This is a genomic window from Nocardia sp. NPDC052112, from assembly GCF_040680135.1.
Classification (GTDB): domain Bacteria; phylum Actinomycetota; class Actinomycetes; order Mycobacteriales; family Mycobacteriaceae; genus Nocardia.
The window spans coordinates 1-83,731 of sequence record NZ_JBFAWD010000035.1 but is presented as its reverse complement, the minus strand read 5'-3'; the positions used below and the strand labels follow the sequence as shown (position 1 = coordinate 83,731).

The following is an 83,731-nucleotide window of genomic DNA, read 5'->3' as shown; positions in this document are numbered from 1 at the left end:
TACTGCGGATCGCGATGGCCGTCCGGACTCGCGACCACGATCCGGCCACCGGTCGAGAGCGGGCCGAACAACTCCCACACCGACACGTCGAAGGTGGCAGGCGTCTTGAACAACACCACGTCGTCGGCACCGATGCCGTATTCACCAGTGATCCAACGGATCTGATTGACGACGGCGGCGTGTGGCACCGCCACACCCTTCGGCCGACCCGTCGAACCAGACGTGAAGATCACATACGCGGTGTTCTCCGACCGCAACGGCGCGGTCCGCTCCGCATCGGTAACCGGCGCGTCCGAATACTCGGACAGCTCCAGGGCATCGATGGAAAGCGTGGGCAGACCGCCGCTTTCGAAATTGTCATGCGAGGTCGTCAGCACACAGACCGGTGCCGCCGATTCGAGCACATAGCTGACCCGCTCGGTCGGCTGATCCAGGTCCAACGGCACATACCCGCCGCCCGCCTCCTGCACCGCGTACGCCGCGACCACCAGCTCGACCGAACGCCGCAGACCAAGGGCGACAAGCTTTTCCGGGCCGACGCCGGCCTCGATCAACCGTCGCGCCAGGCGGTGCACGCGGGCACCGAATTCGGCGTAGGTGAGCGAGGCCCCGGTGGCCGGATCCACGATCGCGACCGCATCCGGCGTGGCGGCAACCTGCGCGGCGAACTCGCCGACCAGGGTGAGCCCGCCGCTCTGGTGAATACCGGTGCGACGCGGGCTGCGGCCGGGCCGACGACGCGGAAGCAGATCGTGTTCGGTGTCGTTCCAGCCGACTACCGCGAGCGCCGTTTCCTGATCGTCGAGCAACACGATATCGCCGACCGGCACGGTCGGATCGGCGATGATGGCCGCCAGAATCCGATCCAGGCGCCGCGCGAAGGCCGCCACCGTATCCTCGTCGAAAAGATCTAGGGCATAGGAGATTTCGGCCGACATACCGGCGGCCTGGCCCGCTTCCTGGGTCTCCTGCATGGTCAGCTGCAGATCGAATTTGGCCAGTCGCGCGTCGTAGTCGATGCCGTTGACCGAAAGCCCGGGCAATTCGAGGTTGGCCTGCTTGACGTTCTGGAACGCCAGCATCACCTGGAACAGCGGATTGCGCGCCTGCGAACGGGCCGGATTGAGAATTTCGACCAGGCGCTCGAACGGCAGATCCGAATGCGCGAACGCCTGCAGGTCGGTTTCCCTGGCCTGGGCGAGCAGATCGGCGAAACTCGCCGAACCGGCGACATCGGTGCGCAATACGAGGGTATTGACGAACATGCCGATCAGGTCGTCCAGCGCGGCCTCACCGCGACCGGCGGCCGGGGTGCCGATGACGATGTCGCTGGTACCGCTGGCCCGCGCCAGCAGCACCGCGAGCGCGCTGTGCATGACCATGAACAGCGACGCATTGTGCTTGCGCCCCAGATCGATCAGCGCGCGCTGGGTTTCGGCGGAGATCACGAAGGCGTAGGTGCCACCACGGTAGGAGGCGATCGCCGGACGCGGGCGGTCCGACGGCAGCACCAATTCGTCGGGCAGATCGGCGAGTTCCTCGGTCCAATACCGGATCTGGCTGGAGATCAGCGACTCCGGATCGTCCTCGGCGCCGAGCACCTCGCGCTGCCACAGCGCATAGTCCGCGTACTGTACCGGCAGCGCGGCCCAGGCGGGCGACTCCCATGAGGTGCGCGCCGCGTATGCCACCATGACATCGCGCGCCAGCGGCCCCATCGACCAACCGTCGGCCGAGATGTGGTGCACCACCATGCCGAGCACGAATTCGGACTCGCTGATCTCGAAAAGCCTGGCGTGCAACGGCACTTCATCGGTGACGTCGAAGGCCATGGAGGCCAGGTCGATCAGATGCTCGACCAGGGTCTCCTCGGTGACCCGGTACGGGGTCAGGTCGGGCACGATCTGCGCCGCGTCGAGCACGACCTGAACCGGACCGTTCTTGGTCTCCGGGAAGACGGTGCGCAGCGATTCGTGGCGGTCGATCACGTCGATCACCGCGACCTGCAGTGCGGCGACATCGAGATCACCGGAGAGCCGGATCGCGACCGGAATATTGTTGACAGCCGATGCGGTATCGAACCGGTTGAGGAACCACATGCGCTGCTGCGCGAGCGAGAGCGGCACCGACTCGGGCCGCTCCCGCGCGACCAGCGCACTGCGGGCACCGGCACCGGCATGCGATTCCACCCTGGCCGCGAGCGCGGCCACGGTGGACGCCTCGAACACCATCCGGATCGGTACCCGGGTATCGAGTGCGGTGCCGATGCGTGAGGCGACCTGGGTAGCGATCAGCGAGTTGCCGCCGAGGTCGAAGAAGTCGTCGTCCACGCCGACGCGGGGCAGGTCGAGCACCTCGCCGAAGATCTGGGCGACGATCTCCTCGATGGGCGTGCTCGGCGCACGGAAGGTGTGTACCTCGAAGACCGGTTTGGGCAGGGCGCGCCGATCGAGCTTGCCGTTCGCATTGAGCGGCATGGCCTCGAGTGTCACGAAGGCCGCGGGCACCATGTAGGTGGGCACCATGGCCGCCAGGTGCGTGCGCAGCGCGGCATCGAATCCGGCCTCGGGCTCCGCCTCGGTCGGCACCACATAGCCGACCAACTGGTCACCGAGCCGGCTGTCGGAACGGACCAGTGCGACCGCCTGCGCCACCGCGGGATGGGCGCGCAAGGCGGATTCGATCTCGCCGAGCTCGATCCGGACACCGCGCAGCTTCACCTGGAAGTCGGTGCGACCGCTGTAGACGATCTGTCCGGCGGCATCGCGGGTCACGAGATCGCCGGTGCGGTACATGCGAGAACCGCTGGGGCCGAACGGATTTGCGACGAAGCGGTCGGCCGTCATATCCGGGCGGGTGAGATAGCCGCGCGCCAGCTGGGGACCCGACAGATACAACTCACCCGCGACACCCGGCGGCACCGGATGCAGCCGCGCGTCCAGCACGTAGGCCTGGGTGTTCCAGACCGGCTCGCCGATCGGCGCCGCGCCGCGCACCACTTCGCCGACGACCGCATGCGTGGCGTTGACGGTGAATTCCGTTGGGCCGTACAGGTTGATCAGCGTGATATCGGGGCGACCGAGCTTGCGGAACGCCTCCACCGCCTCACCGGAGAACGCCTCACCACCGACCAGCAGCATGCGCACCGAGCTCAGTGCCGCCGGATCGACGGCACCGGCGAACACGGTCAGCAGCGACGGCACGAACGAGGCGATGGTGACCTGTTCGGCGGCGATCACCTCGGTCAGATACTGGATGTCGCGGTAGCCGTCGTGGGTGGCGATCACGGTGCGAGCGCCGGTCAGCAAGGGCGCCAACGGCTCCCACACCGACGCGTCGAAGGTGGCCGGAGTCTTGTACAGCGCGATATCGTCGGCGCCGATGCCGAATTCGGTGATGAGCCAGCGCATCTGGTGTACGAGCGCGGCGTGGGAAACCCCGACGCCCTTCGGGCGACCGGTGGAACCCGAGGTGAAGATCGCGTACGCCAGATGCTCCGGTCGCAACGGCGAGATGCGCTCGGCATCGGTCACCGGGGCATCGGAGATCTCGGACAGCTCGAGCTCGTCGACAACCAGCGTCGGCAGCTCGGGCGGCGTGAACCGATCCCGGGACGTGGTCAGCACATAGGCCGGCGCCGCGGTATCGAGCACATGGGCGATGCGTTCGGCAGGCTGATCGAGATCGAGCGGCACATAGGTGCCACCGGCCTCGAGCACCGCGTGGATCGCGATCATCAGTTCGAGCGAGCGCCGCATACCGAGTGCGACCGGGACATCCGGACCGACGCCGGCCTGGATCAGCCAGCGCGCGAGCGCGTGCACCCGAGAGCCGAACTCCGAATACGTCAGCGTCGCGGAGCGACTCGATGCGGGGTCGTGGTCGGCGAGCGACGCGCCGAGGGCCGGGGTGAAGCCATCGACGGATCGGTCGACCACCGCGATCGCATCCGGTGTCGCAGCCACTTGGCGGGTGAACAGATCGCTGACCGTCCCCGCCGCCTCGAGCGCACGCGGCGCGCCGTGCCAGCCGTCGCGGGCCAGCTCGACCTCGCGTTCGTCGAGCAGATCGATATCGCCGACGATCGCCGCCGGATCCGCGGTGACCCCGCGCAGAATCCGCACCAGCCGATCGGCGAACGACGACACCGTCGCCTCGTCGAACAGGTCCGTGGCGTAGGAGACGACAACCGAAACGCCCGCGGGCTCACCCTGGCTGCCGCGCTGTTCGGTCAGCGTCCAGAGCAGATCGAATTTGGCGATGTGGACTTCGAGTTCGGCGGCCGATACCGACAGTCCGGGCAGTTCCAGTGTGCCGTGCGACATCTCCTGGAACGACAGCATCACCTGGAACAGCGGATGCCGCGCCTGCGAGCGCGCCGGTTTGACCACCTCGACGAGACGTTCGAACGGCACGTCGCTGTATGCGAACGCCGCGAGGTCGACTTCCCTGGTGCGCGCGAGGAATTCGGTGAAGGACCGAGCCGGATCGACCTCCGAGCGCAACACGAGCGTATTGACGAACATGCCGATCAGGTCGTCGAGGGCCTGTTCGCCGCGTCCGGCGATCGGGGTACCGATGGCGATGTCGGTGGTGCCGGACAGCCGGGCCAGCAGCAGTGCCAGCGCGGCGTGCAGCACCATGAACGGGGTCGCGCCCTCGGCGCGGGCCAGTGCGCTCAGCTGGGTGTGTAGTTCGGCATCGATCTCGAAACCGAACTGCGCGCCGCGGAAACTCTGCACCGGTGGACGCTGCCGGTCGGTGGGCAGAGCCAGCTGATCCGGCAGTCCGGCCAGCGCGTCGCGCCAGTAGGCGATCTCGCGGGCGGCCATGGACTCGGGATCGCTTTCGGCGCCGAGCAATTCGCGCTGCCACAGGGTGTAGTCGCGGTACTGCACCGGCAGGGGTGCCCAGGCGGGCGGTTCCCCGGCCGCGCGGGCCAGATATGCGGTGGTGACGTCACGCGCGAGCGGCCCGAACGAGAAGCCGTCCGCCGCGATATGGTGCACGACGAAGGCAAGCGCGTATTCGGGGATGTCATCGGAGGCCGCACCGGTGATCTGGTACAGGCGCACCCGAATGGGCAGTTCGGTGGAGACATCGAAGCCGACGGAGGCGAATTCGGTGAGCACCTCGACCAGTTCGGATGCCGCGAGTGGCTGCACCGCGATATCGAGGTCGACCTCCTCGATCGGCAGCACCTGTTGATAGGCGCCGTCGCCCGAGTTGGGGAAGATGGTGCGCAGCGATTCCTGGCGGATCAGCACATCGGCGAGCGCGGCCCGCATGGCGTCGAAATCGACATGACCGCCCACCCGCACCACGAACGGCAGGTTGTAGGTCGGCACGGTGGAGTCGAATTGGTTGATGAACCACATCCGCTGCTGTGCCAGCGACAGCGGCACCTGCTCGGGCAGTTGCTGAGCCACCAGGGCCGGGCGCGGCCGCTCGGTGGGCGGCGCCGATTCGGCGCGGGCGGCGAGACCGGCCACGGTCGGGGTCTCGAACAGCGCGCGCACCCCGATCCGGGTGCCGAATGCCGCGCCGATCCGGGCCACCACCTGGGTGGCGACCAGCGAGTTGCCACCCAGATCGAAGAAGTTGTCATCGATGCCGATCCGCTCCTGGCTGAGCACATCGGCGAAGATCGCCGCCACGATCTGCTCGGCCGGGGTACGCGGAGCCCGGAATCCGGCCGCGTCCACGCTGAACACCGGCTCCGGCAAAGCCTTTCGATCCAGCTTGCCGGAGGTATTGAGCGGGAAGGCGTCCAACACCGTGATCGCGGCGGGCACCATGTAGCTCGGCAGCTTCTCCGCGACGAAACGGGTGAGTTCGATCGGTTCGATCGACTGGCCGGGCACGGGCACGACATACGCGACCAACTGCTGACCGGTGGCGGTATCGACCACGAGCACCGCGGACTGGCTGACCGCGCTATGGGCGAGGAGTTCGGTTTCGATCTCACCGAGTTCGATGCGCTGACCGCGGAATTTCACCTGGAAGTCGGTGCGGCCGATGTATTCCAAGGTGCCCGCGGCATTCCAGCGCACCAGGTCACCGGTGCGGTACATGCGCTCGCCGGGGACGCCGAACGGGTTGGCGACGAACCGATCCGAGGTCAGATCCGGACGACCGCGGTAACCGCGCGCCAGCTGACGCCCGCTCAGATACAGCTCACCCGGTGCGCCGACCGCCGCCGGGCGCAGCCGCGAATCCAGCACGTAGACCTGGACATTCCACTCCGGAATACCGATCGGCACCGTGACGGTGTCGGCGGCGGTGGCCTCCCAGTAGGTGACCGAAACCGCGGCCTCGGTGGGGCCGTACAGGTTGTGCAGACCGGCCGAGGTGATCGCACGGAATCCCGCGGCGGTCTCCGGCGGCAGTGCCTCACCGATGACGAAAACCGCACGCAGCGTGGCACATTGAGCGGCGGTGGCATGGGCGGCGAAGACCGTCAGCATGGACGGCACGAAGTCGGTGACGGTGACCCTGTGCCGCTCGATCATGTCGGCGACATACAGCGGATCGCGGTGCCCGTCCGGGGTCGCGACAACAAGTTTCGCGCCGACCATCAGCGGCAGGAAGTAACCCCACAGCGATACGTCGAAGGTGGTCGCGGTCTTCTGCAGGTACACATCCTCGGCGGTGAGGCGGTACTCGTCGAGCATCCACAGCTGCTGGTTGACGATCGCGTGATGGGTTACCGCAACACCTTTCGGGCGTCCGGTCGAACCCGAGGTGTAGATCACATAGGCGGTGTTGTCCGGACGCAGCGGCGCGCGCCGCTGCGCATCCGTCACCGGAGCGGCGTCGTACGCCGATACGTCGAGGGTGTCGATCTCGACCCGACGCACCGATTCCGGCAGCTCGAGTTCGTCGCCGGAGACCGTCAGCACACAGACCGGTGCCGCGGACTCGAGAATGTAGGCGGTGCGCTCGGCCGGATGATCCGGATCGATCGGCACATACGCGCCACCGGCCTTCAGCACCGCGTGCATGCCGACGACCAGATCCAGCGAACGTCGCATACCGAGTGCGACCAGCGACTCCGGGCCGACGCCATCGGCGATCAGGAACCGGGCCAGCCGATTGACCCGTGCGGCGAACTCCGCATAGGTCAGCGTCGCGGAGCGACTCGATGAGGGGTGGTGGTCGGGCGACGGGTGGGCCAGCTGATCGCCCTCGAATTCGAGGGCGACATTGTCCGGGGTCAGCTGAATCTGCGCATCCAGCAGGGCCGCCAGGGTGGTTTCCGGGACGTCCTGCTCGGAGTCGTTCCACTCCAGCAGCGTCAGGTCGCGCTCTTCTTCGCTGGTGGTGGGCAGCTCCCACACCACGTCGTCGGCATCGGCGGCCAGGAAGCGGCCGAAAAACTCGAGGAACCGCGAATGATGCTGCGCGCCTTCGGTCTCGGTGTAGAGGTTCGGATTGGTCTCGAAGTCGATATGCGTGCGGGTGCCCGCGACAGACTGGTAGAAATTGACGCCGAGGTCCTCGATGCTGCCGGTGGAGAGCACATTGAACTGACTCACCATGTCGCCGAACACGACCTCGTTGTGGAACAGCATGATATTGACCCACGGACCGAAGAACTCCGTGGTGACCACACCGTCACCGGCCGCATCACGGCGAATGTCCTCGTGCCGGTAGCGCTGATGCCGCAGCGCCCCCGACACCTCCACCTGCACCTGCTTCAGCAACTCCGCGACCGTGGTATCGAAGCCGACGCGCATGCGCAGCGGCACGATATTCGACGTCACACCACCAGAGCGGCGCATCGCCGCCGTGGTGCGCGCGGTCACCGGCAGGCTCAAGATCACTTCTTCGGCGCCGGTCCATTGCGCCAGATACGCCGCGAACCCCGCGATCAGCAGACCCGCGGGCGAGTTGTCGTGCCGCGCGACCGCCTCGGCCAGCAGCGTGTCCTGCTCCGACGACAGCACCGCGCTTGCCACATTGTTGAACGGGGCCGGCGGCGCGGAACGGCCGGCCAGGCTCGTCCCGTCCTCCAGACCCGCGACCCGCTGGGCCCAATGCTCTTTGTCGGCCTGGAATCGGGTGCTGTCCCGATAGGCGATCTCCTGCTCATACAGCGTGCGCAGCGAGTCGGCCTTGGCGGGCGATGGGTCGGTGCCGGTCACCGCCGCCGTGTACAGCTCGGCGATCCGCTTCATGTAGGTCATCGCACCGAACCCGTCGAGCACGATGTGATGAATCCTGGAGAAGAGGAACCAGCGCTGGTCCGCCAACCGCAAGATGGCATTCCAGAACAGGCGATCGTTGATGATGTCCAGCGGGCGGCTGTACTCCGCCCGCATCCATTCCATCGCCGCCGCCTGCGGGTCGTCGGCGTCGCGCAGGTCCAGATACGTGTAATCGGTCGACAGTGAGGTGTCGACCGCCTGCATCGGCTGACCATCGCGCTCGACGATCCGCAGCCAGCCCGACTGCGACTCGTTCCCCGCGTCGATAGCGGCCTGCCGAATCACGTCGAGATCGAGATCACCTCGCAGCTCGAGGTACTGCGCGATGTTGATCGGAACCTGCGGGTCCATGTGCTGCGCGTACCAAATGCCCAGCTGTGCGGGCGACAGCGGAAAGTACTCCGCGGCATCCTGCGTAGCGTCCGCCCGTGTGTCACCAGTTTCGCCGTTTCCGCCGAAATCCAGCCGGTCCAACCGTAACCTCGCTTCCGGAACACCACACGAGCGCTCCCCGACGAACGCCGGGACGCGGACGCGCACCTATGCGAGCGTGGCGCCTGTGTTCCCGCGTTCAGTTCTCATCAATCGATCAAAATGTTCATTGGCACTATCTGCCCGCCAGGCCGACCTCGTTACATCGGCGCGACCATGCCCGCTACCCACCGACCGGCTCCGCCGGGAAGTTCAATGCAGATCACCGAAACAATCTACCGTCGCTCTCGCCACCCGACCAATCAGGTCCCATAGCCGAAGAACATCACACCAGGCAGGGGGATCATCGCAAGTTTGCTGGGTGACTGTCACCGATCTCACACTGCTTGCGAAGGTCGGTGACGATCGCGGGCCGGATCGTAGAGATGGGACTGAGTGCAGGACAGATTCGGGGTCAAGGCGCGGCCGACGAGAACGACGGCGGCCTGGCGCAGACCCGCGGATTCGACCTGGTCGGCGATATCGGCGAGGGTGCCGCGCAAGACCAGTTGCTCGGGTTGGCTGGCCCGGTGCACCACGGCGGTCGGGCAGTCCGCGCCGTAGGCCGGGATCAGCTCGGCGGCCAGGGTGCGGATCCGGGTAATGGCCAAATGCAGGACGAGGGTAGCGCCGGTCTCGGCGAAGTTGGTGAGCGCTTCGGACTCCGGCATCTTCGTGGAACGGGCCCGAGTGCGGGTCAGCACCACCGATTGCACCAACTCGGGAACAGTGAGTTCGGTGCCGAGCAGGGCGGCCGCCGCGGCATAGGCGGGGACGCCGGGGGTGACGTCCCACGCGATGTTGTGCGCATCCAGGCGGCGGGTCTGTTCGGTGAGGGCCGAATATATAGAGGGATCGCCGGAGCAGAGGCGGGCGACATCCTTACCGGCCGCGTCGGCGCGCACCAGATGCCCGGTGATCTGGTCGATATCCAGGTGCTGGGTGTCGATCAGTTCGGTATCGGGTGCACAGTGCGCGAGCACCTCGGGGTCCAGGTAGGTGCCCGCGTAGAGGCAGACCGGGACGGTGCGCAGCAGCTCGACCGCGCGGACGGTCAGCAGGTCCGCGGCGCCCGGCCCGGCCCCGATGAAGTGCACGGTCATGCGGGTGAGTCTAGGGAGGGCTCAGGCCGTCGCGTCGAAGTGGGCGATCACCTTGGTCGGGCGCAGCCGGACCACCAGTTCGCCCGGGACACCGTTGCGCTTGCCGAATTCCTCGGCACGGTCCGCGCCCATATAGCGGCCACCGATCTCGGTGGCCGTGCGCAGGAGTTCGTCGGGATCCTCGGACAAGGTGACGGTGCCCCGGAGCTGAATGGACGAGTACGGCGCTTCCTCGAGGTCGACCACCAGCGCGATGCGCGGATCGCTGGCGAAGGCCTTGCCCTTGGCCGAGGCCTTGCCGGTATTGAAGACCAGTTCGTCATCCTCGAGGACGAACCACACCGGCGTCACGATCGGGCGTCCGTCGGAGGCCACGAATGCGACCTTCGCGGTTCGGGTGCCGTGGGAGAGGAATTCGCGCACTGCGGGATCCGAGAGTGAGGCCATGGCTCAACCCTAGGTCCACACCCACCGCCCGACGGGTCGCGCATCGCCGAATACCGACCGGTGGCTGTTCAGATGGCGCCTTGTTCGCGGGCGCGGGCGACGGCGGAGGTGCGCGAGCGGACGCCGAGTTTGGCATAGATGTGCACGAGGTGGGACTTGACAGTGGTTTCGCTGAGGAAGAGTTCCTTGGCGATCTCCCGGTTCGAGCTGCCGTCGGCCACCAGGCGCAGCACTTCGATTTCGCGCGGGCTCAGGGTGGTATCGGCGCGGCGCACCCGGATCATCAGTTTGGAGGCCACGGCGGGCGACAGCACACTCTCCCCCGCGGCCGCCGACCGCACCGCCGCGAGCAGTTCCACCGGTGGGGTGTCCTTGAGGATGTAGCCGCAGGCTCCGGCCTCGATGGCGCTGAGAATGTCGGCATCGGTGTCGTAGTTGGTGACCACCAGGACGTGGGGTGGTCGCGCGAGCGCACGCAATTCGGCGGTCGCGTCGACGCCGGAGCGGCCGGGGCCGAAGCTGAGATCCATCAACACCAGATCGACCGGGGTGGTGGTGCAGAAGGCGACAGCGGCCTCGGCCGTCGGTGCGTCGCCGACGACGGTGATGTCGGCATTGCTCTCCAGCAGTGCGCGTAGGCCCGCACGCACGATGGCGTGGTCGTCGGCGAGCAGCAGGCGGATCATGTGTGTTTCTCCGGACCGGTCGAATTCGGTTCGATCGGGTCTGATTCCGGTGCCTGCCCAGAATTCGTGGTGACCGAGCGGGATTCCACCGAAGCGGGCTGAAGCGGAAACGAGACGGTGACTGCGGTGTGGCCGGGCTCGGACTCCACCGCCATCGTGCCGCCCTGCTGTACTACCCGACTGCGCATCGCGGCCAATCCGAAGGTGCCGGACGGCGCGCGGTCCAGTACCGCGGGGTCGATGCCCGTACCGTCGTCCACAACATCGAGGTACACCTCGGTATCGGCGTAGGTCAGGGTCAACCGCATCCGGCTCGCACCCGCGTGGCGCACCACGTTCGAAACCGCCCCCTGCGCGATCCGAACGAGTGCCGCCTCGACGGGCATCGGCAGCCGCTCCGGGGCGCCCTCGACGACCAGCTGGGTCAGCAGTCCCGGAGTCTCGGCGCGGCGGCAGATGCGCTCGAGCGCCTGCGCGAGGCTCTGCCCGTGCAGCGCGGCGGGGGTCAATTCCGCTATCAGCCTTCGGGTTTCGGCCAGATTCTCCGCCGCCGTCTCGCGGGCCAGCCGAATCTGTTGCAGCGCGGGATGATCCGGTGTCGACTGCTCCGCGGCGTGCAGCAGCAGCTGGATGCTGCTCAACCCCTGCGCGACGGTGTCGTGGATCTCCTGCGCCAGCCTTTCGCGCTCGGCCAACTTTCCCGCCGTGCGCTCCTGCTCCGCGAGAGTTGCCCGGGTACTGAGCAATTCGTCGATCAGGCGCTGGCGTTCGGCGGATTCGCGGAACAGTGCCTCGTAGCCGAGCCCGATCCCGACCGCGACGGCCGCGCCGAGCATCGGCCCGATCGCACCCGCCACCGACCAGCCACGATGCACCCCGAAACCGATCACCGCCACCACCGTGGCCGCGCCGACCGCGAGCAGACTCCACGGCCGTGGCAGCAGGTGCAGGTAGAGGAAGAACAGGCCGAACGCGAGGTATCCGGCATCGGGTGCGAGTACCACGAGACCGAGCCACAGCACCGTCAGCGCCGTCAGCCAGATACGAATGCCCGCCGGGCGGCGGCCGACCAGGGCACCGGCGAAGTACACGGCCAGGAACACCGCGGTCAGCGTGACGACGCCGAGCGGATGTCCGGCGCCCGGCAGCAGTGCGCGCACCACGACCACCACCGCCAGCGTCGTCACCAGCACGTGCAGCCCCAACCGCAGCGCGGTGAAGACGGGGGTGAGCGGCGACGAATGCACGTTGCCAGCTTATGTGCGGCTATCCGGGCGGCATCCATCGAAAGGCGTAAAACACCGACCAACCTTCGATCGGTGCGCATTCCTCCGCGCGCGCGATGGCGCGGGCGGCGCCGCGCGGCAGGGTGATGGCATGTTCGTCGCACTCCGGGATCTGCGGGCCGCACGCGGCCGCTTTCTGCTCATCACACTGGTCGTCACCCTGGTGGCGCTGCTGGTGAGTTTCCTCAGCGGTCTCACCGCCGGACTCGCGCACCAGAACATCTCGGCCATCGAGGCGATCCACGCCGATGCCCTGGTCTTCGCCGATAACGGCGCGGATCCCGCCTTCGATACCTCCGCGCTGACCGAGCAGCAGGTCGATACCTGGCAGGCGGTCGCGGGATCGACCGGCACCGTGGATCCGATCGGCATCAGCCGGGCGGAGGGTGCGGTCGCGGGACAGGGTGCGACCAAGCCCGCCCAGGTCGCACTGTTCGGTACCGCAGGAACCGCATTCGGCAACCATGCCGCAACCGATGCCGGCACCATCGTGCTCAGCACCGGCGCGGCCAAGGCACTCGATGCCATCGCCGGTGACACCGTCACGCTCGGCACAAACACCTTCCGAGTGGCCACGGTGCGGGGCGACGATTGGTACAGCCATACGCCCGTCGTCTGGATGACGCTCGCCGACTGGCAATCGGTGAGTCCGCGCGGCGGTGCCGCCACGGTGCTCGCGGTATCCGCCGTCCCGGATACGTTCTCCGTCGACGCCGCTGCGCATACCACCTCGATCAGTGTGGCCGGATCGCTATCGGCTTTGAGTTCCTATCGAGCCGAAAACGGTTCGCTGACACTGATGACGGTGCTGCTGTTCGCCATCTCGGCCTTGGTGATCGGCGCCTTCTTCACCGTGTGGACGGTGCAGCGCATGCCCGATATCGCGACCTTGAAGGCACTCGGCGCGACATCCGGCGCGCTGGTCCGCGACGCCCTCGCCCAAGCGACGATCGTGCTGACCGCGGGTGTCGCGGTCGGACTCGGAATCACCGTCGCCGCAGCCATATTCATGGGGGACACGCTGCCCTTCGTGCTCAGCGTTTCGACGACGCTGCTCCCCGCGACGGCCCTGATCGTCCTCGGTCTGCTCGGCGCCGCCGTCGCCCTGCGCTTCCTGTTCACCACCGACCCGCTGACCGCACTCGGCGCGGCCCGCTGACCTCCGGAGATCCGTATGACCACCGCGACCATGACGAAAACCGCGCTCACCGTCAGCGAAACAACCCTGACCTATCCGGACGGCACGGGCCGGCTCACCGCACTGAACCGGGTGAACATGCACGTCACCGGCGGCACCATCGCCGCGATCACGGGTCCGTCCGGCTCCGGAAAATCCAGCCTGCTCGCCGTGGTCTCTACGCTGATCCGTCCCGATTCGGGCCGCATAACCCTCGAAACCCTCGACGGCACAATCGATCTCGCCACCCGCAGCCGCCGCGAAGCCGCCGCCCTGCGCCGCTCGTCCATCGGCATCGTCTTCCAACAGCCCAACCTCATCCCCGCCCTGACCGCCGTCGAACAGCTGGAAGCCATGTCCCACCTCGGCCAGCACCTCTTCACCTCGCCCACCCGATGCCGCGAAACCCGAACCAAGGCAATGGAATTACTCGACGCCGTCGGCCTGGCCGAGCACCACGCCAAACGCCCCGCCCAACTCTCCGGCGGCCAACGCCAACGCGTCAACATAGCCCGCGCCCTGATGAACGACCCGGCCCTGCTGGTCATCGACGAACCGACCAGCGCCCTCGACACCGAACGCGGCGCCGCCATAATCGACCTGATCCGCACCGTGGTCCGCACCCACAATGCCGCCACCCTGCTGGTAACCCACGACCAGACCCACCTCCACCAGATGAACGCCGTCTACCGCATGATCGACGGCACCCTCACCCCGATCCCCTGAAACCTGCTCGTCCGCTTGGATTTTCATGTCAGTGGCTGCCGATAGCGTGCAGGTATGCCCAGCGTCCTGCACGAAGTGGTGATCGATCTGTTCCGGCAACGCCCCCAACTGGCCGCCGAATTACTAGAGCTCGTGCTGGACAACCCGCTACCCGAATTCGACCATGCACGTCTGGAATCCGGTGACTTCCCCGATATCGACCCGACCGAGTACCGCGCCGACTCGGTAGTTGTGCTCGCCACCGGCACAACCCCGGTACTGGCTGTCGTCGTCGAGGTCCAACTCCAACCGGATTCCGACAAGTCCTGGAGCTGGCCCGTCTACCTGACCACACTGCGTGCCCGACTCCACTGCCTCACGATCCTGCTCGTCCTGTGCCCGAATGAGCGAACCGCCAACTATTGCCGCAAACCGATCACCGTCGCCCCCGAGTTCACGCTCAGACCTGTGGTACTGAGCCCGAAAGACGTCCCGATAGTCACCGAGCCCGAGGTCGCCACCGACAATCCAGAACTCGCGGTCCTGTCGGCCATCGCCCACCGCAACCACCCCGAACGAAACGCCATCCTGACCACCCTCGCTACGAGCGTGTTCCCCGCGCCCCGCGGCGAGATGTACATTGACCTGGTAGCAGCCATCTTGCCCAAGGCGGCCCGGCACTTCTTGGAGAGCCTCATGACGACCGGCACCTACGAATACAAGAGTGAGTTCGCGCGGCGTTACTTCTCCCAGGGCGAAGCCAAGGTGTTGCTCCGGATTCTCGCCCAGCGGGGTTTCGAAGTCTCCGAAGCCCTCGAGGCCCGCATCAAAGCCTGCACCGACGTCGACCAGTTCGACAATTGGGTCGATCGCTCACTCACCGCCAACCACATCGACGAGATCTTCCCGAAATAGCCGCAAACCTGATCATGTCGCAGTTGGCGACGACGTCTTCATCGAATTGCGCTGCGGTGGTCGTGCCACCGGCCGAACCCGTTGCGGCGAGGGCGAGCAGCGCCGTCGCGACAATTTTCTTCGATCTCATGCCGGACCGTTTCATCGCAGACCACTCTGCCCCGCACCCACCCCCACAATGCGATCATGAAGGCTATCAATCGATTACGCCGATAAACCGAGCAGAACATTGCGCTGTTCGCGCACCCGAACCTGAATCGCGTCGACAACCGCCGCCACCTCGGGCCTGCGCAATGTCTCGGTGCGGATGACGAGCCAATAGGGGAGCCGAACGGAGACTTCCTTCCGAAGTACTCGAATCAGATCGTCGTGACGATCGGCCATAAAGCAGGGCAGCAAACCGAGGCCCGCGTCCGCGCGAGTCGCTTCGACATGTACGAAAACATTGGTGGAAGTGACCGATTCGCGCATCGCGGGCGCGAAACTCGAGGCCAGGTCCAAATCGTCCACCTGCAGCATCGAATCAATGAAATAGACCAGCGAGTGGCGCGCGAGATCCTCGATGGCCGTTGGTGTGCCGTGTTCCCGGAGGTAGTCGCGCGAACCGTAGAGCCCGAGGCAGTAATCGGCCAGTCGAATCGCCCTGGCGCGGTGCACTTGCGGTTCACCGACGACAACTTCGATATCCAGCCCCGAACGCTGCTGGGACGCCCGGCGGGTCGCCGCGACGATCTCGACGGAGATCTTCGGATGCCGCCGCTGCACCTCGGCCGCGGCCGGCGCGGCCATATAGGCACTGAATCCGTCGGTCGCCGAAATCCGAACCACACCCTCGAGCACCCGGGTGCCGTCGGCATCGGTAGCCAGTGACTTGACCGCGGACTCCACCGCCTCGGCCGCCGCCAATGCCTCCCGCCCGAGATCGGTCAATTCCCAACCGCCGGTCACCCGGGTAAGCACCCGCCCGCCCAGCGTCTGCTCCAGTGCGGCAATGCGGCGCGAGATGGTGGTGTGGTTGATCCCGAGCTCCTCAGCGGCGGATACAAAGCGTCCGGATCGCCCGACGGCGAGCAGAACCAGCAGATCATCCGCGCTGGGGCGACTGGGACCCGAGGCGGCCGAGCTCATATCTGCATTCTTGCAGACGCGTACTGCACAACTGGTCATTGCGACCGAAGATATGTGCACGAATACTCGTTCTGACCACGCAATGTGGGGGCCGTCACATCTTTTTGCCAGATGTGGCCCCGGTCATGAAGGAGAAGTTCGATGAGTGTGCGCGATGCGATGCGGCCGACGGGAAACGACCCCGGCGGGATACCGGCCGGACTGAAGCGGGTGGTGGCCGCGTCCATGGCGGGCACCGTCGTCGAGTGGTACGAATTCTTCCTCTACGGCACGGCCGCGACACTCGTCTTCAGCAAGGTGTTCTTCGCCAAGGGCACCAGCGATCTCGACGCGATCCTCGCCGCCTTCATCACCTACGCCGTCGGATTCGCCGCACGCCCGCTGGGCGGTGTCGTCTTCGGACATTTCGGTGACAAATACGGCCGCAAAAAGCTGCTGCAATTCAGTCTGGTGCTCGTCGGCAGCGCGACCTTCCTCATGGGCTGTCTGCCGACCTTCGCCCAGATCGGTTATTGGGCACCGACCTTGTTGGTCGTCCTGCGCTTCATCCAGGGCTTCGCGGTCGGTGGCGAATGGGGTGGTGCGGTCCTGCTCGTAGCCGAACACAGTCCGAACCGGAGCCGCGGTTTCTGGGCGAGCTGGCCGCAGGCCGGGGTGCCGGTGGGCAATATGTTGGCGACGGTCGCGCTGCTGGCATTGACCTCGACGCTGTCCGACGCCGCCTTCCTCAGCTGGGGTTGGCGCGTGGCGTTCTGGCTGTCCGCGGTGGTCGTGCTGGTCGGCTACTACATCCGCACCAAGGTCACCGACGCGCCGATTTTCGTCGCGGCACAGCAGGAAATCGAACAGATCAAGGCCGATTCGCTCAGTGTCGTCGAGGTGCTGCGGCGCTACCCGCGCGGCGTATGCACCGCCATGGGACTGCGCTTCGGCGAGAACATCCTCTACTACCTGGTGGTCACCTTCACCATCACCTATCTCAAGGTGCATGTGCACGTCGACACCAAGGTCATCCTCTGGTGGCTGCTCGCCGCACACGCCGTGCACTTGGTCGTGATCCCGTTGGCGGGCATGCTCTCCGATCGCTTCGGTAGGCGGCCGGTGTACCTGGTCGGCGCGCTCACCGCGGGCACGTGGGGCTTTTTCGCCTTTCCCATGATGGACAGCGGCCACAACGCGATCATCATGTCCGCGATCATCATCGGCCTGGTGTTCCACGCTTTGATGTATGCGGGCCAGCCCGCGATCATGGCCGAGATGTTCCCGACCCGGATGCGGTATTCCGGTGTCTCCCTCGGTTATCAGGTCACCTCGATCGTGGCCGGATCGCTCGCCCCGATCATCGCGGTCCGCTTGCTCAATACCTACGGATCAGCGGTACCGATCGCCGTGTATCTGGCCGCGGCCGCGGTGATCACCGCGATCGCGGTCCTGTTCGCCCGCGAAACGAAAGGTATCGCACTGGAGAGCATCGACAACGCCGACGTGGAAACCCTCGCCACGCAATCGGCACCCACCCCGGCGGCGCCCGTTGCACCGGCCGACGCCCTACGAGCGGAGCTCACATGAGTGATCTGATCGGACGTTCCGCCCTGATCACCGGCGGCGCCAGCGGCATCGGCGCCGCCTGCGCCCGCGAACTCGCGGCACGCGGCGCCACCGTCACCATCGCCGATATCGATGACATCGGCGCGAAGGCACTCGCGGGCGAACTCGACGGAAAAGCCTGGGCCATAGACCTTCTCGACGTCGCGGCACTGGAACAACTCACCCTGGATGTGGACATCCTGGTGAACAACGCCGGTGTGCAGAGCATCAACCCGATCGAGGACTTCCCGCCGGAGCGATTCCGGAACCTGATGACCCTCATGGTCGAAGCGCCGTTCCTGCTCATCCGCGCGGCATTGCCGCAGATGTATCGGCGGGGCTTCGGCCGGATCATCAATCTGTCCTCGGTGCACGGGCTGCGCGCGTCCGAATACAAGGTCGCGTATGTGACGGCCAAGCATGCCCTGGAGGGCCTGTCCAAGGTGACCGCGCTCGAGGGCGGCCGCCATGGCGTGACGAGCAATTGCGTCAATCCGGGCTATGTCCGAACGCCGTTGGTGGACAAGCAGATCGCCGATCAGGCCAAGGCGCACGGCATCGACGAACAGGAGGTGCTGGAGCGGGTGCTGCTCACCGAGAGTGCGATCAAGCGCCTGGTGGAGCCGGAAGAGGTCGCGTCACTGGTGGGTTGGCTCGCCTCGCCGAATGCGGGCATGGTCACCGGCGCGTCCTACACCATGGACGGCGGGTGGACCGCACGGTGATGGTGTGTTGATTTTGCTCGTAGGACCCGCTCCGTCGGGGCTGGCAGAGGCTTGAAAAGCGGCGGGCGATCAGCCCAGTTCGGCCTGACCCAGTGCGTTCTGACCCAGTGCGGACAGCGCCATGCGACGCAGTATCGGCCGGGCCCGGGTGGCGGTGGCGGTGGTGGCACTGTGCGGCGTGGAGTTCATCAGGCCGAAGCCGGCATGGGCCTGCACCCGCGCGGTTTCCTCCGGCAGCTCCGGATACAGCTCCCGCAGCACCGCCACCCAGATCTCGACGTAGTGACGCTGGGTGCGCCGCAGTTCGCGCCTGGGACCGGCCGGCACGTTCTCGAGGTCGCGGTCCTGGATCCGGATGAGTTCGGGCTCGCCGAGCGCGAAGTCCAGATGGAAATCGACCAGCCCGGACAGTGCCTCGCGCGCCGACCCGGTCCGCGCCACCACTGCCTTGCCACCGTCGAGCAGCCGCTGGCTGACCCCGATGAGCAGTTCGACCAGCAGCGCCTCCTTATTCGGGAAGTGCCGGTAGACCGCGGGCCCGCTGATCCCGACGGCCGCGCCCAGGTCGTCCAGGCGCATGCCGAGGAAGCCGCGATCGGCGATGAGCCGGGCGCCCGCATCGAGCAGCTGCGCCCTTCGCTGCAGCTTCAATTGCTCCCTGCGGGTGGGTGCGACGGGGTCGGTGCTGGTCACACGCGCTCCTTTCAGCACACCTGGACATCTCGGTTAATCAACATTAACCTGAATTCCAGTTATCGGCGACTAACCGGATGGCAGGACGGCGTGATGACGGTGACCGAACAGGTCGAGGTCGACAACCGCACGGCGCATGGGGCGCTACTGGAGGATCTGCGCGCCCGGCTGGCCGCTGCGGCGCTCGGCGGGCCCGCGAAGGCACGCGAGCGGCATGTGGCCCGCGGCAAGCTGCTCCCACGGCAGCGGGTGGATCAACTGCTCGATCCGGGCAGCCCATTCCTCGAACTCTCACCGCTGGCCGCGATCGGCATGTACGACGACGAATCTCCCGGCGCCGGAATCATCACCGGTATCGGCCGGATCGCCGGGCGGGAATGTGTGATCGTGGCCAATGACGCCACGGTCAAGGGCGGCACCTACTACCCGATGACGGTGAAGAAGCATCTGCGCGCCCAAGAGGTCGCATTGCAGAACCAATTGCCGTGTGTATATCTCGTCGACTCCGGCGGCGCGTTCCTGCCACGGCAGGACGAGGTCTTCCCGGATCGGGAGCACTTCGGGCGCATCTTCTACAACCAGGCGACCATGAGCGCCAAGGGCATTGCGCAGATCGCCGCCGTACTCGGTTCCTGCACCGCCGGTGGCGCATACGTGCCCGCGATGAGCGACGAGGCGGTGATCGTGCGCAATCAGGGCACGATCTTCCTCGGCGGGCCGCCGCTGGTGCAGGCCGCGACCGGTGAGGTGGTCACCGCCGAGGAGCTGGGCGGCGGCGAATTACATTCGCGCACTTCGGGAGTCACCGATCATCTGGCCGAGGACGACCAGGATGCGCTGCGCATCGTGCGCCGCATCGTGGCCACGCTCGGCCCGCGCCCCGCCGCACCGTGGGAGGTGACGCCGACCGTCGCGACCGCGAAGCCGGAGTCCGAACTGTACGACGTGGTCCCCGTCGATCTGCGCACCCCATATGACGTACGCGAGGTCATCCACCGACTGGTCGACGGTGGCACCGACGCGGACAGTGGATTCCACGAATTCAAGTCCGAATACGGCAAGACGCTCGTCACCGGATTCGCCCGCATCCACGGCCATCCGGTCGGCATCGTCGCCAATAACGGCGTGCTGTTCAGCGAATCCGCCATGAAGGGCGCGCATTTCATCGAACTGTGCGATAAACGCAAGATTCCCCTGCTGTTCCTGCAGAACATCACCGGCTTCATGGTCGGGCGCGATTACGAGGCGGGTGGTATCGCCAAACACGGCGCCAAGATGGTCACCGCCGTGGCCTGCGCACGAGTGCCGAAGCTCACCGTGGTGATCGGCGGATCGTATGGCGCGGGCAACTATTCGATGTGCGGGCGCGCGTATTCGCCGCGCTTCCTGTGGATGTGGCCCAATGCGCGAATTTCGGTCATGGGAGGCGAACAGGCCGCCTCGGTGCTTTCGACGGTGCGCGGAGATCAACTCGACAGCAGCGGACAGCCGTGGTCGGCCGCGGACGAGGAGGCATTCAAGGCGCCGATCCGGGAACAGTACGAACATCAGGGCAATCCGTACTACTCGACCGCGCGGCTCTGGGATGACGGCGTGATCGACCCCGCCGATACCAGAACCGTACTCGGACTTGCCCTTTCGGTGTGTGCGCAGGCACCGCTCGAACCCGTTTCCTACGGCGTCTTCCGGATGTGAGCGCGATGATGAACAATTCCCATCCCATTGGTTTCGACACCGTGCTCGTCGCCAACCGCGGCGAGATCGCGGTGCGCGTCATTCGCACCTTGCGCACCATGGGGATTCGCTCCGTCGCGGTTTACAGCGATGCGGACGCGCAGGCCAGGCACGTGCACGAGGCCGATACCGCCGTGCGGCTCGGTCCGGCACCGGCGCGGGAAAGCTATCTCGATATCGAGAAAGTGGTCGCCGCGGCGGTGCGCACCGGCGCCGAGGCCGTGCATCCCGGCTACGGATTCCTCTCCGAGAATGCCGCTTTCGCCGCCGCGCTGGCCGAGGCGGGCATCGTCTTCCTCGGACCGCCCGCCGAGGCGATCGAGATCATGGGCGACAAGATCGCGGCGAAGAACACCGTCGCCACCTTCGATGTGCCCGTAGTCCCCGGTATCGCGCGTCCGGGCCTTACCGACGCCGAATTGATCGACGCCGCAACCGATATCGGCTATCCGGTACTGGTCAAGCCGTCGGCGGGAGGTGGCGGCAAGGGTATGCGGCTGGTCGAGGAGCCATCGGCATTGCCCGCCGCGCTGGTCAGCGCCCGGCGTGAGGCGGCCGCGGCATTCGGTGACGACACCCTCTTCCTGGAGCGATTCGTCACCCGGCCACGCCATATCGAGGTGCAGATCCTGGCCGACCAATTCGGCCACGTGATCCACCTCGGTGAACGCGAGTGCAGTCTGCAGCGGCGGCATCAGAAGGTCATCGAGGAGGCACCGTCACCGCTGCTGGACGCGGCGACGAGGGCGCGCATCGGCGCGGCCGCGTGCAATACCGCGCGCAGCGTCGACTATGTCGGTGCGGGCACGGTCGAATTCATCGTGTCCGCCGATCGGCCGGACGAATTCTTCTTCATGGAGATGAATACCCGGCTGCAGGTGGAACATCCGGTCACCGAACTGGTCACCGGGATCGACCTGGTGGAGTGCCAGGTGCGGATCGCGGCCGGGCAGAAGCTCGCGGTCGACCAGGATGAGCTGAAGCTCGTCGGACATGCGATCGAAGCCCGTGTCTACGCCGAGGATCCCGGCCGCGGCTTCCTGCCCACCGGCGGCACGGTGCTCGACCTGTCCGAGCCCGAAGGTAGCGGCGTGCGGGTGGATTCGGGCCTGCGTATCGGCACCGTCGTCGGCAGCGATTACGACCCGATGCTCTCGAAGGTCATCGTGCACGGCGCCGATCGCCGTACCGCACTCGCGAAACTCGATCGGGCACTGAGCGATACCGTGCTGCTCGGCGTCACCAGCAATATCGAGTTCCTGCGCTTCCTGCTGGCCGACCAGGATGTGGTCGCGGGGAAACTCGATACCGGACTGCTGGATCGCCGGGTCGGCGACTTCCGACCCACCGCCGTCGGCGCGGACGAATTCATCGCCGCCGCCGCCTATCACTGGCTGCGGCGCTGGCCCGCGACGGCGAGCGATCCGTGGGACATCCCGTCCGGGTGGCGCATCGGCACACCCGCACCGACCACCATCCGGCTCGCCGGTGGTGACCGCACCGAGCACGTCTACCTGACCGGTACGCCCGATGCCGCCGAGGCGCACCTCAACAGCGGCGAATCGGTCACGGTCACTGCCGATTTCACCGACGGAATGCTCGTCCTGACGCTGGACGGCCTGCGCCGGGAGTACCGCGTCGCCGAGCACGACGGACAGCTCTGGGTGGCCGGACCGTCCGGTGTCGCGGTGCTGCGCGAGGTGGCCGAGGTAAATGTCCGCGGCGGCGCCGAACACGTCGGTGACGCCGAAATCCGCAGCCCCATGCCGGGTTCGGTGATCGCGGTACCGGTCGCCGATGGTGCCACCGTCGCCGTCGGGGCCCCGGTCGTGGTGGTCGAGGCCATGAAGATGGAGCACACGCTCACCGCACCGGTGGCGGGCACCGTCGAGGTCCTGGTCCAACCGGGCGCCCAGGTCCGCCTGGACCAGCCGCTGGTGCGGATCATCGCGGCCGCCACCGAACCCGAAACCGTCGAGCGAGAAGGAATTTCCGCATGAGTGAGCGAAGCGAACGAACAATGAACACAGCCGACCTGTCGGGCATGACGGAGCCGAGCGTCAGCGAGGCGCGGTCATGACCGACTTTTTGTCCACCGGCACACTGCCCGAGGACTATCGCGACCTCGCACTGACGGTGCGGGATTTCGCGAAGTCGGTGGTCGCCCCGGTCGCCGCCGAACACGATGCGAACCATACGTTTCCGTACGAGGTCGTCGCGGGTATGGCCGAGATGGGTCTATTCGGTCTGCCGTTCCCGGAGGAGTACGGCGGCATGGGCGGCGACTACTTCGCACTGTGCCTGGCGCTGGAGGAACTCGGCAAGGTCGATCAGAGCGTGGCGATCACACTCGAGGCCGGTGTTTCGCTCGGTGCCATGCCCATCTACCGCTTCGGCAATGATAAGCAGAAGCAGGAATGGCTGCCGCAGTTGACAAGTGGCCGCAATCTCGCCGCCTTCGGCCTCACCGAACCCGGTGCGGGCAGCGATGCGGGCGGCACCAGGACCACCGCGGTCGCCGACAGCGGCGAATGGGTCATCAATGGCAGCAAGCAGTTCATCACCAACTCCGGCACCGATATCACCAGACTGGTGACCGTGACCGCGGTGACCGGGCAGTCGGGTGGCAAGAAGGAGATCTCGACCATCCTGGTGCCCACCGACACCCCCGGATTCGTAGCCGAACCCGCCTACAACAAGGTCGGCTGGAATGCCTCTGATACCCATCCGTTGAGCTTCACCGACGTCCGAGTGCCGGAGGAGAATCTGCTCGGCGAGCGCGGTCGCGGCTACGCCAACTTCCTGCGCATTCTCGACGAGGGCCGGATTGCCATCGCGGCGCTGTCGGTGGGCGCGGCCCAGGGCTGTGTCGACGAGAGCGTGCGCTACGCCAAGGAGCGCGAGGCCTTCGGTCAGGCCATCGGCCGCAATCAGGCCATTGCCTTCAAGATCGCCCGCATGGCGGCACGCGCCCATGCCGCGCGTACCGCCTACTATGACGCCGCCGCACTCATGCTGTCGGGCAAACCCTTCAAGAAGGAAGCCTCCATCGCGAAGCTGGTGGCCAGCGAGGCCGCCATGGACAATGCCCGCGACGCCACCCAGATCTTCGGTGGCTACGGCTTCATGAACGAATACGCGGTGGCCAGGCACTATCGCGACAGCAAGATCCTGGAGATCGGCGAGGGCACAACGGAGGTGCAGTTGATGCTGATCGGACGGGAGCTGGGCCTGTGACGGAGACGGACGCCCCACGCCGGGTGGTGCAGCGCGGCCTGTGGTTCGAGGAGTTCGAGACCGGTGTGGTGTACGAGCACCGGCCGGGCCGGACCATTACCGAGGCCGACAATGTCCTGTTCACCACGCTGACCATGAATACCCAGGCGCTGCACCTGGACGCGGCCTTCAGCGATCAGCTGCCGCCGTTCCACCAGCGTCTGGTGAATTCGATGTTCACCCTGTCCACCCTGATCGGTCTCTCGGTCGCGCAGCTGACCCAGGGCACGATCGTCGCCAATCTGGGGTTCTCGGAGATCGCCTTCCCGAAGCCGCTGTTCCACGGCGACACCATGTACGCCGAAACCGTGGTCACCGACAAGCGCGAATCGAAGAGCCGTCCCGGCGAGGGCATCGTCACCTTTTCGCATACGGCCCGCAATCAGCACGGCGATATCGTGGCCACAGCGGTACGCCAGACGCTGGTACGCAAGGAACCGAGGTCCGCATGAGTTGGCAACTGCCCGGACCGGCCTGGCTGTTCTGCCCGGCCGACCGCCCCGAACGCTTCGAAAAGGCCGCCGCGGCAGCCGATGTGGTGATCATCGATCTCGAGGACGGGGTCGCCGCCGGAGATAAGGCGGCCGGGCGCAATGCGCTCGTCGAAACCCCACTCGATCCCGAGACCACCGTGGTGCGGATCAATGCCGTCGGCACCGATGAGCACGAGCTGGATCTCGCGGCGCTGGCGCGCACCGAATATCGGCGGATCATGCTGGCGAAGGCCGAATCCGCCGAACAACTCGGCTCACTCGCCGACTACGAGGTGATCGCGCTGATCGAATCGCCGCTCGGCGCCATGGCGGTCGGGCGAGCGGTATTGGCGCGCAATGCGATCGGGGTCATGTGGGGTGCGGAGGATCTGGTCGCCGGGCTCGGCGGCAACTCCAGTCGGCATGCCGATGGCAGCTATCGCGATGTGGCCCGCCATGTTCGCTCGACCACCCTGCTCGCGGCCAAGGCGTACGGCAAATTCGCGCTCGACTCGGTGTATCTGAACATCCGCGATCTCGACGGATTGCGCGCCGAAGCGCTCGACGCGGTCGCGGTCGGCTTCGACGCCAAGGTGGCGATCCATCCGAGCCAGGTGCCGGTCATCCGGGCGGCCTACGCGCCGTCGGAGGACGAAATCGACTGGGCACGCAGGGTGCTCGATGAGGTCCCGAACCATCGGGGTGTCTTCGCATTCGAGGGCCGCATGGTGGATGCCCCGGTGCTACGGCATGCCGAGCAGATCGTGCGGCGCGCGAACCACACCTGATTTTCGAAGACTCAGCCAGGAGGTAATGCGGTGCAACCACAATGGGTGCCGACCGAATCAGATATCGCGGCGGCGCGCATCACCGACTTCGCCCGGTTCGCGGCTGCCCGCACCGGAGGGTCGACGCCGGACTACCGATCGCTGTGGCAGTGGTCGGTCGACGATCTGCCCGGTTTCTGGGGTGCGCTGTGGGATTACTTCGAGCTCGGCCCGATCGCGGGCAAGGTGCTGGCGAGCGCCGAAATGCCGGACGCGCAGTGGTTTCCGGGCACCCGGCTGAACTATGTCGATCAGGTGGTACGGCAGTTCCGCACCGACCGGCCCGCCATCATCGCGGTGACCGAGGACGCTGCGGTGCGCGAGGTGTCCTGGAGCGAATTGATCGACAGCACCGCGGCATTCGCGCGCACACTGCGCTCGCTCGGTGTGCGCCCAGGTGATCGGGTCGCCGGATACTTGCCGAATATTCCGGAGGCGGTGATCGCCTTTCTGGCCACCGCGAGCATCGGTGCGGTGTGGAGCGCTTGTGGTCAGGACTATTCGCCCAAGGCGGCGTTGGACCGGCTCGGCCAGCTCGAACCCACCGTGCTGATCACCGCCGACGGCTACCGATTCGGTGGCAAGACGCACGACAAACGCGACGATATCGCGGCGCTGCGGGCCGGGCTCGACACCGTGCAGACGACGGTCGCCGTCTCCCAGCTCGGCCTGCCGGTTCCGGACGCTCTGGCCTGGACCGAGGCGGCCACCGATGTCGAGACCGCTGTCATCGAGACCGAGACGGTCGATTTCGATCATCCGTTGTGGATCGTCTTCTCCTCCGGCACCACCGGACTGCCCAAGGGCATCGTGCACGGGCACGGCGGCGTGGTGTTGGAACATCTCAAAGCCGTTGCGCTGCAGGCCGATATCGGCCCCGAGGACACCTTCTTCTGGTACACCAGCCCGAGCTGGATGATGTGGAACTTCCAGGTCGCCGGGCTGCTGGTCGGTGCGACCATCGTCTGCTACGACGGCAGTCCCACCTTTCCGGCCCCGGATGCGCTGTGGCACATTGCATCCCAGGTCGGCGCGACCGTCCTCGGCACGAGTCCCGGCTATGTGCTCGCCTGTATCAAGGCGGGTGCGGTGCCACGCACCGACCACGATCTCACCGCGCTGCGGCAGGTGGGCATCACCGGTTCGGCACTGCCGCCCGCGTCGGCGGTGTGGTTGGGCGACAATGTCGGTGACCATGTGCAGGTCGCCTCGATCAGCGGCGGCACCGATGTGGTCTCCGCCTTCATCGGCGGCGCGCGGACCGTACCGACCTGGCCGGGCGAGCTTTCCGCGCCCTACCTGGGTGTCGCACTGGAGGCCTTCGACGCCGACGGCAAGCCGGTCCGCGACGAGGTCGGCGAACTCGTCATCACCAAACCCATGCCGTCCATGCCGGTGCGTTTCTGGCACGATCCGGACGGAATCCGGTACCACGACGCGTATTTCGACATGTTCCCCGGCGTCTGGCGGCACGGCGACTGGATCACCATCACCGATCGCGGCAGTATCGTGGTGCACGGTCGCTCCGACTCCACCCTCAACCGGCACGGCATCCGCATGGGCAGCGCCGATATCTACCAGTCCGTCGAGCGCCTCCCCGAAATCACCGAGGCCCTGGTCATCGGCGCTGAACAACCAGACGGCGGCTACTGGATGCCGCTGTTCGTCACTCTCACCCCCGGCACCGACCTGACCGACGACCTGAAAACCCGCATCAACACCACCATCCGCACCGAGGTCTCCCCCCGCCACGTTCCCGACGAAATCATCGTCGCCCCCGGCATTCCCCACACCCGCACCGGCAAGAAACTCGAGGTCCCGATCAAGAAACTCTTCCAGGGCGCCGACCCCACCCGCGTCGTCGAACGCAGCGCGGTCGACAATCCGGAACTCCTCGACTGGTACGCCGCCGTTCGCCCGGCCGAGAAGTGAACCAGCGCACCGGCCGTGGATGCACGGTCGGATATCTGATCCGGATACGGCTGAGGAGAGGGCTATCCGGATCGAGTTTCGATAGCCTTCCGAATAAGCGTCCGCGCCGCTTCACCCGTTGCGGATTGCCTAGCGAGAATATCGAACGCACGACCATAGAGAGAAATCTGCCGGGGCTGGGTAATGGTGATGCCAGCCGTATGGCCTTCAACCTTTACCATTCGGTTGTCGAACATAAAGAAGTTATCCACCACAACCAAGCCTTCGGCAGTATGTGGAACAATCCCCAAAGTCACCCGAGGCATCCCGATTACCGAATACAAGCGGTCCAGCTGGCCAATCATCACCTCATCGTTCCCAAAGGTGGTATAGAGCGATTGTTCAGCCATCAGTATGTGGAATCGTTTACCCTTTTGATAAAGGACACGTTGCCGCTCCATTCGCTTTGAAACGGCTTCGTCTAAATCGTCGGGAATCTGATAGAACGCTATAACGTTTCTCATGATCGCTGTTGCGTAATCGGCCGTTTGGAGCAAACCCGACACAACGGCTGACTCCCAGTTTCGAATGAACGTAGCTTGTGATTCGACCTTCATCGTCTGCTGTTGCCGACGCTTCATGCCCGTACCGAGCAGTTGACGCCACTCAACATATGCACTGTCGATGTTGTGCAGTGTGGCTAGGAGGTCTTCGAGCTGGTCATTGGCATCACAGTGACGGCAGTAAGCGCGGACGACGATATCTGACACATTCAGTCGCGCGTACTCGTACTTGCTGACCTTCGACTCGTGCCAGCCCTCGAGGCGGGCGAGCTCTCGGCCGGACATTCCGGCGCGTCGCCGAATTTCCCGTAGACGTTTACCGAGAGCTTCCCGGGCTTCCTGAACCGAGCTGGTCACTGGATAGAAATCATCCGCGCATACTCGTCATACGGCGTCGCCGAATTCCAGAGTCGATCCTTGACACCCCGACAGTAGGAGACAATCGCTGGATCGTCGGTTACCGCCGACCCGCCAACCGCCCGGCCGTCCTTATCGGAAAGGTTGAATGCCACGGTTTCATAGTCGATCAACCACCAATCGTCTTTTGGCACTTCCCCGGCAAGGTGACGTGGAAGATAACGAATCTCCTCGCCAGCTTCTACGTTGAACGCCGCCATAGTCAGTGACCAGCGCTGGTAGTCGCTGTGCGGAACAGTGACTACGCGAACCCGTTTGAACGATACTCCGTGTGCCACAAGTTCCTGAACAAAATTAGACCAGCCCTCGTACCATTTCCGATAATCGAATGGCTCGTTGGTCAAGAACTTTTGGAAAGGCTCGTCTTCCGATGGCACTCCGTACGAGTCCCGGACCTCCAAATGGAATGCTTCGTGTCTGGATTCTGCCAGAATTTCACGAGTCGGCCGGAATTCCAAAATAGATCCTCTCTGCCTTCGGAACCTCGATAGCTGTTTCGTAGTCTTCCATGGTCATCTGATCCAACGTGTCCTGGTCGATGACCAGTCGGCCGGACAGAGTGAAGGTGCCGCGTCCGGTATCCCTCATCGGTGCCCCGATGTATGTGCGAGGTTCAGCGAACCCGACCAAGAGGTGCGGGATCTCCACAGTTTCCGGCTGATCGGTCCGCCATCCGAGGACGACGTAGGAGCCTTCGTCGGTGGCGAACAGCGTCGGACAGCCGTCATGATTCGATCCACCCTTGCCGAGGTAACGCAAGCGCATGGCCGCAACTCCTGTCTATGAATGTGCTGCTCTTTGCAGCACATCCGACTATGTTCCCTTCTCCCAGAACAGCATGCACCCAAATCGCATAGACATTGGCAAGTATTGGCACACTTCTGACGTCCGCCGGTCGGCCTTTCGTAGCGTCGGAGTCGGCCCCGTGACATGTGACGCCAACCGGTCACGGGGTGCCTACCAAGGACGCGGCCGAGCCGAGGAGAGCACGCGTGTTGAACAGACGACAGTCACAGCCTGATTGTGTTCTGCCGCACCGAAACCCGTTCGTCGGCCCACCACGGCCCGAGGGTCAAGGCCGGTGGCAACCGCCTCCCACCGAAGTGATCGAACTGTTCGTCGTTGCGGTCAATCAGTGGAGTTACCAGGCCGACCCTGATGAATCGTCCCGGCGCCGGGGTTTGGCGTCCCCCGACATCGGGCGCACCAACAGGGAGGCGTGATGCGCCGAGTCGAGTTGCGGACCGCGCGAACCGAGGACGGTCACAAGGTCGCGGTGTGGCAGTTGGTAGCGCGTATGCCGCGTGTCCTGCGCGTGCAGTTTCCTACGGAGCATTTCACCGCTTACCGAGTGCCGTCCAAGACACCGCTCTACGGAGCGCAACTCGGCACGATCGGATTCGACGCGTATCCGGATTTGGCCGACGCCCGAGAGCTGCTTCCGCAGCACGAAGACCTGTGGAACGTCCTGCGCGATGACTATTGGGCGGTGCTGCTCAGTACAGCGGATCATCCAAATCCGTTGAGGGCGTGAAAATGCCATCCGATCTCGATCCGTCTCGTTCGCGGGAGACAACTCCTTCCGTACGGGCGTTGCTCGCGCAGTTCCACGAAGAGACCCTGCAGAAGCTCGCCATTGCTCCGACCGATAGCGACCCGATCTACCAGGCCGCAGACGGCTCGCTGAGCCGGGTCGAGGACAGCTGGATATCCGACTCGGACGCCGAAATCGACAAAGCCGATGCGGCCACGATCCAGCCGACCAGCGGTCGCGCGGTTCCGCGCGCCGGTGAATCCGCTGGAGACCAAACCGGCCGCGGCCGTTATGGATAGCGATGAACCGCCGGACCATCGATGCGACCGGTCGTGAATGCGCTGTCGGATGACCTAGCTGCCGAAGAGGATGACCCGCATCAGGTGTGCGACCCGCTGCTGCGAGCACAGCGGGTTATCGGGTCCGAGCCACTGGCCGAGGTCGACCACCAATGCCAGCGCGGCATGTACCAATACCCGCGCCTCGGCCGGGGACAACTTCGGCCGGACCCCGATGAGCAGTTTGGCCCACTCTTCGACATTGAGCCGCTGGATATTTCGCAGTACGGTGCGGTCCTCCGGGGGCACATTGCTGATCTCCGCGTAGTAGACGAAGGTCAGGTCGCGCTCGGCGAAGGAGCCCTGCACATAGAGCTCGATCAGGGTGCTCAGTGCCTGTTCCGGAGTATCCGATGCGGCGATGGCGGGACCGATGGCCGCCGAAACCCGGTCCGCGGCACGGCGGAACGCGGCCGCGAGCAGGTCGCCCTTGCTGCGGTAGAAGCGATACACCGCCGACGATGCGGGTAGGCCCGCCGCATTGGCGATATCCTCGACGCTCACATTGGGATATCCGTGTTCATGGAACAGCTCGATGGCCCGCACCAGCAGCAGCTCGTGTTTGAAGGTGAGCGGAACCTCCTTCGCGCCAAGGGTTTCGGTGTCATCGCCGGATGCGGGCAGATCAGCGGCGATCACCGCATGGCAGGCCGAGCGCAGCAGGGCCGCCAATGCGCGCACGGGCACCGCGACGTGATGATCGGAGATGCTGCCGATGACGCTCATCGCGGCGGCCGACAGTACCGCCCGGTCTCGGTCGGGCAACTCGGGGCGGGTCTCGGCGAGCAGTTCGCGGGCAGCCGAATCGGTGGTGATCAGGTGATCGATGAGGATCTGGCGGTCGGCTTCCGCCAGATAGCGGTTCTGCCAGCGCAGCAGTGCGGCGCTGCGGCGATTGGCGATGGAGGCCGCGATCAGGGCATCGAGTATGTGGTCCAAGCGCTCGGCGGCGGGCCGGTCACGCAGTCGCTCGGGCAGGCGCACGGCCTCGGTGCTCAGTCCGGCCAATCGCAGCGCCTCCTCCCGGAACAGGGCGTATTTGCTCGGATAGTGCCGATACAGTGCGGTAGAGCTGATATCGAGGCGCGAGGCGATGTCCTCCATGCTCACGCCGTGGTAGCCGAACGAACCGAAGGCCTCCGCGGAGGCGGCGGCGATCTGCGCCCGTCGGTTGCGCGGGCGGCGGCGCACCTCACGCGATGGCGCGGTGCGGTCTGCGGTCGCGTCCTCCGTTGCGCGACGATCCTCGGCATCCATCCCGCGATGTTAGCCCAACCGGACGCTTGCTCGACGCCTCTTCCCAGTGCTGAAATCGTGTTGAATGCAAGATCACAAAAGGATATAGAATTAGGCTATTACGTGGATGACTTCCGGCGTATGAACAAAGAATGATCGATAACATAATGCGACCCGACGATGGGTCGCACAGCCAAGTGCGGGCGCAGACTACGCGCGGGCCGGGCGGCCGAACAGGACCAGCTGCATAAGCAACCGCACTCGGGCCGGGGCGGCGATCGGTTCGGTGCTGAAGGTCCGCCCCAGATCGACCACCAACGCGAAGGCGGCATGGATGAGGAAGCGGGCCTCGGCAGGTGAGAGCTCCGGGCGCACATCGCGCAGCAGCCGCGCCCACTCTTCGACGCTGAGCCGCTGGATATTTCGCAGCACGGTGCGCTCGTCGCTCGGAACATGCTGGAACTCTGTGTAATACACGAAGGTCAGTGCGCGTTCGGAGAACGAGCCCTCGACGTACTGTTCGATCAGCGTGGTCAGCGCCGCTTCCGAGTCGGCCGCCGCCGCCACCGCCGGGCCGATCGCACCGGAAACCCGGTCGGCCGCCCGTCTGAACGCGGCCGCGAGCAGATCGCTCTTGCCCCGATAGAACCGGTACACCGCCGATGCGGCGGAAAGCCCTGCGGCAGTGGCGATTTCCTCGACGCTGACATTCGGATAGCCGCGATCGTGAAAGAGTTCGACGGCCTTGCGCAGCAACAGCTCATGTTTGAACGAATCCGGAATCTCCGCCGCCACCGGCAGTTCGGCATCCGCTTCGACCGCGGGCAGCTCGGCGGGCACGATCGACCAGCAGGCCGAACTCAATAGCCGGGCAAGGGATTTCGCGGGCAGGTTGGCATGGTGATCGGCGATGCTGGTGATCACGCTGAGCAGGGCGGCACGCAACACCCGCAGTTCGTCATCGGCGAGTTCCGGTCGCAATGCGGCCAATTGCACACCGATCGCACCCACGACGGCGAGCTGCTGGTCGGTCAGGACAGCCAGATCCTCCGGTTCGAGATAGCGGCCCTCCCAGCGCACCAGCGTGACGGTCGGCCGATTCTCGATCGTGACGCCGATCAGAGCGTCGAGTACTTGGCGCAGCCGCCGCTCCGGCGTCCAGGGCTTACCCACCCCGCCGACTCCGTCGGCTGCCATCCCCCGGCTCGCGGCGGCCTCGGGCAGCTCGACCGAGTCCGTCATGGCCCGGCCCACCCGCAGCAATTCCGCTCGGAACAGCGCGTACTTGCTCGGATAGTGCCGGTACAGCGCCGCCGAGCTGATGCCGAGCCCGGAGGCGATGTCCTCCATGCTCACGCCGTGATAACCCAGCGCGCCGAACGCGGCCGCCGAGGCCGCCGCGATCTGGGCCCGCCGATTCTTCGGCCTGCGCCGAATCTCCCGCGGTGCCGAGTCGCCGCTGACCGCCTTGCGCGCCGTACGGCGATTGTCGACACTCATGCGGCCATGGTATCGACCCTCCGACCACCCCAACTGTCTAGGTCGGTCTGATTTGCCCAGGTGGGACAAGCAGTCGAAGTCTCCCATGCGTATTGCTTCAAGTATCTCACTGTATATATTCTTGGATATATGAAGACAATGATCGACGTGAATGACGAAGCCCTGGCCTTGGCGGCCAAGGAGCTGGGGACAACCACAAAGAAGGACACGGTGAACGCGGCCTTGGAGTTCGTCGCGGAACGCCGACGCCGGATCGACCAGGTACTGAACGATCCGTATGGATTCGGCGTCGGACCGGATATCGGTGACGCGGAGGTCATGGACCAGGCGCGCCGTTGAGCGAAACCACTCCCCTCCGGCTGCACCTCATCGATACCTCCGCAAGCGCTCGACTCAGACATGAGGGGGTGCGAGTTGTGCTGGCCGGCCTCATCGCCGATCGTGCTGCGGCGACCTGCGTCACTGTCGACCTGGAAGCCGGCTACTCGGGCCGCAATCTTGCTGACGTGCAGAACATTGCGCAACGCCGACGCGGTCTCTATGTCAATCTCCCCATCAACGAAACCATTGCCGACCGCGCGCGTGAGGTACAGCAATTGATGGCGCGCAAGAGTCAGCATCGAGCCACTGGCATCGTGGATCTGATGACAGCGGCCGTCGCCGAGTTCCATGGTGCGGTCTTGGTGCATTACGACGCTGACTTCGAACACATTGCCGCGGTTACGAGGCAACCGCATGTTTGGGTGGTGCCGCAAGGAAGCCTCGATAAGACGTGAGACTACGGGTGCCCTGTCACCTCGGCTCAGCCATATTGTCAGGGCGCGTCGGCGGCGTGTCGGGCAGCAACAGGGCGAAGGCGATGCCGATGGCATTGGCGGCAACGGCCCACCAGAACGTGCTGGCATAGGCATTGCTCAGTGCGGCGGGCGTGCGTTCGGCGGCGGCGATGTGTTGGGCGAGGATGACCGCCATCAGGGCGGCACCGAGTGTTCCGCCGACGCGCGAGAGGATCTGTAGCACGCTGCTGGCATGACCGGCCGCGGTAGACGGCAGATTGCGGTAACCGGCCGCCATCGCAGGCATCATGGTCGCGCCGAAACCGAGGCCACGGACGGCGAGGACACCGGCCAGCAGCCAGTAGGACGTAGTTGTCGAAACCTGGGTCAGCGCAAGCGCACTCAGCGTTGTCAGGATGCTGCCCGCGAGGACAACGCGCCGTGGTCCGTAGGCGTCGGTGAGCTTGCCCGCGATGGGCATGGCCAATGCGGTGCCGACTCCCTGTGGGGCCATGAGCAATCCGGCCAGCAGTGCGCTCTCGGCTCGAACCTGTTGGTAGTACAGCGGAATCAGCAGCATTACGCCGAAGATCGTGAGGCCGAGCGATAGCGAAACCACGCTCGCGCCGGTGAACGCCCGGTCACGGAAGTAGCCGAGCGGAATGAGGGCCCGCTCGCCGTGGCCGACGGCGTACCGACCGAACAGGGCCATCAGCGCGATACCGCCGAGCATGGTGAGCCACACTTCGGCGGGTGCGAAGCTGCCGTCCTCACCTGCCCGCGACAACCCGTAGACGAGCAGCGCGAGTCCGGGGCCGAGCAGCGCCAACCCGCGAAAGTCGAACGGCTGCGAGCGCTTCGACACCGCATCCGTAGGCAGCAGTCGCATGCTGAGGAGTACCGACACCGCGCCCACCGGAACATTGATCAAGAAGATCCACCGCCACGAGACATTGTCGATCAGCGCGCCGCCCAATACCGGCCCGAGGATCGGGGCCAGCATGGCGGGCACACCGACCACGGTCATCGCCCGGCCCATTCGGTGGGGTCCCGCGGCCCGCGCCAGAATCGTCTGCGCCACCGGCATGAGCAACGCACCGGCGGCACCCTGGGCGATGCGAAAGGCGATGAGGCTGTCGGCATTCCACGCGGCCGCACACAGTCCCGACGTAATCGTGAAAGCGGCGGTGGCCAGCACGAACACCTGTTTCCCGCCGAACCGTTCGGTCAGCCAACCGGTGGTCGGGATGACCACGGCGAGCGCGAGCAGGTAACCGGTGACGATCCATTGGATCGTCGGCAATCCGGCATCGAGCTCACGCCCGAGTGTGCGCAGTGCGACATTGACGATCGTGGTGTCCAGCATGCTCATGAAGACGCCGACCACCACGACCAGGCCGAGTCGGATCAGTTGGGGATCGAGACGTTCTTCGGATGTTTGTTCGGCTCGCATGGCTCGACGCTAGAAGGCTAAGTGGGTCGCATGTGTAACACTTAAGTGGTGAGCGAATCCGTTCGCCGTCGCGGACCACGCAGTGACGCGCAGCGCAATGACGAGCACATTCTGCGCACCGCGGCGCGGGTGCTCGCCGACGATCCGCACGCCACCATCCAGCGCATCGCCGACGAGGCCGAGGTCGCCCGGATGACCATCTACCGGCGCTACCGCAACCGCGATGCCATTCGACGCGCCATTCATGACACCGCCGCCATCGAGGCCCAGCGGGTCATCAGCGACGCGCGCGACCGCGAACTCGATCCGCGCACCGCACTGCGCGAACTCATCATCGAAATGGCCGCGATCATCCAGCGCTATCCGATGTTGTCGGTGAACACCGCCTGGCAGCCACTCCCCGCCGACACCCACCGGCCCTCACCGCCACCGGCCGCCCGACGCATGCACCAGGCGGTCTTCGAACTCGTCGAACGCGGCCAAGCCGAGGGCGTCCTCCGCTCGGACCTGCCACCGGAGCTGTTGCCCCAGGCCATCGTCGGCACCCTGCACATCGTCACCCGCTTCGCCCGCAGCCGCCGCGCCGATCCGTCCGAACTCGGCGTCCAGGTGGCCGAACTGCTGCTCACCGGTTTCTCCATCCGGTGAAATAGCAAGTGCCGGTCACGGTTTCGCGTAGCCGGAGGCAGGAGCGCGGGTTCAGGTGGCGGGTGGAGTGCGCGGCTGTCCACTGGGCAGGTGCGGCGCGATGCGGACGAGATCGATCCCGGCGAGGAATTGCTCGCGGCCGTCGTGCTCGCGCAGCTGGTTCGCGACGGCCCGGGTGAACGGGTAGTCGTCTGGGTCGAGCTCTTCCCATGCCGTCGACACAGCGCCCAGGAACTCGGCGCGGTCGACGTCCGGCCCGAGTACGCGGGCATTCGCAGTGTTCGCCCGATGAGCCGCTCGTCTTATCGCAGCCGTCCCGGGGCTAGGACCGGGGTGGCGTGGCGAGCGGTGAGTTCACCTTGTCGACCAGCCAGCGGCCGTCCACCTTTGCCAACCGCATCACCATGGACAGCTGACCGGGGGCCGGCTTGCCCTGGGTGCCCATGCTGGTGATGGTCTGGCCGATGACGACAATGGCTTCGGCGGAGGTGGTGTCGCCGGATTTGATCGCGCACTGGACGTCGTTGACCTTCGAGACCACCTCGCCTTGGGTGAGGACGTCGCGTAATTCCGTGCTGGTGCTGTCGAATTGCCTTTTCCAGTCGCCGGTGGCGCCGTCCAGGACTGCGGCGAAGTATTTGTCCAGGTTCTTGGCGTCGTAGTCGGCGAGTACGGGCGCGTATCGGCAGGCGGCGAGGCGGGCGTCCTCGTGGGCGGTGACGATGGCCTTGTTGTCCTTGTTCTGGAGGTAGAAGAACACCGTGGACGCGAGCGCGGCGACGAGCAGCGAGGCGGTAGCGGCGCGGTAGGCGAACGCGGTGCGCTGACTGGGCGCCCGGAGGAACGCATACCGTTCGGCCGCAGTCGCTTTCGCGCTCGCATCGGGTGCGGCACTCGTGTTCGCGTCGATATCCTGATCGAGCGAACCTGTTTCCTCGGGCGCAGCGGCATCGGCCTGCGCGTTCTCGTTGTCACTCATATTTCTCGTTCCTATCTGCCGGGTACGGGTCGGGAGAGTTCATTGCCGGTGACGCCGGGCGGCGGGCCGGAGCCGTTGTCCGGCACATCCGGCCGTGGCGCGTTCGCCGAACCACGAATCTGCAGCGCGGGATCGGTGGTGACGCAGTAGTTGTAGAGCCGCACCCTGGTATCGACGGTCTTCTCGGTCGGCACCACCGGGATCGTCTGGTAATCGCAGGTCGGCCGCGGCCATGGATCGACCATCGTGTTATAGGCATTGTCGTGCGCCGGAATCCCGATGGCCTCCGAACCCGCTCGCAGCGCCGGGAACAGTGCTTCGATGGCCGGTTGGCGAAGTTTGGCCGCCTTGGTGATGGCGACGAAGTTGGTGATCAGATTGGTCATCGGATCCTGTGTGTCGTGCACGATGCCGCCGAGGGTGGCCAATTGATCGGGCCCGAGTTCGAGGAATCTGCGCACTTCCTGATCAGCCGCGGTCAACTGTTGGAACAGTGCGCTCGAGCCGGTGGTCAGCGTGGTCAGATCGGGTTGGGCGTGGGTGGTGGTTTCGGCGATAACCTGCAAGTTCTCGATGAGTCGCTGGGTCTGCGGCAGCAGATCGGTCAGGCCGGACATGGCCCGGCTGATGCCGGCGACCATATTGCGCAACCGATCCGGACCACCGGCCAGCGCCTTGTCGAGTTCATCGATGATCACAGTGAGCCGGGCCGGATTCATGCCGCCGACCAGCCCGCTCATATTCGTGAGCACCGACTGGACCGTCACCGGTGTGCTCGTCGCCGATCGCTCGACGATCGAACCGTCGGACAGATACGGTCCGCTATCGGAATCGGGGCGGAAATCCAGGTACTGCTCCCCCGCCGCCGAGAGCCGGCCGACGGCGACGGTACCGCCCACCGGAATCCTTGCGGTGTCGTCGATTTCGGCAATGGCGGCCACACCGTCACCGGATACCCGAACGTCGAGCACCTTGCCGACCCGACTGCCACGAAAGGTGACGTCATTGTTCGGCGCGAGTCCACCGGAACTCTTCAGCTCGACCCGGACCCGATAGGTGCTCGGCAGCGGATTGATCCGCAGGACGGCCGCACCGAGATAGGACATGCCGAGCACGAGCACGACGATCAACCCGATATCGGCCACGGCGATCCGATGCCGAACCAGCCAGTGCCACAGCGGAATATTCATCGTCCACCGCCCTGCAGTCGTCCGATGACCTTCTGCATCACCTCGGCGAGACTGCCGATAAATGCTGGTACGTCACCGATTTCCGGCCAGCGGCTGCCCTTCGGATCGGTGAGCGCGCCGATATCGAGATAGGAGACCGTCGCGGCGACGGCAAGCACCGGTCCGTCGTAGCTGGCCATGACATTCGGATAGATGGCATGCAGGCCGTCCAGCGTGCCTGCCAGATTGTCGCCCATCTGGGTGAATCCGGACATCAGCCGCTGGATGCTGTCGAACAGGCTCAGGAATTCCGGACCGGTGGTATCGGTGAAATCACCGAGCGCGGACATGGTGACCGAGACCTTGGCGACGAGTTCGGCAATGCTCCTGTTGTTTTCGGCGACCAATCCGATCAGCGGCGGAAAGGTATCCGCGGCCGCCCCCAATTCCGCTTTACGCCTGGCCAATTCGCCGGTGAGCACATTCAGTCCGGAGAGCACGCTGTCGACATCGGCGGTGCGCGCGTTCAGTGCCGCGAGCACATCGGTCAGCTCGGTGATCAGATGTGCGAGCTGCGGTGCGCGCCCGGCGAACATCGAATTCATTTCGGTGGTTATCCGCGCAACCTGATTGAGCCCACCACCATTGAGCAGCATCGAGATCGACATCATCAGCTGTTCGACCGATGCGCCGGTGCCGGTGTGGTCGGGTGCGATGGTATCGCCGGGCCGCAGCATCTCGGCACTGCCCTGGTCAGCGGGCAGGGTCATGGCGACGAACATGTCACCGAGCGGGGTGGCCTGGCGCAGTTCCGCGGTGGTACCGCGAGGCAGCTGAATGTCCTGCCGAATCCGCATTTCGACATCGGCGAGGAAGTTCGTGGTGCTGATCTCGGAGACCATGCCGATTTCGGTGCCGCCGATCTTCACGTGCGCATTCGCCGGCAGGTTGAGCGCGTCTTCGAATACGGCGTGCAGCTCATATCCGGGACCGCCGATGCCCGGCTTCGGCAGCGGCACGTTATCGACGGTCACGGCACACCCGGCCGCGGCCACGACAACCGTTGCCGCGACGAAAGCCGCACGCGCCGCACTCATTCGGTGATCCCGAGCAGCGCGGCGGTCAACCCGAAGTCGGGCCCGAAGTCCTGGATCTTCCCGGTGCGGCAACCATCGAGGCGCAGCTGGATGCGCTCACAGAACAGCGAAAGCGCCTCGCCGTCCAGCACAGCCTTGTCCAACAGACCGTGCAGGCGCAGTGCCTGGTTCTCCCGGCTCACGGCATTCGAGAAGTTCTCGAAGAACAGCGGCGCCAGATCGGTGATTTCGGTGAGCCCACGGGCATTGGCCCGCATCTGCGCGGTCAATGTCGTGAATCGGGTGAGCGCGCCGAGCAGTTGTTCCCGGTTCTGGCCGACCACGGTCGCGGTATTGGTGACGAAGTCGTCGAGCTGGGTGATCACCGCCTGCAGTCCCGGCGCCTGCTCCCCCATCAGCTGCACGAGTTCGGTGAGCCGACCGCTGAAATCCCGTACCGTCTGGTCGTTCTGGGCGATTATCTCGGTGATCTCATTGAGTTTTACGATGGTATTCGAGATCTGATCACCATTGGCAAGGGTGACCTCGAATGCGGAGGACAGATCGTCCAGCGTTTCGCGCAGCTTGTCGCCGTTGCCGTTCAGCAGCGGGAACAGCACCCGACTCGCCATCGGTCCGGTTTCGTTGTCGCCCTTCAATGCCGCGCCGAGTTGATCGAACGTTTCGAGAATGCGGTCGAGTTCGACCGGGGTACGGGTCCGGGCCAGCGGAATGTGCTGGCCGTCGGTCAGCACCGGACCATTGCCCGCATAGGCGGGAGCGAGTTCCACATGCCGATTGGTGATCAGCTGTGGTGAGACCAGCGCCGCGATGGCGTCGGTGGGGATGCGCACGCTCTTGTCGATGGACATGGTGACTTCGACGTAGCTGCCCTTGGGGGTCACGGTATCGACCCGGCCGACCGGAACGCCGAGCACCGCGACGTCGTTGCCCGCGTAGAGACCGGCGACATTCTCGAAATCGGCACTGATCTGCAGGTGTTCACCGAGATATCGACCGGGCAGTGCGGTGAGGCTGTCGGGCAGCAGCGAACAGCCGGTCGCCACCGTCACGGCCAGGCCGAGCACCGTCGATTTCAGTAAGGTCCGCATCTTCATCAGTTGCACCCCGGTACGGCTCGGGCGAAGCACAGCCAGTTGTCCGGAAATACCCATGGCGCCCACACATCGCCGTACGGGCCGTTGCCGAGGGCATTGTTGAACTGCCGCAATGCGACCGGCATGATTTCATAGAGCGAATCGAGGTTGTCCCGGTTCTTTTCCAGGCCCTCGGACATGGTGTTCAGATTCTGGATGAGCGGGCCGAGTTGATCCTGGTTCTCCAGGCCCATCTGCTGCAGCAGCCGCGACAGGCTCGCGACATTGTCGAGCAGTTGCTTCAGCAGGTTCTGCCGCAGCGCGACCGCATTGCCGATGGCCTCGCCGCGGGTCAGTAGCAGCAGCACGCTATTGCGGTTGTCGGAGGCGAGTTGGGCCACCTGATCCATGCTCTTCAGCAGCGTATCCACCTCGTCGCGGCGGTCATTGATCACCTTGGCCAGGGCGCCGATGCTGTTCAGCGCCTCGACGGTGAGCTGCGGGGAGTCCCCCATCTGCTGACTGAGCACATCCAGTGACTGCCGCAATTTCGCCGGATCCAGGCGTTCGATGCGCTCGAAGGACGATGTGTAGGTCGGATCCCGAACAACCTTGCCGAGGTTGTACGGCACCGAGGTCTGTGTCAACGGAATTCGGTTGTCCGGCAGTCCTTTTCCATTGCCCGGCACCAATTCGACATGCAGTTTGCCGAGAATGGTCGCCATCTCGATGGCGGCCGAGGCATCCGGCCCGAGACGAAGATCCTTGCGCACCTTCAGATCCACGACGACCTTCGCGCCATCGAGTCGCACGGCACGCACCGAACCGACCTCGATGCCGGAGATATCCACCGATGCTCCCGAGCGCAGACCCGCCGCCTGTGCGAATTCGGCGTGAATCGTCTTCTCGCCCAGATGCGCCTGCGATAGCGCACTCGAGCCGACCAGCAGCACGACGACCGAACCGGCCGCGAGCAGTCCGAGCCACAGCAGGCGATTGCGCACCGGACGCACCCGCCCCAGTAATGCCATCATCGGCAGACCTCCGAATGAGAATTGCCGCCCACCTGCGAGAACAGCCCGGGTGGCAGCAATACGCCCCACAGCGAAACATCCAGCGAGCAGAGGTAGGCGTTGGCATATGCGCCATAGCTGGTGAACCGGGCGAGACCATTGAGGACGGTCGGCAGCTCGACCGCCGACTGATCCAAGGACGCGCCATTGAGGATCAGCAGGGCGACACCACTGCTGGCATCGTTTTGTGCCCGAGCCAGATTCGGCTTCACCTGAGCAATCAGTGCCGCCAGCGAATCGGTGGATCGAGCCACGGTATCGACCGACGATTTCAGCGACTCGCCCTGTGCGTACAGCGATTCCACCAGCGAACGCGCCTGCGTGATAAGGGTTTCCAGCTCGCCGCCGCGATGGGCCAGACCCGCGATCACACTGCTGAGATTGCTGATGACATCGCCGAGAATCCGGTCCCGCTGACCGAAGGTGCCCGCGAGTTCGGCGGCCTGGGTGATCAGGGCACTGAGCGAGACATTGTTGCCCTGCAGGGCCTGGATCAAGGTCTCCGACAGCGAATTGACCTGATCCGGTTGCAGCACACTGAACAGCGGTTCGAATCCCGACAGCAGCGATGACACATCGAAGGAGGGTTCGGTGCGCTCGACGGGAATCACCGCCCCGGCGGCCAGCACCGTGCCCTCGTCCTTGCCGGGAACCAGGGCGATATAACGCTGACCGATCAGATTCTGGTAGCGCACCAGGGCTTTCGTGGTCGTGGTCAGCCGTTGATTGTGCTGGATGCGGAAGTCGACGCGCGCCTGGTAATCGCCGTCGAAGTAGATGGCGTCGACCCGCCCGACCCGCACACCCGCCATCCTGATGTCATCGCCGACGCGCAGGCCCAGCACGTCGGTGAAGGTGGCGGAGTACGAATCGGTATCGCCGGTTACCGAACGTTGCAGCGTCGACCAGATCGTGTACGTCAGCAGGACGGCGACCACGGCGAACAGACTGAATCCGGTCAGTGCTTTTCCTGATTTCATGTCCTCACCGCCCTGCATCCGCTGCGGTGTCGGACACGGTGACCGAGCCACCGGCCAATACCGGAGCCAAGAGCAGGTACTGCGCGGTGGTCGGTCGGCCGCCGACGATTGCCGCGGCGGCATCGAGACCGCGCAGCTCCGAATTCGGCTGGGCAGGTCGATCGGTCGCGGCGGCTGGTGCGGCCGTGCCTGGAATCATCGCCAGCCCTGGAAAACTCGGCAGACCGGGAAGACTCGGCAGACCGGAAATACCCGGTAGCCCCGGCGCGGGAGCACTGGGCGCTGGACCCGCGGTCGCCAACCGCTTCGGCATGAGCTGCGGCGGAAACTCCTGCGGCGGTGCGACATCCGGCACCGTAGTGCCGCCACAGCGCGGACCGGCCATGGTGCCGTAGTGCGGACAGTCCTTGGCCGTGTACTGCTGGAACGGCGTAAAACTGACATCCATCTTCCACACCATCTGCCGACTAGGCCCGAATCCGAAGGTGGTGCGCACCCGTTGCAGCGCGGCATTGAAGTTGGCGGCGGTATCCGGGATGGCCTGCGGATCCCTGGCCAGGCCACCGAACAGGCCGTCGAGCCCGACGACCAGGTCCTTGCCGGAGTCCGGATTCCGCGCGAACAAGGCATTGACCGAATCGACCGCACCGCTGGCATTGGTCAGCAAGGCGACGAGGCTGTCGCGCCGCTCGGTGAGTGTGCGCGCGGTGGTCACCGAATCCGAGAGCACGCCGACCAGATCCGGCGCCGAAACGCTCAGCGCTGTCGCGGCCCGGCCGAGGTTGCCGAGCAGATCGCCGATGCCGGGAATCGCGTGCATCTGGGTCAGCCAGGTATCGAGGCGTTCGATGGTGGAACCCGGCACCCGCGCGGCGGGATCGAGTGCGTCGGCTAGCGTCGCGAGCACCCGGCCCAGTTTCTCCGGCTGGATGTGGTCGAGCACATCGCGCAGCACGCTGAGCGTGGTCTGCAACTGCACGGTGGCGTCGCTGGTGTCCTCGGGAATGCGGGCGCCCGCGCGCAGGGTTTCGGTGGCGTGCCCGTTGTCGACGAGTTCGATGGCGGTCACGCCGAAGATATTGTCGGGGATCACGCGAGCGGTGACATTCGCCGGAATCAGGCCCGCTACAGCGGGTTTCAGCTCGAGGGCGGCATCCTGACGCTCGCCCTGGGCAACGACATCGACACCGGCGACCGAACCGACGACCATGCCGCGGAACTTCACATCGGCATGGGTCGGCAGCCCGTCGCCGGTGCTGGTGAGCACCGCGACGACCGACACCTTGCCCTGGAAATAGCCGGTATAGCGCAGGCCGAGCAGGTACAGCAGCAAGGCCGTCGCCGTGGCCATGGCGATTCCGGCGAGAGTGAGTTGACGTGCGGTGGGTCCACGCCCACTGGGATCGAGCAGCATCGCCACCTACCCGGAAATCCGGAATCCGGGGTCTATACCCCAGATCGCAAGGGTCAGAAACAGATTCACGAACACCATGACGACGATCACCATCTTGATCGCGCGCCCGGCCGCGTGGCCGACGCCTTCCGGGCCGCCGGTGGCGATATAGCCGTAGTAGCACTGGAGGAAGGTCGAAATGAGAACGAACACCACGACTTTGACGACCGAGAACAAGACATCGATGCCGTTGAGGAACTGGAAGAAGTAGTGGTCGTAGGTGCCCGCGGAGGTGCCGCCGAGAAACAGCACGGCCAGTTTCGTCATCAGATACGCGACGGCGAGTCCAACACTGTAGAGCGGGACGATGGTCAGTGTGGCGGCGATCATGCGCGTGGTGACGAGATACGGAAGCGGTCGTATGGCAATGGATTCCAGCGCATCGATCTCCTCGGATATCCGCATCGCACCCAGCTGCGCGGTGAACCGGCAGCCCGCTTGAATGGCGAAGGCGAGCGTCGCCAGAATCGGACCGATTTCGCGCGTCGTCGCGAAACCGGAGATCGCGCCGGTCAGCGGATTCATGGTGAGTAGGTTCAGGGCGGTATAGGACTCCATGCCGACGGTGATTCCGCCGAATCCGCACAGGATGACGACCACACCGACCGTGCCGCCGCCGACGATGAGCGAGCCATTGCCCCAGCCCACATCGGCGGTCAGCCGCAGCACTTCCTTGCGATAGTGCCTGAGCACGTAGGGAATTGCCGCCACGGCTTGACCGAAGGTGATCGTCTGATGGCCGAGTCGTCGGTTGGCCTGAACCGGAAATGTGGCGACCGCGGCCGCCGCACGAAGCGGCTTCAGCGCGGGCGGGGTGTATCGAGTGCCCATCTCAGATCACCTTCGCCGGGAAGAGCGTGTTGTAGATCTGGGTGATGATGATGTTCGTCGCGAACAGCATCAGCGCCGAGTTGACCACCGCCGCGTTCACCGAGTTGGCGACTCCGCCGGGACCGCCCTTGGTGTGCAAGCCGATATCGCAGGCGATGATTGCCGTGAGCGCACCGAAAACGGCGGCCTTGACCAGTGCGATCACCAGATCGTTCGCCACCGCGAAGGAGGCGAAGGTGCTGATGAACGAACCCGCCGTGCCGCCCTGGGCGTACACATTGAACAGGTAGCCGGTGGCGAAGCCGACGAAGACCACGAATCCGCACAGCAGGATGCTGACCAGGATCGCGGCCAGCAGGCGCGGCCCGACCAGGCGGCGCACCGGATCGACACCCATCACCATCATGGCGTCGATCTCCTCGCGAATGGTGCGGGAGCCGAAATCGGCGCAGATTGCCGAGCCGACCGCACCCGCGATCATCAGTGAGGTAACCAGCGGCGCACCCTGCCGGATGATGCCGAGCCCACTCACCGCGCCGATAAAGGTCGTCGCACCGACCTGATTGACGAGTGCACCGACCTGGATCGAGACGACAACGGCGACCGGGATCGCGACGAATACGGTCGGGGCGGCGGAAACGCCGGCCATGAACGCGCACTGCTTGATGAACTCGTGGAATGGGAAGCGGCGCACGAATATCGCACGCAGTATCTCGACGAAGGCATCGCGCATGAGCCGAACCTGTCGACCCAGTGTCTCCAGCGACCGCTGCGGATGCCGTTGCCACAGCCCCTGCAGATCCGCGACGGCCCGCTCCAGATCCGTTGGTTCAGTGGACCGTTCCGTGCGATGCGTATTCATGCCGACCCGCTGAGTCGATGCTGCAGCAGGACGAGGAGATAACCGAGCACGGTGATACCGGCGACGGCGGTGCTGAGCACGGCGAGCCATAGCCCGAACCGCAGCACCGGATCGACTTTCCTACGCCCCCCGAGGATCTTGACGCCGATCACCAAGATGTCGATGAGCCAAACCAAGATCATCATCAGGTCATGCACACATTCGAGAAGGTGAGCACCGGCCAGCACACGATCGAGCCGAGGAAGGATATGACCACGTCGATGCCGTGCATGCGGTGCAGATGGCTGGTGTGGGTCAGCGTCCAGATGAGGCCGACGAGCCCGTACGGGATGGCGAGAATGATGATGGTGCCGAGGAATTCGGAGACCTTCATCTCGTAGCTGAATATTCGATCCAGCTTCTCGAGCATGCGCCTGCGTCCTTTCCCCCGCCGCCCGAGCGGCACGGCGGGATACGCACCGGGCGAGACTTCGCTGCGGCGCGAGTGCGGCCGATCACGCTGCGATCGGACGGGTATGGATGCGTATGTTACGCACGATTCCTTCTGTTATGGAAGAACTTACGACCACTTAGTTCTACAAATCTCGACAGAGAAGCCGGTACAGCCGCCTATACTGTGTACTACACAGGAGGAATCATCATTAACATAATTGAAGGTCGGCCTGCTCGGGGCCGGTTTGACGCAGGAGGATCCGATGACGAGCAAGCGAGTGAGCGCGGACGCACGCGGGTATAGGGAGACAGCGGATCCGGGCGACCGTGATCCGGCCCAGCAATGGCGACGACCCGCTCACGAGTGCCGGTGTCGGGGTGAACGCACAGGTCGTTACTCGATATCGGTGCGGTCGTCGAGGGATCGGCGGATACGTAGCGCGGCAGGTCACCGACCGGACGCAGTGTGATTCAGCCCCAGCGGTATTCGCGTTTCCGCGCGCCGAGACCGGCTGAGATCCGGTACCGGGCGTCGACCGAAGCGCGGAGCCGACGGGGCACCATGGTGGCGCTCGGCTTCGGGGTGGACGACGGTCGTGCGCCCTTGGTGCCACCGGGCCGGTACCCCGACCAGCCCGGCCTGGTGTCACAAACCGCCCGGCGTAGTAGTCGAAATTGCCGAAATAGCTTGCAGGACGATGAAATACATTGCCCTGTCAACTCGATCGGTCGTGCCACATCTGGCCGATCATCGCGTCGATACCGGAACATGCTGGTACCCAACCTAATTGGCGCGATGCCTTGGTTGGGTCGCTGACCAGTGAACTCGGCTCCGACGCCGCGGGGCGATGGGTGAGCGCCACGTGGCGCCCCGATATCTGTTCGACGGCGGCAATCACCTGTCGGACGCTGGTGCCCCGGCCGCTACCGATGACGTACCGTTCGGTCGTGCCCGGCGCCGGCAGGTGTTCGAGTCCGGCCACGAATGCCCGCGCGGCATCGGACACGTGCACATAGTCACGGACGGTCGTGCCGTCGCCGTTGACCTCCAACGGCTCGTTCCGCGCGGCCGCGCCGAGCACCCGCGGCATGAGCCGGGTGGGGTCCGGATCGCGGCCACCCGCCACATTCGACAGTCGAAGGACAACCGCGGCGGCATCGTGGGTTTCGATGGCCGATTCCGCAGCGAGCTTGCTGCTCGCGTAGGGATGGGGCGGGTTGTCGGGCAGTTCCTCGGTGATCGGTCGGCCGCCGACATCGCCGTAGATCGCGCAGGTCGAGGCGAATACGAGCCGCGGCACCTCGGCGGCCGCCATGGCATCGAGCAGGGCGATGGTGCCGACGGTGTTGACCCCGAAGTACCGGAGCGGGTCGGCCATCGACTCCCGCACCCGGGTCAGCCCGGCCAGATGACATACCGCGTCCACGCCGTCCACGGCTCGTCGGAGTGCCGCGGAGTCGAGCAGGTCGGCAGCTCGAATCTCCTTGGCATTCGTCATGTTCGACCGCTGCGAGTGCACCATGGCGACCGCCTCGTGCCCGGCCTCGGTCAAGGCCGAAAGGACGGCTCGGCCCAGGTAACCCGCCGCTCCCGTGACAAGTACGCGCATGACGCGAGCCTAGGAAAGGCCCTGGTCGGCTATCGGATCGGGTACCGGCGATCGATGATGTCGAACATATTGGGTCGGCCTGCTCGGTAGAGCTCGCGGTCGACGAGTTTGATCGGTTCCCAGAGCGGCATGGTGAAGCGCGGGGTGATGGTAGCGAGTCCGGCCGACGAGCCGGAAGCGTGCAGGATGGCATTGGCGGCCAGGCGGCCGCCTTCGTTCGCGCCCTCCATACAGGCGACATTCATGCCGGTCTTGATCCAGTCGCCCGCGAGGAAGAGGTTGTCGATCGCGGTGTAGGCGTCGGGGCGGTCGGACCACGAGCCCGGATTCTGGATGAAAATGGCATCGTCATAAGCGATTTCGGCGGTGCCGGGGTCGGTGAGCGCCGGATCGATCAGCCAGGAGTGCAGCATATCGTCGGTGAGCTGGATATCCCCGTCGTCATTGACGTGCGCCTTGATCTGCGCCCAGGTTTCGCGGGCGATCTCCTCGGGGGTGCACTGCTTGGCGGTCTTGCGGTTGAAGGTGCCCGGCTCTTCCCATTCGGAGATGATGGCGGACAACACATCCCGGACGGCGCCGTCACCGTAGGTGGTCAGCGGCCGTCGCCAGAACTGGGCCTCGCTGATCGAGGTCAGGCCCCAGGGCGCATCGTTGTAGCCGACGTGGCCGTTGGCCAGATCCACACGTGCGCGCAGGAAGAATTGGATGCCGACCATCCAGGCGGCCTGCAGGTTTCGGATGCGCTCGAGATTCGGATCGGCCGCCGCCATCGCGTCGGTGAGTACATCGGGGAACTTGTCGAGCGGGATCGCGGACAGGTAGTGGTCCGCCGCCACCTGGTGGCGCGTGCCGCCCTGGTCGGTCACGGTGGCCGAGGTCAGATGCGCGCCGTCGCTGTCGAAGCCGGAAAGACGCTGACCGAGTTGGAAAGTCACGCCGATCGAGCGCAGATAGTCGATCCACGGATTGATCCACGCCTCGGTGGTCGGACCGTTGAGCACGCGGTCATTGCCCTTGCCATCGCTGTCGTTGTTCAGGTTGAGCAGCGACCAGACATACTCCTCGCCGACCAGGCCGATCGAATGTGCGCTGCAGTTGCGGGATTTGGTGGCGACGAGTTCGCGGATGAAGCCGTCGCCGAGGAAGCGGTTGTATTCCGGCGACGAGTTGTCCAGGCGCGCGAAATCGGTCCAGGTCATCCGCTCCCACTGCCCCAACTTGCGCTCGGTGCTGCTGGAGACGTACACGGCCAAGCGCTCCGCGGCGAAGACCGCCTCGTGCAGCGGCAGCCGGAACAGCGATTCGAAGACCGATGCGACGGAATCGATGAATCCCTTGGCGGTCATCGGGAATTGCGGCAACGGCAGTGGAAATGGCAGCGGGACGGTGAGATTGCGCCGGCCCATGCCCGCGATCATGGCCGCATTGAGTCGGACCAGGTTGTCCCACACCCCGTTCGCATTGCCGGGGAAGGGGATTCGGCGCAGCGTATCGGGCAGATTGTGATAGAAGCCGAAGAAGCTGCGGAAGCCGTGTTCGCCGGGGAGGTCGTCGGCGTAGATGCTGCGGGTCTTGCCGCCGAAGGCGCCGAGCTTCTCGTACACCGTGACCGCGAAGCCGCGTTCGGCGAGTTCGTGCGCGGCGGTCAGACCCGCGGGACCGGCACCGAAGATCGCCACGGACCGGCCCGGCTCAGCGCTCACGCGGCCGGTGGGCGCCAATGTCATGGCGGCGGCGACACCACCGGCCATGGCGGCGTTCCTCATGAATGTTCGTCGCGACTGCTTGGTCCGCATGCTGATTCTCCCGACCATCTGGCCTGCCACGTCACTGTGACTTGCGCGCAGGCGCTTGCGATGTCGCAAGATGTTACTGATTATTCTTCGTTCATGTGACGGTTTCGATGATGTAGCGCCGAGCGCAATCATGCTCGAATGTTCCAAGATCACTCGTTCACGGCCGTCGCTCCGCCGCCATGATGTTGCTATCGATTCTCTTTCACTGACAGAGAGCGTGCGAGAGTACGGTCGTCAGATCGGGCGTGTCTTTCGGCGACTTGGTGTAGGCGTAGGTCACCGCACGACCATCCGGTGTCGCACCGGAGACCGTGAGGAATCCGTAGATGCCCCCGGTGTGCCCGACATACTCCGCGCCGCAGGGCAGATGTGTGGAGGCGATGCCGAGTCCGTAGTCCATATCCGCCCGCCCCATCGGCACACCGGTCCGCATCTCCCGCAGTTCGGCGGCCGGGACCACCCGTCCGGCCAGCAGCGCCTGATAGAAGCGATTCAGATCGTTGCCGGTGGCGACCATTCCGCCCGCACCCCACGGCACCGACGGTTCGATGCGTGACACATCGGTGACCACGCCATCGATATCGGCGTACCCCTCGGGATGCGGCCCGCGGATATCGAGCTCGCCCGGCCCCGGCAAGTAGGTGTCATCGAGCCGCAACGGCTGCAGGATCCGCCGGTTCAGCTCATCGACATACGGTGCGCCCGTGACCCGTTCGATGAGCACGCCGGCCACGATATAGTTGGAGTTGCTGTACTCGAACCGCGAACCGGGCGCGAAATCCGCTGGCCTGCTGAGGATTATCGCGATCTCTTCCGCGGGCGTCATGATCCGCCCCGCCAGGCCCGCCCGATATTCGTCGGCGCGTGGGTCATCGGTGAGCTCCGGCAAACCGCTCTGGTGCCGCAGGATCTGACGCACCGTAATCATCCGCCCATCGATCCCCTCGCCCCGCAACAGCCCCGGCAGATACGTATCGACCGGCTCATCGAGCCGAATCTTGCCCTCCGCAACCAACTGCAACACCACCGCGCTGGTGAACGTCTTGCTGATACTGCCGATCCGCACCCGTTGCGGCGGCTCGGGCGGGATGGGCGCTCGGGTCTCGGCATCGGCAACCCCGCTGGTGAGCGTCACCGTCTGCCCGTTCTCGGTCAATGTCGCGATCATCCCCGTGGTGCCGCCCCGCACCGCCTGATCGATATCCGACTGCACCACCCGAATCCGGTCCGCCGAAACCCCCACGGGTGCGGCGGGCTCCTTCGCACATCCCGCCAGCAGGGCAACCACACCAACAGCAATACAGACCGTCACAAGGCGCATACCTCGACGCTAGGAACCAACCCACCCTCACACAACAGGGTCCTACCCCGAGATTCACCTGATTCCGGCATCGGGGAGCTGACCCGGGGGTTGAGGGACGGTCGCCGAGATCCGGCGCTGAGCAGTTCCGGCGGCGCGCCCCGTCGAAACGACCGAACCAGGGCGAGAACATTCGCGCGGGATCCGGCGCTGCGGTGTACGACGACGGCCCCTGTACCTTGCACCAGCCGCGGCACTCGCGGTTGACCCACGCTGCGGAGAAGGACGCGTCCACGCCGGTGCTGATGAAGCTGTCCGGGCATACGTCGGTTCGCAGCCTCGCGAAGTACGCGCGGGTGTCCGATGAAGGTCTCCTGAACTTCCAGGCCGACACCGATCCCGCCGCGCGTCGTCATGGCCAGTGGTCGGGCGAATAGTGGGGCCGGGGGGAACGTGGATGAGTATTGAGACATCTATCCCGTTGCACGGCGCGGCATTCTTATGCCCTGCCCTCATGGAGTTGGCCCGCTGCCGACGCTATGACCTGGGGTGGGACGTCCTCGATGGCAGAACGAGCGTGTGAGCGCACCGGCGCAGGTGGTCCGTTCGACGTTCTATTGTGCGAACCGGCATTTTATGGCCGCTCCGGCAGGCCAATAGCGTCGGATTCATGGATCGGAATTTTCAGTCGGCGGAAGAACTCGCGGCTGCCTTGCATGCTGGTGAAGTGACATCGGTGGAACTGACCGATGACGCGATCGCGCGTATCGAGCGGGACGACAAGGTAATCAACGCGATCTGTGTACCGGATTTCGACCGCGCGCGGGCCGCCGCGCGCCGCGCCGACGAGGCGCGCGCCCGCGGCGAGGATCGGCCGCTGCTCGGCATTCCGGTGACGGTCAAGGAGTCCTACAACATGGCCGGGCTGCCCACGACCTGGGGCATGCCACTGCAGCGGAACTATGTGCCGTCCGAGGACGCGGTACAGGTGTCGCGGCTGAAGGCGGCCGGCGCGGTGCTGCTCGGGAAGACCAATGTGCCGTTGATGCTGCGAGATATCCAGAGCTTCAACGAGATCTACGGCACCACCAACAATCCGTGGGATCACGGCCGCACGTCGGGAGGATCGTCCGGCGGTTCGGCCGCGGCCCTGGCGGCCGGATTCGGCGCGCTGTCCATCGGCTCCGACCTCGCCGGTTCGCTGCGCACCCCCGCACATTTCTGCGGCATCTACGCGCACAAGCCGACACTCGGGCTGGCGGCGACCCGCGGCATGGTCGCGCCGCCCGCGCCCGCCTCGCCGATCGACCTCGACCTCGCCGTCGTCGGTCCGATGGCGCGCACCGCCCGCGACCTCACCCTCCTGCTCGACGTGATGGCCGGACCGGACCCGCTGACCCACGGCGTCGCCTGCGACGTCGCACTGCCGCCCGCGCGCCACGAGCGGCTGGCGGACTTCCGTGTCCTGATCATCGAGGACCATCCGCTCATTCCGACCGGATCGGCGGTGCGGGCGGGGGTGAACCGGGTCGCCGAGGCGCTCGTCGACGCGGGCGCCCGCGTCGAACGGCGCAGCCCGCTGCTGCCCGATCCGACCGAGGCGGCGACGCTCTACATGCTGCTGATGCTGTCGAACGCCGCCACAAGTCTTTCCGTCGACGTGTACGAACAGCTGCAGACTCACGCCGCCGCCCTGAGCGCGGACGACCGGAGTCTCGACGCCGCGCGGCTGCGCGGCATGGTGCTCAGCCACCGCGACTGGGTCGAGGCGAACAACCGTCGCGAGCGCCACCGCCACGGCTGGCGACAGCTCTTCGCCGAGTTCGACGCCGTGGTGTGCCCGATCACCCCCACTCCCGCCTTCCCGCACGACCACCACGGAGGTCTGGAGGACCGGCACATCGACATCGACGGCGTCGAGTACCCGTACTTCGACCAGCTCGTCTGGGCCGGTGTGGCCACCATGCCCGGCCTACCCGCCACCGCCATACCTACCGGCCGGTCCCCCGAGGGCCTGCCGGTGGGAGTGCAGCTCATCGGTCCGATGTTCGAGGACCGCACCTCGCTGCGGCTGGCCGAACTACTCGAGCAGCAGCTCGGCGGCTTCCAAGCACCGCAGTAGGGCCCACTACCGGGTGTCCGTCGAGGACGAGGTGCGGTTGCAGAACGACAAGCTGGTCGCACAGCGCACGGTCGATGACGTCGACTGGTAGACCCGCACCACCGACGGCGACAAGGCCGTGACGATCCTGGCTCGACGCAGATCGACCAGGCTCGGCGGGTCCGGCACCGCGACCAGCGCGGCAACGCGCAGTTCGCCGTTCTCGTCGATGGTGGCGGGGGTATCGGAGTCCAACCGGGAGGCGACTTCCCGGTGCATCTCGTCCAGCCTGGCCGCGTGCTCGGACCGCAACCCGCCCGGCTCTACCGGGAGGTCCAACGCGTTCATGCCCGGCGTCGCGGGCGGTCTCCCACACTCGAAGGACGGTCTACACCATCCTGCTGCGGTCGGCGGAATACGGGCTGGTCGATATTTCGACACGACCTTCCGAAGTCGGCCCGCCGCGCAATTTTCACGCACTCGACGATGCGGGACGCGGCAAAGGAGTGCTCGTTCTCGGCCTGCTGCTGCGGTCAGTGCACCTTGATCGAGTCGATGATCTTATTCAGTTCGGTGTCCGCGAGCGTGCCCTGCTGGGCATCTATTCGAACTGCAAACGTCTGATCCGTCGAGTCGAGTCCGGTGAGGATCACACCGTTCACGCGGGTGCCCTCGGGTGGGGTCTGCTGCTTCCCGGACGATGTGAACGCGAAGTCGACACGGCGGGCGTCGGGGGCGCCATTCAGTGCGATTTTCGTGGTGCCCGTCAGGGTGGCACCCAGTTGCACGCCGGCCTCCGCACCGATGGCGGCCTGGTCGGCCGTGTGGGCCCTGGTGAAGTCCAGCTGCACAGTGATAGTGGAGACCTTGCGGCCATTCTCGGTGCGGACCGCGGCGGCGGCGTTGTACTTGCTGCGCTCCGACACGCTTTCCTCGGTGTATCCGCCTGACGAAGACTTCGGGTACGAAACGTCGACGCCCTCCGTCGTCAGAGTGGCCCACCCGTCCGGTACCTCGCCCAGCGAGCTGGACTGCGGGCTTTCGCACCCGGACAGCGCCGGCATGACGGCGATGCACAGGCTTGTGGCCACGATCCAGGCGCGGCGTGCCCGCGATTTGGGGGCCGGCAGGTCCAAAACGGACAGCGTTGACGGTGCCGTGCGGTGGGTAATCTCGGCCATGAGCTGGCTCCTGTGTTCACTTCTGTCGTCCGGCGACTCCGCCTGCAGATCGACCCTATTCCCAAAAGTAAAGTTACCGGGCACTTCTCGCGGAGATCGGCTAGTGCGCGACTGGCGATTCAGCTGCCCTGCAGGGTCGGGAACACTTCACCGCACCTGCGGGCTACGCCATGTCCGGGAAGCGCTGCAATGGGCGTCATTGGTCACCGTCGAACTCGAGGCGGAAGGGGACGCGGCGCTGCTGTCGTGGACCGAGCAGGCGGTCTTCGTCAGCACCGCCTCGGATCCCAGCCATGATCTGGCCCATCTGCGCGGTGGTGCCCGTCTGCGGCTGAATGGGTTGACAGCAACTGTGGGCCGCATTGCCTGAACGGGATCCGACCGTCAAGCCGGATCGCCTTTCCGCTGCTGGTTCTCGCCGATATCGGCTCGCCGACGCGGCGGGCTGGATCGGATTGCCTCGGCGGGGATCAAGGCGTGGCCAGCGAAAGTGCGGGATACGGATGATCTGACATTGCGTGCCGTGCGGCACGGTGATCGGTTGGTGTCGGTCGATCCAGGCTGGCAGGACACCGCCCCGGAGGTGATGCCGCCATCCGAGGTGCCCCTCGGTGGCTGAATGATCGGCGGGTACGGCGTTCCGGGTCCGTTCGACCCCAATCCGAGCTACGTCCCTGCCGACGAGGCGCTGCCGACCGATCCCCTCGATGCCGTGCTGATGAGGCTGGTCGCCGACGGCGACCACGGCGGAGGTGACGAGATCATCGCTGCGTTGCGCGACGCGGTGGTGAAGATCGGGTGCGACGACCAGAACGAACTCGCTCGGGGCAGACTCCGGACGGAGTTCAGCACCGCGAGCGCGCCCGGATGACGATTCCGGCAGCACCGCAAGCACATTCGCTTGCCTGTGCGCCCTCGGCGAACTCATAGGATACGGTCGCCCGCTGCTGGCGCGCTTCGGAATATACCTGGGCGGCAACGCTTTCCCCACCAGTACGGGTCGATGTGGCGACCTTGTCATCGATATCGTCGAGATGATCGTAGATAACCGGCAAGACGGGACAGCCGGGCCACGGATCGACCGAGAATTCACGCACGGCAATCCGCCCTCGAAGTGTTGGACGCATTGCTCCCATCGCGAGCCTGATATGTCGCGGCATGCCGTGCACAGTGTTTCGGCCAGTTCATGGACGTACCCACCGACCGCACGAACCTACTCGGGCACGACAACGAGCCACTGGCCGGAGGCTGATTTTCGCAATCCGGATTTCGGCAGCGCAGGGAAGCCACGACCGCCAGGGCCAGGCACTGAACTCGCGCGCCGCTTGTAGGCGGATCAACCGGCCGGTACGGTCGAACCAACTGAACAGGGGGCGGGAGCTGGGCCGGCCCTGATCGATGCCGTCGACACCGCAGGCGACCAGGAGGAATGGATGATCAGCAGGGGGAAGACACTGGTCGGCGCCGCGTTGGGGGTTGGTGCTGTGGTTCTGTTGTCCGGGTGTGGGTCATCGACTGACGGAGATGCTAAGCCCGCCACCGCCACCTCGACCAGTGCAGGACCGTCGCTGGCCGCAGCTGCGCCGAACAGCTACGACCCATGCAAGGACGTTCCACAAAGCGTGCTGGATTCGGAAAAGCTGCATGGCAAGGACCCTGACAACAGCGATGCAAGCGGTGGGGTCGAATGGCGCGGGTGCATGTGGGTGCGATCGAATGGCTATGGCGTGAGCATCCGCACCACGAACCTCACCATCGATCTCATTCGTAGCCGCAACTTCCCCGAGGCCACCGAGTTCACTATCAATGGAAGGCGAGCGATCTCGACACGCCAGTTCGACGGCCCCTATATCAAAGAAGCATGCACCGTGGACGTGGAAATGAAGGGGGGCAGCCTCGAGTTCAATCTGAACAATCCGCCGTCGAACCGCGATACCGGCAGCATCGACTCATGCGTGCTCGCTCGGGGGTTGGCGGAGAAAGTTGTGCCCAGCTTGCCCGCCACTGCTTGATCAATGCTAAACAGATCAACTTGGGAGGGACGAAATGGCTGACGACGACAAGGCTACCTCGAGTCCGTTGACGAACCTGATCACCGAGGCACGCGAGGGCCGACTCACGATTCGGATGGATCTCGAGAAGTTCGTCTACGTCGACCGCGACTGCGAATACTTCAAGGACCAGATCCGGAAGATCCAAACAAAGATGACCGAGGTCTCTCAACTGCAGAAGTGGGGTCTCGGTGACACTTTCGCCCCGCAGGGCGACCGAGACCTGATCTCCGCCAAGACGATGGTCAAGCGGTGGCGAGAAAAATCCCGAGGCTCGCAAAACGGTGTCTACGAAGTGATGGAGTCGCACTACAAGGTCATCGAAGACTTCCAGACCCTGTTTCGCACCGTCCGCGAGCGCATCACCGGTGTCGACACCGAGCAGGCGACGAAATACCAAGACCTGGAAGCGAATCTGCCGCAACAGGCACCCGCGCAAGCCAAGATCTTCTCTTGGCCAGGACTATAGGATTCTGAGTTCGCGCACATCTCCGACACCGATCACACATCGTCTCTCCGCATGCCGCGCCGGTCGAAAGGCAGAAGCTCTGCGCGAGTTCGGATTTAACCGAGGTTGAGACAATTTAACCGAGGTTGAGACAACAGACGGCCCCATCGCGACATTTTGGGGTCGTCAGGATGGGGCTGCTGCGGTGCTTGGTTTGCGCGAGGCTCAGGCGTGGCGGTCGAACTCTCCATCCGTGACACCTGTTGTGAAGGCATCCCATTCGGCGGGTGTGAAGACCAATGCCGCGCCCGTCGGGTTCTTACTGTCGCGCATTCCGACCATCCCGTGGTCAAGGAAGGCGACTTCGACGCATTCCCCAGTCTGGGTGCTGTAGCTGCTCTTGAACCACTCGGTGTTCACCGAGGTAACTCCTTCACGATCTTGGACAAGTAAGCGCGAGTCTTGGCGGCGCTCAACGTGGACCGCTCTATGTCAGCCCAAGAGTGACGATACCGGGCGACCTGTTCGGGCTTCTCGAAGTACAGGTCGCTCCCGACTCCAGCTTCGATATACACAACCGGAGGTTCCGGTTCGAGGTCGGCCGTCTCGGCGAATTCGAGGATGATGAACGGGCCGGCCTCGGTACCGCGATAGATGCCTACGGCGAAGGGAACGAGCCGAATTCTGACATTGGACAGCGCGGAGACTTCGATGATGCGGCGCACCTGGCCGGCGGCAAGGTCTGGCGCACCGAGCGGTCGACGGATCACGCTCTCATCGAGTATCACATCCAACTTCGGCTGGGATTCGGTGAGAACGGCTTGTCGGTCCATCCGGACCTGGACATGGCGTTCAACCTCCTCGGGTGTCAGGTCAGGGCTGGTGCGGAGCAAGGCGCGGGCGTAGTCCTCGGTTTGCAGCAGACCGGGGATACGGGCGCTCTGGTACATCGCGAGGGAACTGGCAGTTCCCTCGAGGGCGATGTATGTACTCAGCTTGTCCGTCGAATCAGTGTCACTGAAGGCATGCCACCACCCCCGAGCCGATTCAGCCTCTGCGGCAAGGGTCTTCACGTTCGCCCTGGTCTCAGGTGTCGCTCGGTAGATATCGCAGAGCTTATCGAGGTAGATCGGCTTGAGCTTGCACGGCTGCCCCTTGAGCATCTTCGTCACCGTGACGTGATGCAGATTGACCTGCTCCGCCACGTCTTTGATGTAGAGCCCGGACTCTCGATGCAGCTTGGACAGGATGCGTGCCACCTGACGGCGAGGGACCGATGGGGCGGCAGGCTGTGCGGGCATGCGATGACCTCCTTGGCTTGACCAGGCAAAACTCTCGTCCGCGGCCAGGCTACTCCGTTTTTTCGAAGTGAACTATTTTCCCCATTTAGATTGTGAACTTCTCTTCAAGGGTGTGAGCTGAACATGCGCTTCGAGAGTGACTACCGAAGGTGCACCAGCCGCACGGCAAAGCTCCTCATACCCATCGACTACTACATCAGCCAGGTTCTGGGGGAACCATGAAAGCGACGCGCTCTTTCGCCTTAACATCACCAAACACATTGGGCGACAAGACAAAAGCCATTGGGCTCGTTCGCAGTGACGTGTCCGGTCCAGACGCGCCACGCCATGCCATCGAGGTACAGCGGCACGCTCACACGCTCGGATATCAGTACCTCTACACGGTACGGCCACCGGCCGACATCGATGATCCGATCACGTACGCACTCGGCATAGCGGACGGTCTCGACGTCCAAGTGATCGTCGTGTTCGACCTCGGTCAGGTCGACTGCCGTCCCGCGTTGATCTGCGACGCCGGTTTCGACTTGGAAACCGTTTGCCCGCGAGGTACTTGGGTGCGCTCAGCGCGGCCTGTGCCTGGAGCCGAGACGGAGGCGTGATGTACGAAGACGCGCTGCTCGACCCGCCGAATATCTGTGGCATCGCCGAGGTCGAATTGGCGCATGCGCAGATGCGCCGACACCGGGCATGCCGGATCCAGCGATGTGCGTGGAAGCGGGTCGCCTATTACACACTCGTGCGCCACGGCCGGATCGCACCACCGAAGTCCAGCCCGCGCGAACGCGCCCGACAGCGCGGTATCGACTTTCCTGTCGACACCACCGACCACCCGCTGACCGAGGGCATACCCGAACTCCGGACACTGCACCAAGTGCTCGACGGTCTCGCCCGACTTGCACTACCGCCGACCTCCTCCGGCGATGGCGGCGAGAGCTGAACGGCCGTGGGCGCGTGGCAGATAGCGCACAGCGTCGTCGCGGTCGTCGGAGGCTGCGTGTTCGCGACGGTCGGGGTGGCGTGTGTGTGGCCGATCGACCAGCCACGCCGCGACCGGCCGGCCCGACGGCACTGCCGATTACGTCCAGTCGAATGGCCGAAGGCGTGGACATGCGGCCCACCGGATCAGCCGTTCACCCTCGACGATGCCCATGTGGCGATGCAACTGCACCGCGAGCACGACTGTGCGCGCAAGCACGCGGCCTTCGATGCACTGGTCGCGGCCGGCCGCATCCATCCCGATTCGACACGGCGACACCGACTCTGGGGCAAACCCTGGTGAACCGACACAAGAGGCACCAACGCCCGCTGTCCAAGCTGGATTCGACTGCCGCGCAGTGGCGTTCGCTCGATGCACGTGCTGGCGGATCTCATGGGGTCACTGATGCTGTGGCGGCCCGCCGGACGCATCCATCCCGATTCGACACGGCGACACCGACTCTGGGGCAAACCCTGGTGAACCGACACAAGAGGCACCAACGCCCGCTGTCCAAGCCGGATTCGACTGCCGCGCAGTGGCATTCGCTCGATGCACGTGCTGGCGGATCTCATGGGGTCACTGATGCCGCGGCGGCCCGCCGGACGCATCCATCCCGATTCGACACGGCGACACCCACTCTGGGGCAAACCCTGGTGAACCGACACAAGAGGCACCAACGCCCGCTGTCCAAGCCGGATTCGACTGCCGCGCAGTGGCATTCGCTGGATGCATGTGCTGGCGATCTCATGGGGTCACTGATGCCGCGGCGGGCCCGACAGCCAGTGCCCACGCCCGCGAATGGTCGATGCGGTCGGATCGGCACTCAACCGAAAGTCACTCGTCGGCTGGGCTGTTGGTGGTGGGGCCGGTTGTGTGCCTGCACGGATCGGCGCCAGCTGTCGAGATCCGCACTCCTCAGGGCGCTCGTGAAGGTGTGCATTCCGTGCGCGCACCGCCGATCGCCGGAGCAAGCGGGCCGGATACCGGCTGACCCGTAACGAGCATCCACGATACGGCTGCAGGCTGCGCTGGCCGCCGAAGGCGATGCATGCTGTCCGTTCCGCTTCAACCTTGCGGACGGCGGCACGCTGACCTGCTCGCCGCAAGGTAGGTCCGAACAGTTCGGCGGCCGGTTGTTCGGACCTTCCTTGCGGATTCGACGGATCGCGCCGCCGGAGCGGCTGCGCGTATACATCTGGGGCATCTATACCCACAGGTCCCTCACTCACCCCCGCAACCTTTGTCCGCACTCCGCAACCACCCCCGCAAACTAACCCCGAACTCCGCAACCTATACCCGAACAGAACACATGCGTCTGCGGCGGCGGCCGGGACCGGATCGACATCTCGGTCGACACCGCCGCCACCGCTCTCCGGATGTACCGGAGCGCTCGCATTCCCGGCCTGCTGCAAACCGAGGATCATGCCCGCTCCCTGCTCTGCACCAGCCGGAACCCGACATCAGCGGGGCGCATGTCCAGGTGTGGTTGATGTCGTAGGGCGTGCGCGCGCCAGTGCATCGTGCGGCCCGGCGACCACCGAGCGGCGGAACAAAAGACTCACGACTAACTTGAACGGAGCCTGTCAATGGCCGAATGGACTTGGGAACCAGACGATTTCGCCGCGCTCTGGTTCGGTCCCGAAATCAACCGATTCCCCAATCCACTCCGCTTCACCAGCCGGTTTCCCCACCGCGCCGACTTCGACGCCCACCGGGTCACCGTGCGCGAACGCTACTCCCGCGATGAAGAAGTCCGACTCGCCCTCCGCACGCTGACCACCTGCACCGTCCGGATCCAAATCTTCGGCGGCACAACCCAACACAAGGACCCCCGCGGTGGCGTCCACGTCTACCGTGTCGTGGGCGCGAGCAACGGAGACCACGCGATGTCGTTGGCCCAAACCACCTTCGGCGACGCCAACGGCCCGATCCGCTGCCGCCTGTTCCCCACCGACCACCTGCCCACACAACTCGCCGACAGTCTTCCGCCCTGCACACCCGGCAAGCGGGCTGCCGAAGACCGCAGCGACCGACCCGACAGCGACACCGCGCTCGACAGCTACCGTAGGCTGCTGCAGCGCCCCGCCGACGGCGGTGGTTCCGCCTTGCTCTACACCGGCCCCGTCGACAGCCCGAACACCCCCCTCGCCACTGTCCAATGGCACGACATCACCGACGACGGCCGCTACACCGAACTCCACGACCGATACCGCACCGTCCACCCCACCACCCGCACCGACCTGGCGGCCCACTTCACCACCTGGATAACCCGCGCCACTCACCCGCTTTCGGAGGCCGAGCAGGATCCCACGTAGTCGCCTCGCCACATCTGCCATGGGTTGGTCGAAGGTGCTTGTGCGCACAACCAGGATGCCACTTCGCGCGGTCGATCGGAGCCCGTCATCAGGGCAGAACGGAGTCTGCAAGGCAAACCAGTGTGCTGCTGGGGCAACACGATCGAAGGCGATCAGCTTTTCTTGCGGCACCAAGACAAGGAACGCTGAACGGTATCGGCCTTCCGCCGAAACCATCACGACCGGCTCGGCGCGCTGGTGCGCGGCGAACTCGGCACCCCCCGCGCACACCGATCCACCGGACACCTACGGCCACCGGTTGGCACGGTGGGAATTGGACGACATGGCGGTAGTGCTGGTCTCCGGCGACGACATCAACTCGCAATCGTGCTACGACGCGATCTTCCTCCGAATCTGCCCGGCGACATCGCCTCTGGCGAGCAGGTACTGGGCCGACAGAGTAGCCGCGGCCTCGGCAAACCAACCGCCAGCAGCCCTGCGATGACATGCGTCGAGGTTCGTGTCCAGCGGGGCCGAATCAGCGCTTGCGTTGGAGTGCGCTCCAACTTTTAGAGTCGGGGTATGGCTAAGACTGAGACCTCTACCAGCAATGATCGGTTCGAGCGCGGATTAGCGCTGCTACAGAAGATCGGTGGACAGGAGCGGCCCGCGGTATTGGACAGCCTGGCCGATATCGCGCCCGACTTGGGGCGGATGACCGTCGAGTTCGGGTACGGGGACGTGCTGTCGCGGCCGGGACTCACCCTGCGACAGCGGCAGCTGGCAACGGTAGCGGCTTTGGCCGCGATGGGAAATGCTGCCCCGCAGTTGCGGTTCCACATCGACGGTGCACTGAACGTCGGATGCGCCCGCGAGGAAATCGTCGAAACACTCATCCATCTCACCGTCTACGCGGGCTTCCCCGCCGCACTCAACGCCCTGACCGCCGCCCGCGAAGTCTTCAACGCCCGCACCGACCTCCCGGCTCCGGCCGAACCGGCACCATCAAGATCAGGTGGCACTGGTGGCGGGGCTTCTCGACCGATGCCGCCACAGTGTCCACCTGATCTTGATTCGCCGATTTCGAGCGGTGAGCGGTTTGCGCGCGGGAGGGTCAAGCTTGCTGAGATCGATGGTGATGTGGGGGAAGCGGTGATTGCTTCGTTGCGTGATATCGCGCCGGATCTGGGGCGATACATCATCGAATATGCCTTTGGCGATGTGTATTCGCGGCCCGGACTGGACCTGAAGACCCGTGAGATGGTGACCGTCGCGATGTGCACCGCGCTCGGTACCGCCGCGCCGCAACTGGGCGTGCACATCCATGGCCTGCTGAATGTCGGCGGTACCGAGACCGAGGTCGTTGAAATCATCACGCAGATGGCGGGTTACGCCGGATTCCCGGCCGCGCTGAACGGAATCGCCGTGGCACGTGCTGTTCTCGCGGAGCGCAACTGACTCCCTTACCCCACTCACGGCGATACCGGCGCGGGCCGCGGCGGCCGACGCATCGCCTCCGGCGGCGGACGGCATGCCGCCGGAAGGCAAGCACACCGTCGGCGCGGCTCGCTCCACATCCGGCCGGCCCCGTCCTGGCGGAACGCGGCCGCACCGCACTGTGCACACCTCGGTGCGGCGCCCGACAAGCGAGCGCCGCACCGGGACCCCTCATCAGGGCATCGGGCTACTTTTCGGCGGCGCGCCGGAAGCAGTGTGCGGAGGCGGCCAGATACTGGCGGCAGCGGGCGCCGTGGCCCGCGTGAACGGACAGAATGAAGCGTGCCCGGTCATCGCTCAGACCCACCGGCTCCTGATGACAATCGCGGCTCTGCACGAGCCACAATTCCCGGATATCGGAATGCAAAACATCCATTGTTCACCTCCAGCGAAGCAATAAGTGCACCCGGCACCGGCGGCGCCGCCGGAACCCGCGTTCAACGCTGAGGATCGCCAGCGTCGGGACCGTGCGTCGGGCTCCGGAGAGCCGGCGCCCCCGAAAGGGTTTGGGGCACAAACCCGGTGCCGGGTACCACTTCAGCGTGCACGTTGCGATTCGGTGGATAACAGAGCCGAATGCGATAAATGCGAGTAATTTTCGGTTGAATCTCACCTGGTACAAGGGAGCGGGACCTATGGTTGAGGTCGACTGGACCGGCGAAGACGTACTCGCCCTTCGCGCGGCGATGAAGCGAAGTCGCTATGAGTTCGCGCGCTTGGTGGGCGTCACCCCGCGCACCGTGATCTTGTGGGAGAACGGCCGGACAACCCGGATGCATGCCGCAAGCAGGCGTTTGCTCGACCGAGTGCTGTCGGAGGCCGATTCGGTCGTCATCGCGCGATTCGAGCGCGCGATCGCGGACCCGGCGCCGGCCCGCAATACCGACGAAACGAGCGCGGCGCTCGATCGGATACAGCTCGGTAGGGACATCGGGCTCGACAAGGAAGTCGAGGATGACGACGTGAGAAGGCGATTGTTTTTGGCCTGTATCGGCGCGGGCCTGGCCGGTCAGGCGGCCGAAATGGTCGCGAGCGAACCGGAGAAGATGCTCGCCACCCTGGACGCGGGCTCGATCAGCGAACGGCGGCTCGGCCTGATCGAGCAATCCGTCGAGGCCCTCGGCGCCCGCGTCGTGCAGGTGCCCCCGCACGAGTTGCTGCACACCACACTCGACCAATTCCGCGCGGTCCGCGGCTGCCTCGCGGAGCGGCAGGCCACCCACCATCAAATCCGACTGGTCCGTACGGCCGGGCGCCTGGCGAATGTCGTCGGCGAAATTCTGTTCAATGAGGGGCATTTCGGCCAGGCGCGATTGTGGTACACCACCGCAATTCACGCCGCCCAGGACATCGGCGACCGCTATTCCGAGGACATCGCATTGGCCGGATTGTCATATCTACCGACCTATAGCGATAATCCGAAGGAAGTTTTGAACCTGCTCACCCCGCGCCTCGAAGAAAATCCGGGCCATGGTCCGGCGGCGGCCTGGTTGTGGGGAATGGCGGCCCGCGCACACGCCAGCCTCGGCAATTCCGACGGCTTCGCCCGCTGCATCGCGCGATCGGAGCAGGCGCTGGAAAATACTCCCGCGGAACAGCTCTCGATCGGCATCTTTTCCTTCCGCCCGGAGAAGCTCGCCTTCTACCAGGCCATCGGCTACTCCCGATTGGGCCGCGCCGAGGAGACCGCCCTGGCATCCGAGCGGGCAATCGGACGCTACGACCCCAGCGAGACCATGGAACCCGCGCTGGTCCGGTTCGAACACGCCACCGCACTGCTCGCCTCGGGCGAGGTGGACGAGGCCTGTGCGGTGGCGACCCGCGCGATCACCAATGGCCACACCTATGTCGGCCTCACCGTCACCAAGCGCGCCAAGCAATTCGATTCCGCGCTTTCGGGTTTCCGGGGTCGCGCCGTCGCCGACTGGCGCGAGCAGGCCCGGATAATTGTCGATACCGCGCGCACCCGGGCCTGAGCGGGCAGGGCGTCCGTGCCAGCCCGGCCAGCGCCGCTACCGTAGGGCGGTCGAAAAAATCGCGGACGTCGACGGTAATGCCGAGCGCGGCCCCGATGCGGGCAATGGCGCGGGTGGCAATGAGCGAGTTGCCGCCGAGCGCGAAGAAATCGTCGTCCGCACCGACCCGATCCGCCGCCAGCAGTTCGCCGAAGATCTCGGCGACGGTCGCCTCGGCCTCGGTCGACGGTGCTCGGTATCGGTCCGCGCTCGACCCGAATACCGGTTCCGGCAGTGCGCGCCGATCCAGCTTGCCATTGGCAGTGACCGGCATTTCGTCGAGCACCAGCACCAGCGACGGCACCATGTAGTCGGGTAGGTCGCGGCGGGTGGATTCCAGTAGGGCGGCCGGATCGAGCACGACACCACGGTCGGCCACCACATAACCGACCAGATGATCGCCGCCCACATGCCGATGCAGCAGCACCGCGGCCTGCGCGACCTGCTCATTGCGCAGCAGCGCCGCCTCGACCTCGCCGAGCTCGATGCGCAGCCCACGCAGCTTCACCTGGAAATCGATGCGGCCCAGGTATTCCAATTCGTCCGGGCCGCCGATGCCATCGGTGCGCCAGCGGACCAGGTCGCCGGTGCGGTACATCCGGTCGCCCGGCGCGCCTTCGGGATTGGCCACGAAGCGGTCGGCCGTCAGTCCGGGACGAGCCACATAGCCGCGGGCCAGCTGCACTCCGGCGATATACAGCTCACCGACGACACCACTGGCCACCGGCCGCAAATTGTCGTCCAGCACCAGCAATTCGGTGTCATCGGCGGGTACGCCGATGGGCACGGTGGAGTTGTCGGCGGTGGTGACCTCGTGCGCGGTGACATCGACGGCGGCCTCGGTGGGACCGTACAGGTTGTGCAGTGTCGCGCCGCTGATAGCGCGCAACGCCGCCGCGGTCGCGGCCGGTAGCGCCTCGCCGGAGGCGAATACCAGGCGCAGAGTCCGTGCCGCGCTTTCGATCTGCGGCTCGGCCACGAATACCGCGAGCATCGAGGGTACGAAATGCGCGACGGTGACACGACGTTCGGCGATCGTGCGCGCCAGATACGCCGGATCACGATGACCATCCGGCGCCGCGAGCACCAGCCGCGCGCCGACCTGCAACGGCCAGAAGAACTCCCACACCGAAACGTCGAAGGTGAACGGTGTCTTCTGTAGCACCACATCGTCGCCGCGTAGTCGATACAGCCGCTGCCGCCAGCGCAGGTTGGCCAGGATCGAACGATGCGATACCGCGACACCTTTCGGGCGACCCGTCGATCCGGAGGTGAAGATGACGTAGGCGGTATTGTCCGCTGACGGCCGCGGGCGATCATCGTCGAGCGATGCTGCGGCCTCAGCCGCGTCGAATTCATCTATCCGCAGTACCCGGATATCCGGCCCGAGTTCGGGCTGGTCGTGGGTAGTGGTGAGGACCAGGACCGGTGCGGCGACTTCGAGGACATACCCGATGCGTTCGGCCGGATGCTCCGGATCGATGGGCACATAAGCCCCGCCCGCCTCGAGGATCGCGTACATGCCGACCATGAGGTCGAACGAACGTCGCACGGCAAGCCCCACCAGGCTGTCCGGGCCGACACCCAGCTCGATCAACCGCCGGGCGAGCGCGTTCACGCGGCTGGAGAACTCCGCGTAGGTGAGCGTCGCGCCCGCGAATTCCAGGGCCACCGCGTCCGGGGTCCGGCGCACCTGCTCCGCGAATTCGCTGACCAGAGTCTCGATCGGCGCGAATGTCGACGGCAACACGTGCGCCGCCGTCGTCAGGGCATCATCGAGCAGTCGCTCGAGTACGGTCGCGAGCGCGCCGTCACCCGACTCGAGCAGGGCGGGCAGCTGACCGGAGACCACCACCGAGACCAGTGCGTCGGCGCCGAGTCCGCCGCCCATGGCCTCGTCCAGCACCATGATCTCGGTTGCCAGCACGCCATAGGTGATCACGGTCCCGGCGTGCCGCAGGGCGACCCGCTCCGGATCCAATTCGGCGACCTTCGCGATCAGGATGGGTAGGTCGTCGAGGCCGTACGCCCGGCGCAGTGCCGAATGATCATAGGCGGCAACACGATTGCCGAGTTCGCCGGATGCGACCGATTCTGCCTGGGACATCAGCTAATTCCTTCCGAATCGACTTCCAACCCCGAGTTGGAGAGCACGGCCCGCGCCTCGGTGCGCAGGGTCCGCAGGACGGCGGCGAGACCACTGCCGCCGAGGGCGGCCAAGAGGCCGGGCACCAGCCCGGCGAGGGCGACATCGACGAGCGCTTCCGGTTTCGCGGTCGGGCCCATGGCCTTGGCGACCGTCACGAGCTTGTCGGCCAGCTCGCCGTAGGTCACTGTGTGCGCGTCGTGGGTGAAAGCGACGGCACCGGCATCGATTTCGGCGGCAGCGGCGATCAGCGCGGGCAGGCCGGCCGGCGGTGCGGCTCCGGTGCGCGACCTTTCACCGGTACCGCGAATGTCGATGGCGCGGATGGCGATGGCCGGATCCGCCGCGACGATCTCGAATATTCGATGGAGCCGGGCGGCGAACAGCCGGACCGTCGCGGCATCGAAAATGTCGGTCGCGTAACCGAATCGCATATCCAATCCGGCCGGGTCACCGGCCGCGTCGAACCGCTCCGTGCCGGTCAGCTGCATGTCGTATTTGGCCTCCGCCAACGCGAGATCGAGCACCGCTACCTCCAGGCCGGGCAGTGCGACCGATTCGGACGGCATGTTCTGGAAGGTGAACAGCACTTGGAACAACGGGCATCGTCGACGAGCGCGACCGCATCGGGCGTCCGCCGCACCTGCGTCTCGAATGCGGCCGGCAGGGTGGCGGCACGGCTCGACGACGCGGCGATGCCGCACTCGATCACACGCTGCCGATCCGCGACATCCAGCAGCGGCAGATCCCCCACCACCAGTTCGGCATCGACGGCAATCGCGCGCAGCAGACGAACCAACCACTCCGCGTAGTCGGCAATGGTGGATTCGTCGAATAGATCGGTGGCGTAGGTGAATTCCGCTCGAACCCCCGCCGGTGCCGGACCTTCCCCGAGTCCGGCACCGGCGAAGCCTTCGGTGACCGTGAGCTGGAGATCGAATTTGGTCACTCCGGTCTCCAGCCTACTGGTGCAGGCCGACAAATCGGGGAGTTCGAATGCGATGTCCGCGGCATTGTCGAAAGCTAGCAATACCTGGAACAGTGGATGCCGTGCTTGCGAGCGCGGCGGGTTGATGGCATCGACCAGCTGCTCGAATGGCAATTCCGCATGGCCGAAGGCGGCGAGATCGCTCTCCCGCACCCGCGCGAGCAGCGCTGAGAAGGGTGCCGCGGCATCGACAAAGGTCCGCAGCACCAGGGTGTTGACGAACATGCCGACGAGATCGTCCAGCGCCCGCTCACCGCGTCCGGCGACCGGCGTGCCGATCACGATGTCGTCGCTACCGGACAGCCGGGACAGCAGCACCGCCAACGTGGCGTGCAACACCATGAAGTTCGAAACACCACGGGCACGGGCGAGTTTCACGACTTCGGTGTGCACGTCGCCCGGAATTTCGAACCCGAAGACCGCACCCCGTCCGGATGCGACGGCGGGCCGGGACCGGTCGGCGGGCAGCTCGATCAGATCGGGCGCACCGGCGAGCGTGGCGGTCCAGAACTCCAGCTGCCGGGCCGATGGCGTGGTCGGATCCGATGCGGAGCCGAGCACTTCATGCTGCCAGAGACTGTAATCGGCATACTGCACCGGCAGCGGCCGCCAATCCGGCGCAGCGCCCGCATGCCGGGATCCATATGCGGACATGACATCTCGTGCCAATACCCGCAGCGACAGGCCGTCCGCGGCAATATGATGCAGCACCAGCGCCAGCGCGCAGCTCTCGTCATCGACCAGGAAAATCCGTGCCCGCATGGGTACTTCGCGTTCCAGGTCGAAGCCGAGCGCGGCGAACCGAGCCAGCTCCGCGTCCAGTTCGTCGGCGCCGATGGATTCCGGCGCGCCCACCACGACGACCTCGCCCGCGGACAGGACGACTTGCCGGGCCGCCACCCCATCCGACACCGCGGGAAAGATCGTGCGCAGCGCCTCGTGCCGATCGACCAGATCGGTCAAGGCCAGCCGCAGCGCGGAAATGTCGACCGCACCACGCAATCGCACCACGAATGGCATGTTGTAACCGGCGCCGGCGGTTTCGAACCGGTTGAGGAACCAGATCCGTTGCTGTGCCGGAGATAGCGGAACCAGCGGCGGCCGGTGTCGCGCCCGCAGCTGCGCGAGCACCGGCACGCCACTGGATCCACCCGCCCGCTCGATGAGTTCGGCGAGGGCGGACACCGTGGTAGCGGTGAACAATTCGCGAACCCCGAGCCGGCAGCCCAGTTCGGCGCCCAACCGCGCCGCGACCTGGGTGGCCACCAAACTATTGCCGCCGAGCGCGAAGAAGTCGTCGTCGCGCCCGACCCGATCGTGTCCGAGCACCGCACCGAACACCTGCGCGACCGCGGCCTCCACCGACGTCGCGACCTCGGCGTATTCGGTCGAGATCCGCTCGGGCGCGGGCAGCGCGGCTCGATCCAATTTGCCGGAGGCATTGACCGGCAGCGCATCCAGCACCACAAATGCGGCGGGCACCATATACGCGGGCAACGCGCGCATGGCCGCGGTGCGCAGGCGGGCGGGAGACACCGTGCCGGTCCCGGATTCGACCACATAGGCGACCAACTGCTCGCCCACCCCCGCGGCATCGCGCACCAGGACCACCGCGCGCAGCACCGATTCGACGGTCCCGAGCACGGCTTCGATCTCACCGAGCTCGATCCGCAGCCCGCGCAATTTCACCTGGAAATCGGTGCGGCCCAGATACTCCAGCTCACCGTGGTTGGTCCAGCGGACCAGATCACCGGTGCGGTACATCCGGGTAGCCGACCCGAACGGATTCGCGACGAATCGATCGGCGGTGAGCCCTGGGCGGTCGAGATAACCACGGGCGAGCTGTACCCCCGACAGATACAGCTCGCCCGCAGCCCCGACCGGTACCGGCCGCAGCCGCGAATCGAGTACGTAGAGCCGGGTATTGAAGACCGGCGCGCCGATCGGCACCGAGAGGGTATCGGTATCGGTCACTTCGTGGAAGGTGACGTCGACCGCCGCCTCCGTGGGACCGTACAAGTTGTGCAGCCGCACACCGGTCAACCCCCGCAGTCGCTGCGCCAGCGCGGCGGGCAGCGCCTCGCCCGACGCGAAGACGGTGCGCAGCGTGGTGCGATCATCGCACTCCGGCTGTGCCAGAAATACTTCCAGCATGGATGGCACGAAATGTGCGGTCGTCACGCCATATTCGGCCATGATCGCCCGCAGATAGGCCGGATCACGATGACCGTCGTGGTCGGCGAGCACCAGCCGCGCCCCGATCTGCAACGGCCAGAAGAACTCCCACACCGACACATCGAAGGTGGCGGGCGTCTTCTGCAGCACCGCATCATCGGCCGACAACCGATAGTGCTGCTGCATCCACACCAGCCGATTCACGATCGCCTCGTGGGCGACGGCGACCCCCTTCGGCAGCCCGGTCGACCCGGAGGTGAAGATCACGTACGCGGTCTGCCCCGGCCGCAGCGCGGCGGTGCGTTCCCGATCCCAGACCGGACCATCCGCATACTCGGCGAGATCCAGCCCATCGATCCGGAGCACCGGCACTCCGGCGAGCTCCGTGGCTTCCGTGGTGAGTACGCATGTCGGTCGCGCGGTGGTCAGAATGTGCGCGGTGCGCTCGGCTGGGTGATCCGGATCCAGCGGCACATAGGCCGCGCCCGCGGCGAGGACGGCGTATATCGCGACAACGAGCTCGGGCGAGCGCCGGATGTCGACCGCCACCAGCGTCTCGGGCCCGACGCCGAGTCCGATCAAATGCCGGGCCAACCGATTGCTGTACCCGGCGAGTTCCCGATACGTCAGATCCGGCGCACCCGCGAACCGCACCGCGACAGCATCCGGCGTCCGCGCGACCTGCGCCTCGAACATCGAAACCAGTGTCGGGGCACCGGCGACCGCCGCGGGCACATCGAAGCCGGTCGCATTCCAGATCCGGGTGCTGACTTCGAGTTCCAATTCGGTCGCCACCGCCACCGCCGCCATCGGCGTATCGACCTCGGTGGCCACCAAACGCTCCAGATACCGCACGAATCGCGTGTGATGGCGCGCGATGTCATCGGCGGCATAGAGATTCGGATTCGCCTCGAAATCGACGTGCACGCTGTCGCGCTCGCCGTAGTAGACGTTGAGGCTCAGATCCTCCACCGGCCCGGTGGACAATACGTGGTACCGGCCGACCGCATCGCCCAGCGTCAGCTCGCTGCCGAACAACATGATGTTGGCCAGCGGACCGAACAGCGCACGGCGCGCGGGCCGCCCGTCGTGTTCGGCATCGCGGCGGATGTCCTCGTGCCGATACCGCTGGTGCCGGAGCGCACCCGCCACCTCGACGCGCGTCGCCCGCAGCAGTTCGCCCCAGGTGCCGTCGACCGCGAGCCGCAGCGGCACGATATTCGACAGCATCCCCGCCGACCGCCGCATCAGCGCGGTGGTGCGCGCGGTCACCGGCAGACTCAGCACCGCCTCGTCCCGATCGGTGAGCCGCCCGAGATATCCGGCGAAGGCCGCGAGCAGTACCACCGCGAGTGTCGAATCCTGATTCGCCGCAAGCGAATTCATCCGCTCGACGAGCACATCCGGCAATACCCGCCCGGCGATCAGATTGGTCGCCGAGCGCGGTGCGGTCCGCCCGTCCAGGCTGGTCGCGGCGTCGAGCCCGGCGACCCGCTCCGCCCAGTGCGCCCGGTCGGTCTCGAAGCGTGCACTATCCCGATAGGCGAATTCGCCGTCGACCAGCTCGGTCAGCGCACCGGGCTGAACCGCCTGCGGCTCGGTGCCGAGCACTCGCGCGGTATACAACTGCGCCACCCGCTGGGTATTGGTCAGCGCGCCGAATCCGTCGAGCACGATGTGATGCGCCCGCAGATACCAGAAGGACCGCTGGTCCGCGACCCGCAGCACGGCACCGGCGAACAGCGGATCGGTCAGCATGTCGACGGGCGCGCTCGCATCCGCGCGCATCCAGGCGTGCGCCTCCGCCACCGGATCGGGGCGTTCGCGCAGGTCGATTACCTGGATATCGACCGAATTCGCCGGATCGACGCACTGATTCGGCACCCCACCGGATGCGCCGAGCCGCACCAGCACCGATTCGTACTCCCGGGCCGCGATGACCGACATCTCCTGCAGGACCGCGGAATCCAGCACGCCGGGCACGTCGACGTACTGGGCCACATTGATCGGCACGTCGGGATCGAGCAACTGCGCGTACCAGATCCCCAGCTGTGCCGGTGCGAGCGGAAACGGCTGGTTGTCCGGAGCGTCAGGTAAGCAGTCATTCGCCAGGGCCGCGGCCCCCTCCGCTCGCGCCCCACCCAACTCCGTACCGTGCACCAGAGCCTCCTTGTTCGGCGTAAAACAACTGGCCGAACGCTTTCGGGCAGCACGAATAAGCCGCTGCGGCAACGCTGTTCAGCGTTGCCACATGGCTTCGACGCCACCAGAAGATGATTCGGCGAATGCGCGGGGCGCGACGACACCCACGCTGGATCGAAACAGATTGCGCCCCGCCTGCGCCTAGCTCTTGATCGCTCCTCCAACGTCGCTGCCGCGGTGCGGGCCCCGCAGCGGTGTCAGCTACATCACACGGATGTGATCCGCATTGCGAACAGTAGGCGCTTCGTTAATAAAAGGGAACTTTTTGCTCTAAAAAAAATTGGTCGGCCGTCCAGCGCTCTCAGCTGGTCCGACACAACAGGGCAAAGCTGTGTCCGCGACCACAATTCGATCGCAGATGTGAACCACAGCACTTTCGGATGTGCAGACTATGAGCGCGAACGTTGCATCCGCGTTGCATCGGCGCCGAGCCGCCGATCGAGCACCCGAATCTTGGCCTCGATCTGCGCATACAGTGGCGAATCGCGATCTACGGTCGCCCGGTACGCGCCCCAGGCCGCGGCATCGTCGCGCCCCTCCGCACATGCGGTCCACCGGCGTAGCACCGCGGCATCGCCGGAACCGAGCACCGCGGCGCGCAGCCGAACCCGAAGTTCATCGCGGATATCGATAATTCCCGGCGCGGTCGAGCGCGGCAGCACCGGACCCGCGTACAGCCGTAATGCGGTATCGACATCACCGGAATCGAGGGCGGCCCGCAGCGCCTCGATATCGGTCGCGATATGCACCCGGAGCCGATACGGGCGCGAACCGAATACGTTCGGGCCGACCACCGCGCGCAGCCGCGACATGGCGGCGCGGATGGTGCCGTTATCGAGATCCGTATCGTCGAGCAGCAGTGCGAGATGATCCGCGCCGAGCCCCTCCGGATGTTCGGCGAGCAGCAGCAGAATCTCGGCGTGCCGCTGCGACAACGGAACTCGATCCCCCGCGACGGTCAGCAGCGGCTGTCCGAGCCCGAGCACATCCAGACCCAAGCGCGCCACCGCGATTTCATCGGTCGAACTCGCCGCCCCGCGCTGACCAGCGCGCATCGCGGTGAGCAGCAGATCCATTTCGGCCGCGGTCGAGGTCGCCTTCACCAATGCCAGAATCTCGGGCTTGGCCACCCGCACGCCCCCGGCGATCATCAACACCCCGACCAACCTGCCGTCGGGATCGTGCACCGGCGCCGCGGCACCGGTGATCTGCTGCATCCGGTGCAGAAAGTGTTCCGGCCCATGGATCCACGCGGCCCGACCGGTGCGCACCACGAGGCCGACGGCATTCGTGCCGATGCGGCGTTCGCTCAGATCATCGCCCGCCCGCAGCCCGATGTCGGCGGCGGCATCGACTTGATCGGAATTGCCGTGCACCCACAGCACCCGGCCGAACTGATCGGCGACCGCGACGATCAAACCCGTTCTGGCCGTGTCCTGTACGAGCAACTTGTCGATCAGCGGCATCAATGCGGCAATCGGATGCGCATCGCGGTAACGCTGCAGATCCGCGCCGCGCAGACCGCGCCCGTCGAGCGGATCCATCGGGTCGACACCGCCACGCACACTGCGCAACCAGGATTCGAGCACGACGGGACGCAGCAGACCGGCAAGCTGCGAAAGTTGCTCACCACCCGCGCTGAGATATCCGTGTGCTTGTGCGGCATAGGCTTCCAGTGCGCCGAGCTGAGTGCCGGGTTCGACGCCGTGCCGTGGGGGCCGCCCACCTGCAAGATTGCTGACCATTAGCCTTTCTTTCCGCCCCAAACTGTACCGGCGCGCATTACCAGGCAAGGGCGGTTGCCTGCGTTTGTACGCCAGGTCACAACTCGTTCAGATCCTCACACAAATGCGACCTCCGCCTTTCGGATTCCTAGCCGAGGTATTCGGCGATACGTTCGGCAATCAGTACCGTCGTCGCCTGTGGACCGCGACTCAGCGGCACCGGAACAACGGAAAGATCCACCACGGACAGACCGGTCGTACCGTGCACGTTGCACTGCTCATCGACCACCGCGCGCTCATCGTCCGCACCGCCCATTCGGCAGGTGCCCGACAGATGTTGTGAAGTATCCAGATTCGCGTACAGCCACGCATCATCCGGTTTCGATTCCGGCATGCGCACCACCGGTATCGCGTGCAATATCTCGCGTGCCGCGGCGACCGACTCCCGTAACCGAATCCGATCCGCGGCCTCCGATAAGTAGCGGTAATCGATATGCGGCGGCACGGCCGGATCGGCGGAGCGCAGTCGCAGCACACCTTCGGAATGCGGGCGCATGAGCGCCACGCCCAAACGTTGGATATACGGGGTAAACGTTACGGCGTACGGACGGATTTCGACATCGCCGAGCTCCAGCACGTATTCCAGCGCGACGCCCTCGCCGGTCGGATACGACGGATCGAGGCGGTAGTCGATGCCGATCTCAGGGTGATCGCTGACCCAACCGCCGACCGGCGCGGGATGCACCACCGGAATATCCAGCGCCCGAAGCTGTTCCGGAGCACCGATACCCGAGCGCAGCAGCAGTGCCGCGGATTCGATCGCACCCGCGCACAACACGATGCGATCCGCGTCGAGCGCACCCGGCTTACCCTCGTGCACGTAGTCCACCCCGATGGCGCGCGTGCCATGGAACCGGATGCGGGTCACCGGCATTGCGCCGGTCACCGTGAGATTCGGTCGCCCGAGCGCGGGCGCCAGATATGCGGATCCGGTGTCGACCCGCCTGCCATCGTCGATATTGCACGGCACCGGACCGAAACCCTCGGCCGGCCCCGCGCCGGGCAGTGCGTTCAGGTCGGGTATCAGTGGCAGGCCGAGTGCCGCACAAGCCGTGGCGAATTCGCAGCTCAGGGGTCCGGGAGCGGCGGCACGGCGCACCGGTATCGGGCCGGTCGTGCCGTGTCCCGGCTGGTCGCCGAAATCATGGTCGCGCTCGAGTCGGCGGAATGCGGGCAGGACCGCATCGAAGGACCAGCCATCGAGCTCCTTGCTCCACGCGGCGAAATCCGCCGCCGTCGCCCGCACGAAGTAGCCGCCGTTGATCGCACCCGATCCACCGATCACCTTGCCACGCACGATATTCCCGGTGACCGCACCCGCCAGGGTCACGGGATAGCGCCACACCCACGGTGATTCGGGTCCGATCGGCATCCGAGTCGCATCGAGCAGTGCCGCCGGATCGGTCGACACCGGACCCGCCTCCAGCAGCCGCACCTGATGGTCCGGATCCGCGCTCAGCCGGGCCGCCAGCACACAACCGGCCGTGCCACCACCGATGATCAAGGTGTCGATCATCTACATCAGCTCATCGGGTGGTACAGCCATTACACGTTCGATTCAGCTCCGGGGTGTGCTCGGTTTGAGCGATTCCAGGCTGCGCGCGCGGAAGGCGCCCAGCCACAGGCCCGTTCCGTAGGCGATATCGTCCATCCGCTTGTAGGCCACGTAGCGGAACGGGTCGAGCCCACCCGCGTCACGATGGGTGAACCAGTCGGCCAGACCGTCCGCGACTGCCATGGTGACCGCGATACGCCGGACCCGCCGGGACAGAATCATCGCCAACATGGTGACCGGCCAATAGTGTCGGCACATGGCCGAGGCCAGTCGCCAGATACCCGCGAAGTAGCCGCGCGCCAGATAGATCGCCGCGATCCGGGTCGGGTTGTCCAGCCCGGTGAAGACCCGGCGTAGTCGGGTCAGCGCGGTCACCAGGGTGATGAGTCCGCCGATCAGTCCCCAGTTCGTCAGCGTGGCGAACAGCATGGTCGCGACCACCGTCCAGAACGGCACCGACAGCGGCGTCACCATGCCCGCATGCCGCTCGCCGAGCGGCGCGGCCCCGGTGCCGTAGAACAGCTTACGACCGAACCACGCGCGGAACGAGATTCGATGATCGTGCGCGACATGCGCCGCCGGCTCATACCGCAGCCGCCAGCCCGCCTGCTCCAGCCGCCAGCACAGATCGACGTCCTCGGCCACCTGCATCGACTCGTCGAATCCGTCCTGCGCGAGCAGCGCCCTGCGGCGCACCAGCAGCGCCGCGCTCGGCACATAGGAGACCAGCCCGCGCGACTGCACGGCCGATTCGCGCCGTCCGAGATCGAGCGAGGAGCGGGTGTGTTCATAGCGCGCGAGGGCGTTCGACTCCGGATCCAGCGCGACGATCCGCGGCGCGACCAGCGCGACCTCCGGATCGCTGAAGTGTCCGAGCATCACCTCGAGCCAGCCGCTGCGCGGGACCACATCGGAGTCCAGGAAGGCGACGAAGTCAGTTGTCGCGGCCCGCAATCCGGCATTGCGCGCGGCCGCCGGGCCCTGTCTGCGGTCGTGGCGCAGTACGGTCACCCGGCAGCGGGTGCCGCGGTTGGGCGGGATCTGGACGGGCTGATCCGAGCCGTCGTCGACGACGATCACATTGTGTCCGCGCAATGCCGCGAGCAAGCGGGCGAGTCCGTCGGCGTTGTTGTGCAGTGGCACGATCACGGTCACGTCGTCGAGCGACGGCAACAACCGGGGGCGCGGATTGGCGACACCGGAGTCGAGCAGCCGTCTGGCAACAACGGCGGACTTCGGGCCATCGACCTCGAGGTACCCGTCGCCGATCATCTCGGCGGCCTCCGGGGCAAGTCGCAGCAACCGGGCGGGTGAACCCCCGATCAGGATGCGCCCCCCGGAGTATGCGCGTACCCGTGGATCGATCCGCACCCCGAATCCGTCGGGCAGGCGATCATGGCGCATTCCTGGCATGCTAGGCGGAGATTCGCTCATTGGCACCATCAGTCCGGAAAAAAGGACGGAATTCCGCACGAATCCGCCCACGTAGCGCGGGAACTCCCGCCGACGCGCGTCTTCGGCGGGTCGCACGCGACTCGCCGAAGACAGCTGGCAACGCGAGGGCAATCATCCATTCGCCACTCGATAGCCATCGCCGATCAACGGGATAGCGCATGGCTGGCTACCGGCCCCACATCAGTTCAGCGGACTCTCGTCACAGGCTCGCGCGGGTCGCCGCTCCGGCGACAGGCGTTCCGCCGCGGGCCGAGATACCGACAGTGTCAGCGGAATCGGGCCTGACTTACGCGATCCGGGTCGGCTCGGCCCCCCGCGCCGGGAGTGGTCGACCGACGAGCGCGGGATCATCCGCCCGGCATCGGCCAGCGCTGCCTCGCCGTAGCCCTGGACGCATTCCGGATCGGGTCCGTCGGCGGGCAGGCCGGTGAAGAACTTCGCCGCCATGCAGCCACCGCGGCAGGAGTCGTAATGGGCACAGCCGGAGCAGGCACCGCCGCCGCTGGGCTCGCGCAGGTCGGCGAAGAGGTCCGACTCCTGCCACACGGTGCGGAAACCACCGTCCGCCACCACATTTCCGGCGTGGAACTTGTCGTGGATGGCGAAGGGGCAGGCATAGACATCGCCGACCGGATCCACCAGGCAGACCACCCGGCCCGCACCGCACATATTCAATCCGGGCAGCGCCGCGCCGAAGGCGGACAGATGGAAGAACGAATCGCCGGTTAGCACGCCCTCGCCATTGCGCACCAGCCAGTCGTAAAGCACCCGTTGCTGTTCCGGCAGCGGATGCAGGTCGTCCCACACATCGGCACCGCGCCCCGACGGCCGCAACCGGGTCAAACGCAATGTGGCGCCGTACTTGTCGGCGATCGCCTTGAACTCGTCGAGCTGGGCGATATTGTGCCGGGTCGCGACGACGGACAGTTTGGCGTCCGCGAATCCCGCCGCTGCCAGATTCTCCAACGCCCTGATCGCCATCGCGTAGGAGCCGGGTCCACGCACCGCGTCGTTGACCTCGGCATCGGCGCCGTCCAGCGAAATCTGCACGTCCACATAGTCACTGGCGGCCAGGCGGGTGGCGACCTCCGGTGTGATGCGAACTCCGTTGGTGGAGAACTTCACTCCGACATGGTGCGCGGTCGCGTAGTCGACCAGTTCCCAGAAGTCCGGGCGCACAGTGGGTTCCCCGCCGCCGATATTCACATAGAAGATCTGCATGCGCTCGAACTCGTCGATCAGCGCCTTGCACTGCTCGGTGCTCAGCTCGCGCGGATCGCGGCGCCCCGAGGACGACAGGCAGTGCACACAGGACAGATTGCAGGCGTAGGTCAATTCCCACGTCAGGCAGATCGGTGCGGCCAAACCGGTTTCGAATTTATCGATCAGTCGACCGCCGGTGGCAGTAGACGGCCGCCCGACCGGTGGCAGCGGCGCGACGGCGGGTATCGGAGCGCTGCCCGGCGCGGCCGGCCTGATCATGTCGGAGTCGGCCAACTGATCCAACGCCCGAACATATTGTCCGGCACGGTCATCCGTGACGCCCGCCGCATGTAGCGCCGCACGCGCCGAGACATGCGCGGGCAGCGACCGCACGATCTCGAGTATCCGCGGACTCTTCAGAAATGAGAGTTTGCGGGTGCCGAAGTGGTAGAGCAGCGCGCCGAAGGACTCCGGCCGCAGTGCCACCCGCGGATGCAGTTCCCATCGGGTATCGAGATCGAGCATGGTCGCCGCGCCCGTCAGTAGACGCCGCACATGCCGTCGATGGAGACCTCTTCGATGAGGGTCTCCTCGACCAGCGGCGCTTCCTCGACCGCCCGGGACTCGGCCGCCCCGATCCGTCCGGTGTTGTCGGTATCGGTGTGTCCGATGGCTCCGTACTCCGGCATGCCTACCTCCGCGATATAACCGGCTTCCGCGACCACTGGTGTAGCCGCCATCACACAATAACGTCATTAGCTGACAAAATGGAACAGGGGATGTGCGGACCCGACTCGGCGCACGCACGGACGCACCCCGACCGCGGCGGAGCCGCGCGCTCTAGACTGCGGGTGGCAAGCAGCTGAACAGGACATGACGGGCGGCAATTCGACCCGACAGCGGTAGAGGTGGCATGGGAGTCGGACAAATGCAGACGAGCGGGGGCGGAAATACCCCGCGGTGCGAGCTCGAGCCCCGGAGGCAGAAGTTTGCGTAACCACGGAGGGCCCGGGAGCACCGCGAGTCGGACCCCGCGGCGCGAACTCGAGGGCCGGAGGCGGCAGCATGCGTAACCAGGGAGGCCCTGGGAGCACCGCAAATCGGACACTGTCGGAGTCCGAGATCGTCGAGGCCGCGTTACGGGTGGTACGCGAGGACGGCGTGGAGAAGTTGTCTATGCGACGACTCTCCCGCGAGCTCGGCGTTTCCCCGATGGCGCCGTATTACTACGTCGCGGATAAGCGTGAGCTGCTCGACCTCGTCGCCACCGCGGCGCTGACCGGCGTTCGCAAACCGCCGGCCGATTCTGGGCCGTGGCAGCACCGGCTGCGCGATCTGATCGACCAGATCGATGAGAAACTGCGCAAACATCCCGGACTCGGCGATGTGCTGATCGAACAAATGCTGGGAAAACAGCTCGACCTGATCGCCGCGATCATGGAAATCCTGTTCGAGGCCGGCTTCAACGACCGCAATGTGCTCGCCGGGTACGCGACGATTCACACCTACCTATTCGGCCGCCGCCGGGTGAACCCGAGGGAACCGCAGCCGCTGTCGGATGTCGCACTGCCCGAGGCGGTGGCGCGGGCCACCCGATACATGCCCGACCTGCGCGGAAAGTACGCCTACGACTTCGGCATGGAGGTGCTGATCGCGGGGCTGGAGGCCCAGCTTGTCCGTCAGCCCGATCCCGACGTACGATGAAACTGAAACACGTTCTAGTTTTGTTGCGGTTCGAGAGGACGAGATGACCACGGTCGAGGTTCCACACGGTTCGCGTTCGGTCGTGCTGCGGGTCGCCGCGGTCATCACCGAGACGTCGGACACCTGTTCGCTGGTCTTCGACGTCCCCGACGAGTCGCGCGAACGTTTCAGCTATCAGCCGGGCCAGTTCCTCACCCTGCGCATCCCGAGCGAGCTGACCGGTTCGGTGGCCCGGTGCTATTCGCTGGCCAGCTCGCCGTACACCGACGACAAGCCCAAGGTGACCGTCAAGCGCACCGCGGGCGGCTACGGATCGAACTGGCTGTGCGACAACGTCAAAGCGGGCGACGCGCTCGAAGTGCTGCCGCCCTCGGGCGTTTTCACGCCGAAGGATCTCGATGACGATCTGCTGCTGTTCGGCGCGGGCAGCGGCATCACCCCGGTGATGTCCATCCTGAAGTCGGCGCTGGCACGTGGTTCCGGCCGAATCGTATTGGTGTACGCCAATCGCGATCCCGAGTCGGTGATCTTCGCGGGCGAGCTGCGCGAATTGGCCGAGAAGCATCCGCAGCGGTTCACCGTGATCCACTGGCTGGAGTATCTGCAGGGACTGCCGACCGTCGACGGTTTGGCCACCCTGGTCGCGCCGTACACGAGCTACCACGCCTTCATGTGCGGGCCCAAGCCGTTTATGGACCGGGTGCACGACGCGCTCGCCCAGCTCGAGGTGCCGCGCGCACGCACCCACGCCGAGGTGTTCAATTCCCTTGCGGGAGATCCGTTCGCGGATCAGGCGCCGGTCGAGGTGACCGAGGAGGAGGCGGCCGATGCGGCCACCGTCGAGGTCGAACTCGACGGCACGGTGCACGAGCTGAAGTGGCCGCGCAAGCAAACCCTGGTCGACATCATGCTGTCGAAGGGGCTGGATGTGCCGTACTCCTGCCAGGAGGGCGAATGCGGATCCTGTGCGTGCACGGTACTCGAGGGCAAGGTCGAAATGGACAATGCCGAAATCCTCGATCCCGAGGATATCGAGAACGGCTATATCCTCGGCTGCCAGGCGCATCCGGTCACCGATCACCTGCGCATCCAATTCTGAGCTCCGGTGGGGCCAAGCCCCACACCCACCCTTTACAGCTCGCGGTAGTGGACGCGTAAAGCGGGATCGAGCCGCTCGGTCGCGTAACTCAGTGCGGTGCGGCCCATGCGCGCCGCGTACTTGTCGAGGAAGCCGGTGAGCAGTCGCTCATCGATGCGCTTGCCCACCTCGCGCAGCATCCAGCCGTGCGCCTTCTGGATCAGATCGCGGCGGTCGTCGAGGAGGCGTTCGCAGACTTCGAAGGTGGTCGTGGCATCCCCCGCCTTGATGAACGCGAAGGTTGTCAGCAATGCCACCCGGCGCTCCCAGAGCGAGTCCGCGCGGGCGAGTTCGAAAATCAGGTCGCGGGGTCGGTCGAGTAGCCAAGGGCCGATGATGTTTTCGGCGGATACGTCGACCAGATCCCAGTTGTTCACCCGGCCTCGGCGCACCGCGGCAAGGTAGAGCTCGACCATCGCCGCCTGCGCATCGATATCGAGCGTGCGCGGTTTGGTCGCCGTGGCGAAACTCGCATTGAGGATGATCAGCGCGGCCAGCCGGTCCTCGTGCACGGCGCTGTCCAGTAGTGCGTCGATCTCGTCGAGCGGAAGTGCCGCAAAGCGTTTCGCGATCGATCTCGTGATGGGCACGCGCACACCGAGAAAGACGTCGCCCTCCCCGTACTCACCGGGCCCGGTCTTGAAGAACCGCTGCAGATGGATCGCATCGGCCGGGTCCGCGACCTCGGCCAGCGCCGCATGGACCTCGGCGGCGGTCGGTAGGGCTGTAGCCATCGGTGAACCTCCGATCGTCGAGCAGACCAAGGTCATTCAACACGGTCGAGCAACGGGGCGACCGACGCGAATCGCCGGTCCTACCCCCGAGCTCCCAGAATCCGACCCGACTCGAATGCCGCCGCACTGGCGGGCAATTCACCCGGCCGACCGCTGTTGCGCACCCGCACCTCACCGTTTCCGGTGGTCGGCCGGTCGAGTGCCGCCATACGCCGAATCGTCTGCGCCGCAACGGCTTGCGCACTGTCGAACAGTCGCACCCCGTCCGGCAGCGCGGCCACGATGGCATCGATGACCAGCGGATAGTGGGTACAGCCGAGCACCACACCCTCGACATCGTCCGGCGTCTGTTCGGCCGCGCGCGCGATCGAATCACGGGCCGCGACCAGATCACCGCGATCGATCGAATCAGCCAAACCATGGCAGGCGATACCGACCACCTTCGCATCGCCACCGAAGCGGTCGATCAGATCGGCCTGGTATCTGCTGGCCGTGGTCGCCGCGGTGGCCCACACCGCGACCGATTTGCATACCGCCGCGGCGGGTTTGATCGCGGGAACCGTGCCGATCACCGGAATATCCGGCCCGACCTCGGCGCGCACCTCGTCCAGGGCGGTGACACTGGCGGTATTGCACGGCAGTACGAGGACTTCCGCGCCGAGCCGAACCGAGCTACGCGCCGCGTCGACCACTCGGTCGGTCACCCACTGCTCGGGCTTGGGACCCCACGGCGCGCCATCCGGGTCCAACTGGAGTAGCAGGTCGACATCGGGCCGCAGCTTGCGCAGCCAGGCGGCCGTGGGCAGCAACCCCAGCCCGGAATCGATGAGCGCGACGATCACCCGACCACCGTATTACAACCGGCAACCACGCCCTATTCGGCCGCCGAGCTGCTTGTTTCGAGCGACCTGGGTCTAATGGCTACGACTGGGCGGCCGCGAGCAGGTCCGCGATCGGCGCACCCGCGGCGATCTTCGCGCGGACCTTCATCACCTGAGCGGTCATGCCCGCACCCACCACACCGGTCAGATTGCCGTTTTGCGAGTAGTAGGCGAGGAATTTGCGGCCGTCGTCGGAGACGACGTGGATCTCGTCATCCGCATTCGGGGTGCCGAGCGCCTGGATCTTCACGTCGTACTGATCGCTCCAGAAGTACGGCACCCGCGCCGCGGTGGGCGGTTCCGCGCCGAGCAGTGCACACGCCAGCAGCCGCGCCTGCTCACCGGCATTGGTCCAATGCTCGACACGCTTGCGCTGACCGGTCTCGTGCAGCCACGCGGATACGTCGCCCACCGCCCACACACCCTCGACCGAGGTGCGCCCCACCTCGTCCGCGAGTATGCCGCCACCGGCCGACGGCTCGGCGAGTGCGATACCGGAATCGGCGAGCCATTCGGTCACCGGCCGGGAACCGACCCCGATGACAACCAGATCGGCGGCCACCTCGCTGCCGTCGGAGAGCCGAGCCCCGCGCACGTGATCGTTATCGGAGAGGAAGGTGTCCAGGCCGGTTTCACAGCGCAGATCGACGCCCTCGTCCCGATGCATGCGAGCGACCAGCGCACCGATCTCGGCACCCAGCACGGAGGCCAGCGGCGTCGGCTGCGGTTCGATGAGCACGACCTGGACACCACCGGCCCGGAAACTTGCCGCGAGCTCGCAACCGATGAATCCGGCTCCGACCACCAGCGCCGTCCCCGCACCGGCCAATTCGTCGCGCAGCGCGGCGGCGTCGGCATAGCCGCGCAGCACGTGCACCCCTCCCAGATCGGGCAGCCCTGGCAGGCGGCGCGGCCGCAGGCCCGTCGCGATGATCAGCTGGTCGTAGTCGAGCATGCCGCCATCGGCCAGGCGCACCTGGCGCGCGCCGGTGTCGACGCCGACCGCCTCGGTACTCAGCCGCAGGTCGATCTGCTTCTCGTCGAAGAATTCGGCCGGGCGCAAGGTGGTGTCATCGGTTTCGCCGCGCACGAACTGCTTGGACAGCGGCGGGCGATCGTAGGGCAGCCGCGACTCCTCGCCGACGAGGATCAATTCACCCTCGTATCCGGCGCGGCGCAGCTCTTCCGCCGTGCGCAAGCCGGCCAGACCAGCTCCGACGATCACAATCGGCCCGTTCATGCCTCCACCTCGCTACGCTCGGCTCCGGCATGACCGGGCCACCCGGCTCTGTTAATGGTTCGCTCACTACGCTCACTCACGCGGCCCCCACCTCGCTACGCTCGGCTCCGGCATGACCGGGCCACCCGGCTCTGTTAATGGTTCGCTCACTACGCTCACTCACGCGGCCCCCACCTCGCTAC

General features: G+C 65.5%; 77 protein-coding genes. 32 read left to right on the top strand and 45 right to left on the bottom strand.

What is annotated here, in order from left to right; genetic code table 11:
* The 5 genes from AB0L58_RS38975 to AB0L58_RS38955 form a co-directional block, all read right to left on the bottom strand.
* Positions 1-8,561: amino acid adenylation domain-containing protein (locus AB0L58_RS38975; RefSeq protein ID WP_364395561.1), on the bottom strand; the 8,561-nt coding region annotated here is incomplete at its 3' end.
* Positions 8,562-9,019: 458 nt separating this feature from the next.
* On the bottom strand, positions 9,020-9,784 hold the full coding sequence (gene cobM, locus AB0L58_RS38970; RefSeq protein ID WP_364395559.1) for a precorrin-4 C(11)-methyltransferase: 765 nt from the start codon (positions 9,782-9,784) through the stop codon (positions 9,020-9,022).
* A 21-nt stretch (positions 9,785-9,805) separates the two neighbouring features.
* The gene (locus AB0L58_RS38965; protein WP_364395557.1) at positions 9,806-10,231 is read right to left on the bottom strand and encodes a PPOX class F420-dependent oxidoreductase; all 426 of its coding nucleotides are present in this window, start codon (positions 10,229-10,231) and stop codon (positions 9,806-9,808) included.
* Between the two features lie 68 nt (positions 10,232-10,299).
* On the bottom strand, positions 10,300-10,917 hold the full coding sequence (locus AB0L58_RS38960; RefSeq protein WP_364395552.1) for a response regulator transcription factor: 618 nt from the start codon (positions 10,915-10,917) through the stop codon (positions 10,300-10,302).
* Positions 10,914-12,164, bottom strand: coding sequence for a sensor histidine kinase (locus AB0L58_RS38955; protein WP_364395549.1), 1,251 nt, complete (start codon positions 12,162-12,164; stop codon positions 10,914-10,916). Before AB0L58_RS38955 ends, AB0L58_RS38960 begins: the two co-directional genes overlap by 4 nt.
* 130 nt (positions 12,165-12,294) lie before the next feature.
* Here AB0L58_RS38955 and AB0L58_RS38950 point away from each other — a divergent pair, with 130 nt between their 5' ends.
* From AB0L58_RS38950 to AB0L58_RS38940, 3 genes are read left to right on the top strand one after another with little or no spacing between them, the layout of a single operon-like run.
* Entirely contained in the window at positions 12,295-13,362 is a 1,068-nt protein-coding gene (locus AB0L58_RS38950; RefSeq protein WP_364395545.1) for an ABC transporter permease, read from the top strand.
* 30 nt (positions 13,363-13,392) lie between these two features.
* Positions 13,393-14,106 (top strand): ABC transporter ATP-binding protein, encoded by a 714-nt coding sequence (locus AB0L58_RS38945; protein WP_364395572.1) that lies wholly within the window; start codon positions 13,393-13,395, stop codon positions 14,104-14,106.
* Between the two features lie 54 nt (positions 14,107-14,160).
* Complete coding sequence (locus tag AB0L58_RS38940) at positions 14,161-15,000, top strand: hypothetical protein (RefSeq protein WP_364395543.1); 840 nt, start codon at positions 14,161-14,163, stop codon at positions 14,998-15,000.
* A gap of 204 nt (positions 15,001-15,204) precedes the next feature.
* Here the strand turns inward: AB0L58_RS38940 and AB0L58_RS38935 are convergent, their stop codons facing one another.
* Positions 15,205-16,128, bottom strand: coding sequence for a LysR family transcriptional regulator (locus AB0L58_RS38935; RefSeq protein ID WP_364395541.1), 924 nt, complete (start codon positions 16,126-16,128; stop codon positions 15,205-15,207).
* Positions 16,129-16,269: 141 nt separating this feature from the next.
* On the opposite strand from AB0L58_RS38935, the gene AB0L58_RS38930 reads away from it, so the two are divergent.
* Both AB0L58_RS38930 and AB0L58_RS38925 read left to right on the top strand, forming a co-directional pair.
* Complete coding sequence (locus AB0L58_RS38930) at positions 16,270-17,697, top strand: MFS transporter (protein WP_364395539.1); 1,428 nt, start codon at positions 16,270-16,272, stop codon at positions 17,695-17,697.
* Complete coding sequence (locus AB0L58_RS38925) at positions 17,694-18,440, top strand: 3-hydroxybutyrate dehydrogenase (protein ID WP_364395537.1); 747 nt, start codon at positions 17,694-17,696, stop codon at positions 18,438-18,440. The genes AB0L58_RS38930 and AB0L58_RS38925 overlap by 4 nt, the downstream gene beginning before the upstream one ends.
* A 69-nt stretch (positions 18,441-18,509) precedes the next feature.
* Here AB0L58_RS38925 and AB0L58_RS38920 read toward each other — a convergent pair whose 3' ends face one another.
* Positions 18,510-19,133 (bottom strand): TetR/AcrR family transcriptional regulator, encoded by a 624-nt coding sequence (locus AB0L58_RS38920; protein WP_364395535.1) that lies wholly within the window; start codon positions 19,131-19,133, stop codon positions 18,510-18,512.
* A gap of 93 nt (positions 19,134-19,226) precedes the next feature.
* Between AB0L58_RS38920 and AB0L58_RS38915 the strand changes: the two genes are divergently transcribed.
* From AB0L58_RS38915 to AB0L58_RS38890, 6 genes are all read left to right on the top strand, one after another.
* Complete coding sequence (locus AB0L58_RS38915) at positions 19,227-20,828, top strand: carboxyl transferase domain-containing protein (RefSeq protein WP_364395533.1); 1,602 nt, start codon at positions 19,227-19,229, stop codon at positions 20,826-20,828.
* Between the two features lie 5 nt (positions 20,829-20,833).
* On the top strand, positions 20,834-22,867 hold the full coding sequence (locus AB0L58_RS38910; protein WP_364395531.1) for an acetyl/propionyl/methylcrotonyl-CoA carboxylase subunit alpha: 2,034 nt from the start codon (positions 20,834-20,836) through the stop codon (positions 22,865-22,867).
* A 76-nt stretch (positions 22,868-22,943) separates the two neighbouring features.
* Entirely contained in the window at positions 22,944-24,104 is a 1,161-nt protein-coding gene (locus AB0L58_RS38905) for an acyl-CoA dehydrogenase family protein (RefSeq protein ID WP_364395528.1), read from the top strand.
* A complete protein-coding gene (locus tag AB0L58_RS38900; protein WP_364395523.1) occupies positions 24,101-24,595 on the top strand; it encodes a MaoC family dehydratase in 495 nt (164 codons plus the stop codon). Before AB0L58_RS38905 ends, AB0L58_RS38900 begins: the two co-directional genes overlap by 4 nt.
* Entirely contained in the window at positions 24,592-25,404 is an 813-nt protein-coding gene (locus tag AB0L58_RS38895) for a CoA ester lyase (protein WP_364395521.1), read from the top strand. Before AB0L58_RS38900 ends, AB0L58_RS38895 begins: the two co-directional genes overlap by 4 nt.
* Positions 25,405-25,434: 30 nt before the next feature.
* Positions 25,435-27,375 (top strand): acetoacetate--CoA ligase, encoded by a 1,941-nt coding sequence (locus tag AB0L58_RS38890; RefSeq protein ID WP_364395519.1) that lies wholly within the window; start codon positions 25,435-25,437, stop codon positions 27,373-27,375.
* A gap of 62 nt (positions 27,376-27,437) precedes the next feature.
* Here AB0L58_RS38890 and AB0L58_RS38885 read toward each other — a convergent pair whose 3' ends face one another.
* Genes AB0L58_RS38885 through AB0L58_RS38875 form a run of 3 tightly spaced genes read right to left on the bottom strand, consistent with a single transcriptional unit; the run spans position 27,438 to position 29,099 of the window.
* Positions 27,438-28,274, bottom strand: a complete 837-nt coding sequence (locus AB0L58_RS38885; RefSeq protein WP_364395517.1) for a helix-turn-helix transcriptional regulator — start codon at positions 28,272-28,274, stop codon at positions 27,438-27,440.
* Positions 28,271-28,792: a DUF6879 family protein gene (locus tag AB0L58_RS38880; RefSeq protein ID WP_364395515.1), complete on the bottom strand. Its 522-nt coding sequence runs from the start codon at positions 28,790-28,792 to the stop codon at positions 28,271-28,273. The genes AB0L58_RS38885 and AB0L58_RS38880 overlap by 4 nt, the downstream gene beginning before the upstream one ends.
* Positions 28,770-29,099: a hypothetical protein gene (locus AB0L58_RS38875; RefSeq protein ID WP_364395513.1), complete on the bottom strand. Its 330-nt coding sequence runs from the start codon at positions 29,097-29,099 to the stop codon at positions 28,770-28,772. The genes AB0L58_RS38880 and AB0L58_RS38875 overlap by 23 nt, the downstream gene beginning before the upstream one ends.
* A 457-nt stretch (positions 29,100-29,556) precedes the next feature.
* Between AB0L58_RS38875 and AB0L58_RS38870 the strand changes: the two genes are divergently transcribed.
* The gene (locus tag AB0L58_RS38870) at positions 29,557-29,868 is read left to right on the top strand and encodes a hypothetical protein (protein WP_364395511.1); all 312 of its coding nucleotides are present in this window, start codon (positions 29,557-29,559) and stop codon (positions 29,866-29,868) included.
* 2 nt (positions 29,869-29,870) lie between these two features.
* On the top strand, positions 29,871-30,167 hold the full coding sequence (locus AB0L58_RS38865; RefSeq protein WP_364395509.1) for a hypothetical protein: 297 nt from the start codon (positions 29,871-29,873) through the stop codon (positions 30,165-30,167).
* A gap of 54 nt (positions 30,168-30,221) precedes the next feature.
* On the opposite strand, the gene AB0L58_RS38860 is transcribed toward AB0L58_RS38865, so the two are convergent.
* Positions 30,222-31,463 carry a TetR/AcrR family transcriptional regulator gene (locus AB0L58_RS38860; RefSeq protein ID WP_364395507.1) on the bottom strand — a complete coding sequence of 414 codons (1,242 nt, stop codon included), beginning with the start codon at positions 31,461-31,463 and terminating at the stop codon, positions 30,222-30,224.
* 189 nt (positions 31,464-31,652) lie between these two features.
* A complete protein-coding gene (locus AB0L58_RS38855; RefSeq protein ID WP_364395505.1) occupies positions 31,653-32,942 on the bottom strand; it encodes a TetR family transcriptional regulator in 1,290 nt (429 codons plus the stop codon).
* 129 nt (positions 32,943-33,071) lie between these two features.
* Between AB0L58_RS38855 and AB0L58_RS38850 the strand changes: the two genes are divergently transcribed.
* Entirely contained in the window at positions 33,072-33,281 is a 210-nt protein-coding gene (locus tag AB0L58_RS38850) for a type II toxin-antitoxin system VapB family antitoxin (protein ID WP_364395503.1), read from the top strand.
* Positions 33,278-33,718, top strand: coding sequence for a PIN domain nuclease (locus tag AB0L58_RS38845; RefSeq protein WP_364395501.1), 441 nt, complete (start codon positions 33,278-33,280; stop codon positions 33,716-33,718). Before AB0L58_RS38850 ends, AB0L58_RS38845 begins: the two co-directional genes overlap by 4 nt.
* Positions 33,719-33,734: 16 nt before the next feature.
* Here AB0L58_RS38845 and AB0L58_RS38840 read toward each other — a convergent pair whose 3' ends face one another.
* Positions 33,735-35,171 carry an MDR family MFS transporter gene (locus AB0L58_RS38840; RefSeq protein ID WP_364395499.1) on the bottom strand — a complete coding sequence of 479 codons (1,437 nt, stop codon included), beginning with the start codon at positions 35,169-35,171 and terminating at the stop codon, positions 33,735-33,737.
* Between the two features lie 48 nt (positions 35,172-35,219).
* Between AB0L58_RS38840 and AB0L58_RS38835 the strand changes: the two genes are divergently transcribed.
* Positions 35,220-35,819, top strand: coding sequence for a helix-turn-helix domain-containing protein (locus AB0L58_RS38835; RefSeq protein WP_364395497.1), 600 nt, complete (start codon positions 35,220-35,222; stop codon positions 35,817-35,819).
* A gap of 51 nt (positions 35,820-35,870) precedes the next feature.
* On the opposite strand, the gene AB0L58_RS38830 is transcribed toward AB0L58_RS38835, so the two are convergent.
* The 15 genes from AB0L58_RS38830 to AB0L58_RS38760 all read right to left on the bottom strand — a co-directional run bounded on the left by AB0L58_RS38830 (position 35,871) and on the right by AB0L58_RS38760 (position 50,501).
* On the bottom strand, positions 35,871-36,041 hold the full coding sequence (locus AB0L58_RS38830; protein WP_364395495.1) for a hypothetical protein: 171 nt from the start codon (positions 36,039-36,041) through the stop codon (positions 35,871-35,873).
* Between the two features lie 100 nt (positions 36,042-36,141).
* Complete coding sequence (locus tag AB0L58_RS38825) at positions 36,142-36,798, bottom strand: hypothetical protein (protein WP_364395493.1); 657 nt, start codon at positions 36,796-36,798, stop codon at positions 36,142-36,144.
* A gap of 11 nt (positions 36,799-36,809) precedes the next feature.
* The gene (locus AB0L58_RS38820) at positions 36,810-37,988 is read right to left on the bottom strand and encodes an MCE family protein (protein ID WP_364395491.1); all 1,179 of its coding nucleotides are present in this window, start codon (positions 37,986-37,988) and stop codon (positions 36,810-36,812) included.
* On the bottom strand, positions 37,985-39,064 hold the full coding sequence (locus tag AB0L58_RS38815) for an MCE family protein (protein WP_364395489.1): 1,080 nt from the start codon (positions 39,062-39,064) through the stop codon (positions 37,985-37,987). Before AB0L58_RS38815 ends, AB0L58_RS38820 begins: the two co-directional genes overlap by 4 nt.
* A complete protein-coding gene (locus AB0L58_RS38810; RefSeq protein ID WP_364395487.1) occupies positions 39,061-40,161 on the bottom strand; it encodes an MCE family protein in 1,101 nt (366 codons plus the stop codon). Before AB0L58_RS38810 ends, AB0L58_RS38815 begins: the two co-directional genes overlap by 4 nt.
* Positions 40,161-41,171, bottom strand: coding sequence for an MCE family protein (locus AB0L58_RS38805; RefSeq protein WP_364395570.1), 1,011 nt, complete (start codon positions 41,169-41,171; stop codon positions 40,161-40,163). The genes AB0L58_RS38810 and AB0L58_RS38805 overlap by 1 nt, the downstream gene beginning before the upstream one ends.
* Positions 41,171-42,193 carry an MlaD family protein gene (locus tag AB0L58_RS38800; protein WP_364395485.1) on the bottom strand — a complete coding sequence of 341 codons (1,023 nt, stop codon included), beginning with the start codon at positions 42,191-42,193 and terminating at the stop codon, positions 41,171-41,173. The genes AB0L58_RS38805 and AB0L58_RS38800 overlap by 1 nt, the downstream gene beginning before the upstream one ends.
* A gap of 4 nt (positions 42,194-42,197) precedes the next feature.
* Positions 42,198-43,607, bottom strand: coding sequence for an MCE family protein (locus tag AB0L58_RS38795; RefSeq protein ID WP_364395483.1), 1,410 nt, complete (start codon positions 43,605-43,607; stop codon positions 42,198-42,200).
* Positions 43,608-43,613: 6 nt separating this feature from the next.
* Positions 43,614-44,477, bottom strand: a complete 864-nt coding sequence (locus AB0L58_RS38790; protein WP_364395481.1) for an ABC transporter permease — start codon at positions 44,475-44,477, stop codon at positions 43,614-43,616.
* A 1-nt stretch (position 44,478) separates the two neighbouring features.
* Positions 44,479-45,339: an ABC transporter permease gene (locus AB0L58_RS38785; protein ID WP_364395479.1), complete on the bottom strand. Its 861-nt coding sequence runs from the start codon at positions 45,337-45,339 to the stop codon at positions 44,479-44,481.
* Positions 45,336-45,524, bottom strand: a complete 189-nt coding sequence (locus tag AB0L58_RS38780) for a hypothetical protein (protein WP_364395477.1) — start codon at positions 45,522-45,524, stop codon at positions 45,336-45,338. Before AB0L58_RS38780 ends, AB0L58_RS38785 begins: the two co-directional genes overlap by 4 nt.
* A complete protein-coding gene (locus tag AB0L58_RS38775) occupies positions 45,524-45,748 on the bottom strand; it encodes a hypothetical protein (protein ID WP_357471391.1) in 225 nt (74 codons plus the stop codon). Before AB0L58_RS38775 ends, AB0L58_RS38780 begins: the two co-directional genes overlap by 1 nt.
* Positions 45,749-46,487: 739 nt before the next feature.
* Positions 46,488-47,381 (bottom strand): NAD-dependent epimerase/dehydratase family protein, encoded by an 894-nt coding sequence (locus AB0L58_RS38770; RefSeq protein WP_364395474.1) that lies wholly within the window; start codon positions 47,379-47,381, stop codon positions 46,488-46,490.
* A gap of 29 nt (positions 47,382-47,410) precedes the next feature.
* Complete coding sequence (locus tag AB0L58_RS38765; RefSeq protein WP_364395472.1) at positions 47,411-49,150, bottom strand: FAD-dependent oxidoreductase; 1,740 nt, start codon at positions 49,148-49,150, stop codon at positions 47,411-47,413.
* Positions 49,151-49,382: 232 nt separating this feature from the next.
* Positions 49,383-50,501 (bottom strand): serine hydrolase domain-containing protein, encoded by a 1,119-nt coding sequence (locus AB0L58_RS38760; protein ID WP_364395470.1) that lies wholly within the window; start codon positions 50,499-50,501, stop codon positions 49,383-49,385.
* Between the two features lie 194 nt (positions 50,502-50,695).
* Between AB0L58_RS38760 and AB0L58_RS38755 the strand changes: the two genes are divergently transcribed.
* Together AB0L58_RS38755 and AB0L58_RS38750 are read left to right on the top strand one after the other, a co-directional pair.
* Entirely contained in the window at positions 50,696-50,917 is a 222-nt protein-coding gene (locus AB0L58_RS38755; protein WP_364395468.1) for a tyrosine-type recombinase/integrase, read from the top strand.
* A gap of 233 nt (positions 50,918-51,150) precedes the next feature.
* Positions 51,151-52,602 (top strand): amidase, encoded by a 1,452-nt coding sequence (locus AB0L58_RS38750; protein ID WP_364395466.1) that lies wholly within the window; start codon positions 51,151-51,153, stop codon positions 52,600-52,602.
* A 6-nt stretch (positions 52,603-52,608) separates the two neighbouring features.
* Here AB0L58_RS38750 and AB0L58_RS38745 read toward each other — a convergent pair whose 3' ends face one another.
* Both AB0L58_RS38745 and AB0L58_RS38740 read right to left on the bottom strand, forming a co-directional pair.
* Positions 52,609-52,929 carry a hypothetical protein gene (locus AB0L58_RS38745; RefSeq protein WP_364395464.1) on the bottom strand — a complete coding sequence of 107 codons (321 nt, stop codon included), beginning with the start codon at positions 52,927-52,929 and terminating at the stop codon, positions 52,609-52,611.
* 185 nt (positions 52,930-53,114) lie between these two features.
* On the bottom strand, positions 53,115-53,762 hold the full coding sequence (locus AB0L58_RS38740) for a hypothetical protein (RefSeq protein ID WP_364395462.1): 648 nt from the start codon (positions 53,760-53,762) through the stop codon (positions 53,115-53,117).
* Positions 53,763-53,961: 199 nt separating this feature from the next.
* Here AB0L58_RS38740 and AB0L58_RS38735 point away from each other — a divergent pair, with 199 nt between their 5' ends.
* The 3 genes from AB0L58_RS38735 (at position 53,962) to AB0L58_RS38725 (ending at position 54,633) form a co-directional block, all read left to right on the top strand.
* Positions 53,962-54,132 carry a hypothetical protein gene (locus AB0L58_RS38735; RefSeq protein ID WP_364395460.1) on the top strand — a complete coding sequence of 57 codons (171 nt, stop codon included), beginning with the start codon at positions 53,962-53,964 and terminating at the stop codon, positions 54,130-54,132.
* A gap of 120 nt (positions 54,133-54,252) precedes the next feature.
* Entirely contained in the window at positions 54,253-54,381 is a 129-nt protein-coding gene (locus AB0L58_RS38730) for a hypothetical protein (protein WP_364395458.1), read from the top strand.
* Entirely contained in the window at positions 54,382-54,633 is a 252-nt protein-coding gene (locus tag AB0L58_RS38725) for a hypothetical protein (protein WP_364395456.1), read from the top strand. It begins immediately after the preceding gene.
* Here the strand turns inward: AB0L58_RS38725 and AB0L58_RS38720 are convergent.
* Positions 54,608-54,922, bottom strand: coding sequence for a hypothetical protein (locus AB0L58_RS38720; protein ID WP_364395454.1), 315 nt, complete (start codon positions 54,920-54,922; stop codon positions 54,608-54,610). The genes AB0L58_RS38725 and AB0L58_RS38720 overlap by 26 nt on opposite strands.
* A gap of 273 nt (positions 54,923-55,195) precedes the next feature.
* Here AB0L58_RS38720 and AB0L58_RS38715 point away from each other — a divergent pair, with 273 nt between their 5' ends.
* On the top strand, positions 55,196-55,774 hold the full coding sequence (locus AB0L58_RS38715; protein ID WP_364395452.1) for a DUF3558 domain-containing protein: 579 nt from the start codon (positions 55,196-55,198) through the stop codon (positions 55,772-55,774).
* Between the two features lie 34 nt (positions 55,775-55,808).
* Positions 55,809-56,282, top strand: a complete 474-nt coding sequence (locus AB0L58_RS38710; RefSeq protein ID WP_364395450.1) for a hypothetical protein — start codon at positions 55,809-55,811, stop codon at positions 56,280-56,282.
* Between the two features lie 204 nt (positions 56,283-56,486).
* On the opposite strand, the gene AB0L58_RS38705 is transcribed toward AB0L58_RS38710, so the two are convergent.
* Positions 56,487-56,681: a DUF397 domain-containing protein gene (locus tag AB0L58_RS38705; RefSeq protein WP_364395448.1), complete on the bottom strand. Its 195-nt coding sequence runs from the start codon at positions 56,679-56,681 to the stop codon at positions 56,487-56,489.
* A complete protein-coding gene (locus AB0L58_RS38700; RefSeq protein WP_364395446.1) occupies positions 56,678-57,562 on the bottom strand; it encodes a Scr1 family TA system antitoxin-like transcriptional regulator in 885 nt (294 codons plus the stop codon). Before AB0L58_RS38700 ends, AB0L58_RS38705 begins: the two co-directional genes overlap by 4 nt.
* A gap of 218 nt (positions 57,563-57,780) precedes the next feature.
* On the opposite strand from AB0L58_RS38700, the gene AB0L58_RS38695 reads away from it, so the two are divergent.
* From AB0L58_RS38695 to AB0L58_RS38670, 6 genes are all read left to right on the top strand, one after another.
* Complete coding sequence (locus AB0L58_RS38695; protein WP_364395444.1) at positions 57,781-58,161, top strand: hypothetical protein; 381 nt, start codon at positions 57,781-57,783, stop codon at positions 58,159-58,161.
* Entirely contained in the window at positions 58,161-58,499 is a 339-nt protein-coding gene (locus AB0L58_RS38690; RefSeq protein WP_364395442.1) for a hypothetical protein, read from the top strand. The genes AB0L58_RS38695 and AB0L58_RS38690 overlap by 1 nt, the downstream gene beginning before the upstream one ends.
* A 57-nt stretch (positions 58,500-58,556) precedes the next feature.
* Positions 58,557-58,841: a hypothetical protein gene (locus AB0L58_RS38685; protein ID WP_364395440.1), complete on the top strand. Its 285-nt coding sequence runs from the start codon at positions 58,557-58,559 to the stop codon at positions 58,839-58,841.
* Positions 58,842-59,830: 989 nt separating this feature from the next.
* Positions 59,831-60,028 (top strand): Scr1 family TA system antitoxin-like transcriptional regulator, encoded by a 198-nt coding sequence (locus tag AB0L58_RS38680; protein WP_364395568.1) that lies wholly within the window; start codon positions 59,831-59,833, stop codon positions 60,026-60,028.
* A gap of 96 nt (positions 60,029-60,124) precedes the next feature.
* A complete protein-coding gene (locus tag AB0L58_RS38675; RefSeq protein WP_364395438.1) occupies positions 60,125-60,853 on the top strand; it encodes an ESX secretion-associated protein EspG in 729 nt (242 codons plus the stop codon).
* Positions 60,854-61,414: 561 nt separating this feature from the next.
* Positions 61,415-62,290: a carboxymuconolactone decarboxylase family protein gene (locus AB0L58_RS38670; RefSeq protein WP_364395436.1), complete on the top strand. Its 876-nt coding sequence runs from the start codon at positions 61,415-61,417 to the stop codon at positions 62,288-62,290.
* Between the two features lie 226 nt (positions 62,291-62,516).
* Here the strand turns inward: AB0L58_RS38670 and AB0L58_RS38665 are convergent, their stop codons facing one another.
* A complete protein-coding gene (locus AB0L58_RS38665) occupies positions 62,517-62,705 on the bottom strand; it encodes a hypothetical protein (protein ID WP_364395434.1) in 189 nt (62 codons plus the stop codon).
* 259 nt (positions 62,706-62,964) lie between these two features.
* Between AB0L58_RS38665 and AB0L58_RS38660 the strand changes: the two genes are divergently transcribed.
* Entirely contained in the window at positions 62,965-64,305 is a 1,341-nt protein-coding gene (locus tag AB0L58_RS38660; RefSeq protein ID WP_364395432.1) for a helix-turn-helix transcriptional regulator, read from the top strand.
* Here AB0L58_RS38660 and AB0L58_RS38655 read toward each other — a convergent pair.
* From AB0L58_RS38655 to mftA, 8 genes are all read right to left on the bottom strand, one after another.
* Positions 64,190-66,451 (bottom strand): amino acid adenylation domain-containing protein, encoded by a 2,262-nt coding sequence (locus AB0L58_RS38655; RefSeq protein WP_364395430.1) that lies wholly within the window; start codon positions 66,449-66,451, stop codon positions 64,190-64,192. The two genes, AB0L58_RS38660 and AB0L58_RS38655, sit on opposite strands and share 116 nt — an antisense overlap.
* Positions 66,451-67,059, bottom strand: a complete 609-nt coding sequence (locus AB0L58_RS38650) for a hypothetical protein (protein WP_364395428.1) — start codon at positions 67,057-67,059, stop codon at positions 66,451-66,453. The genes AB0L58_RS38655 and AB0L58_RS38650 overlap by 1 nt, the downstream gene beginning before the upstream one ends.
* Complete coding sequence (locus AB0L58_RS38645) at positions 67,020-71,813, bottom strand: amino acid adenylation domain-containing protein (RefSeq protein ID WP_364395426.1); 4,794 nt, start codon at positions 71,811-71,813, stop codon at positions 67,020-67,022. The genes AB0L58_RS38650 and AB0L58_RS38645 overlap by 40 nt, the downstream gene beginning before the upstream one ends.
* A 431-nt stretch (positions 71,814-72,244) precedes the next feature.
* Positions 72,245-73,600 carry a GAF domain-containing protein gene (locus AB0L58_RS38640; protein WP_364395424.1) on the bottom strand — a complete coding sequence of 452 codons (1,356 nt, stop codon included), beginning with the start codon at positions 73,598-73,600 and terminating at the stop codon, positions 72,245-72,247.
* A gap of 127 nt (positions 73,601-73,727) precedes the next feature.
* Complete coding sequence (gene mftG / locus AB0L58_RS38635; protein WP_364395422.1) at positions 73,728-75,155, bottom strand: mycofactocin system GMC family oxidoreductase MftG; 1,428 nt, start codon at positions 75,153-75,155, stop codon at positions 73,728-73,730.
* 42 nt (positions 75,156-75,197) lie between these two features.
* Positions 75,198-76,598, bottom strand: coding sequence for a mycofactocin biosynthesis glycosyltransferase MftF (gene mftF / locus AB0L58_RS38630; protein WP_364395419.1), 1,401 nt, complete (start codon positions 76,596-76,598; stop codon positions 75,198-75,200).
* A 231-nt stretch (positions 76,599-76,829) separates the two neighbouring features.
* Positions 76,830-78,377 (bottom strand): mycofactocin radical SAM maturase, encoded by a 1,548-nt coding sequence (mftC, locus tag AB0L58_RS38625; RefSeq protein WP_364395566.1) that lies wholly within the window; start codon positions 78,375-78,377, stop codon positions 76,830-76,832.
* 14 nt (positions 78,378-78,391) lie between these two features.
* Positions 78,392-78,490, bottom strand: a complete 99-nt coding sequence (mftA, locus tag AB0L58_RS38620) for a mycofactocin precursor MftA (RefSeq protein ID WP_364395564.1) — start codon at positions 78,488-78,490, stop codon at positions 78,392-78,394.
* A gap of 427 nt (positions 78,491-78,917) precedes the next feature.
* Here mftA and mftR2 point away from each other — a divergent pair, with 427 nt between their 5' ends.
* Positions 78,918-79,556 (top strand): mycofactocin system transcriptional regulator MftR2, encoded by a 639-nt coding sequence (gene mftR2, locus AB0L58_RS38615; RefSeq protein ID WP_364395417.1) that lies wholly within the window; start codon positions 78,918-78,920, stop codon positions 79,554-79,556.
* Between the two features lie 43 nt (positions 79,557-79,599).
* Entirely contained in the window at positions 79,600-80,655 is a 1,056-nt protein-coding gene (locus AB0L58_RS38610) for a ferredoxin--NADP reductase (protein ID WP_364395415.1), read from the top strand.
* 32 nt (positions 80,656-80,687) lie between these two features.
* Here AB0L58_RS38610 and AB0L58_RS38605 read toward each other — a convergent pair whose 3' ends face one another.
* The 3 genes from AB0L58_RS38605 to AB0L58_RS38595 form a co-directional block, all read right to left on the bottom strand.
* Positions 80,688-81,428, bottom strand: coding sequence for a DNA alkylation repair protein (locus tag AB0L58_RS38605; protein WP_364395413.1), 741 nt, complete (start codon positions 81,426-81,428; stop codon positions 80,688-80,690).
* A gap of 80 nt (positions 81,429-81,508) precedes the next feature.
* Complete coding sequence (locus tag AB0L58_RS38600) at positions 81,509-82,270, bottom strand: aspartate/glutamate racemase family protein (RefSeq protein WP_364395411.1); 762 nt, start codon at positions 82,268-82,270, stop codon at positions 81,509-81,511.
* Positions 82,271-82,349: 79 nt separating this feature from the next.
* The gene (locus AB0L58_RS38595; RefSeq protein ID WP_364395409.1) at positions 82,350-83,549 is read right to left on the bottom strand and encodes an FAD/NAD(P)-binding oxidoreductase; all 1,200 of its coding nucleotides are present in this window, start codon (positions 83,547-83,549) and stop codon (positions 82,350-82,352) included.
* Positions 83,550-83,731: the final 182 nt, after the last annotated feature.

Bases quoted from the DNA above. Each gene is read 5' to 3' on its own strand.
- cobM (WP_364395559.1), bottom strand. From the start codon at position 9,784: ATGACCGTGCACTTCATCGGGGCCGGGCCGGGCGCCGCGGACCTGCTG.
- AB0L58_RS38965 (WP_364395557.1), bottom strand. From the start codon at position 10,231: ATGGCCTCACTCTCGGATCCCGCAGTGCGCGAATTCCTCTCCCACGGC.
- AB0L58_RS38960 (WP_364395552.1), bottom strand. From the start codon at position 10,917: ATGATCCGCCTGCTGCTCGCCGACGACCACGCCATCGTGCGTGCGGGC.
- AB0L58_RS38950 (WP_364395545.1), top strand. From the start codon at position 12,295: ATGTTCGTCGCACTCCGGGATCTGCGGGCCGCACGCGGCCGCTTTCTG.
- AB0L58_RS38945 (WP_364395572.1), top strand. From the start codon at position 13,393: ATGACGAAAACCGCGCTCACCGTCAGCGAAACAACCCTGACCTATCCG.
- AB0L58_RS38940 (WP_364395543.1), top strand. From the start codon at position 14,161: ATGCCCAGCGTCCTGCACGAAGTGGTGATCGATCTGTTCCGGCAACGC.
- AB0L58_RS38935 (WP_364395541.1), bottom strand. From the start codon at position 16,128: ATGAGCTCGGCCGCCTCGGGTCCCAGTCGCCCCAGCGCGGATGATCTG.
- AB0L58_RS38930 (WP_364395539.1), top strand. From the start codon at position 16,270: ATGAGTGTGCGCGATGCGATGCGGCCGACGGGAAACGACCCCGGCGGG.
- AB0L58_RS38925 (WP_364395537.1), top strand. From the start codon at position 17,694: ATGAGTGATCTGATCGGACGTTCCGCCCTGATCACCGGCGGCGCCAGC.
- AB0L58_RS38915 (WP_364395533.1), top strand. From the start codon at position 19,227: ATGACGGTGACCGAACAGGTCGAGGTCGACAACCGCACGGCGCATGGG.
- AB0L58_RS38910 (WP_364395531.1), top strand. From the start codon at position 20,834: ATGATGAACAATTCCCATCCCATTGGTTTCGACACCGTGCTCGTCGCC.
- AB0L58_RS38905 (WP_364395528.1), top strand. From the start codon at position 22,944: ATGACCGACTTTTTGTCCACCGGCACACTGCCCGAGGACTATCGCGAC.
- AB0L58_RS38895 (WP_364395521.1), top strand. From the start codon at position 24,592: ATGAGTTGGCAACTGCCCGGACCGGCCTGGCTGTTCTGCCCGGCCGAC.
- AB0L58_RS38875 (WP_364395513.1), bottom strand. From the start codon at position 29,099: ATGCGCTTGCGTTACCTCGGCAAGGGTGGATCGAATCATGACGGCTGT.
- AB0L58_RS38870 (WP_364395511.1), top strand. From the start codon at position 29,557: ATGCGCCGAGTCGAGTTGCGGACCGCGCGAACCGAGGACGGTCACAAG.
- AB0L58_RS38865 (WP_364395509.1), top strand. From the start codon at position 29,871: ATGCCATCCGATCTCGATCCGTCTCGTTCGCGGGAGACAACTCCTTCC.
- AB0L58_RS38860 (WP_364395507.1), bottom strand. From the start codon at position 31,463: ATGGATGCCGAGGATCGTCGCGCAACGGAGGACGCGACCGCAGACCGC.
- AB0L58_RS38855 (WP_364395505.1), bottom strand. From the start codon at position 32,942: ATGAGTGTCGACAATCGCCGTACGGCGCGCAAGGCGGTCAGCGGCGAC.
- AB0L58_RS38850 (WP_364395503.1), top strand. From the start codon at position 33,072: ATGAAGACAATGATCGACGTGAATGACGAAGCCCTGGCCTTGGCGGCC.
- AB0L58_RS38840 (WP_364395499.1), bottom strand. From the start codon at position 35,171: ATGCGAGCCGAACAAACATCCGAAGAACGTCTCGATCCCCAACTGATC.
- AB0L58_RS38825 (WP_364395493.1), bottom strand. From the start codon at position 36,798: ATGAGTGACAACGAGAACGCGCAGGCCGATGCCGCTGCGCCCGAGGAA.
- AB0L58_RS38820 (WP_364395491.1), bottom strand. From the start codon at position 37,988: ATGAATATTCCGCTGTGGCACTGGCTGGTTCGGCATCGGATCGCCGTG.
- AB0L58_RS38815 (WP_364395489.1), bottom strand. From the start codon at position 39,064: ATGAGTGCGGCGCGTGCGGCTTTCGTCGCGGCAACGGTTGTCGTGGCC.
- AB0L58_RS38810 (WP_364395487.1), bottom strand. From the start codon at position 40,161: ATGAAGATGCGGACCTTACTGAAATCGACGGTGCTCGGCCTGGCCGTG.
- AB0L58_RS38805 (WP_364395570.1), bottom strand. From the start codon at position 41,171: ATGGCATTACTGGGGCGGGTGCGTCCGGTGCGCAATCGCCTGCTGTGG.
- AB0L58_RS38800 (WP_364395485.1), bottom strand. From the start codon at position 42,193: ATGAAATCAGGAAAAGCACTGACCGGATTCAGTCTGTTCGCCGTGGTC.
- AB0L58_RS38795 (WP_364395483.1), bottom strand. From the start codon at position 43,607: ATGCTGCTCGATCCCAGTGGGCGTGGACCCACCGCACGTCAACTCACT.
- AB0L58_RS38790 (WP_364395481.1), bottom strand. From the start codon at position 44,477: ATGGGCACTCGATACACCCCGCCCGCGCTGAAGCCGCTTCGTGCGGCG.
- AB0L58_RS38785 (WP_364395479.1), bottom strand. From the start codon at position 45,339: ATGAATACGCATCGCACGGAACGGTCCACTGAACCAACGGATCTGGAG.
- AB0L58_RS38780 (WP_364395477.1), bottom strand. From the start codon at position 45,524: ATGATGATCTTGGTTTGGCTCATCGACATCTTGGTGATCGGCGTCAAG.
- AB0L58_RS38775 (WP_357471391.1), bottom strand. From the start codon at position 45,748: ATGCTCGAGAAGCTGGATCGAATATTCAGCTACGAGATGAAGGTCTCC.
- AB0L58_RS38770 (WP_364395474.1), bottom strand. From the start codon at position 47,381: ATGCGCGTACTTGTCACGGGAGCGGCGGGTTACCTGGGCCGAGCCGTC.
- AB0L58_RS38765 (WP_364395472.1), bottom strand. From the start codon at position 49,150: ATGAGGAACGCCGCCATGGCCGGTGGTGTCGCCGCCGCCATGACATTG.
- AB0L58_RS38760 (WP_364395470.1), bottom strand. From the start codon at position 50,501: ATGCGCCTTGTGACGGTCTGTATTGCTGTTGGTGTGGTTGCCCTGCTG.
- AB0L58_RS38750 (WP_364395466.1), top strand. From the start codon at position 51,151: ATGGATCGGAATTTTCAGTCGGCGGAAGAACTCGCGGCTGCCTTGCAT.
- AB0L58_RS38745 (WP_364395464.1), bottom strand. From the start codon at position 52,929: ATGAACGCGTTGGACCTCCCGGTAGAGCCGGGCGGGTTGCGGTCCGAG.
- AB0L58_RS38740 (WP_364395462.1), bottom strand. From the start codon at position 53,762: ATGGCCGAGATTACCCACCGCACGGCACCGTCAACGCTGTCCGTTTTG.
- AB0L58_RS38725 (WP_364395456.1), top strand. From the start codon at position 54,382: ATGATCGGCGGGTACGGCGTTCCGGGTCCGTTCGACCCCAATCCGAGC.
- AB0L58_RS38720 (WP_364395454.1), bottom strand. From the start codon at position 54,922: ATGCCGCGACATATCAGGCTCGCGATGGGAGCAATGCGTCCAACACTT.
- AB0L58_RS38715 (WP_364395452.1), top strand. From the start codon at position 55,196: ATGATCAGCAGGGGGAAGACACTGGTCGGCGCCGCGTTGGGGGTTGGT.
- AB0L58_RS38710 (WP_364395450.1), top strand. From the start codon at position 55,809: ATGGCTGACGACGACAAGGCTACCTCGAGTCCGTTGACGAACCTGATC.
- AB0L58_RS38700 (WP_364395446.1), bottom strand. From the start codon at position 57,562: ATGCCCGCACAGCCTGCCGCCCCATCGGTCCCTCGCCGTCAGGTGGCA.
- AB0L58_RS38695 (WP_364395444.1), top strand. From the start codon at position 57,781: ATGAAAGCGACGCGCTCTTTCGCCTTAACATCACCAAACACATTGGGC.
- AB0L58_RS38690 (WP_364395442.1), top strand. From the start codon at position 58,161: ATGTACGAAGACGCGCTGCTCGACCCGCCGAATATCTGTGGCATCGCC.
- AB0L58_RS38675 (WP_364395438.1), top strand. From the start codon at position 60,125: ATGGCCGAATGGACTTGGGAACCAGACGATTTCGCCGCGCTCTGGTTC.
- AB0L58_RS38670 (WP_364395436.1), top strand. From the start codon at position 61,415: ATGGCTAAGACTGAGACCTCTACCAGCAATGATCGGTTCGAGCGCGGA.
- AB0L58_RS38665 (WP_364395434.1), bottom strand. From the start codon at position 62,705: ATGGATGTTTTGCATTCCGATATCCGGGAATTGTGGCTCGTGCAGAGC.
- AB0L58_RS38660 (WP_364395432.1), top strand. From the start codon at position 62,965: ATGGTTGAGGTCGACTGGACCGGCGAAGACGTACTCGCCCTTCGCGCG.
- AB0L58_RS38655 (WP_364395430.1), bottom strand. From the start codon at position 66,451: ATGTCCCAGGCAGAATCGGTCGCATCCGGCGAACTCGGCAATCGTGTT.
- AB0L58_RS38650 (WP_364395428.1), bottom strand. From the start codon at position 67,059: ATGCCGTCCGAATCGGTCGCACTGCCCGGCCTGGAGGTAGCGGTGCTC.
- AB0L58_RS38640 (WP_364395424.1), bottom strand. From the start codon at position 73,600: ATGGTCAGCAATCTTGCAGGTGGGCGGCCCCCACGGCACGGCGTCGAA.
- mftG (WP_364395422.1), bottom strand. From the start codon at position 75,155: ATGATCGACACCTTGATCATCGGTGGTGGCACGGCCGGTTGTGTGCTG.
- mftF (WP_364395419.1), bottom strand. From the start codon at position 76,598: ATGCGCCATGATCGCCTGCCCGACGGATTCGGGGTGCGGATCGATCCA.
- mftC (WP_364395566.1), bottom strand. From the start codon at position 78,377: ATGCTCGATCTCGATACCCGATGGGAACTGCATCCGCGGGTGGCACTG.
- mftR2 (WP_364395417.1), top strand. From the start codon at position 78,918: ATGCGTAACCAGGGAGGCCCTGGGAGCACCGCAAATCGGACACTGTCG.
- AB0L58_RS38610 (WP_364395415.1), top strand. From the start codon at position 79,600: ATGACCACGGTCGAGGTTCCACACGGTTCGCGTTCGGTCGTGCTGCGG.
- AB0L58_RS38605 (WP_364395413.1), bottom strand. From the start codon at position 81,428: ATGGCTACAGCCCTACCGACCGCCGCCGAGGTCCATGCGGCGCTGGCC.
- AB0L58_RS38595 (WP_364395409.1), bottom strand. From the start codon at position 83,549: ATGAACGGGCCGATTGTGATCGTCGGAGCTGGTCTGGCCGGCTTGCGC.